The following is a 113,582-nucleotide window of genomic DNA, read 5'->3' as shown; positions in this document are numbered from 1 at the left end:
ATCGGCTCATTTCTGAGATTGAGTAAATTGAGCAACATTTTCATGCTGCACCCGCCTACTCCCTGCCAGTAAGGCATTTAAGGCCATCAATAACCTCATTGCAGTGATTTGCAACGGATACTTTTGGCCATGATTGATCGATGTATCCTTTTTGATCAATCAGGTACGTCGCACGTTGAATGCCCATGTATTTCTTGCCATACATACTTTTTTCAACCCAGACTCCATAGCTTTCCGTGACCGTTCCATCTTCATCTGCCAATAGGTTAAAACGCAGATCATACTTGTCAGCAAACTTTTTATGTTTCTCAACTGTATCCCGTGAAACCCCAATAATTGCCGCCCCCAAATCGAGAATGTCTTGATACGCATCTCTAAAGCTGCAGGCTTCTTTTGTGCAACCGGGGGTGTCATCTTTGGGGTAAAAATAAAGTACAATTGGCTTTCCTTTGAAATCGTCTAATGAAATAACAGTCCCATTTTGATTTTTTCCGGAAAGTGCCGGCGCTTTTTGTCCAATTTCAATCATTATTATTCCTTTAATTATTTAACAAAGTACCCTAATAATAGTCTAATGATCCAAGCTAAGATGTTGAACACCTTTTTCAAAGCCACTGTTAAGATTTCATACTACTTTGTTGTTTTTATCATGCTTGTTTTTTTAACCCTATTTATCAGGCTTCAAATATCGCCCATAGATATTACAAGCATAGCAAAAAAATCATCTTTGCTCGAGGGGTTAAAATCTGGACAAATATTGATCAAATGGCAATCCTTAAGTTTTAATCCTCAGATAAAATTTGAGGATATTTCTCTCAAAAAGCCTTCTTTTGACATTCAGGCTTCAGCTTCTGTTTGGCTTTCAATGCAGAACCTCTTGATTGGCAGAATCAAATTTTCAAACGTTAAAGTTAAAGACATTCAGATTCAAATGGATCATCTACCTGTGGATGCCGGCACTGAGGAGAAAAAAACACTCTATGATGCGCTTTTCTGGGTTGCTGAAAAAACGAATCTAGAGCTGCTGTCTCGGTTCCAGGCCCTGACTGTAAAAGATGGAACGATCATTCTTCCCTCTAATGAGCTTTCGATTACAAAGATTGAAAAACTCACGCTCTCTTTTCAAGAGAGCCCGAATCATCTTGATATCGGGTTTCGGATCAATGATCAGGCGTTATCTCTGAGCTTGCAAGGAGACGCGCTGAAAAATGGGCAAACACTAAAAATTAACGGCGATAATATTAAAGACATCATTCCCACCATTCTTGAAAAGAATGAATTTTTGAAGCCAGGATTGTTTGAAGGACAAACGAAAACAGGTTTTGAAGTTGAGCTGAAACAAGAAAATAAGCACTTTAATGTTGCAGCGCAGATATCCCACCAAACGACACACGATAAAAGAAAGCACACTTATCAAGGCTCTTTTGATGCAAAGGTTGGTCCAGAAAGCGCCCCTTATGAGGCGCATTTGCGAATCATTAGCATTACCCTTGATAAGCTCTCTGATATCTGGCCTGAAGACATTGCGCCCAATGCACAAAAATGGCTTACAAAAAATCTCTCAGAGGGTGTTTTGAATGATGGCTATGTCTGGATTCAAGGGCAGGCCTCTCTTGATCCAAAAGAGCCGCTAACGGTTGATAAAATTAAGGGCCATCTCACCTTGGACCGGACAACGATCAACTATTTAGATAACATGCCTCAAATCAAAGACGCCCGGGCGACAGGATTTTTTAATGAGTCGGGTTTTGATATTGCCATCAATCAGGGTCATATCAATGAAACGCAGATCAAATTTGGACATATGCGTATTACAAACATACTTTCTGAACGGCCTATGGCGGATCTTTATGTTAAAATTTCCTCTCCGTTGAAATCTCTCCTTGAAGTGATCAATACTGAACCACTCGCGCTTTTGAAAAAATATGATTTTGACATTGATCATGCCGAGGGCGCTGTGCTGGCAACACTGAAAATGGGATTTCCCCTTCTTAAGGATGTTGAATTTAAAGACTTTGATTTAGACGTAGAAGCACACCTTAAAAAGGCATATATCAAAAAGCTAACGCCCCAACACCCTTTTGTGTTGTCGGAAGGAACTTATGATTTGACGATCAAATCAGATGAGTTGACAATGACTGGCGATACCTTACTGAACGGTCTTCCTGCCGATTTTACCTGGCATTCTTATTTTTATCCCACGCGCACTTATAAGAATCATTATCTGTTTAAATGTACGGCTAAGCTTAAGGAAATTCCTGAAACTGATCTGAGTGCGTATGATCAGTATGTTCCAGGCCTGATAGGCTTTGATCTGGCCATTAAAGAACTTGTCAATAACGAAGTGAATGTCAGCTTAAAAGCCACCCTAGATAAGACAGACGTTAACCTTCCTATCTTGGGGAAAATTAAGACAGAAAGTGACCCTGGGTTTCTCTATGCCCATCTTATTTTTATGAAAGGTCACTTAAGAAATATTTCAGAATTAAAATATGCCGATGAATCGGGTGAGATTGAACTTGAGGGAACCTTTGATAAAGACGGGTCTTTCAAAATTGATGTGCGTGATGTGTCCGTCCTTAAAAATAAATTTCAAGGATCTATTACTTCATCGAAAAAAGAAGGGCTGACAGTTCATGTCAAAGGTCCTTTTATTGATCTCAGTTCTTATCAGTCAACAAAATCAAAAAAAGAAGAAAAACCGTCCTTTTCCTTTCCTAAAAAAATGCTGTTGGCGCTGGGTTTTGAAAAAGTCTTTATGAAAAACAGCATTGTGATGGAAAACTTTTCCAGCACATTAAATATTGAAGATGATTTCCTAACATATGGTCATGCTAAAGGGACTTTTTATAATAAGAACCAATTCAAATTTCAGCTTTTGAAAAATGGAAACAAGCAAAAGTTAGATTTTTATACCGATAATTTGGGCCTTTTAACGCGGGGGCTGGGGCTTACCACAGAAATATATGGCGGTAAGATTGACATGAAGGGGACAAGAGACCTTCCTGCTTCGCTTAAGACCAGTATCAAAATTACAGATCTAACCATGAAAAACATCCCTTCCATTGTCAGGATTTTGAGCTTGGCCTCTCTCTCAGGGGTTTCGCAAATATTTCAAGGGCCAGGCTATGTTTTTACCGATGGCTTTATTGATTGTAATTATGAAAATAATAAAATTTATATTATCAATAGCTTGCTTAACGGCTCTGGGATTGCCATTAGTGCGGCAGGTTATTTAGATTTTGGCCGGGACCTCATGAATTTGACGGGGCAGGTAGTTCCTTTTAGAAGCATCAACCAGTTTTTAGGCGCTATTCCTCTTATTGGAACGGTCCTTTCAGGAGGGACGCCAGACCATGGTATTTTCTCCTTTAGTTATCAGGCAAAAGGACCTTTGGGGGCGCCTGATATTTCCTCAAATCCACTCTCCATTTTTACACCCCAGACGATTAAGGGGCTTATGAGAGAAGATGCATATGAAGGGGAAAAGGACTTGCCTGATGTTCAGAAAGATCAGAAAGAAAAAGACGTTTGAGTGGTTCGGCCTAATCCAATTGCTCTTGCTAGATTGTTTTTTCCCCGACAAAGTTAGCTAAAAGAGTGCTCTGGGTGATTTGAATCCATTGATTGAGGCCAGGAGTTTTTTGCACGCGTGCCACCTGTCTCATTTCTTTGATCCACTTTTGGACTTGATCATGAGCCAATCTATTCACTCTGATCAATTGACGCTCTTCGTAGAGAAGGCCTTCTTTTTCTGATTGAGGCGCTTTACGGTAGCGGGCTGAATTTCGTGCCCGCTTGTCGTAAGAGGGCTTTAATGCTTCTTCAATTAATTGGTTGCTGTAGGATTTTAACGTTTGGATATATCCTTTCCAGTCTTGATCTGCTTTTAGAAAAGAAGAATTCCATTTCATCAGTTCTATCTTTTGTTCAGTTTGCTTAACGGGATTCAAGGACAATAAAGCATGAGCGGCTTCATCTGGCGTCATGGAATCCTCACCACCGAACGTCGGAGGGGTGGATACTGCTGATGTTGGCATGCTTCCAAAGCCTGATGAAGCGACTGAGGCCGAGGAAGAAGGCCGGTGGATGGGTTTGAATGCGGTGCTTGGAGCATAAGGCGCTTGCTGTCTATTGCGCATGACTTTTTTTTGTTTGCTTGCCGATGGTTCTTTTCCAGCGTTTACGTCTGGACTGAGAATAGAGAGGCCTGTTAAGAGTGTGACTGTTGTGATCAAGTATCGCATTGGATGAATTCCCTGTATTAGATTTTAATGTTAGTCGTGTATCAGATAACAGTCAATAAACATGTCTGATGGATACGCTCAGCTTAGTTGGTAGCGAGGGGGGCGTAAAAAATATTGCGTGAAAATGAGATACACGTATGTGATTATTTCATTTATTTGACCAAGGAGAGAATGCAAATATTCATAAATTTAGAAAAATAAAAATAAATCAAACATAGCTTTGACAATGCCTCAGAGCTGAACTACGCTTTTAAGTGATATAACATAACGGGAGTCTATTCATGAAACACCATCTTAAACTTTTATTTTTATTTGTGGCCCCGCCGCTTGTACTGAAAGCCGTTAATCCAGCGGATTACACCGAGGACCTTGAAGCGGCGAAGGCCCACACACCTATGACATTAGAATCATATCAAGCCGTTGGTGACATTCTTAAAAAAACAGGCAAATCGATTTTTGAAGCGGATAATGGAATTACAAAAAAACCTCAAGACGAAAGAGAGACTGCATACACTGAACTTAAACGTGCGGGCGAAGAGTTTTTGATGCAAACGGTGACGGCTATGCGCAGGGCGACAGGTATGGAGTGCGTTGAAGAAGCCGAAACGGGTAAAGTTGGTTGGCGAATCAAAAAGAGCCATCGTGATGCAAAAGTCCGACGTTTCAAGGAAAAATCTCTCAGTATTGAGGGAGAAATTGCAAAAGCAAAAGGCGAAAAAGAAAAATTAAGCCAATCCCATGATATAGAACTGACGCGTCAACAGCATGTTCGAGACGAAAAATTGCAAGAGATTGAAGCAGATTGGCGACAAACTAAAGCCCAATACGAGCAAAATTTAGCCAGCGTTGAAGGTGAGCATGAGAAGAATCAAGCTGAAATTAAAAAGAGATTTTCAGAATCTAAAAAATCTTTTGAAGATGCAGAAGATGAAGATTCAGTTAGCACTTTAAGGTGGCTTGGGGAACAAGAGAAGAAAGCTCTTAGATCTGCAAAAGAAGCATACGAGAAAAAGGCATTAGATCTTAATGCTGCCTGGGCTAAAAAGGAGCAATCCTATAAAGATCAAAAAGTAGAAACAAATCAAGGTTATAAAAATGATCGTGACCAATCAATTGCTGCTTTCAAAGTGGCTAATGAACCACATGATCGGGAAATTGAGACAAAAAAAATAGAAATGACGCGTCTTCAAGAAGCAGCTCATTTTTGGCAATTCTATTATAAAGCAGCAGAATATGGGTTGGGTTTCGAACAGACACAAACTTATGGCTCTTTAGCGGGGCGTCTGACATGGGGTTATGCAGGAACGGATCCCTACTATTGGCCGATACCCTTGTCAGAGGATGAAGATTTAATAACGTGGGATGCTGAAAAAATTATGCTTATGCCATTTCAAGGGCTTTTAAATACGGAAAGCTATAAGCGTTATTTTGTGGATGAAAATGGCCAGGATGAATTAGCTGTTTTGTTGGAGACTGTTAAGAAAACCCAGCTTCTGTTGAAAGCCCTTCAAACACTTGGTCAAAAGAAAAAGTCAACTTATGCGAGTGCCGCTACTGGGCAAGGTGCGTCGGCTACTGTTGCGGATCAACCCGAATTGGCTGCAAATACAGAGGCTATTAATCGTTCAGGTAAAAAAAAAGCGGTAAAAAAACAACAGCCACACCAGCAGAAGAAAGCGAGTCCTTGGGCGGGGTGACGAAGTAGCAATACGTGCCCACGCGCCATACGAAACCCCGTCTGCAACTGGATCTGCAGCGGGGTCTTTTTTATCAGGGGCCTCCTGGCTTTTGGGAGAGGTCGTTGGTGCCTTGCGTGAAGATGTTAAAGACTTGGCAACGGACATCGCCAGAGCTTTGAATGGCGAAGAGGATGATGAGCGTGTGCCTAGTGAAGAAGAAAAGTTGAGATATTATCTGGGGGATGATGATGTGTTTGCTCCTTTTTAAAATATTATAAAAGCCAAAGAGACCAGGGCAGAGCGCTTGAGGGAGAATCCTCAAGCGCTTTTTTTTATCAGGGAAGTGTCTTTTAAAAACTTCACTGATTCATTGAATTAAAACTCTTATTATCGTTTATTTTAAGGGCCTTTTTTTAGGTCTTTAATTTATTTTTGTGGCTTCAGGAAAGGGCTTTATCCGACCATTCTATTTTCTTGAGAATAAATTTCTTTATTTCAATTAAGTGTTTTTTAGCTATTTCGTTAAATTAAATTTAGGTGATAGGTATAAAAAAAATGAAAAAAATAGATGATAAAAACAATAGCCTAAAAAACAAAAACACTCAGCTTTACCAAGACCTTGCTCTTGAAATTGTTGGATTAAATCCCTCTAAGTTTTCATATTTATTGGACATTAAAAACGATATAAATAGAAAAGGGCGTGTTAATCGGGATCCTCTTGTTTTGGATGACTTGATGATGCAAGCGCTTACCTTTATCAAGCAATCAGAATTTGCGGGGCGTCATGGGGTCATTAAAGCTTCAGCTTCATTTGAGTGAACCAGATACGGAAAAAAAGCATGACAACGATAATACCAAGCAACTGATGTGCTAATGCTAGGGAGAGTGGCGCGCTACGGATAAGCGTGAGGATGCCAAGAGTGAGTTGTAGCAAAAGACATGCTAAAAGAAGGAGAGAGCTAGAAAAAAATCCATAGCGAGTAACGCATGTCTTAAGATTGATATTCTTCATGGCAAGAATGATCCCTATGGCAAAGGTTAACAAAGCCAGAGCCCTGTGCACGAACTGAACAATGGCCGGGCTTTTGTATAAGTTTCCTAGGGCCAGCGCTGGTTGCCACTCACTTGATGGAAAAATTGCACCATTCATTAGAGGAAATGTGTTGTAGATAAGTCCGGCTTTGTGTCCCGCAACCAGCCCCCCATAAGCAAGGGTACAAATTGACACCATGAAACCTATACGGCTTAAAATAGGGTGTCTCCGCGTGCTAGAGACCTCTTTGTGTTGGGTTCGAGGCTGCTTTTTGACATGAAGTGTTTGCAGTGCTTCTTTATAAAAAAGAATTAGAATCACCGTTGCGATCAATAGATGCGCTGTAAGACGTGTGGGGTTAACCATGGGATCATTTACAAGCCCACTTTTAACCATGTACCATCCCATGAATCCTTGAGAGATACCTATCAAGGTTAATAAGATAAAAAAGCGCTTTTGTACCTGAGAAAGCGTGCGCCTGATCCAGAAAAAAGCAAGAGGGATCAAAAAAATAAGGCCAACCAGTCGGCCAACCAATCTGTGGACATATTCCACCATATAAATAAACTGAAACCGTCTGAGAGAAATATCAAAGTTGACTTTTTGATATTCCGGAGAGGTGTTGTATTTACCAAACTCCTCTTGCCAGGCCGTGCTGCTGAGGGGAGGGAGCGTGCCGACAATCGGTTTCCATTCAATGATCGAAAGGCCAGAGCCCGATAAGCGGGTAAAGCCTCCAATAGCGATCATGAGAAAGACGCCAGCCATACAGGCGCGTAACCAGAGGAGATACCAGGAGGAGGATGAAGCTTTAGTCATCAAATCCTCTTGGAAAGCCAAATCGCAACTTTAGCGCCCCCTTTGATGGCAAGACTTAAGGGGGTGTAGCCTATAAAACTTTTGGCTTCTTTTTCTAGGGCGAGATCTTTATGCTCACTTTCTTCCGCTTGGCATTTACGGATGATGGTGGTGACTTCTGGCGTATGATCGTTACTCTCTAGAGCATCTAACTGATCTTGGTAATGTTCTTCAATGACTTCTTCAACGGCAACGGTACAGGCCATAGCAGCCTTTTTGCCCATCAGGGCTGTTGCAAACCCCAGGGCATATCCAGCGCCATGCCAGAGGGGTGATAGAAGCGTTGGCCTCACATGGTTTTTGACAATGAGATCATCAAAAAGCTTTTTATGCTGCTGTTCTTGGGCAGCCATATGATCCAGCTCAGCGCCAATGGACGAATCACCCAGCACCGCTTTTTGTCCTTGGTAAATTCGGACAGCGCCATGTTCTCCCGCTTGGTTAACCCGGAGCATTTGATGAAGTTGATGTCTTTGAATGGGAGTCATGTCAAAATTTAGTCATTCTATAATATTTTAATTATACCGTCTGTGAGGGATTTTGAAAACAAATAGCAGATAGAGACAAAGATATAGGTTGATCAGGAAGTTGTACTCAACAGGGGAGAGACCAAAGATTCTGAGCGGGACCCGATCACATGGAACATATTTGGTTTGCTTGATCTGTTTTTTCAGATCTTGAAGGTTCATTTTTTTGAAATCAGTTTTGTTGTGACAAACTGAGGGAAGAGAGACCCATTTACGCTCAATGGCAATGTGGTAGCTGCTAAGACCGATATTGGTTACAATAGCTAGGATCATTAATACTATTATATAACGAAGCGTTTTTGGCGCTTTGATCATAAGGGAAACCGTTCCAAGAACGATGAGCGCCCCATAAGGCCAGCGCTCAAAAATACAAAAAGCACACGGGGCATATCCACCGATGTATTGCATGAAGAAAGCAATGGCTAATAAGCTAAAACTAACCAAGGCAATTAAAAAGATGAATACCTGGACCGGAATATTTTTTCCTTTTATGAAGGGCGCAAAAAGGAGAGTGAGGTGATGTTTTTTAAGGGCCTGCCAGACGGTCATCTTTTGATACTTTTTTTTCAGTATAGCGAGCTATGAAGGGAAACCCAAGTCTTTAGCAGCTGCCAAAAATATTAAACAGCAGTCCGTTGAGAATTCAGGCGTGCCTTGTTGAGATCATCTGGGGTATCAACCGAGAGCGGGGCTTCATCCACAATCCCGACCCCAATTTTGAGGCCCAAGTCTAAGGCGCGCAGTTGTTCGAGTCTTTCCGTGTTTTCAAGGGTGCTGGGAGAGGCAGCCACAAACTTTTCTAAGGCTGCTTTGCGAAAAGCGTAGATGCCAATATGGTGATAAAAAGTGGCGGCTCCATGGGGAATCGGTGCGCGTGAAAAATAGTGCCCAAATCCATAGGATTTCTGTTGATCAAGGGGTGAAAAAGCCACCTTAACAACGGACGGGTTTTGAATGTCTGCGGCATCTTGGATTGGGGCGGCTAAGGTTGTGATATCAAATGGCATGTTCTGCTCTAATAGGGTTGCAGCAAAGGAAATATACGCTGGAGAGATAAAGGGTAAATCACCCTGTAAATTGATAATGATGTCTTCAGGGGAAAGAGTTTTAATTGCTTGCGACGCCGCGTAAACACGATCGGTACCGCTTGGTAACATCGGATCTGTTAGAACTGCTTTCCCCCCGGCTTTTTCAATAATAGATTTTAGGCGTTCGTCACAGCAGGCAACGATTACTTGATCGCACTTTGCCAAACGGGCTTGATTCAGTACACGGATAATCATGGGCGCACCGCCAATATCGGCAAGGGGCTTATTGGGCAGCCGTGATGAGGCCAAGCGAGAGGGAATAACAATAATCTTTTTCATGGGTATCTTATAAATTATTTGGCGAGCATATCATAAATTGCTACGTTGATGGAGGGAGTTCCTGACATGAATAAACAAAAAGGCAATATGATTTTTGCGGCTACTCTGATAGCCCTTATTATTTGGCTCATTTCTGCAATGATTTCGGAAGCTTTGGTTGACCCTGTGGCTTTGAAGCAGTCCGTTTACAAGATTGATGTTCCTGATCATGAGGTAGGCGCTCAGGTTCCGGCTCAAAAAGAGGGGCCAGAGCCCATTGATGCTTTTATGGAGCAAGCCGATGCGATCAAGGGGAAATCCCTAATGCGCCAGTGTATGCAGTGCCATTCCTTTGATAAAGGAGGGCCTCATAAAATTGGGCCGAATTTATGGGGTGTTTATGGATCTTCTATTGGCGCTAAAGAGGGGTATGCCTATTCCTCTGGGTCTAAAAAGCTTGCTGATAAGAAATGGACAGATGAAAATTTGAACCATTTTCTTTATAAACCACGTGCCTTTATGCCAGGAACAAAAATGGCTTACGTTGGATTAAAAAGAGCCAAAGATCGTGCGAATATCATTGCGTATTTAAAAACATTGGTATAGATACTTTTCAATTTTCTGATAAGATTTTCACAAACAGAGTTGTTGGAGAGAACGCGTGCGTTTTTTAAGTGTTGTTTTTTTATTTTTCTCTTTGAATGCTGCCTTGGGGCAGACGGTTCTGAGTTTGCCATCTGCGCCAAAGGCTAAGTATGATGCAGCCAGTGATCGGTTGAGTTATGTTCTAGACGAAGCTATTCAAGGTGGTAGCATCAGTTTGGCCTCTCCAAAAATCGACTTCAATAGCTTTAATCCCTTTATCAGAAATGCATGGCCCGCAGAGGGAAGTGAACGCCTTTATGCCACCTTAATGTTTCAACCGTTGGATGATGAGAAGAACTTGTATCCTTATGTGGCAAAAGAATATGAGCAAGATGGTTCATCTGTTACTTTTACGCTTCGTGACGGGGCGACTTTTTCAGACGGTAGCTCGATTACCACTCAGGACGTTGCGGCCAGTTTTGCAGTGATTAAAGAGAAGGGAAAAAGAGATCTCAGAGAGGGGTTGGAATCTGTTGAATTTACTCTTTTAGATGACCAGAAGATCCGATTTCATACGAAGGTCAATCAAGCGTTGTCAGCAGAGCAAAAATTTAAAATCGGGTGGCTGCCAATTTTTAAAGCGCCTGACTTGAATTCAAGGGAGCAGCTTAAGAAACCAATCACCAGTGGGCCATATGAAGTTGAACACTTTCATAAAATCAATTATGTGCAGTATAAAAAACGCCCCAATTGGTGGGGAAATTCACTTTGGTTTCATACGAACCGCTATAACTTTGAGAGGATGAGTTATTTTTATATTCCAAATCCAGAGATGAATTATCGGGCTTTTCGGCAAAAGAAATACCTGCTTCGGCGCGAACTAAATCCACAATGGTGGCACCATCGATATGATTTTGACGCGGTTCGCCAGGGGAAAGTAGAAAAGAAGACGGTCAGGAATGATCAAACCTTAAAGGCGGGGGGGATATTTTTAAATACCCGAAAGCCTGCACTCAAAAACCTCAGCGTTCGCCGTCTTTTACAAAGCTCTTTTGACTTTCAGCAGCTTAATCACACTTGCTATTTTGACAGTTATTCATATCTTCCAAGCTTGTTCTTTGATGCGAAGATCATTGATTTTTCCAAAAACCACCAAGAAAAGAGTCAAGATTTAATTCATGAAATGGGCATTGCCCTTGAAGAATCAAAAAATTCCATTGTTACATCAAGATTAGAAAGGCCCGTGCAGTTAATTATGGTCGCCCTTGTTCCTGCTCATAAAAAAATATTAGAGCCGTGGAAAATGAAGTTGAAAAAATACAACATTGATCTGATCATTCAAATGACCACACCAGGAGAATACTTCAAGCGCCTCCAAACGGGGGCTTATGACATGATTGTTGTTCCTCAAATATCCGGCGTAGATTGGCCTTCTATATCCAAAAGTTTAGGAGACTTTATTCTAAGAGCTGTTGACACGAACCAGTCATTTGAAAGAGAAACTTTAAGATTACTTTTGAAAAAAATTCAAAGCGCGCCAACAGATTTTGAGGAAAAATTATATCTGAGTGTCTTTAACCAATGGGCTTTTCAAAATGCCTACTTTATCCCCATGTGGTTTCGATCTAAGATTGATTATGCAAGTTGGCTTAAAGTTAAAATTCCTGAGGCCACCATCGGCCAATCGGATATTGATCATTGGTGTGTGGCAGCATGAAGATAACATGGTATGACTCAACGGTTTTATGGCGGATAGTACGGGGTCTCTTTTGGACACTGCTTTCATTGGGGGTAGCTAGTTTCATCAACTTTATTCTTATTCAGTATGCGCCCGTAAAGCCCGATGATTTTTTTGCCTCTCAAGAGATCCTGACCACCGCTCAGTATGATCAGGCGCCTGCGTTAAAACAGTCACTATTTCAAGGATACGGTCATTTTTTAACGCGCATTTTTACAGGGGATTTTGGTAGAAGTCAGTTATATGATGTACCTGTCATTGATGTCATACAAGATGCGCTGATTGTCTCTTTGACCCTGAGCAGTTTGTCTTTGCTGCTAAGTTATGGCGGGGCTTTTCTGATAGCTTGGATTTACTTTATCTCTGGGTCAATGGGGAGGAAATTTTTGTATGGTGCTCTGTCTGTTCTGCAGTCATTACCAAAATTATTTGTGGCCTTGCTGCTTGTGATTGTGTTTGCCAGCAATCAAGATTCTGGGCTTTTCCCTCTAGAGAGCCCACCCCTTATTAACGATCTACGCCTTGATAGATGGGATTTGTTTTGGAACGCCTCTCAAAAATTTATTCTGCCGATACTCACGCTGTTCTTTGCTTATACCCCAAAAGTATTTTTATATTTTGTAGGCATGATAGCGGTAGATTCTCGCCTTCAGAACCACCTGTTTTGGAGGGGGCATGGGCGCTCCAAAAACCAAATTTTTTGGCTAAGCGAGAGCCGATATTTGCTGTCAACCTTGTTGTGGCGCGTTGTGAATGATTTTGTTTTCCTGATTTTTACTTATGGTTTTATGGTAGAGATTATATTCTCCCTCCCTGGAATGGGTTTCTTGGGGTATCGCGCAATTATTTCTGGTGATTTTGATCTTTTCATGGCGATTTTCCTTTTGTTTTCAGTCATAAGTATTGCCTTCAATTTCATCTTAAGAGCTCTTGTTCCAACCTATGAACAGGTCAAGCTATGAAATTTTTCTTTCCATATCAGAAAAGAATGCGCAGTACGCTTATCAGTTTCTTGCTGATTAATGGCGTTTGCTTACTTTGGATGGCTGGTTTTACAGAAAGTGGTTGTCTAGCCTTTCACCCTCAGCCTCCTTCAGCTGCGTATTTGTTAGGGACAACAACCAATGGATTCGACATCAGCTTTATTCTGGCAAAAAGTATTATCCAAACGCTTTGGTTTTTGACGGTAACAGTTTCTTTGGTGTTTTTCTTTTCAGTAACACTGGGCATTGTTTTTGGTTACTTCTGCCGATTGAATTTTTGGGTGCCGATGTTGCGCATCATTGAGATTGTTAATAGCATTCCCTTGCTCATGGTGCTGGTTATTTTAGGCTATTACCATTGGCTTTTTTGGGGATCTTTTTTGGTTCTAATATTGCTCTTTAAATGGCCCTTATGTGCGCAGGTTTCACAAGGGCTGGCAATGTCGTATCGTTTGACGATGCCTGTGTTACTTGCCCAGATGAATGGCATAAGCGATTTATCAATTATCAGGCGCTATTTTATCCCCAATATTTTTAAAGCCTTGATTCCTAAAGTGCCAACGTTGGCGGTTTCTCTTTTTAACACCCTAACCATTATGGATTTTTTGGGGTATTCTTTTTTAGGAACCAGTATGAGCCTTGGCTCTTTGGTGGCTGAGGGAAAAGATAATTTATATGCGCCGTGGATTTTACTAGGTGGCCTTGGGGGGCTCTTGATTGTTTTGGTGCCCTTTATTTTGCTCAGCTTCTCAGTGGTGTCTGAGGGTAATAAGGCAGAGGAGAGGTATCAATGAAAAATAATGCTTCACTTGAACCCATTTTATGCCTTGAGGATTTGCACTTTGGATGGCGTGAAAACAAAATTTCAGCCCCTTTATTTGACGGTGCTTCGCTGGAAATATATCCCGGTGAAGCTGTTGGACTTTGGGCAAAAAACGGCACCGGTAAAACAACCTTATGCCATTGTATTTTAGGGATTCTGGAAGCAAAAAGCAGCCGCTTAAAAATAATGAATCAATCCTTGATGGATACTTCCAAGGCTGAGTGGCGCGCTGTGTTGAAACAGGTAACTTTTTATTGCCCGGGCTATACACTGAATTATGATGTCTCCATTCACTGCTATGTCAAAACAGAACTTCAAAAGATTATCAAAACCCATCGCCATTGGTTTGAAGATCTTGCAAAAAAGTTGGATTTCAGAGATGGGAAATCTCTTTTAACATATGTTCTGTGTAAGTCTGGAGAGGGCATTCGACTTGGCCTTTTGGTGCGAGCGCTTAGACAATCAGCGGGCCTGATTATTTTAGATGAGCCTTTTGAGGGTCTGCCCCTGGCGTGGCGATCTGTGATTTTAGAAGAATTCAGCCGGCAGCTATGCCGTTCACGTATTGGTATTTTATGTATCAGTCATCATCCAGACGTTCTGGCTTGGTGTCATAGAAGCGTAACCATCAGTGATCAAAAAATTGTGCCTATGACGCCTCAGGGAAATAAAAAGGAGCGTGGAAAAAATTTTGCACTTCCAGAAAGGAAGACAAAAAACCACCAGATCCTTTTTTGCCTTGAATGGCATCCCATGAATAAAAAAAACCACCCCAATATCATGGTGCGGGCTGGGGAAAAGAGACGTATTCCGTTAACCCTCAAACCCCTGATTTTAGATGGTATTATTCAGGCTGTATTAACGCAAAAAATAGATCGATCCATTTTATCCCAGACCAGCAGTTTGCAAATATGTGGCACTGATATCCTTGAAGGTCTTACAAAGTCTGCCTCTGAAGAAATTCGTCAGCATGTTGTGTTTCTGCCCCAAGCACACCATGTTTTTTCTAAAGATGTTTCTTTTTTAGATTATTTTAAGATGCTGTTTGAATCTCAAAAAGAAAAATCCGCTGAACAGTTTTGGAAGACAGTGTATGACTGGATGCATATTTTTTCTGTGCCTGAGATTCTTCTCACCCGCTCTTTGATGTCGGTGTCAAAGGGACAGGCTCAGAAGTTGGCACTTATTCAAGGCTTGCTGCGAGCGCGGACAAAACTCTATATTATGGTAGCGCCATATTCGGGATTGGATCAGAAAAGCTGTGAGATTTTAGACTGCGTTGTTCAAGAGCTTTGTAAGCAAGATAAAGGATTTTTGATGTTAGAGGCAGAGTGAAACTTCTAACTTTCAAGTAATTCTTGCCACGCGTCTTCTGTTAAACAGGGGATGCCTAGGGATTGAGCTTTGGCAACCTTGCTTCCAGGTTTGTCTCCAACAACAAGATATGATGTTTTGGCCGAGAGAGAGGTTGCAATTTTCCCTCCGTGCATCTGAGTCCGTTTTTCTGCCTCTGAGCGCGGTATGCTGAGTGTTCCTGTAAACAAGAATGTTTGACCGTCCAAAGAGCCTAGTTTCGATGGTTCAGTTGACTCATGCAATGATTTGATCGAGAGACTTGATATCAGATCTGAAACCAAGGACGCGTTTTTGGAAAGGCTGAAAAATGCTTTTAAACTTACAACGCCTTTTGGGCCAATCCCATCTATGCTCAGGAGGCGCTTACTTTGTTCATCGGTGTCACTGGATTCCTGGACAAGGCATTCCATTGATTCAAACCAGGTTAGGGCTGTTTGATAATGCTGTGCGATCAGCTTAGACGTTTCTTGACCAATAAATTGAATGCCTAAAGCGTAGATAAAACGATCCAGAGAAATATTTTTTTTATCTTCAATGGATTGGAATAAATTGTTGGCAGATTTACGTCCCCAGCCAGGTTGAGTGCGGAGAGGCGTCAGAGAGGTTTGATCTCTTTCTTCTAAAAAAAAGAGATCGAGGGGGGTTTTAAGATCGCCCCGATTCCAGAAGTATTCAATATTCTTCTCACCCATGCCATCGATATCAAATGCTTTTCTTGAAACAAAATGTTTCAGTTTTTCGCGTTGCTGGGCTGGGCATTCAAACCCCCCTGTGCATCGGATGGCCGCTTGACCTGGCTCTTGCAAAGCAGGGCTATGACATTCAGGGCAAGTCGTTGGAAACAAGAAAGGATCTGCACGTTTTTGCTGAGAAGGTATAACGTGAATGATTTTTGGGATCACATCTCCCGAACGTTCAACCAAAACTTTATCGCCAATACGCAAGTTTTTCCGGCTGATTTCATCAGCATTATGAAGGGTGGCATTTTTGACGATGGTGCCATTTAAAAGAACAGGAGACAATCGAGCAACTGGCGTTAAAACGCCCGCTCGACTGACTTGTATATCAATGGATTCTAGGGTTGTTTCTCCGGCCTCTGCGGGAAATTTCAACGCGACTGCCCAGCGGGGAGCTCTGGCAACAAACCCCAGATCTTTTTGAAGGGAAATATCGTTTACTTTAAGCACGAGGCCATCGATATCAAAATCAAAAGAGGCGCGACTTTGATTGATTTGATCATAGTATTTTTCAATTGCTTCAGGATGGGAGGAACATAGGGGCTTTGGAATAACGTCTAACCCCCACACTTTTAGATTTTTGATCACATCTGCTTGTGTTTCATGCTGTTGTGCCCCAGGGAGGACGAGATCATAAGCAAAAAACTTGAGAGAGCGCTTTGCCGTGATGTGGCTGTCAAGTTGACGAAGTGATCCAGCAGCAGCATTGCGCGGGTTTGCAAAGATTTGGCCTTCTTGTTGTCGTTGCTTTTCGTTAAAGATTTCAAAATCACTTTTTGGAAAATAAGCTTCCCCGCGGATTTCCAGCCGCTCGGTTGGGTAATTTCCAGACAAGATATGGGGGATGTTCCCAATGGTTTTAACATTGTCTGTTATGTTTTCTCCGACTTGACCATCACCCCGCGTTGCGGCCCGGATCAGAAATCCATTTTCATAGGTTAGGGCGACGGATAACCCATCAATTTTTAATTCTGTATAAAATTCAAGGGTGCACTTTTCATCACGTTTTAGAAATCGATTGAGACGCTTTTGAAAGGTGCTGATTTCGCTCGCCGTAAACATGTTATCCAAAGACAGCATTGGACGCATGTGTTGAACAGGTGAAAACTTGTTTTTTTCTACGGGTGTTCCCACCCGATTTTGTCGACTTAGGGGATGAATGAAAGCAGGATAGCGCTTTTCCAGTTCCTCTAATTCTTGACACAACGCATCATAAACAGCGTCAGACACAATGGGATTCCCAGTGTAATAGAGCTGATCGTAATGAAAAATATCTTCACTTAACTGAGCGATTTTTTGTCTTATTTCTTGCTTAGAAGGTGTCATTGTTTTTGTGCGATAAGAGATTGAGCAGCTGCAGTTGTTTCAACAGTGACAGTTTTTCCAGAGAGCATCCGTGAAATTTCAGCCAACTTTGTTTCTGGGTCAAGGCCTGCTTGTGTGCGACTAATTGTTTTATCGGCGTAGTGATGTTTTTCAACGAGGATGTGGTGATCTGCAAGAGCGGCAACTTGGGGGGCGTGGCTAATGGCAATAACCTGATGGTGTTGTCCAATCGATAGCAAACAATGACCAACGGCATGGGCAACGGCACCCCCAACACCTTTGTCAACTTCATCAAAAAACAGCGTAGGACACTGTTTAAGATGGGCGCTTACTTTTTCGAATGCTAAAAACAAGCGTGAACGCTCTCCGCCGGATGCTGCTTGGTCGAGGGGAGTGAAGGGCGCATCCACATTCGGCTGAACCATGAGTTGGATTTTATACATGCCGTTACTAGACCACTGGTTTTCTGGGAGAGGGTCATTGGAAACTTTGAGTTTAAGCTTTTCCAACATGAGTTGGGGCAGTTCTTTCTCGACAAGTTGGCACAGATGATTAGCAACTTTTACGCGCTTGGCGTTCAGATCTTCGGCCAACTCTCTATAGTGTTGTTTTGTTTGCTGTACGTGTTGCTGTTGTGCCTTTAAATCTTTTGTGCCACCGTGCAGTAAACGTGCCTGTTCTGCAAAGTGAGCTTGCTTTTCTGGGAGATCAGCTATGGAACAGTTGTATTTGCGACTAGCCGATCGAAGAGAGTGAAGTCTTTGCTCTATTTGATCTGCATCCAAGCTCATATCTTGGGCGCTTAAATAGGCCTGTTGGGTAAGTTCTTCGCTAAACGCCTGATACGAATCGATCAAGGTCTCTAAATGTTTTTCAAGGCCACTCTCTTCTTGCGTTGTTTGGAGCTTAGAGAGCTTTTTGCTCACCTTATACCAAAGCTGACTTCCTTCATCAGGATTGAGCAGAGAGAGACATTCTTGAAGAATTTGATGGTTTTGTCCTTGATTTTTTGCCTTTTGTCGCTGCTCTAGGAGATGATCTTCTTCATGGTCTTGGACTGCTAGCTTTTCAAGTTCTTCGTGCGCTTTTTCAATAAATTCTCTTTCTCGTTGGCGCTTATCATTTTCTTCTTTGAGTTGAGTATAAGTATGAACAGCTTGTGTCCAGGCCTGATAGGCAGACTGAAGATCCTGGCAAATCTCAGAGAGATCACCAGCCCGGTCCATGACAGAGAGCTGTGCTGCTGGACTGAGAACTTGATCAAATTGATTTTGTAGAGAGAATAGGAGAGGGGCTAAATCTTTTATGGTGGCTGTTGTGCTCATCTGGTCATTGATGAAGCAGCGTGTTTTACCATCAGGAGCAAGGGTGCGACGGATCAAAATAGGATCCCCTTCAGTGATTGAAATGCCTCTTTCAGCTAAAAGATTGATTTGCTTTTTATCGGCGGTAAAAGTTCCGGTAATTTGAAGGGAGCTATCACTCTTTTTTAAGACCGTTATAGGCAGCTTGCCGCCAAACAAAAACTGGAGGGCTTTTAGAACCAGAGACTTCCCAGCTCCGGTTTCACCCGTTATGACGTTAAATCCCGGTTTGAAATCAATGATCTGGCTTTCGATGGTAACAAAATTTTGAATGGAGAGAGCTGTGAGCATCTATGTCTCCGAAGACGAAGCCCCTTTTACTTTTTTTTGTGAAAGGTGAATTTGATGTTTCTTGATAAGATCATGGTGATCGAGAAGACTATAAGTCGATTGATACCATTTATTACCAGGGTAGTTATAACCAAGAATCGCCGCGTGTTTGAGAGCCTCATCTTTCATGCCGAGCGTTAAGAAAACCTCGACACATCGATAAAGGGCTTCAGCAGCATGAGATGTTGTCTGATGGCTTTGGACAACATGCAAGAAGCGCTGTAGGGCAGCCGTGGGTATTTTTTTGTCGAGGTAGAATCGACCAATTTCCATGTCTTGACCAGCAAGGTGCTCTTTACACAAATCAATTTTCAGGCGCGCGTCTCGCGCATAGAGGGTTTTAGGATGTTTTTGTGTCACCTTTCGAAAAGCCTTGAGGGCTTTGTATGTCATGGTTTGATCACGCTCTACCCCTGTTATTTGAATGTAATAACAAAGCCCAAGGAGATATTGAGCGTAGGGAGCATAGTCACTATTGGATTGTGATTGAAGGAAGTTTTCTAGATTGGCAATCGCTTGCTCGTGCTGCCCCGATTCGTAATAGGCATAGGCAGCCATGAGTTGAGCTTTCATAGCCCAAGGCGAGAGTGGGTAGAAGCGTTCAACGTTCTCAAACGCCTTAGCTGCTTTTTTATAATCTTTTTCGACAATCATGTGGTCCATGGCTTTGTCATAAAGGGCACTGAGGGCAGTTCCTTCTTTTGGTTTTTCAACCTCATGGGAAGAACAACTGGCAAGGAGAAGGAGAAAAGCAATTAAAAAGGAATTTAATTTAATCATGGACCGTATTTTGAGTTTACTAAAAATTACCAGGTCTGCTCTGACTTTGAAAGAAGATATTTTAAAAAGTTGTCCAGGGCAGTGTATTCGGACGGGTTGTGAAGGAAAATAAAAAAAAGGCACGAATATCAATCCGTGCCTTGGTTATGAGAGAGAGCCTTCGCTTATTTTGCGGGCATGGCTCCTGGCGCTGCTTCTGTAGCGTCTTTTTTGTCCCACTCAATTTCTTTACCCTTGGTATCGAATAGCTTCACTTTCTTATCTTTCATCAACTTTTCGATGTAAGACAACAAAGATTGTTGAGATTGGAGCATCCGAAGTTGAGGTGCCGCTTGTTCGAACTTAGGTGGTTTTGACTTGCGTTTGTCTTTAACCATAACCACATGCCAACCAAACTTAGATTTTACTTTTGAGTGATGTCCTGGCTTTAAGAGGAAGACTGTTTCAGCAAAATTTGGACCTAAAGTACCTTTTGCAACTTCTTTTGTGAAATATCCGAGCTTACCACCACGTTGTTTAGTAGAAGGATCAATTGACTTTTCACGAGCAAGCGTTTCAAAGTCAGAGCCACTTTTAAGTTGTGAAAGAACTTTTGATGCAGCTGCTTCATTTTCTACAAGAATGTGATGTGCATCAACTTCATCTTGTGGTTTGAACTCTTTTTTCACTTTATTAAAGAGGTCCATGAGTTTTTCATCAGTCACCATTTCTTCAATTTTCTTTTCAACGAAGAGTTGCATTTTGGCGGCTTCTTGGCATTTTTTAACACGCTCTTTGTATTCTGGTGTGCTGTCAATTGAGCTTTTTGCAACCTCATCTTTCAGGAGCATTTCGGCAACCATTTGCTGTACAAGGCCTTGATACACGGCATCAATCGCAGCAGATTCAAGTTGAGGAATGGACTTTTTACGCTCGATCACATCTAAAAAGTAAATATTTTTATCACCTACTTTTGCAACAACTGGGTTTTGACTTTGCTTTTCTCCTAATGGAGAGGCTTGTATCCCTGAAAATGCCAAGGCACTTACAACAGCTAAAGGAAGAATTTTTTTCATTTTAATCATTTTTATCCTATGAAATTTTAAGTTATATTGCCGATTAATAAGAGCATACGCAAGAGATAATTTTATGATGATTGGGACACCTTTCACCAATCTAAACTTAGATATTTATTGGAGTTTATAATGATTTTTAAAAATTGGATCGTTACCCCTTTTCTTAGTGCCATGCTTTTTAGCTCCTTATGCGCTGCATCCCCTCCCTCTAATTGCCTTGAATTTGATGTCATCAAAATTCCGGGGCTTCCAAGCGCTCAGGAAGAGCGGCTAAAAAATAAGGGGATAAAAGCAGTGATATTTCACTGCATGGGAACAAGCCTGCGGCAAAGCTTGGATATTTTGACTGGAAACGCGGGCTATCAGGTAAGCACGCATTATTTTATTCCCACGATGTCCGGAAAAGAGTTTTTGAAAGAAATGAACATTCATCATCAAAAACTCAGATATCCAGAACGTGTTCCAGTTATTGAGATTGTGTCACCTGATCGCATGGCCTACCACGCTGGTAAAAGTTCGTGGGGTGGGGTGGCTGCAAAAAGCTTGAATCCTTCTTCCATTGGCATTGAAGTGCATTGTCCTGGATATGCTAATGGGTTACAGCCTTCTAAGGATTGGAATTTTAATGTTTTTGTTCCCTACAATGACAAGCAAAAAGAAACGCTTGTTGCGTTGACAAAATACTTAAAAACACAATATGGCGTTGATCATTTTCTGGCACACAGTACGGTAGCACCTGGACGCAAAACAGATCCAGGACCGCTCTTTTTCTGGGAGGACCTTAATAAGTTGGGATATGTGACTATTGTGGATCAAAACAAGGTTGTGCACATTAAGAAATTTAAAAATATGGAGACCCCAGAGCTTATTAAAGAGGCAAAAAAAGCATTGGTTAAATGGGGATATACAATACCAGTTGATGGAGAGGAAGAATTAGAGACTCTGACAAAGTGTATTGATAGCTTCTTCCTTCAGTTTGACCCAAGTTACTGGAAGGCGAAAAATCAAGAGGGACGAGAGCTAGCAAACGTCAATTTAAGAGAAAAAGTGATACGTTTGCTTGAGGGTGTCGAGGCCATGGCAGTTTGATCACTATATCCCCCTGTTTTTTTGAAGGCATCATTAATTATGTTTTTGCCACTTGAACAACATGTTATCTTAAACCTATCAATGAAGTGAGGCGCCTTTGGCTGGTCATAAAACATCTGTAAAATTTCGTTACATCGTATGTGTCGCTTTTCTTGGGAGTGCTGCTTTAACGGCTATCACTCTCTTTAGTTTTGAAAAATTTACCCAGGTTTTTTCCTCCTACCGGCGTTACGATGAGGTTAGGAAAACCCTCTATGATTTTCAATCAGCTGCCATCAAGCAAGATTTTATGATCTCAGCTTACCAAGAACGGCCCCAAAATAAATTGATCCATAAGGTTGAAGACATGAATCAAACGCTTACAAAAAATTTAGCTATTCTTGAAAGTTCACTTGATGAGCGTTTTAAGAACGAGCTGACTCTACTTGCAGCGGCAGTTGCCACAAGTGTGCAATATACAGAAAATTTATTTATTCGTGAGGCAGATCGGCTGGGAAAGAGGCAAGATTTTCTGGCGCTTTATAATCAGCTGCTGCATGTGCTTCATTATATTGACCAGGTTGAGCCTACGACAAAAATACGAGAAAAGATGAGCGCGATTGTTGTGATGATTGATCAAGTCAATAGCCATCCGCCAGCTTTTGAGCGAACGTTAGATAAAAAAATCAGGGATTTGAAGGATCTTATCCACTCTTACCCTGAGACGGTGACTAAAACACAAGAAAAAATCATAGAGCAAGCCCAAGTTCACTTGGAAGAATTTACTAAAATGGCATTAAATCTGGGACTGCAGAAAGATACTACTTCGTCTTCTATGCGGCACCACGATGATCAAGAAGTGCAAAAGAACATACGAAAAGCCACCGATGGCCTTCATGATAAACTTGTTCAAGAACAAGGTGCTATCTACCAATCATGGATTTCAAACAATGCCTTGGCTCGCCATTCAATGGCATTCGTTGCGCTTTTCACAATCGTTAGCTTATGTTGGTTGATGGTTGGTTTATCGCAGCTGTTTTCAGTTAGAAAGTAACTTGTTCTTTCTAACATCTTTTGTCTGTTTTTCTAAATAAAGCCATGGGCGCATTCAAGACATCTTTTGTGTTGAGAACACAAATAATATCGCCTGGCTTGAGGTCGTCGCTTTTATCCTGATGAATATAAAAAGCTTGTCGAGAGAATTGGGGATTAAAGTTGTATGTTTGAAACTTCACGCTACTTGATGGTGGATTTTTGACTGTTCTAATAACGGCAGATGTAAGGTAGCTCTCTCCCCTTAGCTCTTTACAAGCTTGATCAGCTTTTTGTCGGCAGGAAGGTTTTGTTTTTTTCTTTTGAGGGTTTGCCGGAGTCTCCGTGGTTTTTTTAGGCGCAAGAGTTGGCGGTGTGGGTTGTTTGCCCCTGGCCTTTTGGGATGTCCCGGCATGTCCATACTTGGATGTAGAGCCACCACGCTCACCAGTTTTATATTGCCTCAAAACTTCTTTTATACGGTTGCTTATATACTTTAAACGGGCCAAAAGTTCACTGGTAATGGCGTTTTTAATTTTGGGCGGTGTTTCTTGCTTTGTCTGCGCTGTATTGATTCTTTTTGAAACAGCCTCGATTCTTGGCAAAATCATCTCAAGTTCTTTTTGGGAGAGCTGCTCAATCCGTACCCTCAGTGTTTGTTTAGACATCACAAGGAGAAGGCCGATGGATTCAAGCAATGTTTCATGGCGTACTTTTTGATCTAATACCTCTAAATTTTCAAGTGCTTGAGAGCAGGTGCTTTGATTGGATGAGCGGGAGTGGGCAGGATTCGTTATTAAAAAAGTTGACACCAACACACCTATGATAGTGAAGCTTGTGTATGGTTTGCGCATTTCTCCCTCCATGAATATGCCTTAAGAGTATGTCAGCCTGATCATTGAACGCAACAGAAAATCATGACTTAAACAATTTCTTGCTGATGTCTGTGATTTTCCTTACCCTTGAGACTGAGTAAGAGGTTGCAGATGAACAAAAAAATAAAAATAGTAGAATGCTCTGAAGAAGGGGGCATTGACGATAAAACTTTAGGGGAATACAGAATTTTAGAAGGTTCCACGGGGCCAAAAGCCATTGATATTCGTACGCTGTATCGAGATACTGGCTTGTTCACCTTTGATCCAGGTTTTTTATCAACTGCAAGCTGTGAATCCGCCATTACTTTTATTGATGGTGAAAAAGGCGAACTGCTGTATCGAGGGTATGACATCAAAGATCTTGCTCGCAATTGTCGATTCATGGAGCTCGCTTATTTACTTTTGTTTGGCGAGCTGCCCAATGGCCTCGAAAACGATGAGTTTGTTGGCACCATAAGAAGCCATACGCTGCTCCATGAACAATTTAGAAATTTTTTTAGCGGATTTAGAGGCGGGATGCCCATCCGATGGCGATCATGGTAGCTGGTGTGGGTGCACTGTCAGCTTTTTATCATGATAGCCTCGATATGAATAATCCTGATCATAGACTTCGCTCATGCTATCGCTTGATTGCTAAAATTCCGACCATCTCTGCAATGGCTTATAAGTATTCAGTTGGTCAGCCGTTTGTTTATCCTCGTAATGATTTAGATTACACCTCAAATTTTATTCAAATGATGCTCTCTCTGCCGGCAGAGAAATATGAAATTGATCCCGTCATATCAAAAGCGCTGGATCAAATTTTTATTTTACATGCCGATCACGAACAAAATGCCTCTACGTCCACGGTCCGTTTGGCAGGATCAACAGGAGCAAATCCTTTTGCCTGTATTTCAGCGGGTATTTCAGCTTTGTGGGGCCCCTCCCATGGTGGGGCAAATGAAGCGGTTCTCCGTATGCTTGAAAAAATTTCTCGAAAAGAAAATATCCCAGATTTTGTAGAGCGCGTTAAGAGTAAGAAAGAACGCCTGATGGGATTTGGTCATCGGGTTTATAAAAGTTATGACCCGCGTGCAGAAGTTTTAAGAGAGAGCACGCACGAGATTTTGCACCATCTTGGCATTAAAGATCCTCTTCTTGATGTGGCGATGGAACTTGAAAGAATCGCCCTAGAAGATGATTATTTTATTGAACGTCAGCTCTATCCCAATGTTGATTTTTACTCTGGCATTATCTTGCGGGCGATGAATGTACCAACAAGTATGTTCACAGTATTTTTTTGTTTAGCCAGAACGGTGGGTTGGGTTGCGCAATGGCTTGAGATGATTGATGATTCTGATATGAGGATTGGGCGACCAAGGCAGTTGTACAAAGGTCCTGTGCAGCGTTCTTTTCTCAAGATCAATGATCGTTGACATTTCAAAACGCATTGCGTAGGAATGCTTTTATGAAAAAAGTTAAGCATTCGAAACTTTCAGCCAATGATAACATTGCTCCCAAGAACAAGAGTTGGACCAACGCGCTGTTATGGATTGGCGCGGCTGTATTTATTTTGGCCGGTATTTATTATTTAGCCTTGCCATCATCTTGGGTCCGTTTTGCAGCGTCTAGCTAAGTTTACGTTACTGACCGTTCAATGAATTTTTTGACTTGATTATCTTGGGCGAGATTGAGACTGATCCATTTACCCGATAAGTAGCGCCCCCCATAAATCAGTAAGTTCACTAAGCCAAAAAATGCGGTGATTTTCCAACTGACAGACAATGAGCAGGTGCTATATTGTACAATTAAGTAGGCGGGTATAATATGGCTGAAAACCAGACAGATAGGGCCGATGCTATCAGGATGAAAAGAGTATCTCCCCCAGCCGTTAGAACCCCAATAATAACCCAGACAAAACCATCAATCAGAAGGTAAAGCCAAATCCATGCCAGGCTTTGATGAATGGTTTTTTTCATGGTTATGAATTGTTCATAGCTTACGTTTTTAATGAACAGCTTTACCACGTCCTCAGGAAAAATAAAGGTTGGTATGGCAATAAGGGCCATAATAAAAATATGAATATAAAATGCAGAGAGTAGGGACTTTGGAATGAGTTTCTTTTTGCCTCTGCCGATAAAGTTTGAAATGACAGCTGTCATTGCCTTGCATAAACCCTCTGACATAAATTGAAACACTAAAAAAATACTTTGGCCAATGGCTAATATAATTGCGTGATCGTCACTTTCCCATGACACAATGACAAATAAAACAGTCCAAGCCATATATTCAATAAAATGAGCAGCGGCACTGGGTATCCCTAATTTAAGGCATCCTTTCATGAACTGTTTATTGTAGCGATAGGCATGGGTGGCAAACTGGAGTTTGTTTTTTTTCTGTAAAAAATAAAAGAAAAGAATCATCACGATGGTGGATTGAGCAATATTTGTTGCAATGGCACTGCCCCGTACCCCCATGCTTGGGATATATCCTTCTACACCAAAAATGAGAATAATGTCTAAAATAATATTGATCAGATCACCAATGATTGTAACGGTGGTGATGAGTGCAACATGACCTCGACCGATAAAAAAGGAAGATAAAGCCGCTGCTATACCTTGTAGAGGGAGGAACAAAATGAGGTTGTTGAAGTAGGGAAGGCCTTCGAGTCTAAAGCTTTTTGCTAACACGTGGGGGGCCATGAGGAGGCCGAGGGGAATTAGAAAGCAGCCGGCAATAATCGAGAACCAAATCATTTGCCAGACGGGAATGCCAATAAATTTATATTTCTTAAGGCCATTAAATTGACCCACGAATATTTCTGCAATACCGGCAATAGAGATCATGACCATTTGAAAGGCAGAAAAAAGCGTGCCAGCATTACAAGCACTGCTCATGGCAAGGGTAGAATAGCTGGTTAAAATCATGCGATCACAGAACAGCATGAACTGTGTTGAGAAAGCTACCAACATCAAGGGAAGAGAAATAACGAGTAGCTCGTTTAAACTCACATAGGGGTATGACGACAGTTGATTCGAGTGTTTGGAAGTCATAAGCTTCACATGCTAGCATTCTGACACTACATATTCATAGGTTTTCCTGCCAAATAAATTTGCTTTATAAGGCGCTGAAGGGTTTTTGTTTTTTTTATTTAAGAGCCATGATAAAAAGAGAGCTGAATTTTTTTATGATTAGAAAATGATTGATCTGTTCTTCCAAGCTCTTGATTCTTTTAATACGCTTTTGTGGGGGTATGTTGGCACGGCCTTCATTCTGCTTTCTGGCATCATCTTAAGTTTTAGATCCAGATGGTATCAAATCACAAATTTTCCACAAATTTTTAAGGAATTTGTTCTCTCTTTTACAAAAGTTGAACGGGAATTAGAGAAAAAAATTTCTTTAGATAGCCCGGGGGTTTCATCTTTACGTGCCTTTTTTGCCTCTATAGGTGGATGTATTGGTGTTGGAAATTTAGTGACTATTTCAATTGCTATTAAGATTGGAGGTCCGGGCGCGCTCCTCTGGATATGGGTTGTTGCGTTGTTGGGTATGATTATCAAGTATACAGAGGTGTATTTGGGCATTACCTACAGAGTGCAAAGGGGAAAAACTTATGAGGGTGGGCCCATGTATATTCTTAAAAAAGCTTTTCCAAAATTGGGCTTTTTGTCAAGCATAGTTGCTATCCTTATGGCGATCTATGGCGTTGAAATTTTTATGCTTTCTGTCATTAAACAAACCTTAACAACAAACTTTGATGTTTCAGGTCATTGGGTAACAGTGGGCCTTATCCTGGCCGTTTTCTGGGGTGTTTATGGTGGTGTTAATCGAATTGGCGCAATTAGTAGTGTTTTGATTCCCTGCTTTGTGGTGGTGTTTATGGCGATGACACTATGGATTCTCATTGGATCACTTGATCAAGTGCCTCATTTGCTTCAAACCATTTTCTACTCTGCTTTTAATGGTCATGCTGCTGTTGGCGGGTTTGCAGGCAGTAGCTTCCTAATGGTTTTAGCAAAAGGATTTTCAAGCGCCGCCTATTCGGGCGATGTCGGGATTGGATATGCCTCGATGATGCAAGCTGAAACACGTGATAAATCCCCAAAAAGACAGGCAAACTTAACGATTTTTGGTATTTTCTTGGATACTTTCATCGTTTGTACATGCACAGTTTTGCTGATTACATTGACAGGTGTTTGGACAGAAAACATACCAGGGGAGCAGATGGTTCAAGTTGCCTTGAGCCGGCATTTTCCTTTGATGGATTATTTTATGCCCGTGTTTTTGTTTGCTTTGGGTTATTCAACCTTGTTGCCATATCTTTGTGCGGGACTTAAATCTGCTGAATATGTTTTGCCTCAATACGGGCGACCTTTGTATTATGTGTATGCCCTTATTGCCTTTACATTCTTTTCTTTTTACGATGCATCTTATGCGCTGATTGTTATGAATGTTGCCGGAGGATTTTTGATGTTGATCAACATCCCAACCTTTTTGTATCTGCGCAAAGAAGTCTCTTATGATAAAGTAAAAAAAAGATAATATTATATTGAGTCAAAGATAGGAGTATCTTTTATTAATATTTTTAAGAAGAACCTAAAATCTCCATCACTTTTGACACTGGTCTTAGTTATAGGCTTGTCAAGGCTTTCAGACACTATTATTTTGCCTGCTTTGCCACAAATCAGTCTTGATTTTGGGGTGTCGGCAAATGTTGTGCAGCTTTCTTTATCGGTATATTTAACAGCGGTTTGTTTGGCATTTCTTGTTTGGGGATATTTGATTGATCAATTTGGTAGAAGGAGTGCTTTCATTGCCAGTTCAATTATTTTTCTGGGCGGCTCTCTTTTATGCTTCATTTCTTGGAGTTATGAGATCTTTTTTATTGGACGGTTTGTGCAAGGTATTGGATCAAGTGCGGCATCGGTTTTAGTGCAAACCTTAGCCCGGGACGTTTATCATGGCGAAAAACGCGCACGTGTCTATGCGACGATGGGGATGCTGGTTCCGCTTGTGCCGGCTTTGGGCCCTTTCTTTGGCGGGATCATTGATGAAGTTTTTCATTATTGATGAAGTTTTTCATTGGAGAGTGGTTTTTCTTTTCTCTTTTTTGTGTTCAGCTGCTTTCACAGTATTTTTTTATCTTCGCGTTGCAGAGACGCAAAACAAGAGCAGCAAACCAGCTGAAGTAAGGCTTAAAACCGTGATTCGTTTGCTTTCTAAAGATCTGAGTTTGTTGGGTTCTTTTTGCTTATGGGGTGTGTTCTTGCGGTGACGACGGTCAATGCTTCAGAGACAAGCTTTCTATTTATCCAACTGTTTGGTTTTAGCTCAGGACAGTTTGGCATTTTAGGAGCAGGTATTGCCTTGATGGCGGCTGTGGGAGGATTTCTCTCAAAGCGGATGCTTTCCCAAGGGGTGCAAAGTTTACTGATTATTCGCTGGGCGCTCAGAGGATGGGTGAGTGTTGCATTTTTTTACTTAATCATGGCGCTGCTAAAATTGACCAGTCCTGAAATTGGCTACTTTGGACTTGTCTCGAATGTAATTCTTATTAGCTTGATGGGGCTTTTGGGAGGGGTGATGGGCCCGAATGCAATATATGGTGTTTCCTATAAACACCCACAACAGGCAGGGACCGTTTCAGCTGTTTTCACACTCGGTTATTTTTTGGTGGGAAATATCGCATCGATTATCATTAGCTTGCTTCATAATGGAACGCAATATGCGCTGCCGATTGTACATTGCTTGATTGTTGTAAGTGCAGTTCTTTTTTATGCTTTTTTTCTGAAATCGAAAAAGAGTGGTGCCGCCGGAGAGAATTGAACTCTCGACCTCACCCTTACCAAGGGTGCGCTCTACCACTGAGCCACGGCGGCTAAGACGCTGAGACACTGCCACATATTAGCGTGCTAATCAAGAATTAAACTTATGAATGGGAAATAAAATGGCGGAGAGAGTGGGATTCGAACCCACGAAGGGCTTTCACCCTTGCCGGTTTTCAAGACCGGTGCATTCAACCGCTCTGCCATCTCTCCGACAAAAATGTTATGCCTTTTTCAAAGCATTCCGTCAAGATAATCAACGCTTTTGTCTGAGCATTTTATGTTTTTTGTGCTCAGGGCATTGGTTTTTTATCCGCAAGCATGGTTAAAACCAATCAATTTTGTTAGAGTAAAAGCTGTTATTTACCAAAGGGAGACAATGGAGACGTTCAAGCCACAAGATTTTTTAAAGCAGTATACTCACAGTCAAGAAACTTATTACTGTTATGACCTTCAATCGATTGCGCAGTTTTTTGGGCAGGATATAGCTAACATTCCTTATTGCATCCGCGTGTTAATGGAGAATGTCGTCAGGAATAGCCATGGAGCCCCACAAAGGCTTCAAGCGCTTGAAAAGTTGATTTGTTCTCAAAATGGCAAAGATGATATTCCCTTTTTTCCAAGCCGAATTTTAATGCAAGACTTTACCGGAGTGCCCGCCATTGTTGATCTAGCTACTCTGCGGGATGCTGTTTTTGATCGGGGATTGGAGCCAGAGATGATTAACCCAGGCATTAATGTTGACCTGGTGATTGATCATTCAATCATCGTGGATTCATATGGTCAGGACATATCTTTTTCTGAAAATAAGAAGAATGAATACCAACGCAACAAAGAGCGGTATCAATTTTTAAAGTGGGGGCAGAAAGCGTTTAAAAACTTTCGTGTTGTTCCACCCGGGGCCGGTATTTGCCATCAGGTAAATTTGGAATATTTAGCGTCTGTGGTAACGACGGAACAGACCGGGGGGAAAAATATCTCATATCCGGACACGCTTGTGGGAACAGATAGTCATACAACGATGATCAACGCGCTGGGTGTTTTAGGCTGGGGCGTTGGCGGTATTGAGGCCGAAGCTGCCATGTTGGGTCAACCTTATTCTATGCGGATCCCTGAGGTGGTCGGTGTTAAGCTGAATGGCAGCCTCCAGCCTGGTGTGACAGCGACAGATTTGGTTTTAACGATCACCCAGATTCTGAGGAAATTTAATGTTGTTGGTAAGTTTGTTGAATTTTATGGATCTGGATTAGACTGCTTGACGTTGGCGGACAGGGCAACGATTGCGAACATGGCACCTGAATATGGTGCGACTTGTGGGTTTTTCCCAGTTGATCAACTAACCCTAGACTATCTGAGATTAACGGGACGTGATGAAGCGCATGTTCAATTTGTTGAAGAACACTGCCGCAACCAAAGCTTGCTATGGTCTACTGAAAATCCTGAACCCACTTATTTTCACAATTTGTGTATTGAGTTAGGGGACGTTGAAACAAGTTTGGCCGGGCCACGGCGTCCACAAGAGAGATTGAGCTTGTCTGAGGTGGGGAAAAGCTTTCAAGAAATTATCACCAAGGAAAAGAAGAAAAAGTCTCAGGGAACGTGTCTGGCAAATGGTTCTGTTGTTATTGCTGCAATTACTAGCTGCACCAATACATCCAATCCAGCTGCGATGATTGGGGCGGGGTTGGTTGCGCAAAACGCCCGTAAGCTTGGTTTAAAAGTAAGCCATGGGTTAAAACATCTTTGGCACCAGGCTCGCAAGTTGTGACGGATTATTTAGCCCGGGCTGGATTGCAACAAAGTCTGGATGAGCTTGGATTTAATTTAGTGGGATATGGGTGTACTACATGCATTGGAAATGCGGGTCCCCTTGCTCCTGAAATTGAGGATGAAATTAAGCAGCAAGAGTTAACGGTTGCTTCTGTTCTTTCGGGAAACCGAAACTTTGGAGGACGTATCAGCCCTTTGACGCAAATGAATTACTTGGCATCTCCAATGTTGGTGGTTGTGTATGCAGTGGTTGGAACCGTTAATATTGATTTGACCTGTCAAGCAGTTGGCTGTGATGCGTCTGGCAATGCTGTTTATTTAAAGGATCTATGGCCTACACCAGAGGAAATCCAAAAATGTATGGAAAGGGCTGTATGCTCCCGGTTTTATCAAGAAAGATATCAGAAAATCTTCAAGGGAGATGCGCAGTGGGATTCATTAGATGTAGGGAGCTCGGATCAATATTCCTGGGATGAGGGCAGTACCTATGTAAAAAAATCCCCGTATTTTGATCTGCAAAAAAATAAAGGCCAAAAATTATCAGACATTGTGCATGCACGTGCTCTGGTTGTTTTGGGGGATAGTGTTACGACCGATCATATTTCTCCGGCGGGAGTTATTCAGCTGGATAGTCCCGCCGGGCTTTATTTGCAGAAAAAAGGTGTTTTGCCTGAGGACTTTAATTCATATGGTGCGCGGCGCGGCAATCATGAAGTAATGATGTGGGGCACATTTGCCAACATTAGAATTCGAAATGAAATGCTGCTAGGCACAATTGGGGGCTATACGTATGGTCCAGACAATGTGTCCGAAGTGATGCCTATTTATGATGCGGCGATAATGTATATCAAAAAGGATATTCCTTTAATTGTGATTGCAGGCAAAGAGTATGGCACAGGTTCTTCAAGGGATTGGGCTGCTAAAGGTCCTGCTCTTTTAGGCGTTAAAGCTATTGTTGCCGAGAGCTTTGAGCGCATCCACAGGTCTAATCTAATTGGGATGGGGGTTTGGCCGTTGGCTTTTCCTGCGGGGGTGACGCGTCAGTCACTCGCCATTACGGGCCAGGAGCATTTTGATATTGAGGGGATGGAAAAACTTACGGTGGGCCGCCAATTGATTTTACGGATTTGTTGTCAAGATGGCGCTGTGGTTGAGCAGCCGGTCATATGTCGGATCGACACCCAAGAAGAGCTTGATTACTATTGCTCTGGGGGCATATTACCTTTTGTTTTAACGCAAATGATGGATCAAGCTTCCAACTCCTAAATATTTTAAAGCTTTAGGACAAATTTTTTCAATTTTTGAAGAATCAGGTCTTGCAATGTGAAGAGACGTTGGCTATATAGGTATCACTTACTGTTGATTGAAAAAGTTAAGAAGGGAAAAGGTAGGTTAAAGTTTCAGTTAATTCTGGATTTTAACAAACTTTAAAGATGTACACATAATTGTGTGACATCCGTCAATTTTAGTTTTTTGGAGATAGGAGAAAATCTTCTTGGTTATCAAGATAGATGAACTTGAGAGTTTGATCCTGGCTCAGAACGAACGCTGGCGGCACGCCTAACACATGCAAGTCGAACGAAGCTCAAGAGCTTGCTCTTGATGACTTAGTGGCAAACGGGTGAGTAACACGTGGGAATCTACCTATTGGTGGGGGATAACTTTTGGAAACAAAAGCTAATACCGCATAAGCCCTTCGGGGGAAAGATTTATCGCCAATAGATGAGCCCGCGCTAGATTAGGTTGTTGGTAGGGTAATGGCCTACCAAGCCTTTGATCTATAGCTGGTCTGAGAGGATGATCAGCCACACTGGGACTGAGATACGGCCCAGACTCCTACGGGAGGCAGCAGTGAGGAATATTGGACAATGGGGGAAACCCTGATCCAGCGATGCCGCGTGAGTGAAGAAGGCCTTAGGGTTGTAAAACTCTTTCAATCGGGAAGATGATGACGGTACCGATAGAAGAAGCACCGGCTAACTCCGTGCCAGCAGCCGCGGTAATACGGAGGGTGCTAGCGTTGTTCGGAATTACTGGGCGTAAAGCGTGCGTAGGCGGCCCATTAAGTCAGACGTGAAAGCCCCGAGCTCAACTTGGGAATTGCGTTTGATACTGGTGGGCTAGAGTTCTAGAGAGGTAAGTGGAATTCCTAGTGTAGAGGTGAAATTCGTAGATATTAGGAGGAACACCAGAGGCGAAGGCGGCTTACTGGCTAGACACTGACGCTGAGGTACGAAAGCGTGGGGAGCAAACAGGATTAGATACCCTGGTAGTCCACGCCGTAAACGATGAGTGCTAGATGTCGGGCTCTATGAGTTCGGTATCGCAGCTAACGCATTAAGCACTCCGCCTGGGGAGTACGGTCGCAAGATTAAAACTCAAAGGAATTGACGGGGGCCCGCACAAGCGGTGGAGCATGTGGTTTAATTCGACGCAACGCGCAGAACCTTACCAACCCTTGACATGGAGGTCGCGGCCTAAGAGATTAGGCTTTCAGTTCGGCTGGACCTCACACAGGTGCTGCATGGCTGTCGTCAGCTCGTGTCGTGAGATGTTGGGTTAAGTCCCGCAACGAGCGCAACCCTTGTCTTTAGTTGCCAACAGGTAATGCTGGGAACTCTAAAGAGACCGCCAGTGATAAGCTGGAGGAAGGTAGGGATGACGTCAAGTCCTCATGGCCCTTACGGGTTGGGCTACACACGTGCTACAATGGTGGTGACAATGGGCAGCAAAGGGGCGACCTGGAGCTAATCTCATAAAAACCATCTCAGTTCGGATTGTTCTCTGCAACTCGAGAGCATGAAGTTGGAATCGCTAGTAATCGCAGATCAGCATGCTGCGGTGAATACGTTCCCGGGCCTTGTACACACCGCCCGTCACGCCACGGGAGTTGGTTTTACCTTAAGCTGGTGCGCTAACCTTTTTGGAGGCAGCCAACCACGGTAAGATTAGCGACTGGGGTGAAGTCGTAACAAGGTAGCCGTAGGGGAACCTGCGGCTGGATCACCTCCTTTCTAAGGATGTTACTGCTAGCAACTTGTTGTCAGTATAAAAATGGATCTCTGATCTATGTAACTCCATAAAATATATTTGCAGGTAACGCTATTTATAGCTTTTTACTCTTAAGGCCTGCAAACCTTCTATCCCTAAACTACCTTTTCCCTTCTTGACTTTTTAAGATTAACACACCCTCTTTAAATCAAGACTTATCTCAAAATTTCCACCATAAGATTAAAATAATCATTTCTACTAATTGTATTTGGTTATCTAAGCAGCGTACTTTATTAGAATATTTTTTGGAGAATGGCATGATGTCGGCGCGTGTTTTTTTATTTTTAATTCTCGTGATCTTGGGCGCACCCCTTTCAGCGGTGCTTGATGTTGAGGATATTGAAAAAAGAATTGTCTATAAATTTGCCAATCAACAGCATATAGAAACTTCGTTTCAGGTGGGAACGGGAGGTTTTAAAAAACTCGAGAGTCTCGGGGATGCTGTTTTGTATAAGGTGCTAACGGAATTTTTCTACGATAAAGCAAAAGGTGCTGCTGAAATACACGACCAAAGAGAATCCTATAAAAACAATATTTTTCTGGCCAAGGCGTATAAACGCTTTGGGCTAGATGCACCCCTGATGACAGTATGGAAAGCGGGTGAAAAAGATAATGTGGATCAAAACTATGCAGCTGCGATGGAGGCTGTCATTGGGGCGATTCATCTAGATGGCGGCGATGGAAAAAGCAAGAAATTCATTTTAAATAGACTTGCCGGCCAGAAAATTTCTTCTCTTTTAAAGATTGAAAAGACATCCGTAAAAAAGAAGTCTGCAAAAAGAGGCGCGACTGCTCAGAAAAAAGAGAGCAATCCTAACCCCTCTAAAAAAAGCAAGAGAGGAAATCACCGCCAAAAATTACATGCCCTTAAAAAATCACAAAATCTTCAAATATATCAATTTGCTGCAACCGATGATCCGCAGGCTTTTGCATTAAGCTTACGCGTACGTTGTCCAGATTCCAAAGGATGTTATGACAAGGAAATTTATCGTATTGAAGCAAAAGATTTGGTGAGTGCCAAGCCTTTGCTTGCCCAGTGGGCTCTTGATAACATTGATCAATTGAAAAGGCCTGTCTGATTTTGTGGGTTGTTTTACAAAGAGAAACTTAGAAATTTTTCTAATCTAGGATCCTGAACAGCAAGAACACCTCTAATATGCGACATTGGTTGAACGCGATACTGCTGCGTGGGGCAGAAGGCTTGTAGCATGCTGGCCTTGGAGAGCGATCGTTAACAAACAAGTATCTTAGATACTATTATACTGTTTTTATATTAGTATAAAAAATAAAAAGGGGGTTTTATGCGCCGGGGGATATGGTGGGGGACGCGTGCTTTGTGCAATAAATGAGCGCGTTTAAAAATGTAAATAGATGAAATTTTGGGCGCCCCTGTATCATATATTGACGCGTGGAGGTCAGGTGTGTTTGCCAATGTATGGTATTAATGTCCAGACTCAAGAAACTTTCAGTGAACGACGGGCGGACGAGTATGCTAAACATTATGCAGGACCAAACCATAAGGGAGAATATCACTCTCTTAAAAATTTTACGGAGAGGGGAGCGAGAGCCCAGTTGCTGTTGCCTTTTTGAATCGGCTTGTTCTCAAAAAAGAAGGGAAGCGTAAGATTTATGCTATGTTCTATGATGATATTTACGTGGTGATGTTTACTCGAAAATAGATTTTAGATACTGGCTGTGGGGGGCATGATTCCGATTTCCTCATCCCCTCGGGCACGGAATGGCACAATCTTATTGAAAAATCAAAAGAGGGGCCAATTTAATTTTCTTTGCTTTTGGTAAAAGATTAAAACTTAGTATTGGTTATCAAAGAATACAACTTCTTCTTTCCCGCCCTAAGGAGTGGATGGTCGGGGCGAGGGGGGATCCCCAATCCCAGCCCACAAAACCAGTTTCAGTTTGTAACGTTTAGAATCTAGTTGATGTGGTATCGCCTGCTTGCTCTCTTAGATTCTCGTTGGTGTCATCATCTTTATTTTTTTTATCTTCTTCATTAGAATCAGAGTTCTCTGTGTTCCCTGTATTTGTGTTATTGATCTCTTCAGGACCGAAACTATCAAAAGAATTATCGCCCTCTTCAGAACTGAAACTATCAAAAGAGCCAGTATCATCCTCAGGACCGAAACTATCACCAAAGCTATCATCAGATGGGATCGCACTGTCAACAACATTCAGAGCTTCTGCTGCAGGGGGAAGATTCGTATTGTTCGTTCTACCTCCACCATTGCTGCCACCCGTTTCTGGCGCGGGGAAAGTGGTTGAAGATATACCGCCGGGCCATAATGATATTTCTGATAGATTGGCATCATCAAATGTCTTTTGAAGGAGGATAGGGGGTTGATCGACGGAGCTGAAGTCAACTCTTTTAATTGCATCAGGGGCAACAGGCCCCTCTAAAGTGAGGTCTGAATTTGCAAAAAATACGCCGGGACTAGTGTAATTATTAAGATTAACTGTAATGCTGAAATCGTTTGACGTGAAAATTTCATAATCATTTACCAGAGGGTGAGCAACGTTATATCCAACCATCAGTGAATGATATTGACCTGTTGAGAAGTGAGTAAAATCACTTGTCATTGCAGATGAAAAGTTTAAAAAAGCAGGATTCGTGAAAGTGATTCTGTTTGTGAAGGGATCACCATTGACAAGCGATCCATCGGTTGTGTCAGAGATGATTAACCACAATCCCCCCTGGATCGCCGGCCCCGAATATTCAACATCACCAGAAAAAGTGATGCGGGGGGCAAACACAGCCAACACGTTTTGGGCCCATTCAACAGAGCTTCCTTGTTTGAAAGTCACACCAGATTGGGCAAGTGTGCTTTGAGCGGCTTGGGCTGAAGTACTTAAAAATGTACTGATGTAGACATCATTGTTTGCGAGTTGAGCATTTAACCAGCCGTCTGTAATTTGATTGATGCCATTATCTTGTTGATTTGCAGTTCCCGGATCTCCATCAATAATTTCAATGATAGCTGGGTCAAACAGAAGAGAGGCATTTTTGGCATCAATGTTGACGTCTTCAACGCCTGATAAATCCCCCGTTCCAGAGAAGTCAATCCAACCATTACCCAGAGTCACGTCAGCGTTGCCAAAGGTTGATTGCACGCTGGATAACCAATTAACGCGTCCAGAACGGCTGTTTTCGGACTTTACATTAATGGTCAGATCATCCCCAACATTTAACGTTTGGGTGTACAGGTGATCACGCGGGTTTTAATACTGGTTCAGTCTTTGATAAGTAGGTTTGACCCCCACAAATAATTGCCCTGCGGTGTGATCAGCAGAAAGGTCAAACGTTCCTGTATTAAGGTTGACTTCATCTCCTAAAATAATGGCTTTACCGGCGGCAGCATCCGTGCCCCCTTTTAAGTGGATATCATTGTTCACATTAACTTGGCCGCCATTGGGCGCCCCAATCAACCAAACGTCCCCTGCAGCATTTTGTTCAATCTGCTGGGCATCCGCATTTGTATGAACGGGGTTCATGGCGGTAAAGCCCTCGGAAACCTGCTCGGCGGTTAAAGCATGGGCACCTTGCTTGCTATTCTTGGCTAAAATTGACCGAATGGTGACATCGTTTTGAACTTTCTGATCTTTAATTGTTTGAGCAGTCTTGCCTTCAAGGCGTAGTTGAAAGCGATCATCAAAGAAGCTGATATCCAGCGCATCGTCTCTGTTAGAAACAGGCGAGGCCAATCCAATGATGGCACCCATTTGATCAATGCCGGGAGCAATAAAGGCCAAGCCCGCTCCAGAGAACGTAAAGTCGCCGGTGATTTTGATGCATTTGGCATCAGGATTATCAGCAAATTGTAATTGACCCCCTGACGTAAAGTTGCCTGGGTTTTTTAGAGTATAAGTTGAGGCAACAAATTTACCTTGGTTCCCCATATCAATGTGCGCCCCTTTTGTGACCACGATACCACCCGAGTTAACCAGAAAAACATTTCCCTGATTGGCTGATAATGTTCCAGCAAGGGTGCTTGGCGCACCGCCCGTTACATTGTGCACCGTTGTGTGCGCGCTAGAGGCATGATTGTGATGAACGTGATGGTTCGCCGCAATGTTAAAGGAGTTCCAATTGATTAACGTATTTTGTTGATTCGGCGTGATGGTCATTTTTTGACCTTGCGTCGTAATGGCAGCTTGGCCCGAGATAACCGTTGGCTGTTGTGGCAAAGATGCTGCTGCTATCGCTGATTGTGACACATCTGTTTTTAGAACTGTGGTTGGGGCTGCAGGTATGCTCTTTGTTTGAACGGTTTGGTCGGCGTAGGCGCCTGTTACGGCTCCTAATATGCCCCACGTTAAAGCGATTGTTTTTTTCATAATACTCTCCCCTTAGATTCCTTATATTTTTGTGTTGTAGGTTAAGCCAAAGTATGTTTTTTTGGCAAACTTCGTGGTGCCGATGGTATGTCTGAAGGGGAAGCCTTGTTCAACGAAGATATTAAATCTATCGATCAATTGATGGCGTATACCGACAGTTCCGCAAGATAGTTTTCTTAATTTTTTCTCAGTGGCGGATGGCTGTCTTAACCATGTTTGCCCGTGGCTCAACGATCCATAGATAGTAAGGTTGGCCCAATCCACATCACCAAGGTCGCGACCCACAACATAGCCTAATTCAAGATTGCCTTCATACCCACCATCCCCTGAGTAGGACGCATTGGGATGGCTGAGATCAAGGGGGTAGCCCCCAAGAACCAACCGACCATTTTGAACCGCTTTTTTGGTGTTGTATTGTGCTTTCATGCTGAATTTTGCATAGAAATTATCAGGCAATTGCTGTTGACGCATGAATGTCATGAATACGCTGCTGGCATCAATATGGCTTTGATCGCCAGCCGTTTTAACGCCCCGTGTGCCGGTGCCTTTTAAACCCCAATCGTAGCCAAAGTCTAAAAAGTTAACGCCTAAGTACTGGTCTGAAAAATCATACCGAATGGCAGCCGTTATAAAACGACGACGATTTTTGGTGGTTTGGTTAGTGGCTTTCTGCGCGTTTTTCTGATTTTCCATGTTATATTTCAATCGAACGATCACTTCATCATAGCGCTGGAGTAGTAGTGGATAATTAAACCCAAAGGCCAACTGATCAAATTTATTCCGCGCTTGAAGAGAGCTATAACGCCGTGTTGGATGTGTTTTAATAGTTGCAGCTGTAGTTGTGAAATTTAAGTCATCTATGCCTGTGGGGGTTTCGTTATCCAAGAAGAATAAGGCCAGTCCTGCTTGACGCGGACCCCAGTTCACACCCCAGGTTGTTCTTTCGTTTAATCCAAATCCATTTTTCAGGGTTAAATCAGAGGTGAATATCCAAGGGGCAATTTCATGGGATACGCGATTATGCACCCCCATGGAAACAGATCCTAAATCTTCTTCAAGCTGAACTTCAAGGGTAATGGGTTCGCCCGGCTTTTTAGGAGGAACAAGTGTTGTTGTTGTTTTAACTCCATGGGTGCGGGTCATCCTTAAGATTTGCTCTTCGTATATAGACCGGGTTAATAGAGGTGTATCTTTAAGGGTTTGGGACACTTCTCTAAATTTATCACTGGCAAGATCTGTCCGGCCTTTAAAAACCACCCGGCCAATTTTTGCATGCAAAACGTTCACCTGAATTTTCCCCTGATCAACTTTTTGGGGTGGGATCACAATGCGGCTAAAGATAAAGCCGTTGTTGCGTAAAGCGGCTGTTAGATCTTGTTTAAGTTGGCCCATGCGACCCATGGACATTTTTTGACCCACATATTTATCAAAGACAGATTGGAATATTTTATTATCCAGGGCCTTGTCTTGGACATTAATATTCTTAACCACAAAAGCTTTGTCTTTATCATTGGGTAGAAGCGACTTTAAAGTTTTCTCAAACCCCCCTTCAGAGGCTTCTTTTTCTCGCTTGAGAGGGGTTTTAGGCTGAGAAGGGGTCTTAGACTTTCATAGGTAAGACCAGCATTAAAACTTGAAGGCCCGGCGGAAAGTAAGGTTGTTGATGCTAAAAATAACGTTGCACAAAGAATGGGATTTTTTTTCATGAAGCCTACCTGTTTAAAAATAAATTTTGAATATTAAAACACTCTGATTTAGACGTGTCTAGAACAAAAACTTTTTGCTATCAAATGGGTCTTTTTAAGCAGAGGGCCTAAAAAGGTGAGGAATCTTAAATTTTAAAATGGTGAGTTAGCGTACATATAGAGAGAAATGGTCGGGGCGAGAGGATTCGAACCTCCGACCTCCTGGACCCAAACCAGGCGCGCTACCAGGCTGCGCTACGCCCCGAAACCATGCAGTCTTTCTATAAGAAAATGACGAGACTTACAAGAAGAAAAAGAAGAACAGTTTTCTGCAGTTGTCAAGGGGCATGCAAAACTTAAGAATGTCTAAAGTAGCTATGAACTGGAAACCATTCAAAAAAAACAAATAAGCGCTTGCAATGTTGAATTTCCTTAGTTATAACTCCACAAGAATTTAGTTTATTGAAAAGTAAGTGTGATGGAAGATCAAATTATTAGAATCCGACTTAAGGCTTTTGACAGCCGCGTGTTAGATCAATCGACAAAAGAAATTGTACATACAGCTAAGCGCACAGGTGGTGTCGTTCGTGGCCCTATACCGTTGCCGACACGCATTAGCAAGTTTACTGTTAATAGATCTCCCCACATTGACAAAAAGTCTCGTGAGCAATTTGAGATGCGGACACACAAACGCATGATTGATATCGTTGAGTGGACACCGCAAACAGTAGATGCCCTGATGAAGCTTGAGCTTGCTTCTGGTGTGGACATCGAGATTAAACTTTAGTGGTGATGAAAATGAGAACAGGATTACTCGCAAAAAAGCTTGGCATGACTCAAATCTTCACTGAAAACGGTGAAATGATTCCTGTAACAATGCTGCATGTTTCTAGCCGCGTGCTTGGAACTGCTTCTGTTGAAAAAAATGGCTACACATCTGTTCAAGTTGGCTTTGGCTCTAAGAAAGCTTCTCGGGTTAATAAGCCTCTTAAAGGGTGGTATGCAAAAATCAAACAAGAGCCGTGTGAGAAAGTTGCTGAATTCCGGGTTGATGCGGATGGTCACCTAGAGGTGGGCGCTGAATTGAAGCCGAGCCACTTTGAAGATGGACAATTTGTTGATGTATGCGCAACTTCTATTGGTAAAGGTTTTGCCGGTGCGATGAAGCGTTGGAATTTTTCTGGTTTGCGTGCGAGCCATGGTGTTTCGATTGCGCACCGTTCACACGGGTCGACAGGTCAGTGTCAAGACCCAGGTAAGGTTTTTAAAGGTAAGAAAATGGCGGGCCGATTGGGCGCTGAGCGTGTGACAATTCAAAGTTTGCGCGTTGTGAAGTCCGATGATGAAGCTGGCATTCTCTTTGTTAAAGGGGCCGTTCCTGGTCATAAAGGGGCGATCGTTCGGGTGAGCGATGCCATCAAAAAAGTTAGTGCAGCTAAGAAGGTATCGTAATGTCAGTTGTTGCAAAAGTATCTGAAACGCAAAAAATCGCTCCCAAAGACATCAAGGCTGGAGTTTTTGATCTTGCGGCTAAGAAAATAGATGATGTTACCCTGTCAGGATCTGTTTTTGGTCTTGAGTTAAGAGAAGATATTCTTCAGCGTGTTGTGCGCTGGCAGCTTGCCAAAAGACGTTCTGGTAATCACCAAACAAGAACAATCTCAATGGTTCAAGGATCAACACGTAAGCCCTTCCGTCAAAAAGGAACGGGTCGTGCACGTCAAGGAACTGTGCGAGCGCCTCAACATCGTGGTGGTGCTGTTGTTTTTGGTCCTGTGACACGGGATCATGGTCATGACCTTCCAAAGAAGGTGAGACGGTTAGGTTTGGCGGTTGCGCTCTCAGAGAAGCTGCGTCAGAAAAAGTTAAAAATTGTTGATTCTTTGGCTTTGAAAGATTGTAAAACCAAAACGCTACAAGACGTTTTGAGTGCTCACAAGATTAAATCAGCCCTGTTTGTTGGTGGAAATGCAATGCAACAAAACTTTGCGCGGGCCTCATCAAATCTTTTTGACCTTGAGGTTTTGCCTGTTGAGGGGTTGAATGTTTACAGCATCCTGAAACGGGATGAGATTATTATAACTAAAGAAGCTGTTGACTTGATCACAGCACGAATTTTGAACGCTAAGTAAGGAATAGTGATGAGAGATTTTACGTTAAAACATAGACTCTCTGACGAAAAGAAATTTGATATTCTTTTGCGTCCTTTGGTGACTGAAAAAACAACGCAACAAGCGGCCTTTAACCAGTATGCCTTTGTTGTTGCGCGGGATTCTAACAAAGGACAAATCAAGAAAGCAGTTGAAAAAGCTTTTGGTGTCACCGTTGAAAAAATAAACACGGTGTTGCAAAAAGGAAAAACCAAAAAGTTCCGAGGTCGTAAGGCCTTTCGTTCTGATTTCAAGAAGGCGTATGTCACGCTTAAATCAGGCCAAACAATTGATATGACGGCAGGTAATTAAGATGGCGCTAAAAAAATATAATCCAGTTACTCCTTCTACCCGTCAGCTGGTTACTGTTGATCGCTCTGACTTATGGTCAGGTCGTCCTCATAAGCCTTTGATTGAAGGCTTGCGTAAGTCAGGTGGGCGTAATAACCGTGGACGGATGACTGTTCGTCATCGTGGTGGCGGACATAAAAAGCTTTATCGTGTTGTCGACTTTAAGAGGCACACAACGCTAACTGAAGGTACGGTTGAAAGAATTGAGTATGATCCTAACCGGACAGCTCACATTGCGTTGATTGATTATGGTAACGATGTAAAATCTTATATTATTGCACCGCAGCGATTGGCTGCTGGTGATAAAATCATCGCCAGTGAAGATGCTGATATTAAAGTCGGAAATGCGCTACCTTTAAGCCGGATTCCAATCGGTACCATCATTCACAATATTGAGATGAAGCCTCTTAAGGGTGCGCAAATAGCGCGTTCTGCAGGTACATATGCTCAGTATGTCGGTCGTGACCTAGGCAAAGCCTTGCTTCGATTGAGCTCTGGGGAATTACGAATGGTTCCGCTTAAGTGTTGGGCTGTTGTTGGAGCTGTTTCTAACTCAGATCATAAAAACACGAACTTGGGTAAAGCAGGCCGTTCCCGTTGGCTAGGTCGTCGCCCGCATGTTCGTGGTGTTGCGATGAACCCTGTAGATCATCCACATGGTGGTGGTGAGGGTCGGACATCTGGTGGTCGTCACCCTGTAACACCTTGGGGTAAGTCAACCAAGGGTAAGAAAACAAGAAATAAGAAAAAATCGTCAACTAAGATGATTGTTTCACGTAGTAAATCAAGGAGATAAAATTGTCCCGTTCTGTTTGGAAAGGCCCTTTTGTTGATCACTACCTGCTAAAGAAGGCAGAAAAAGTCAGAGACTCTGGTCGTAATGATGTGATCAAAACATGGTCGCGTCGCTCAACCATTTTGCCCAACTTTGTTGGTTTGACTTTTGGTGTTCACAACGGTAAAAAATTTATCCCCGTTCTTGTGACTGAAAACATGATTGGTCACAAATTTGGTGAATTTTCTGCAACGCGTACCTATCACGGGCACGGCGTTGATAAAAAAGCGAAAAGAGGTTAATGAATATGGCGCTTTCCTCAAAACAAGTTTTAGCAGTAAACAAAATGATACGGTCTTCGTCTCGTAAGTTAAATTTGGTTGCTGCCCAAATACGTGGTTTGCCAGTACACAAAGCGATTCAACTGCTGGAGCTTTCTCCTAAGGGTGTTGCGAAAGATGTACGTAAAACACTTTTGTCTGCGATTGCCAATGCAGAAAACAATCACAACTTGGACATTGATTCTCTGAAGGTGGTTGAGTCGTCTGTAGGTAAAGCTATGGTTATGAAGCGCTTTATGCCAAGAGCGCGGGGTCGTGCATCGCCCATCCTCAAGCCTTTTAGTCGCTTGAGAATTGTTGTTGAAGAATGCGCTGAAAATGGAGAGGTGGCCTAATGGGACAGAAAGTTAATCCAATCGGTCTTCGCCTTGGTTATACGAAATCGTGGGATTCTATTTGGTTTGCTGGTAAAGATTATGCTCAGCAGCTTAAGCAAGATCTAATGATTAGAAAGTATATCTTTAAAAACTATAAATCTGCTCAAGTTTGTCGGGTTGTTGTTGAGCGCCCTGCTAAAAAGCCGAATATTTCTATTTATGCGGGTCGTCCAGGTATTTTGATCGGAAAAAAAGGCGCTGACATTGATGCGCTTAAAAAGAATCTAGAAAAACTGATTGGTACTGACGTTGCCTTGAACATTCAAGAAGAGCGCAAGCCTGATATTAACGCAAAGCTTGCCGCTGAAAACATTGCAGGTCAGCTTGAGCGACGGGTTTCGTTCCGTCGGGCGATGAAAAAAATTGTTCAATCTGCTTTGAGATCGGGTGCTGAAGGGATTCGTGTCAATGTGGCGGGGCGTCTTGGTGGCGCTGAGATCGCTCGGATGGAGTGGTATCGTGAAGGGCGCGTTCCTTTGCATACCCTCAGAGCTGATATTGATTATGGTACTGCATCAGCGCACACAACCTATGGGGTTTGTGGTGTAAAGGTGTGGATTTATAAAGGTGAAAGCCAATTGGCGACAACACCAAGTGAAACACAAAAACAGTCGTAAGTTGTAAGGTATTAAGATTTAGGTTTAGATATGCTGAGTCCTAAAAAAACAAAATTTAGAAAAGCCTTTAAAGGCCGTATCCATGGTGAAGCTAAAGGTGGGTTTGATCTTTCTTTTGGCCAGTTTGGGCTGAAGGCTATCACCCCCGAGCGTATTACGGCACGCCAAATAGAGGCATGTCGTCGTGCTATTAACCGGCATCTAAAGCGTGCAGGGCGTGTTTGGATTACGATATTCCCAGATCTTCCTGTGACGCAAAAACCTGCTGAGGTTCGTCAAGGTAAAGGTAAAGGGTCTGTTGAATATTGGGCAGCACGTGTGCACCCAGGTCGTATTTTGTTTGAAATTGACGGCGTGAGCGAAGAGCTTGCCCGTGAAGCATTTGATCTTGCGGCACAAAAGTTGCCCATTAAATGCAAATTTGTTAAGCGTTTTGTATAAGTTAGGTCTTGAATTATGTTGATGAAAGAAATATCTAAGTTAAGCGAGAGCGATATTAAAAAACTGATTCTTAAGAAAAAAGAAGAGTTGTTTAAGTTGCGCTTTCAAAAAGCTGGTGGACATGTAACGAATACAAGTCGTTTTCGCGAGATCAGAAAAGAAGTGGCTAGAGCACAATTGGCTTTGGGCCGGATCAATTCTAAAAGTTAAGGTTAGAAATGCCAAAAAGAGTTTTATCAGGTGTTGTTGTAAGTGATAAGTGTGACAAAACGCTAACTGTTAAGGTTACAAGACGTTTTATGCACCCTCTTTACAAAAAGTATATTACGCGGTCCAAGAAGTATGCGGTTCATGATCCGTTGAACGCAGGTAAGGTCGGTGACCACGTGCAGATAATTGAAAGTAAGCCAATCTCCAAGTCTAAGACCTGGAGCGTTTTGGCTGATAACTCTTAGTAAGGTGCTGTAATGGTTCAAATGCAAACAAGGCTTCAGGTTGCTGATAACTCAGGTGCCAAGTCTGTACAGTGTATCAAGGTTTTAGGTGGATCTCACCACATGGAAGCTGGTATTGGCGACGTGATCGTTGTCTCGGTTAAGGAAGCAATCCACCGCTCCAAGGTGAAAAAGGGATCCATTCACAAAGCTGTGATTGTTCGCACATGCGTTGGTGTGCGTCGCCCCGATGGTAGCCAAATCACTTTTGATTCAAACGCAGCTGTCTTGATTAATGCTCAAGGCGAGCCTGTTGGCACACGTATCTTTGGCCCAGTTACTCGTGAATTGCGTCAAAAAAAATATATGAAAATTATTTCACTTGCTCCAGAGGTGCTGTAGATTATGACCGTTAAATTTCGCATAAAATCTGGTGACACTGTTATTGTAACAGTTGGTAAAGACAAAGGTAAAACAGGTGAAGTTCAGTCTGTTGATCGCCAAAAGCACCGTGTGGTTGTTAAAGGTATCAACATTCAAAAGAAGCACCAAAAACCCTCTCAGAATAATCCTGGTGGGATGATTGAAAAAGAAGGCACTCTTCATATATCTAATGTGAGTCTGATTGATCCCGAGACAAAAAAACCAACCCGTGTGGGCGTTGAAATCTCGGCAGAAGGTAAAAAAGTGAGAGTTGCCAAAAAATCTAATAAAAAAATAGATGAGAAGTAATAACATGACACGCTTGCACAGCATATATGAGTCTAAAATTAAAGGATTGATGCAGGAAAAATATGGGTATAAAAACCCAATGGAAATTCCACGCATTGAAAAGATCACCTTAAACATGGGTGTTGGTGAAGGCTCAAAAGATTCGAAAAAAGTGACTGCAGCGGCGTCGAACCTTGCGGCAATCGCAGGACAAAAGCCCGTCGAAACGCTTGCTAAAAACTCAATTGCTGGTTTCAAAATACGGGATGGTATGAAAATTGGGACCAAAGTTACCTTGCGGCGTGCGCGTATGTATGAATTTTTAGATCGTTTGATCACCATTGCATTGCCACGTGTTCGAGATTTTCGCGGTGTTTCGCCTAAGTCTTTTGATGGTCGTGGTAATTACAGCATGGGACTTAAGGAACAAATCGTCTTTGTTGAAATTGATTATGACAAAATTGATCAAATTCGTGGTATGGACATTAATATAATAACGTCGGCTAAAAATGATGACGAGGCGCGTGAGCTTCTGAGATTCTTTGGTATGCCGTTCATTAAAAGTTAGTAGGTTGTTTTATGGCTAAAGAAAGCTCAGTACAAAAGAATTTAAATCGAAAAAAAATGGTTAAAAGAGATCAGGCAAAAAGAATGGCTCTTAAAGAAACCATTATGAATCGGGATCTTTCTGTGGATGAAAGATTTCAGGCGACGGTTAAACTTTCAAAGTTACCACGTAATGGTGCTCGTACCCGCATTCGTAATCGATGCGAACTTACCGGGCGCGCACGTGGCTACTACCGTAAGTTTGGCCTCTCACGTATTGCTCTGCGGCAGCTTTCTTCTGAAGGTCAGATCCCAGGCATGACAAAATCTAGTTGGTAATTGTAAGGAAGAAGAATGTCTCTATCAGACCCTATCTCAGACATGTTGACTCGCATTAGAAATGCGCAAACAAGACGTCATAACAAAGTATCTTGCCGGCACTCTCGGGTGAACGCTGATATCCTGACTGTTCTTAAGAACAAGGGGTTCATCGAGGCTTTTGAAGTTAAGGAAATTCGATCTGGTATTTCTGATTTGGTTGTCACGCTTAAGTACTATCAAGGGGCGGCTACAATCAAGTCATTGAAGCGTATTTCAAAGCCAGGTTGTCGCATTTACAAGTCAACACAAGATTTGAAGCCTGTTTTTAACGGTCTTGGATATGCAGTGATGTCAACATCAAAAGGTGTTATCACAGATGCAGAAGCTCGCAACCAAAAACTTGGTGGCGAAGTTTTATTTGAAATATATTAGTTTGAAGTGTTATAGGATCACATATGTCACGCGTTGGAGTTAAATCGATATCCCTTCCAGAAGGGGTTGCCCTTAAAATTGAAGATCAGGCAATCTCAGCTACTGGTAAGATTGGAACTGAGTCAACCCATTACGACACAATCAACACGCACGTTGATGTTAAAGAAGGTGTTGTAACGGTGAAGCCTCTTTCTGATAAAAAAGAAGCCATGATCATGTGGGGAACACAGAGAGCTAATATCGCGAACATCGTGAAAGGTGTCAGCGAAGGCTTTACCATTAACATGGAAATCAACGGTGTTGGTTATCGGGCAAATGTGCAGGGCAATGTCCTGACTCTTGCTCTTGGTTTTAGCCACGATGTGGTTTTTGATATCCCCGAGGATATTAAAATTGTATGCCCAAAACCTACGCAATTGACGATCACTGGATCCAATAAGCAACGCGTCGGTCAGATTGCAGCTAAAATCAGAGGATATCGCCCTCCTGAGCCTTATAAAGGTAAGGGAATTAAATATGCGGATGAAATTATTGTCCGTAAAGAAGGTAAGAAAAAGTAAGGTATAGATCATGACTAACTCTGTTCAAAAATATGAACGTCGTCAACGCCGCATCCGTTCTAAACTTAAGCGTCATGCTCAAGGTTCTGATCGCTTAAGGTTGTCAGTGTTTCGTTCTAACAATCATATCTATGCGCAAATCATTGATGACCTAAACCAAAAGACGCTTGTGTCTGCTAGCTCAACTGAGCCATCACTTAAAAGCAAGCTTGGTAAAGTTTCAGGTTGCGCCATAGCAGAAGAAATTGGTAAAGAATTTGCACGCCGGGCTGCTAAAGCTGGGTGTAAGAAGGTTTATTTTGACCGTGGTGCATTCCCGTACCATGGACGTGTCGCGGCATTGGCGAACGGTGCACGTGCCGAAGGTTTAGAATTTTAAAGGACTGACTTGTGAGTAATTTTAAAGAAAAGAATACATCAAATCTCGTTGATAAGCTTGTAAGCATCAACCGTGTTTCGAAGGTTGTTAAAGGGGGACGTAATTTCTCTTTCGCCTCCTTGGTTGTGGTTGGTGATGGCCAGGGACGTGTTGGTCATGGCCTTGGTAAAGCCCGTGAGGTGCCAGATGCTATTCGTAAAGCAAATGAAGCTGCAGAAAAAAACATGATCCGTGTTCCATTGAAGGAAGGTCGTACTTTTCACCATGATGTTGTGGGAACCTATGGGGCGGCTAAGTTAAACTTGCGTGCAGCTCCTCCAGGAACTGGAATCATCGCCGGTGGTCCTGCGCGGGCCGTTTTGGAAGCATTGGGCGTTCGGGACGTGGTTTGCAAGTCTGTTGGAACCTCTAACCCTCACAACATGGTTAGAGCCCTTTTTAATGGCCTGTTGTCGATGGCGTCTCCTCGGATGATTGCTCAACGTCGTGGCATGAAAGTATCTGATATTGTTTCAACTCGCCGCGCTGAAGACTCTGAAAAAAGCCAGGCAGGTGAGAATAATGAGCCTACTGAGGTGCAAGCATGAGTACTAAAACAATAACCGTTAAGCAAATTTACAGCGCGCAGCGTCGCCCAAAAGTACAACAGCAGTGTTTGCATGCTTTGGGCTTGCGTAAAATTAGTCAAACAAAAACACTGGAAGACAATCCCATTGTCCGTGGCCTTATCAATAAAATCAGACATCTTATTGAGGTCATTGAAACTCCTAAATCTAAATAGGTATTGATATGTTAAATCAACTTCGCGATAATATCGGTTCAAAGAAAAACTCAAAAAGACTTGGTCGCGGTATCGGTTCAGGTAAGGGTAAAACCTCTGGTCGTGGTGTTAAAGGATACAAAGCGCGCTCCGGATCTTCTGTAAATGGTTTTGAGGGTGGACAAATGCCCCTTCACATGCGATTACCAAAGCGTGGTTTTAAAAGCATTAACAGAGTTGAAATGGCCAAAGTTAATCTTTGCCGCTTGCAGGACCTTATTGAAGCTGGCAAGATTGATGCAAAAGCTGACGTGACTAAAGAAATCATGCAAAGTCTCGGCTTAATTCATTCTCAAAACGAATTGGTTAAGCTTTTAGGAACTGGGGATCTTGATGTTGCTCTCAACCTGCACGTTGATTTTGCGTCTAAAACTGCTGTAAAAAAGGTTGTTGCCAAGGGTGGGCAAGTTCATTTACAGTTTCCTCAAGAATAACTAACCCAAGAGGTTTTCTATGTCTTCTGCGGCTGAACAACTCGCTGCCAATTTTAATTTCAACGTTTTTTCTAAAGCGCATGAACTCAAAAAACGCATCTGGTATACACTAGGTGCGTTAATTATTTATCGTTTGGGAAGTTATATTCCGCTTCCTGGTGTTGATATTGCTGTTATCAAAACGCTTGCTAGCAAAAATGCCAATAATTTTTTTGGTATTTTTAATATGTTCTCCGGTGGTGCTTTGGAGCGTATGTCAATCTTGGCGCTTAACATTGTGCCCTACATTTCGGCAAGTATCATTATCCAGCTGATGACTGCTATTTCGCCGACTCTGGAAGCTTTGAAAAAAGAGGGTGAATCGGGCCGGCAAAAAATCAATCAATACACCCGTTATTTAACAGTGTTCCTGGCAACTGCTCAAGCTTTTGGTTTGTCAACAGGGCTTGTGGCTCAAGGGGCCGTTTCCATTGATCCAATTATTTTTAAAATTACCACTGTGATTAATATTGTTGGTGGTACGTTGTTCCTTATGTGGTTGGGCGAACAGATTACTTCACGCGGTATCGGTAATGGTGTGTCGCTGATTATTTTTTCTGGAATCGTGGCGAACTTACCCCAAGCAGCTTTAGGTTTGATTGAATTGGGACAAGATAATACCATTCCTATTATGTTTATCCTCTTTTTGTTTGCAGTTATTATTGCCATCTTTGCCTTCATCGTTTTTGTTGAACGGGCGATTCGTAAGGTCTTGGTTCAATACCCAAAACGCCAAGTTGGCGCACGTGTGCAGGGCGGTGAGGCGAGTTATATTCCGTTAAAGTTGAATAGCTCTGGGGTTTTGCCCCCCATCTTTGCTCAGGCATTGTTGGTTCTGCCATCGACTGCTGTAATGTTTGTTTCTGATAGTTCGCCAGAGTGGTTGCAAACGCTGTTGTTTTATCTATCTCCTGGTAAACCACTATTTATTGTGTTGATGAGCATATTGATTGTCTTCTTTGCATACTTCTACACGACCATTATTTTTAACCCAGCAGACACAGCTGAAAACTTGAAAAAATCCGGTGGCTTTATCCCAGGTATTCGACCAGGGCAGGCGACGGCAGACTTTATTGAGAGACTGCTCAATCGTCTTACGTTCTTTGGAGCCTCTTACCTGGTTATCGTTTGTTTGATGCCAGAGCTTTTAAAGGCGAAATACGCGGTTCCCTTTTACTTTGGTGGGACAAGCTTATTGATCATTGTCAGTGTAACCTTGGATACTGTGGCCCAAGTCCAATCGCATTTGGTGGCCCATCAGTATGAAGGGTTGCTGAAAAAGGCTAATCTTAAAGGACGTCGTCGATGAATATCATCCTGATAGGCCCTCCTGGGTCTGGAAAAGGGACACAAGCCGAGTTTTTGAAGAATACCTACGGGCTTGTTCACCTCTCAACGGGTCAAATGCTTAGAGACGAGATTGCTGAAGGAACAGAACTGGGGCAAAAGGCTAAGGACATGATTGATTCAGGTCAATTAATTGCCGATGACTTGGTTGTGAGTATGCTGAATGAGACGTTGAGTAAACCAGATTATCGCGTGGGTGTGATTTTAGACGGTTTCCCCCGCACGGTCAAGCAAGCGGTTTGTTTGGATGACATGCTTAAAAAATTGGATCGGACCATTGATCATGTGATACAAATAAAAATTGATGAACCGGTCTTGATGAAGCGGATCACCGGCCGGTTTTATTGTGGCCAGTGCAAAGCAAATTATAACGATTTTTTTAAGATGCCAGATGAGCAGGGTGTTTGTGATATCTGTGGCGCCTCTGACTTTATGAGACGGCCAGATGATTCTGCCGAAACTTTAAAAACACGTCTTAAAAAATATCAAGAAGAAACCCAGCCAATTATCCCTTTTTATATTGGGAAAGGTGTGCTGAAAGAAGTGGATGGATCTCTGCCAATGGAAGAAGTTTCCCGGCAAATTGCAGAAATTATCGAAAATTAATTTTTAACACTTGACGCATCCAGTCAAGATTTATAAAACACAGTATTAAAGAATTCAAGGAGTTATTCGTTGGCACGTATTGCAGGTATAAACCTTCCCGCTGGTAAGCCAGTCTGGATATCATTAACATACATTTATGGCATTGGCAGAACAGCCTCTGTTGACATTTGCCGAAAGGCCAACGTTGAGCCCATGACACGCGTCAGTAAATTGACTGAGGACGAAGTTTCCGCCATCCGTCAAGTGATTGATCAAGACCATCAGGTAGAAGGTGACTTGCGCCGTGTTGTGTCTATGAACATCAAACGGTTGGTTGATTTGGGTTGTTATCGTGGTCTGCGCCACAGAAAACGTTTGCCTGTCCGCGGTCAAAGAACACACACCAACGCCCGGACCCGCAAAGGTAAAGCGGTTGCAATCGCCGGTAAGAAAAAATAAATTCATTAAAAGTTAGAGATTAAAATGTCTAAAGGTACTCCTACTAAGCTACGTAAAAGAGAAAAGAAAAATATCGTCACCGGTGTGGCTCATATCTCTTCTACTTTTAACAATACGATTATCACAATATCTGACCCACAAGGGAATGTTATCTCTTGGTCTTCTGCTGGGGCACAAGGATTCAAAGGATCTCGAAAGTCCACTCCTTTTGCTGCTCAGATTGCAGCTGAAGTTGCTGGAAAAAAAGCCCAAGAGCATGGCATGCAAAATCTTTCTGTTTTGGTGAGAGGTCCCGGTTCAGGCCGTGAATCTGCTTTGAGAGCATTGGTTTCTGTGGGTTTTACCATTGACCAAATTTCAGATGTGACTTCTGTTCCCCATAATGGATGCCGTCCTCCGAAACGTCGTCGTGTATAACCTTTAAACGAGAGTATATCCTGTGTTACAAAAAAATTGGCAAACCCTTACTAAACCCGATACCTACAAAGTTGAAGAGCTATCTTCTTTTAAAAAATCTATCACTTTAAAGCCTCTTGAGAGAGGCTTTGGACACACACTTGGGAATGCCCTGCGTCGGGTTTTGTTATCCTCTATCCGCGGTGCTGCGGTTACTGCAATTAAGATTGATGGAGTGATGCACGAGTTCACATCGATTCCAGGTGTGCTTGAAGATGTAGCAGACATCATCTTGAACGTTAAAGGTATCAACTTTGTGTCTCACGCAGATATTGCAAAGCAAGTGACAGTTTCAGCTAAAGGTCCTTGTGTTGTGACAGCTGGTATGATTTCAGCAACGTCTGAGATCACCATTGCCAACCCTGACCACGTGATTTGTAATCTTGATAAAGACGCTGAGTTCTCCATGACATTGACCGTTGACCATGGGAAAGGCTACGTACCAGCATCTGAGAACAAAAACGAAGATATGCCCCTTGGCACCATTGCCATTGACTCTTTATATTCACCCGTAAAAATGGTTATTTACAAGGTTGATAATACTCGTTTGGGTCAGGCAACAAACTTTGATAAATTAACGTTAACTGTTGAAACAAATGGGACTGTTGATCCTGAAGACGCTGTTGCCCTTGCGGCGCGTATCATGCAAGATCAAGTGGCGCCATTCATTAACTTTGAAGAGTCAAAAGATGTCAAACAACAAGTTGAAGAAGAGGAAGAAACCGTTCCCCGGGCCTTGTTGAAAAAAGTATCTGAGCTTGAACTTTCTGTCCGGGCTGCAAACTGCTTGAAAAATGATAATATTGTTTACATTGGTGACCTTGTTCTGCGCACCGAGCCTGAGATGTTGAAAACACCAAACTTTGGGCGTAAATCTTTGAATGAAATTAAAGCTGTTTTGCAAGAAATGGGCTTAAGCCTTGGCATGGATGTGCCAAACTGGCCACCAGAAAACATTGAAGATCTGGCTAAAAAGTTCGACGATCCATACAATTAATATTTAAGTACTTATAGAGGAATTCGCTATGCGCCATAATGTAAAAGGACGTAAATTTGGACGAGATTCAAGCCACAAAATGGCGATGATGAACAATCTTGCTAAATCTTTGATTGAGCATGAACAGATCCGGACGACGTTGCCAAAAGCAAAAGATCTTAAATCATATGTTGAACGTATGATCACTGTGGGTGCTAAAGGGACGTTACATGCACGCCGTCAATTGATTTCAAAAATTGGCAACGGGATGGCAACAGAAAAACTTTTGACAAGCCTTAAAGAGCGCTACGCAAAGCGTTCAGGTGGATATACTCGTGTATTGAAAGCTGGATTTCGCCAAGGGGATAATGCGGCCATGGCTCTGATTGAATTGGTTGACCGTGATATGTCTGCTAAAGGGAACACTGGAACAGGGCCTAAGTCTGAAGAAAAAGAAGTTGAAGCAGCTGAGAAGAAGTAAGCATCACGCATCACAAAATTGATATATCTTTTGAGAGAGGCCTTGAGGCCTCTTTTTTTATCCTGTATTGTTTGAAAAATAGGCTTTAAATGAGTGACCTTAACTTCCGATCCGTATGCACGGCTGATATTCCTTTGGTTTTCTCTTGGTTGGCAGAACCACACGTGTGCACGTTTTGGGATAGCAGCCAAGCACATCGAGAGGATATCATCAATTTCGCCCAGGGACGGCCGACCCCATCAGAGTATTTTGGAGGAAAGTTCAGCTATTGGCTGGGCATGGCTGATGGCATTCCCTTTGCTCTTATTATGACCGTTCTAACGGGGCCAGGTGATCCTGTAGACAGCATTAAGCTGGCGCATTTATCTAAAACCGGCACCACCTATGGTATTGATTACATGATTGGGAATCCGGCGTATGTCGGAAAAGGATATGGTGCTAGGACATTACAGAGCTTTATAACATTTTTTCAAAGCGATGTTGATCCGACATCAGATGTGTTTTTGATTGATCCTGCTGTGGACAATCCCCGTGCAAGACATGTCTATGAAAAAGCAGGATTTAAGTACGTTGCGACTTTTGTTTCTGAAGAGACTAAACATTTTCTTTCCTGAAGAGGTCTCCTAAGAGCGTTAGCTGTCTTTAATAAAGGATGAAACTTAGGACACGCATGGAGTAGCATCCCTTACAAAGATATGTGTAATCTCAACGGATCGAAGAAGAATGCTTCCTATGACCCCACTCCCTATAGTCCTGCTTCGACTCCTCCTACTCCTGAGACTTGGATAAAGGGTGGACTGATTATTTCTTAGGTGTAATTATGATGAATCAATTTCTACTTTTAATTTTGCAAAGGAAAAATGCATAGTGGAAGTAAGTAGGTAGGTTAGGATTAACTTAAGGAATAGAAGTAAAGAAATAATTTCTTTATGTATTTTGAGGTGGTAACCCAAAGATCCCAACATAAGCTATTTTTTTTAACCAAGGTATTGTACTTAACTCTTGAATGCGCCTGATCAGTTTTGCTCTCTTTAGTTAAAAATATAAACGAAGATGATTCAGGTGGCGATAAGATTTTACTCTAAATATAACTTTTACTTGAAAAATTAAAAAAAGAACTATATTAATTTTAACTTAATAATATAGGAGTCAAAAATGCCCTTTATTCAAAAACAACTTATGATGTCACTTTTAGTCGTCGTTATAACTTTGCCAATTATGGCAATTTCTGGACCAGGCGATGATGTTGAAGACCAAGCGGGCTCTTCTTCAGCGTTAGCTGACGGGTCAATTAGTGTTCAAGATCCGTTTTTTCCAGATAAAAAAGGATATAGCGATATTCTAGATAAGTCTATCAAAAGTAGAGATTGGATAGAGTTTTCCATAAGAAGCTTGAGCAATACATTCTGCTCTAAACCTGATCAGAGTCAGCTAACCGTTGAAGGCTTTAAATCTTTTTTAGATCTTGTACTTGAGGCAACCAAAAATGATCTTGAATGTGCTATTAAGCTTAATGAGTTAATAAGTATAGATGGTAGGGGCCCGGGAAGAACGGAAATTAACCCCGGTTTTTATGGTAGTGGTGTCAAGTTCAGTTTATTAGAAGATCCACAAGCAATAATAGCGGTTCACAACATTCATCACTTTGTTTTTTATCAATTTAAATTTAGGATGGAATATCCAAAACATATTAAAGATTTTTTAGAAAGTATGGATGCTTTAGATATTCCAGAGGCAATTCGGGATACATTTGGTTTTCAATTTGAAGAAAGAAAAAAATTCATTAAAAACCCTCTTTTTTTCGCAGATCAAAGAATGAATAAATTTTTAGCCTATGAAAGACCCGTAAGACGCTTTGTAATTATGCCTGCACAATGTTTATACATTCCTGGATACAAAGAATAATTTAAACTGCCTACTCCTATAAAGTTTACAAAGGATGCCTTTTTCAAAAGTGGCATCCTTTTTTTTGCTGTGCTACTATTAATTTGTTTTTAATCAGGGTCATCATGGCACATCAATACTTACCAATTCTGCTTTTTTTTGGTGTTGCTGGGGGGCTGGCAGCAACGATCATCATCGCGTCTGCGTTGTTAGCCAAACGTAACCCTGACGCTGAAAAATGCGCCCCTTATGAGTGTGGTTTTGAGCCGATTTCTCAGAAAACAGGGAAGTTTGATATTCGTTTTTATCTGATCGCGTTGCTGTTTATTGTCTTTGATTTAGAGATCGCGTTCTTGTTTCCGTGGGCAATCGCCTTGAAAAGCTTAGGTTGGCCGGGGTTTTTGTCGATGCTTCTCTTTTTAACCACGTTGACGGTTGGATTTGTTTATGAATGGAAAAAGGGAGCGTTGGAGTGGTCATGAACCCAACAAATCAAGGCTTAGATGAAGCGCTTTATCAAGAGCCAATCAAGGTGTTTCAGGACCATATGGATAAAGAGGGATTCCTTGTTACGCAGATCGATAAGTTGGTGACTTGGGCACAGAATGGGTCGCTGTGGCCGATGAGCTTTGGTTTGGCGTGCTGTGCGGTTGAAATGATGCAAACCGCGGCCAGTCGTTATGATTTGGATAAGTATGGGGTGGTGTTCCGGCCCAGCCCGCGCCAATCAGATGTGATGATTGTGGCAGGGACGCTGACCAATAAAATGGCGCCGGCTTTGCGCCGGGTCTATGATCAAATGGCAGAGCCACGCTGGGTGATTTCCATGGGATCATGCGCCAATGGCGGTGGCTATTATCATTATTCGTATTCGGTGGTGCGGGGCTGTGACCATATCGTTCCGGTGGATGTCTATGTGCCAGGATGCCCGCCCACAGCGGAAGCATTGCTGTATGGGATTATGCAACTCAAGCGAAAAATCCAAGCAAAAGGGTATTATAAACGGTCAAAATGATGCCTAATTTCAAGCAAAACACCCCCCTTTTTGCGTTAAAATGCGCTCTTTTTGATCAAAAACAGCCTCTTTTCGAGCGGTATTTATATACCTTTGATGAATTAACTGTTTGGGTTTCACCGGAAACGTTAACAGAGGCGATTTCGTTTTTAAAAAAGGATCCTCGCTTTTCCTTTGAGCAGCTGATTGATGTGACCGCTGTGGATTATCCCGATCGAGAGATGCGCTTTGAGGTGGTCTATCATTTGTTGAGCCATCAAACAGGATTACGCCTTCGGGTGAAAACGGAGACAGCGCCCGAGACGTCTGTGCCGTCTGTGGTGGATCTGTATCCAAGTGCGTGTTGGTGGGAGTGTGAGGCGTGGGACATGTTCGGTATTTTATTTGAGGGTAATCCCGATCATCGCCGCCTGCTGACAGATTATGGTTTTGAGGGGCATCCGCTGCGGAAAGACTTTCCGGTGACCGGATATTACCAAGTGGCGTATGATGACGTGCAGAAAAAAGTGGTGCACCAACCAGTGGCGTTGCAGCAAGAGTTTCGTGAGTATGATTTTGAAAGCCCGTGGGAAGGAATAGGCCAGCTTTTTGATAAAGACAAACCCGCGGGCGATGAGGACGGCGCCGGAGAAAAAGAACATGGTTAAAAAAAGGAGCCAGGCTTTACTGGCTCTTCATTCGAAGGGATGATTGTTCCTGCAAAGATATTTATATCCGAAGGGATGGTTTTACCTGCAAAGATAATTGCAGAGGAAAAGGAGCGACATGGTTAAGGGCTTGGATCATACCCCGCTGACACCCAGCGATCCGGAAAATTACGTGGTCAACTTTGGACCCCAGCATCCCGCAGCCCATGGCGTGCTGCGATTGATGCTGGAGATGAAGGGTGAAACGGTGGTGCGTGCCGATCCACATGTAGGGCTGCTGCATCGCGGGACTGAAAAGCTGATCGAAACCAAAACTTACCTACAAGCGCTGCCCTACTTTGACCGGTTGGATTATGTCTCTCCCATGTGCCAAGAACATGCGTTTGCCCTGGCGGTGGAAAAGCTGATGGGCGTTGAGGTGCCGCTGCGCGGTCAATATCTGCGGGTGCTGTTTGCTGAACTGAGTCGTTTACTCAATCATCTCTTGAATGTGACAACGTTTGCTTTGGATGTGGGGGCGATGACACCCTTCTTATGGGCGTTTGAAAAACGTGAAGCGATGATGGAATTCTATGAGCGCGCCTCAGGATCGCGGATGCATGCGGCCTATTTTCGCCCAGGTGGCGTGGCGATGGATGTGCCACAAGAGCTGCTGGATGATATAGGGCGGTTTGCTCAAGACTTTCCACGCTTGATTGACGATATGATGACGGTGTTGACCGACAACCGGATCTTCAAACAGCGAACGGTGGATATTGGGGTGGTGAGCCAAGAAGAAGCGCTGGCCTGGAGCTTTTCCGGACCGATGTTGCGGGGGATCCGGGTTGGCTTGGGATCTACGTAAAGAGCAGCCCTATGATGTGTATGAGCATATGGATTTTGATATTCCAGTGGGGAAAAAAGGCGATTGTTATGATCGGTATTTGGTGCGGATGATGGAAATGCTGGAAAGCTTGAAAATCATTAACCAATGCTTGGCGCAAATGCCAGACGGGCCGGTGAAATGTTTGGATCGCAAACTCTCACCCCCGCCACGGGCTGAATTGGCGCAGTCCATGGAAGCGTTGATTCACCATTTTAAACTGTATACCGAAGGATATCATGTGCCTGCTGGGGAGACATACACGTGTGTTGAAGCCCCCAAAGGCGAGTTTGGCGTGTATTTGGTTTCGGATGGATCCAATAAACCATATCGCTGTAAAATCAGAGCGCCGGGATTTGCCTTTATGCAAGCCATGGACTTTATGGCCAAAGGGCACATGTTAGCGGATGTGAGCGCGATTTTGGGATCGAGGGACATTGTGTTTGGGGAGGTGGATCGATGACAGCGTATGCTGGGATGAGCGCGGGTCCTTTTGTTTTAAACGCCGAGACCCTTCAGCAAGCGCAGGTGATTTTAAAACGATATCCAGCGGATCGGTCGCCCAGTGCGGTGATGCCGATTTTGGATTTGGTCCAGCGCCAAAATGGCGGATGGCTCTCTATCGAGGCGATTGCGTGTGTCGCCGATTTTTTGAAGATGCCAGAAATACGCGTGTGGGAGGTGGCAACTTTCTATAGTTTGTTTAACATCAAGCCGGTGGGCACATACATGGTGCGGATTTGTGGAACCACGCCCTGCGCCCTGCGTGGCAGTGGTAAGATTATGAAAACTTGTGAAAAGTGGTTGGGCATTGAAGCGGGTGAAACCACTGATGATGGGATGTTCACCATTCAAGAGGTGGAGTGTTTGGGCGCTTGTGCCAATGCACCGGTGGCGTATATCAATGATGCCTACTATGAGGATTTAACGCCGTCATCGATGCGTCATATTTTAGAGCGGTTGGCGGATGGAGACATCCCTGAAGAAGGATCTCAAAAGCAGGGTGAAAATGATGATAGGAAGGAAGAACCGTGCTGAATCCAAAGGATCGTCTTTTCACCAATTTGAACGGGTCAGAGAGCTGGATATTAACGGCAGCTCAAAAACGTGGGGATTGGCACCAGACCAAAGATTTTTTAAAGAAAGGGTCGGCTTGGATTTTAGACCAAGTCCGTGATTCAGGTCTGCGCGGGCGGGGCGGCGCTGGCTTTGCTACCGGGATGAAATGGCACTTTGTGCCAGAGCAAAGCGATCAGCCGGTTTATCTGATTGTCAATGCTGATGAAGGTGAGCCGGGGACCTGTAAGGACCGAGAGATTCTGCGACACGAGCCCCATAAGCTTTTGGAGGGATGCGTGCTGGCCGCGCGGGCCATTGGCGCCAAGGTGTGTTACATCTATCTCCGCAGTGAATAACAACAACCGCGCCGTCGGTTAGAGCACGCGATTGCCGAGGCCTATCAAGCAGGACTGCTGGGCCCGGATGCCTGTGGCAGTGGCTGGCCGCTGGATGTGCATATCCACTTAGGGATGGGGGCGTATATCTGCGGCGAAGAGACAGCGTTGATTGAAAGCATGGAAGGCAAAAAAGGCCTGCCGCGCTTGAAACCGCCTTTCCCTGCAGTGGCAGGTTTGTATGGCTGTCCAACGCTGGTGAACAATGTGGAAACCTTGGCAGCGATTCCAACGATCTTGAGACGGGGTGCCGGGTGGTTTGCTGCCCTGGGACGGCCCAACAATACCGGGACAAAAGTGTTTTGTATATCTGGCCATGTCAACAAACCGTGTGTGGTGGAAGAGGAAATGGGCATTCCCCTGCGTACGTTGATCGAGACTCATGCTGGCGGCGTGCGCGGCGGCTGGGATAATTTGCTGGCGGTGATTCCAGGTGGATCTTCAGTGTCGCTTCTGCCGAAAGAAATCTGTGAGGATGTGTTGATGGACTTTGATAGCCTGCGGGCGGTTGAAAGTGGCCTTGGCACAGGGGGGATGATTGTGATGGATCGATCCACGGATATTGTGGCCGCCATTGCCCGATTGTCAAAATTTTACATGCACGAAAGTTGCGGTCAGTGTTCCCCCTGCCGCGAAGGAACGGGCTGGGTGTGGCGGATCATCAACCGCATGATTGTCGGTCAAGCCAGCATCGATGAAATTGATACGCTTTACCAGTTGACCAAGCAAATTGAAGGCCATACCATTTGTGCGTTGGGCGATTCTGCTGCTTGGCCGATTCAAGGATTGATTCGCCACTTTCGCCCGGAATTAGAGAGGCGAATTGAAATTTATCACCGCGATGAACGGATGCACGCATGACGGATAGCCAAGCCACCTTGACCTTGACAATTAATGACTGTCCGGTAGAGGTGCCAGTCGGCACAACCGTGCTTCAGGCCTGTCAGCAGCTGGGGGTGGAAGTGCCCGTGTTTTGTTACCATCCCAAATTGGAAGTGGCCGGTAATTGCCGCATGTGTTTGGTGCAAATTGGATCTATTCCCAAGCCGGCGGCATCCTGCGCATTGCCAGCAGTTCAAGGGATGACGGTTTATACCAACACACCCTTGGTACACGATGCCCGCAAAGGGGTGCTGGAATTTCTGTTGATCAATCATCCGTTGGATTGCCCGGTCTGTGATCAAGGAGGAGAATGTGATTTGCAGGATATCACCTTGGCCTATGGTGCGGGGAAAAGCCGGCCCCGGGAACCGAAACGCGTGGTGGATAATCCCGATCTGGGGCCGTTGATTAAAACCATCATGAATCGCTGTATTCACTGTATGCGCTGTGTTCGGTTTGGGAAAGATATTGCCGGGGTGCCCGAATTAGGCAGTTTGGGCCGCGGTGAAGATACCGAGGTCATGACGGTGGTGGGGCAAACGGTGGCATCGGAGCTGTCGGGCAATATGATTGATGTTTGCCCGGTGGGCGCGCTGACCGCGAAACCTTATGCTTTTGAGGGGCGGCCGTGGGAGTTTGATCATACGGTGTGCATTGATGTTCATGATGCCATCGGCAGTAATCTGCGCGTTGATACCCGAGATGGCCGGGTGATGCGAATTGTTCCTGCGCCCAATGAGGCGGTGAACGAAACCTGGATTACGGATAAAGCGCGCTTTAGTTACGATGCTTTGCGGTTGCAGCGATTAGATCAGGCTTATCAGCGGCTCAACAAACAAAGTGGCCTTGAGCCTTGTGCCTCGGATCAAGCGATCAGACGGGTAGCGCAGATGATGCAGCAGACGGATCCAACACGTATGGCTGTTGTGCTGGGCCCGATGGTTGATTTGGAAACGATGCATGCCGTTAAAAAATTAAGCCAGGCGTTAAACATCAACACATTTTGCAGTGCGCCAACTTCCACGTGGGTGCCGCAACAGGGGCGGGGCAGTTATTGCCTTAATACACCGCTGGCCCAAATGGAACACGCCGATGTGTGCTTGTTGGTGGCGGCCAATCCTCGCACGGAAGCGCCGTTGTTGAATACCCGCCTTCGAAAAGAAATTGTGCATCAGGGGTTAAAAGTAGGCGTTCTTGGCGACGCGGTTGATTTGACCTATGACTATGATCACTTGGGCGAAGATTTGGCGGCGCTTAATACGTTGGAGACATTGGATCATCCCTTCATTCAAGCATTGCAGGCGGCGCAAAAACCCCTGATATGCGTTAGTGGAGCGATCGAACACCACGATCAAGCCCGGGCGATTTATCATCAGGTGCGGCGATTGGCTGAGGTGTTTAAAGGCACAGAGCCGGCTTGGCAAAGTTTTAACTATCTCCCGCTGGAAGCCAGCCGGGTGGGCGCCCTGGATTTGGGACTGCAGACCCTGGACGGGCAAACCTTGCAGCAAAAACTTCAAGCTGGGGTGGGTGACGTGCTGATCAATTTAGGCTGTGATGAGATGCCTTTTGACGCATTGGGGCAAACCCAGATGATTTATCTGGGCTCTCATGGCGAAGCCGGAGCGGCCGCGGCCGATGTGATTTTGCCAACCCCCGCCTACCATGAAAAAGAAAGCACCACTGTCAATGCCGAAGGGCGGGTGCAGTTGAGCCATCAAGCAGTAGCGCTAGTGGGGAGCGCCAAGCCCGTGTGGATGTGGGTGCATCAACTGGGGCAAGCTTTGGGCCTGGATGCTTTTGATTCATTGGAAGCGGTGCGACGTGATTTGCAAGCCCAGCATCCTTACCTGAAACCAGGAGAGTTTCAGCCCCGGACCGTTGGGGCTTTGCCAGAGAGTGCGCCAGCAGTTGCTGCTGGAACCTGTGTGACATCACCCCTGAAAAATTTTTATCAAACCAATGTGATCAGCCGTTTGTCGCCATTAATGGCGGCGTGCACCCACAACAAACAGCGTGCAGAGCGGTTTGAAGAAGAGGAGCGACAATGATTGCGCTGCTACAAACCTGGGGGGCGGCACTTCCAGATTTTGTGGTGCTGACGATTCAGATTATTTTAGCGCTGGTGGGGTTGCTGCTGGCGGTTGCCTATTTGACCTATTTTGAGCGCAAAATCATTGGCGCGATGCAGTTGCGCCAAGGGCCAACAGCAGTGGGGGTCTTTGGGTTGATGCAGCCGCTGGCCGATGGCTTGAAGCTGTTTTTTAAAGAGTCAATTTTGCCCCGGCAGGCCCATAAGGTGTTGTTTTACTTGGCGCCGATGATAACGTTTGTCCTGAGCCTAATGGCGTGGGCGGTGATTCCGGTGGATGCTGGCCTGGTATTTGCCAACATCAATGTGGGGATTTTATACTTGCTGGCGATTTCTTCCATGGGTGTTTATGGCATTATTATGGCCGGATGGGCCAGTAATTCCCGCTATGCGTTTTTAGGTGGTTTGCGCTCGGCAGCACAGATGATTTCTTATGAAGTCTCGCTGGGCTTGATTGTGATGACGGTGCTGCTGTGCGCGCAATCGATGAATTTGACCGATATTGTGTTGGCGCAAAAACGGGTGTGGTTCGCGGTGCCCCTGCTGCCGATGTTTGTGCTGTTTTTGATATCCATCTTGGCCGAGACTAACCGAACACCGTTTGATTTGCCGGAAGCAGAGGCAGAATTGGTGTCGGGGTATAATGTTGAGTATTCTTCCATGCCGTTCGCGCTGTTTTTTTTGGGCGAATATGCCAACATGATTTTGATGAGTGCGCTGACAACGGTGCTGTTTTTAGGCGGCTGGTTACCACCGTTTGAGTGGTCTGTGTGGCAGTGGGTGCCCGGGCCGATGTGGTTTGGTCTGAAAGTGGCGATGGTGCTGTTCTTCTTTATTTGGGTGCGGGCAACTTTGCCGCGGTTTCGCTATGATCAATTGATGCGCTTGGGGTGGAAAGTATTTTTGCCCCTTAGTTTGGGCTGGATGGTTCTAACAGCGGCCGTCTTATTAACGTTTAACTGGTTTGGGGGATGATGAAAAAAGGCTCAATGAGACGGCTGTTGCTGATGGAGATTCTCTCGGGATTGGGCATGACGCTGCGATACTTTTTTAAACGAAAAGTGACGATTAATTACCCGTATCAAAAAAGCCCCATTAGCCCGCGATTTCGCGGCGAACATGCCCTGAGGCGCTATGAAAATGGTGAAGAACGGTGCATTGCCTGTAAGCTGTGTGAAGCGGTGTGCCCTGCGCAGGCGATTACCATTGAGGCCGAAATTAAACCGGATGGGGCAGCCGGCGCACCACCCGCTATGATATTGATATGATTAAATGTATTTACTGCGGGCTGTGCCAAGAATCATGCCCGGTGGATGCCATTGTTGAAGAGCCTAATTTTGAGTTTGCCACCTACACCCGCGCCGAGCTGATGTATGACAAACAAAAGCTGTTGGATAACGGCGACCGGTGGGAAAGTGAACTGGCGAAACGGATAGAAGCGGAGGCGCGGTATCGATAGGCGAGGGTAATGATGACATTTATGGATTTTCTGTTCTATTTATTTTCTTTGGTGTTGATCCTGGCCTGTGCGGGAGTCGTGAGCGTCCGCAATCAGGTTTACAGTGTGCTGCTGTTGATTTTAGCTTTTTTCAACGCGGCAGGCTTGCTGGTGTTGATCGGCGCTGAGTTTATGGCGATGATGTTTGTGATTGTCTATGTGGGGGCGGTGGCGGTGCTGTTTTTGTTTGTGGTCATGATGCTGGATACCTCAAACGCCCCCACGGGACCGGGCCTGAAACAGTATTTGCCAGGAGCGCTGGCCGTGGCTGGGTTAATTGGGGTTGAAGCTGCTTTGTATGTGTGGCGGGGCGATGTAGGCAAACAGGGGTTGGTGTAGCTACCGCCCCAACCAGAGCAGTTGACCAATGTACAGGCGATTGCCGCGGTGCTGTATACCGATTATTTTTATATCTTTCAACTGGTTGGGCTTGTGCTGTTGGTGGCGATGGTGGTGGCGATCGCCTTGACGCAACAGCATTGCCAAGAGGTGAAACGACAACAGATTGACCAGCAGCTGGACTGCCAAGCCGATGAACGTGTGCAGTTGGTGGCCGTGAAAACCAAACCAAGGCGGCAACCATGAGTATTACCCTTTGGCATTTTGTGGGGCTCTGTTTGATGATTTTTACCATCGGCGCTGTGGGATTATTTTTAAATCGCCGCAATTTGATTTTGATTCTGCTCTGCCTGGAAGTGATGCTGCTGGGGGTGTCGATTTTACTGGTGGCGGCTGCCCGATATGCGGGATTGGTGAGTGGTGAAATTTTTGCCTTGGTGGTATTGGCGATTGCCGCGGCCGAGGCAGCGATTGGTTTAGCATTGCTGATGTTGATCTTTCGAAAACACAAAAACATTTCGGCTGACACCTTGCGGGAGATGCGCGGATGATTAAACTTTTAGCCTTTATCGCCCTTTTTCTCCCCGTCTTCAGTGCCGCTGGATTGGCGCTGTGGGGCCGGCGTCTTTCGTTGGCAGCTGTTTATGGGGTGGCAACCGGCGCGGTTGCTCTTTCGAGAGGAGCCACAGCTGCGTTGTGGTTTGGCCTTACGCCTGGGACAGCAAGCGTTATATCCTTTTGGACCTGGCTTCATGTTCGCGTAGGTGCGGGTGTTTGTTTATCCTCTGACTTTGCCCTGCGATTAGATGCCTTGGCTTTTGCGATGATGATGGTGGTGGCCGTGATTTCAACAGTGGTGCATGGCTATGCCTATGGTTATATGAAAAAGGATCCCAGCGCTGTCCGGTTTGCCTGCTTGTTGAATGTGTTTACTTTTTTCATGGTACTGTTGGTCTCGGCCGCTGATCTGGGACAGATGTTCATTGGCTGGGAAGGGGTTGGCGTTGCCTCCTTCCTTTTGATTGGTTTTTGGTATACCAAGCAGGCGGCGCGCACAGCTGCCTTGAAAGCATTTTGGATCAATCGAATCGGTGACTTTTTTCTGATTTTAGGGATAGGGGGCGTGTTCACAATGTTTGGAACAGTAAGCTATGCAGATTTGCTGGCACCCGGTGCTGTGCAAATTCACGCGCTATCCCCAAAGTTTGAAGGGGTGTGCCTGCTGCTGTTGGTGGGGGCGATGGCAAAATCGGCGCAGTTTGGCTTTCATGTTTGGTTGCCAGATGCCATGGAAGGGTCAACACCGGTCTCTGCGCTGCTGCACTCAGCCACGATGGTGACGGCGGGTGTCTTTTTGTTGATTCGGTTGAACCCATTGTTTGAGGCGAGTGAGCTGGTGCGATCTGTGATCGTCGGGGTGGGCGTGCTCACCGCGCTGCTGGCAGGGTCTGTTGCTTTGGCCCAAACGGACCTGAAGCGGGTGATTGCCTATTCAACGTGTAGCCAATTGGGCTTTATGTTTATCGCCATTGGGGTATCGGCCTATGGGTTGGCGTTTTTTCATTTGATCACTCATGCCTTTTTCAAAAGCTTGTTGTTTTTGGGCGCCGGCATCGTGATTACAAAATCGAATCATGTCCAAGACATAACCCGTATGGGTGGGATGCGGCGACAGCTGCCCATTACCCATGGGGTGATGCTGATGGGAACGTTGGCGCTGGTGGGGATGCCGCTGTTTTCTGGGGCCGTGTCGAAAGATTTGATCCTGGAGGCGGCCTGGGCATATCCGGGGCAACAGGGATTGGGTGCCCTGGCTTTATTATGGCGGTCTGGTGGCGGTGGCGCTGACGGCGCTTTATGCGTGGCGCTTGATGATTTTGGTGTTTTATGGACCGACAAGAACAGCGCAGGATATCAAGGCTGCCCCCCGCGAGCGGACGGATTTGTGGAAGATGTGGCTGCCAACACTCCCGTTGGCTGCGGCAGCCCTTGGCTTGGGGGCGTTGTTGAAGCCGTGGTTTGTCGGTGAGGGCGCACTCTGGCAGGGCGTGATATCTTTTGGGGACTTGGCCCTGCGGTTGGAACGGGTGCATCAAGCCCCTTGGGTTTCTCTGCTAGTGAGTGTGGTGGTTGTTCTTTCAACGTTGACTGCTTTTGCAGCATTTTGGTGGCGCGCCTTAAATGATCGGTGGCTGCGCTCAAAGATGGGGCGGGTTCTCTTTGCCCAGGCTTTCTTTAATGAGCGATATCACAAAGTCTTTGTTCACCCGATTTTAGCGGTGGGGCGTTGGCTAAGCTGGTCAGATCAGGCTGTTATTGACCATTGGGGGCCAGAAGGTGTGGGCCGCGGGGTGAACGATTCAGTGGTTGGATCTGTCGTCTTCAATCGGGATATTTGTATCGCTATGCCTTGTGGATGATTCTAGGAATGCTGGGGATTCTGGCGATCCCCCTGATTTGGATGATGAGAGGAGGAGGGTGATGAATTTTATACTTTTGCCTCTGTTGATTTTTTTGCCGTTTGCGGGCGCCTTGACGCTGATGCTATGGCGATTCCAGAGCGAAACCGCGGCTCAAAAAACGGCCGTGGGATTTAGTGTGGCAACCTTGGTGTGGTCGCTGATTCTATGTGCTTTCTTTGATTTTTCCAGCAGTGAGATGCAGGGAGTTTGTAAGTTATGGAATCGTATTCCCTTGCTATACGTTGATGGGCTGTCAATCTTTTTCGTGCTGCTGACAACGGTTTTGGTGCCGCTCTGCCTGTTGGCCTGAAAAGAATATTCATCGATATCTGGCCTTGTTTCTGTTGCTGGAGAGCTTAATTCTTGGCTCTTTCTTGGTGTATCCGCCCCTCTTGTTTTATGTGTTTTTTGAAGCGACCCTGGTGCCGATGTTTTTCTTAATTGGCGTTTGGGGGGGCAAAGACCGGGTGGCTGCGGCGATCAAGTTTTTCCTGTATACCATGGCTGGATCGGTGTGGATGTTGATTGGGATTATTTCCCTTTATCATGCCTCTCTCGTAGCGGAAAATCAGATGCTGGATATGTTGCCGTTTACAGCAGAGATTCAACTTGTTGTGGGCATCGGTTTTCTTGCTTCGTTTGCGGTGAAGGTGCCGATGTGGCCAGTGCATACGTGGCTGCCGGCCGCACATGTGCAGGCGCCGACTGGGGTCTCCATGATTTTGGCGGGTGTGCTTTTGAAAATGGGCGGCTATGGCTTGATTCGCTTTATGCTGCCGTATGCCCCGGTGCCGAGCTATGAGTGGCGGTGGGTGATAATGGCCTTAAGTGTGGTGGCGGTGATTTATGCATCCCTGGTGGCGCTGGCCCAAACCAATATGAAAAAACTGGTGGCCTATTCCTCCATTGCCCACATGGGGGTGGTGACCTTGGGTATTTTCTCGGCAAGCTTGGGGGGTCTGACCGGCGCGGTTTTTCATATGATCAGCCATGGCTTGGTGTCGGCAGGTCTTTTCTTTGTGGTGGGCTTGCTTTATCAGCGCACCCAAAGTTTGGAGATAAAAGATTATGGCGGAGTGGCCAAGGCGATGCCGCTGTTGGCAGTTGGCTTTATGGTGTTGACCTGCGCCAGTATGGGCGTACCGGGAACCAGTGGCTTTGTCGGCGAGTTGTTGGTGATTATCGGCGCTTATGGCCTTCACCCGCTGTGGGCTGCGGGGATTGCCATGGGGTTGATTTTAGCAGCGATTTATAGCTTGAAGCTCTATAGCGGGGTGATGTTTGGACCTGCTCATGGAGCGGCACCGCAGTTGCCAAAACTATCCTTCAGGGAAAAGATAATCCTGGGGCCGCTGGCGGGGTTGATTTTGCTTTTGGGGCTGTGTTCATCCTTGATCTTGAAGCCGATTGAAGCCAGCACCAAAGTAATCCATCAGCAGTGGATGAGGGCAAAAGCAGTAAGTAGTGATCCAAAACGGAGGGATGCATGACGACAGCCTTTATACCATTTATGGTTGAGATTTTTTTAGCTGGCTTTGCCTTGATTGCAGTTGTATTGATTGCTTTTAAGAGGTCGATGCCGTATGAGAAGATCTACTTTTCCCCTTTGGCGTTCATTGTATTGATTTCTTACATACAGATGCCCACCAAGTTTTACATACCGGCGCCGTTTGTCGACAAAACACCTATAGCAATGATGTTAACCGTATTGATTTTAGCGACAATGTGGGGGTAGCAGTTTGTCCTAAGCGGTGCCGCGATGAGCCGGAATCTTTTGTCTTCATTCTGCTGTCGGTGTTGGGGTTGGTGACCATGGTTTCGGCAAACCATTTAATGACGCTCTATGTAGGCATTGAATTGGCAACCTTTCCAGTGTTGGCGTGGATTGCTTTACGCCGGGATAATAGCAGGGCGTTGGAAGGAGCGCTCAAATATTTTGTGCTGTCGGCTTTGGCGTCTGGCATAATGCTGTTTGGGATGGCCTTGATTTTTTGTGGAGGGCTCTCTCTCTCGTATCCAGGTCTACTAGAGGCGCAGATAAATCCAATATTTTTAATCGGCGTTTGTTTGGTTTTGGTGGGGCTGATGTTTAAACTCGGACTGGTGCCGTTTCATTTTTGGCTGCCGGATGTCTATCAAGCTTGCACGGTTCGGCAAGCAGCCTATATCAGTATATCCATGAAAATTGCGGCGGTGGGAGCTATGATTGGTCTTGTAACAGCGCTGGACACTTTTTTTAACGGTTTGTGGCCTTATATCTTTGGCACGGTGGGGGTTTTATCGGTGCTGGTTGGGTCCTTTGCAGCCCTTTGGCAAAAAAATCTGAAACGGTTGTTGGCTTATAGTGGCATTAGCCATATGGGGTTTATCGCCTTCACGTGGATGTGGGTGACTAACTTTAATACTATTAGTGGCCTTTTCTACCTTGGGGTCTATCTTATGTCTTTGGTGGTTGTTTGGAAGATTCTGATTTTCTTAGAAGATAAAGAAGGGGAAGAAATTGACCAGTGTCGAGATTTGTCAGGGTTGGCGCAAACCCATCCCCGTCAGGCATTTTGGATGGCTGTGGCGCTGGTGTCTTTGATGGGACTGCCACCGCTGCCCGTTTTTTTTGGGAAGCTAAGGGTGCTGTCGATATTAGTCATGCAACAGTACCTGTGGCTGGCTGTGTTTTTGGTGATGATGACGGTTGTGAGCGCTTTTTATTCGCTGCGCCTGATTCGTTATATATATTTCTGCCCCCCTGAAGAGATGAGCTCTGGCCATTTGGGGAGTCCCCAATAAGTAAGATCAACTGCTATTTTTGCAGGATTTTTATGGCGAGTTCTGGTAGCATTACCCCATGACTTTAGAGAATGCCATTTCAACAGATCCTGGTCTTTCATCATCTGCGCCCCTATTTCAGTTTGCGTCCGTCCAATCAACCATGGATGTAGCCGCCCAGATTTGGGCCACGCAGAAAGACCAGTTCACAACAAAAACACAAAGACCGCTGCTGGCAGTGATTCAAGCGGAAGAACAGCGCGCTGGGCGGGGCCGTCGGGGCCGGACTTGGTTATCGCCTTTGGGAGGGCTGTATGTCAGTTATCTGGTGCGGGTGCCCGAGGGACAGCTGCCGCAAAGCCATCAATTATCTCTGATTGCCGGGCTGGCTCTGGGACGTGTGCTGGAAGAGTTGGGCGTGGATTATCAACTTAAATGGCCCAATGATGTGTTCATCAGAACGCAAAAAATGGCCGGCATTTTGATTGAACACGTAGAGCCGGGTATTTATTGCGTGGGGATGGGGGTGAACCTCTCACAGCCCAATGGATTGGCTTCTTTTGGCGTGGATGTGACGGTGATGGAAATGGGCGCCAGATTGACGCAATCTTTAGAAAAACATCTCAATCTTTGGATGGATCAGGGCTTTGATGCTTTGCGAACAGCGTGGCTTGAAAGATCATGGACAAAAGGCGTATCCGTCCGGGTTGTTAAAGGTGACAAAGTTTATAAGGGCTGCTATCAAGGTGTTAATGAAGAAGGTTTTTTGCTGTGTCAGCTTGAAGATGGCTCTTCAGAGATTTTTTCAGCGGGGGATGTCTCGCTACAACAAACCATACGTGATGATGATCAAATTTATAAAGGACAACGATGACGAAGCAAAATAAAAAAGGATTGTATTTCCTGCCCTTGGGTGGGGCCGCTGAAATTGGCATGAACTTAAACCTCTATGCCTATGATGATCAGTGGTTGATGGTGGATCTGGGCGTGAGCTTTAATGATACCATGGGTGTGGAAGTGATTTTGCCAGACCCAAAGTTCATTGCCAAACAAAAAGAAAAGTTGGTTGGCTTGCTGTTGACTCATGCCCATGAAGACCATATCGGGGCGATTCCGTATTTGTGGCCCCAATTGCAATGCCCGCTGTATGCAACGCCATTTACGGCGCATTTGATCCATGAAAAATTGCGCGATGCAGGCTTAGCCGGTCAGGTTGAAGTCAATGTGATTGATCTAGACGGCCATCAAAATATTGGCCCGTTTGATGTGCAAATGGTGCGATTGACCCATTCAATTCCGGAGCCGAATGGGGTGTTGATTAAATCACCTGCTGGCTCTATTTTTCATACCGGTGATTGGAAGATTGATCCCGACCCGCTGCTGGGAGAGCCCACCGACATTACCGCCTTGAAAAAAATTGGTGATGACGGGGTGCTGGCCATGGTCTGTGATTCCACCAATGTGTTTAATCACAAAGAATCGGGTTCGGAAAAGCAGGTACTAGAGGGGCTGCGGGAAGCCATTGCTAAGTATCCTGAGTCGCAAGTTTATGTTGGCTGCTTTGCCTCTAACGTGGCGCGGATGCAAAGCATTGCCCGGGCTGCCTTGGAAAATGGCCGACAAGTTGTGGCAGCGGGGCGATCTGTGAACCGGATGGAAATGGCAGCGCGCCACTGTGGTTATATGAAAGATATTCCCGAGTTCTTAACGCCGAAAGCAGCCCGGAAAATTCCAGATTCAAAAAAGTTGGTGATTTGTACCGGCAGCCAAGGAGAGGCACGGGCAGCTCTAAAACGGATTGCCAACGATACTTTTTCGGATTTGAGTTTGTCAGAGGGTGATGTGGTGATCTTTTCGTCTCGGGTGATTCCCGGCAATGAAAAGAAAATTGGTGCGCTTAAAAACCAATTGATTCGCCAAGGATGCCATATCATTACCCAACACCATCATGACATTCACGTATCCGGGCACCCCAGCCAGGAAGAGTTGGTGCAAATGTACGAATGGGTGCGCCCCCAAATTGCCATCCCGGTTCATGGTGAGCTGCGCCATTTGGTGGAGCATGGGAGGCTGGCAAAAAAATGCGGTGTGCCGGAAGTTGTGATCTGTGAAAACGGCAGCTTGGTGCGTCTCTCTCCTGGCCCAGTGGACGTGGTTCAGGATGTGCCAAGTGGCCGGCTATTCCTGGACGGTGATCAGCTGATTGCAACCGATCACCAAGCGATCCATGAGCGGCAGCGGCTCTCGGAAAATGGCCTGGTGGTGTTAACAGTGGTTCAGGAAGAAGAGGGTGTTTTGGCGCTGCCGATTCAGGTGATGTTCCGCGGCCTGGTGACAGACCAAGAGTGCACGGATCGGGTTCATGAAGCAGCGATGGATGCCTACACCCAGATCACTGCTCAAGGAAATGTCAGTGACCAAAAACTGCGTGAGCGGCTGCAAAGAGCAACTCAGTATGTTTTGAAACAACTGATTGGCAAACGCCCCGAGGTCATGGTGAGTTTGGTTCAGGGATAGGGAGGACATGTACTTTGGCTCTTTCATATAAGACAACAGGATGAATTAATATCACTAGAGGAAACGGTATTGATTCTGTACTTCCCCTGGTTTAGCAAACAGGTTTTAAGAGAGTCTGGTTGTTGATATTCTTCCTATAATTTTGTTCAAACGCATTTAACCGTAGGCCCTGACATGCTTCACCGGCGCTCTTGTCTCTGTCCGTGTTTTGCATTAATGTAATAAGTAAGCAGGGATATAGGGTGCTCATGGAAAGAATTTGGGACCAAAAGTCAGGGTGCTACCTGACATCAGCAGGAGAGGGGCCAGGGATGATCCCCGCCTCAAGAGCCGATGTGACCAACGATGGGAGACAAGATTATATTTAAATTATTTAATGGAAAAACCCTTTTAGCGATCGCGCTATTGCTACCGATGTGTTGTGTGATGGGAGCCAACCAAAAAGAAACAATTGGAAAAGTAAAAAAGTGTATTCAGGATGCGGGTTATGATTCTTGTGTTGCGTACCATTACTCTGGTCTTACGCTTAGTTTTACAAGTGAAGTTGGTAATTGTAAGGGAGTTAATGACAAAGCTATTGATTGTATTAACGCCGCTGACAGAGACAGCAGTTAAGTCAGTAAAATAAAATTTATAAAACGATGTGAGCAACGATGGAAGACAAAAACGTGTAAAGATCTCTCTTCAGGAAAAAGTTGAGCGTTGTGCTAGGGACAAAAAGGTCAAGATGATATTTTTACCCTCAAAACCCTGTTTCGCTTATGAAAAACTGGTATTAAAGGCCTCGGGATTTTTGTAACAATAAAACTCAAATGCTTGATGCTTTTCATCAAAGGTCATTAAGACGTTCTTTAAAGTCTCAAGCTTCTTCTTGATGGGCTTTTGATTGACGATCTTCCCTAAATTTATCTGACAATCCTTTATGATTTCTTTAAAAGAAGGCGGGGGTGTTTCAGCGAAAAAATCGATGTCATCAAACGCAAATAAATTATGACATTCTTCATCGGGCATGGGGGGAAGCGGTGTTTTAAAGAAGCAGCTTTGATGAGGGTTTTGACAAACCGTTGTTTGGCATTCACCTATTAAAACATTAATATAGCTCGCAAAGGTTTGTATTTTAGTTTCAAGATGTTGTGGCTTAAAGTAATACGTATCTACCACTTCAACTTTATAACGTCTGGCGGCGCTTTCAATCCAATGATTACTGCTTCCCCACTTTGACAAGTTTCTCACATTCTCATCAAAATCATCAGCTGTGAGCGGATAACCTTGGACGTTAGGCCCAAAAAGAATGATCAAAACAGCAATAAGCAATGTTTTATCTATTTTTCTGTTATTCATACGTTCCCCTCCAAGCGTTTTAAGATGTTGAGATGTCATGGTGAATCAGGTGCTATGGTTAAGTGTTTGTGATGAAGCCTCATGACAGATTAGAAAATTTTGAAACTCTTTGTAGTTGAGAGCAGAATATTTCTAGGTGGATATTGAGTTCCACTAACATTGTGTCGAGTTCTAAGTTTTGTTGACCAATATATTCTGTTATAGACATGAAATCGGCAAGGGTATCGGGTTAGCTTCGGTGTGGCGTCTACCATGTCTTGTGGCGATTGAAAGAGTGATTGAACATGTTCAGGAAAGTCCATGAATGCTCGTTGACGTTGATCAAACTGTTTTTGAGCAAGTGTCTTTAAGTATGACTGCCAACTACGAAGGTTTTTTGCTATATTTTTAGGATTTTCTGGAATTTTAAAAAACTGCAACTCTTTAAAAGCATCTGAATGAGGGTTTGTGACCCCTCTCTTAATGTGCTCTGGAAGGGGAGCCCATCCTGGTGGCTCTGGAGGAAAGCCAGTGCTGCGTGACTGGCTTTATCACTCTCTGGATCTTCTTCAAGAAGAGTAATGGGATGGCTTTGATCTTTTTCAAATGCGTCATAGAGGGGATTTGTTTGAACGAAATGATTGATTGTCAGCAAGGCTTCATGGACAAAATTAGAAAACACCACCACTTTTTGATGCAGGTTATAACGCTTTTGATCGGTTTCAAGATAGATTGTAATGGCGCCTTGAATTTCCGGGATTTTGACCTGTTTTTTAAGGGAACGTAAATTGTCTTCAAAATGCTGTTCCGTTAACGGGTCAAAAGGATAGCTGTGTACAAGAGCACGAGTGCACAGCATAGCTGATAGAAATAGAAGCAAACAACGCATGATATTTATATTTATGGGTTATGTAATTATGCGTTTTCTTGTGAGCTGGGGGCTGCACTTAGATTGAGTTTTTCAATCTTAAGGCTGGCCGCTTCCAGGTCTTGTTGGCAGAGCTTTTTGAGTGCCATCCCTTTTTCATAAAGTTGAATGGAATCTTCCAGAGAGAGGCCCCCTGATTCCATTTTCGTGACGATTTCTTCTAATTGTTTGAGAGAGTCTTCAAATGGTTGCTTTTCTGCTGTCATGTAAGTCTCCTAATGATGTTAGTTTAAAACCGGTTCAACGTGTAGATATGAATCTTGGTGCCCGACCACTTTAACGGTGTGTCCTTTTGGCAAGTCAGGGCCTTTAACAGACCAAAAGCTATCATGAACCTTGATTTTACCCACACCTTGATGAATGGCTTTGACCAGTTGATGATGGGTGCCAATCAGCCCAGCGGCACGGTTGTTGAGATAGGGTTGGCTGGAGCGTGGACTGATGCCTTTGAAAAAGCGATACCAGATCAAAATCAACGCTATGGACAAAACAGAAAAGACGGCCAGTTGCATGCCAACGTCAAGCCCGGGAAAGGCCCAAACGATAAAACCAGCTATCGTTGAAGCAAACCCAAGCCAGAGCAAAAACGCCCCCGGAGCTAAGATTTCCAGACCAAAAAAGAGGGTAGCTAAAACCCACCAATACCAAAATTCAGGGGAGTTGGTTAAAGAGATCATGATTGCTTCTTAGACGCTTTTTTAGACGTATCCGTGTTGAATGCTTCTTTGGCAATTTCGGTGATCCCGCCGATGGCGCCAATGACATTGCTGGCTTCCAGTGGGATGAACATAACTTTGCTGTTCTCGGCTGAGGCCATGTCTTTGAGAGCTTCAACATACTTTTGGGCAACGAAGTAATTGATGGCTTGAATGCTGCCTTTAGAGATAGCGGTGGAAACCACTTGGGTGGCGGTTGCTTCTGCTTGGGCCATACGTTCACGTGCTTCAGCATTCAGGTAAGCCGCTTCTTTTTTTCCTTCCGCTTCTAGAATGGCTGACTGCTTGTACCCTTCTGATCTGAGGATTTCAGATTGCCGGGTTCCTTGTGCCTCAAGAATTTGGGCCCGCTTTTCCCGCTCTGCTTTCATTTGGCGCGCCATGGCGTCAATGAGGTCTTGCGGCGGTTTGATATCTTTAATTTCAATCCGGGTTACACGTACACCCCAGGGGTTGGTGGCTTCATCCACCACGCCCAACAGCTTTTCATTGATGTATTCACGGTGAGACAGCAACTCATCCAGGTCCATGGATCCCATCACCGTTCGGATATTGGTCATGGTGAGGTTGATCACAGATCTTTCGAGATCGGAAACTTCGTAGGCAGCTTTTGGGGCATCCATGATTTGGTAAAAGACAATGCCATCAACATGAACCCGCGCGTTGTCTTTGGTGATGACATCTTGAGACGGGACGTCGAGCACGTTTTCCATCATGTTGATGCGCGCACCAATACGATCGACAAAAGGGATGATAATATGCAACCCAGGCTGCAGCGTTTGGGTGTATTTCCCGAACCGTTCAACAGTGTAGTTATATCCTTGGGTCACGGATATCACCGATTTATAAACCGTTGCCATCGCAACGATTGCTAGTGTTATAGCAAAACTTTCAAATCCAAACATTGAGCACCTATTGTTTTATTCATTAAGATAGCATTTTTTTGGGATTAGAAAAATCATTAAAAAATAGGGGAAATCCTGAGGAGCAACGCCGTTTCGATGGGGGGATTCTAATGAATACGGAAGAGATTGCCACGTCGGCCTAAAGCCTCCTCGCAATGACGATTTCTATGCACGTCATCCTGAGAAGTAACGCGACGTGAGGATCTAACGAATAAGGAAGGGGATTCTCACGCTCCATTCTGTCGCTCAGAATGACGAGTAAAAAATAAAGAACACTGCCTCGCAAGGGCGAAAAATACACGTCATCCTGAGGAATGGTGCAGCCATGACGTGAGGATCTAATGAATAAGGATGAGATTGCCACGTCGGCCCAAAGGCCTCCTCGCAATGACGAAGAAGAGGATGAGATTGCCACGGTCGCGGCGCTCCCTCGGAATTGTAAGTTTGAAAAGTGACGTAAGAGAGGCAAAGACACGGATGACGATGGTTTTTTCTTATATTATTTACAATCGACGCGTGCTTTATACTTGATTTTTTCAAATAAATATATATGTATATTTTAAATTATTTAGAGGCCAAATATGAAGATTTTTGTTTTTTTACTTCTCGCTCTTTCATTTCTGACGCATGCTAATATCCAGGATTGGTATGAAAATCCCACCTATGATACAGGAGAATCTCTTGTAAGGTCTTGTGCGGAGAGCAATCATTCCATTAACTCTTCAGCTCAGAAAGCCCTTCAAAATTTTTTTTTCAACGAGAGGAAGAAATGACTCTTCCGCAGGGGCTTGAAAAAAGAGATTTTGCTCTTTTCCTGGCTGCGCAACAAGAAGTGCCGAAGATTCATGAGCTTAAAAATAAAGAGGAAATATTTGGCATTTTAGAAGCGGTTCAGAAAATAACTAAAAGTGCGTTTGCAAAACTAATTACCCAGGCAACAGGCTCAGCAGAGTTGGAAAAATTTCATCCTCTTTTGAATCTACTAGAAGTTGACTATTATTATCTTTACAACTTTGGATTTAATACCAAGTATTCTGTTTTTGTCAGAACCAATGTGGCCGCTGGACGTTATGACCAGCAACCCATGAACCTGTTCCAAACAGCAGCCTTGTACCACCAGCTGTGGCTTGGAGAAGATTTCGATCATGATCAGTATCAAAAAATACACAAACTTCATCAAGACCAAGGTGAGGGCGCTCGTGTTTTTGAACAAGATGGCAAACTAGACATCGCCCTTGATGGACGGTACTTCTATAACGAAGAGAGTGCTTTGCCTGAAGATATTCAGCGATCAGATCTTAAAAAGATGTATGACGGGTACGTGCAACATTTAAACCAGGTTCATGCTTATCTAAATGGTCTCAGATGTAAGCTTTTTGAATTCATTGAAAGCTGAAGTCTGAGACAGGCCGCACAAAAGGTTATCGATGTCATCGACGCATATGAGCCTCCCCACGCAAAAAATTTTCATTAGAAAAAGACTTTAAACGGATTGTGACAGATAAATATACGAGACATATTGAATATGTTCAAGGTGCGCTTATGCAATCTTATATGCAGTTTTGATAAAAAGGGCCTGGAAAAAGATTGATACAGAAAACTATGGCTGCCTTTTGACCGACTTTTACTGTGATGCCTATGAGCTTAAAATGACTCTTGAGTCTGAATCAATACCCTATCATCTTTTCCACGGAACAAATTCAGGAATTCTTTCCAATATTCAATCTTCTAAAAGCCTGATTCCAATGGGGATTCTTGCGAAATTTGGGATTGTCCCCCTCACTGGTGAATTAGCCAGTGGGTCAATAAAAGAAGGTGTTAACAATTCAAATCTTTCAGGAACGAATGAGTTAGGTCTCTACACAGCTTCTGGCTATGCTGAAAGTCCAAGCTGTTTTGTGGTGGATGAAAATTCGTTTAGTAAGCGGCTTAAGGGGGTAATTCGAGTCTATAATAATGGTGATATTAATCCTTTTCGAGAGTTAGAAGACTTTAGCGAATCAGGTATTCTTACTTTCGTTGACTCGACTTCTGATTACTTTTCTCCTATGGAGCAACATTTTGTAGGGCTTAAAGAAAAGCTACATGGTTTTGAGCATCGCATTAGACAGTTAAAGAAAAGCGGTCAGGGGGTTGATCAACCTGAATTTTCAAAAATATTAGAAAATTATCTATCCATTGTGAATGCCTATGAAAAATCAAGTCGATATATAAAACGTGTACTTCCTAGAGAAGAAGGCGGTCAATATCAGGATTACTATTTTTACACGCCTTTTAAAACGCTTAAAGGTATATTGGAAGGGTGTATAAGCGCCACTCAAGAAGAAATCACGCCGCTCAGTCCAGAAGAAAAGGAAACGCTTAAACCTGAAAATATTTTTCCAATTGTGGTTGCATCTCCTTTGCCAGGTCATATGATTTACAATCTTAAAGGAGAAATAACTTACAATGCCTCTTTATCACTCAAAGAAGATATTGGCGCTTTCTTCGTTCCAGAAAAATGGATGCCATATATGGCGCAGTGGCTTGTGGATCACGGCATCACTGAAGACGGAAAAGGACCCAAAGTTCTCGATTTCAAAAATCTTGAAGACTACGCGAGAAAAGAGAGAGCTTAACGTCTACAAAGGTGACGAAGGAGAGGAAGGGGATTGCCATGTTGGCCCAAAGGCCTCCTTGCAATGACGATTCTTTTTATACACGTCATCCTGAGGAACGAAGTGACGTGAGGATCTAAATTATAAGAGTTGAGATTGCCACAGTCGTTTCACTTTTTCGCAATGACGAAGAGGTAGGGTTGAGATTGCCTCTCTCTCCTTGTAAGGGGGGGGGTATTTTAAGCCCGTTTACACGCAATGTTGGCTTTTTCAACCTTGATCTCGGACAGCTTAAAATCCGAGGGGTCTTCGGAGGATTTGATGTGAACTTAGCAGGCCATTTTCCAATGGTTAGATTTTCATACATAATATAGTATGCATTTTGATCTAGGGCATTTATTGCGCCATCAAGTGTATACTTTTCATCTGTTGCAAGATCAACAGCAAGAGACTTTTTCTTGCCTTTTTTAAGGTTTTCTTCCTGGATTTCTTTTAGGTCTTTTGGCGTTACTATTTTCAGATTAATCTTAATAATCCCGCCATTGTTGCTAAGAGCTTGTTTAATGTTCAGCGTTTTTTTGATGATTCCTTTTGCAACGGATCCTAATCCCATTGGTAATTTACTTGCTTCTTGGTTTGCTCGCGTTTTAAGTTTGGGTTTGTAGGCATTTAAACACGCTTCGATCTCTTGGCCGTTGGTGACCATATAATACGACCCGTTGCTGGGGAAGTGGGTTTCCCCGACCAAAGTATTGTAATCAAGGGGCACGGTGATCGGCGCTGCACGGGTATCATCCCCCCAGCACATGCCGAGAGGAAGAATGAGTGATAGCAGCAAAGATGTTTTTTTAAGACTGTTCATGAGGATACCTAATTACTTTTTGACTTCGCATACCATTGCAACTTCTTTGACTTTGATGGGACAACTAATCACTTTCGGGGTTGAGGCGAATGTATAACCTCCCACTAAAGGTATCTTGAGGTTAATGCCCGTATAAGTCAGGTAGTAAGCATTTGGATCAACTTTGACGCGCTTCATATTTCCGGACTCATTTTTATGGACCAAGTCTTTGGGAGGCTTTTCAAAATCACTCCCTTTCATGAAAGAAAGGTTTAAGTATTGTTGGGAATCAAAGGCTTTTTGCACAGTCATTTTAGCAAGGTTTTCATAGTTTTGGCCAAGACCCGTAGCCCATTTAATGGCATAGGCACTTTTACCACCGATGCTGTCAACCGCTTTTTTGGTCACGTCTTTTAAGCCCTCAGTATTACTATCAAAGCAGTTCAAAACCTCTTTATAATTTTGAACCACATATGTTTTTCCACCAGAAGGGAAAGGAGTAGAGGATGTTAGGACGGACATATCGTGCGGAAGGTTGACGTTGTTGGCAGACAGGCCAAGGGATAAGCCCAAGACAAGGGTTGAAACTTTTAAACGCATAGTTATCTCCACTGTTAGATACATCAAGTATTGATCCGAAAAAATAAAATGTAAAGCCTAAAAATGTAGGCTTGGAGGTATAAAAAAAGCCCCTTCGGATCAGGAAGGGGCTTTTTGGCTTTAGGTTTTGGTAGAAGGAAGCCTATTTTTTGGCGCTGCCTTCTTTCACTTTTTCCAGATCCAAAGAAGAGCCGAGGATATCACCCAGGCTGGCACCGCTGTCGGAAGAACCAAATTCAGCCCTTGCTTCTTTTTCTTCTTTGATTTCTCGGGCTTTGATCGACAAGGTAAAGCGACGGCTTTTGTGATCAATGTTGGTGATCAGAGCATCCACACGCTCATCAACAGCAAAACGATCAGCGCGTTGTTCACCACGGTCACGGGCCAAGTCAACTTTTTTGATAAAGCCGGGAACTTCTTGCTCCCCAATGACGACATCAAGTCCAGCTGCTTGAACCTTTTTGATGGTACAGGTCACAACATCACCGTTTTTGACATTGCCCATTTGCTCAGCGAATGGATCGCCTGACAGTTGTTTAATGCCAAGGACAACTTTTTCTTCGGTTGGCTGAATGTCAAGAACTTTAGCGGTTACTTCCTGGCCGACCTTGTATTCTTTGAGCGCTTTGTCACCGGACTCATCCCAGCTTAGGTCATTCATGTGAACCAGGCCGTCAATGTCGGGGGCGACATTTACAAACAAACCAAAATCAGTGATATTTTGAATGGTTCCTGTGATGACAGTACCTGCTGTGTACTCCGCAGCAAATTTTTGCCATGGGTTTTCAATGCATTGACGCAGGCTCAGGCCAATACGACGTTTTTCAAGGTTCATCTCGATGATCTTGACTTCAACCTCTTGTCCTGGCTTCATGACTTCTTGAGGATTGGTGCTTTTTTTGCTCCAAGACAACTCGGATGCATGAACCAGTCCTTCAATGCCGGGCTCAAGTTCAACAAATACGCGGTAGTCGGTCACGTTGGTGACTTTTCCTTTAACGGTTTCATCAAGCTTGTATCTGTCTTCAATGCCGATCCATGGATCTGCTTCAAGCTGCTTCATGCCGAGAGAGATCCGCTTGTTTTCTTCATTGAACTTAATGATTTTAACGCGGATTTTTTGACCAATCTCAAGCTTGTCAGCCGGATGATTGATGCGTTGCCATGAAATGTCAGTGAGATGAAGCAAGCCATCCACACCACCCAAATCAACAAAGGCACCATAATCGGTTACGTTTTTGACCATGCCGTCAAGCTCGAGGCCTTCGTGCATTTTTTCTAAGATTTCTGAGCGTGCTTCCGCGCGTGTTTCTTCCAAAACAGCCCGGCGAGAAACAACAATGTTTCCGCGTTGACGGTCCATTTTAAGAATCATGAACGGTTGTTCGATGTCCATTAATGCGCTTGTGTCTTTAATGGGGCGAATATCAACCTGACTGCCAGGCAAAAACGCCACGGCGCCGGATAGATCAACAGTGAATCCGCCTTTAACGCGGTTGGTCATGACACCCAGTACTTTTTCTGATTTATCAAAGGCCACTTCAAGTTCGGCCCATACTTCTTCACGTCGGGCTTTTTCAAAGCTGAGAACGATTTCTCCGTGACGGTCTTCAAGGCGATCAACATAGATGTTGATTTTTGAGCCGACTTTGTAATTTTTAGCAACACTGCCGAGTTCTTTTTTTTCAACCCGACCTTCGGATTTAAGACCCACATCGATTACAAAAGCATCATTGTCTTCTGCGATAATGGTTCCTTCTACCACTTTGCCTTCAAGGGATTCGGTGCCTTTAAAGGACTCCTCAAGGAGTTGGGCAAAATTTTCTTCTAATTGGTTTGTTTGATTTGTTGTCATTGTTTGTTAGTAGTTTCCTTTCAAGTATATTTCAAAGCTTTTTCAAGCAATGATGCGCTGAATATTAGCAGGGCTTTCCTGAAATAGCAACTTGCTTGTGAGCAGGATAGACGCCGATTATAAAAGGAGTTGTTAGACAGACTGACCAGGCTTTATAGCTGTCTTGCGCTTGGCTGCTGCGCGGGTCCAATACTGAGGGCGATCTTGCTTCATTGTGTAGCACTCTTCCTACTCATCCCATTGATACATCAATGCTCTTAACTTCCAATGGTCACCTCTAAAGGTTGCAAAAGCAACGCGATCAACTTCTGATCCACCAAATTCAGGCAGGCCTCTTTTATAGTGGAGTTGAAGACTTCCTGCTTGATAGTGAGCATGAGAACTGACCTCTATAATGGCATGGTAGTCTGATTGAAAGATGTGATGAAGGCTGATAGATTTCTTGTCAGGTCCAATAGGGGCAAGGCCAGCGCGCATGCGATCTACGTTTGTCCTTCCCTTATCATCAACCAGATTTGGGTCAATTAGAGCATCATTTTCAATGACAAAGCGCTTGAGTGATTTACCATTAGCGTCTGTGAGGCGACGATCACGGATTAGGACTGTCCGGGAAACCCCCATTTCTTTTGAAAGATTAAGGGTGCTATATGCCTGTTCAGAAAGCAGCTTTCTTGAGAGGGAATTTAAAGAGGGGTTTTTAAAGAAGTTGGATTTAAGGTCATAAATTTTAGATTTAAGGTGTTCTAGCGACTTATTTTCATGACTGAGAGTTTGACTGACATCAAGGGTAAAATTAGATCGTATCACGGTGGCGCCTTCGAACTCTTTGAAAAATTTTTTATGAAAATTCTCTTTTCGCGTTCTGAGTGTGTATCTATGTGTTGCAATGGGATTTAGGGTTTGGAGGGGAGATTCAGCTTTCACTTCTTTTAAAGAGGTCACAATTGAGCTGAAGGGGAAAGAGTCATTATCCCCAGGGCTCCCTACAGAAAAACATATAGAAGCAGATGGCTCTAGCAATCCTGTATCTTTACGCTTGGCTGGTGTGGGAGTGGCAGCGAGAAGGAGTTTGGCTTCTTTAATCTGCTCTCCGAGAGAGGCCCGCTTTTTTTCCTCAGAAGTATAAGGTTTGGACTTTGGCCCTGTGTAGTTGGGAGGAGAGATCTGCTGTAATGGACGTCTTCTTTGGGCATGTCTTGGTGTTACGAAATTTTGATGGGGAGAAAATAAATAGAGCTCTTTGGGATTTTGAGCTGGCTTTCGAAAGCGGTTACTTGCGGTATCATCATTTTCATGATGCTCGTGAGAGCCAGCCTTTACTGTTGTGTGGAAAGAAATAAAAGAGATAAAAAATTAACAACAAATTATTTTTTACTTAATACACGTATATCGACAATAATCAAAATAAAAAATTAATATTTTTGTTATTTACTTATATTTATTGTTTAAACACGCATCTTTTACTTTGATGTTATTCTTTCAATCGATGATGGAGGCTGACGTGAGATAGGGGATGGATCTTGGGGCAAAAGATTGATAATCTTTGAAAATGATTCCTAATGATACCTATCAAACTGTCAGTTCCCTCTCGATTTCGATCCAGCGAACGATGTCTGAGACTTTTTCATCTGTGCGTGTCCAGGGAGAAATTTCTGCCTTAAAAGTTCATAGCTCTGGACACATTTACTTAACGCTTAAAGATGAACAGTCTGTTATGGATGCGATTATTTGGAGAGGGGTTGCCTCCCGATTGGCACATAAGCCGGAGGAGGGGTTGGAAATTAGATGTCTTGGGCATGTGACAACGTATCCGGCACGCTCAAAGTATCAACTGATCATTACGACGTTTGAACCCGCGGGCGTTGGGGCGCTGTTAAAACTATTTGAAGAGCGCAAAGAAAAATTGCGCCTTGAGGGACTTTTTGATGCGGCGCGGAAAAAACAGCTTCCGTATTTGCCCAAAAAAATTGCGGTGATTACTTCTGAGACAGGGGCTGTAATCCAAGATATTCTGCACCGAGTTGAAGAGCGCTTTCCTTGTTTCATCTTACTTTGCCCGGTGGCGGTTCAAGGAGAGGGATCTGTTCCCTCTATCCAATGGGCGCTGCGCCAGCTGGAAGCTCTGCCAACTCAGGATAAGCCTGACCTTGTTATTTTGGCCCGGGGTGGTGGCAGCCTTGAAGATTTATGGGGATTCAATGATGAAGGCCTTGCGCGGCAAATTGCTGCTTTTTCGATTCCGATTATAACGGCTGTGGGCCATGAAACGGATACCACGCTGGTTGACTATGTCTCTGACCGGCGCGCGCCAACGCCAACGGCGGCTGCCGAAATCGCCTTGCCGGTGCGATCTGACTTGATTAAGAACGTTTCAAATTTGTCTCTGCGTTTGAACAATACAGTGTCCGCCCTGTTGGACCGCGCGAAAATTTTGGTTCATGGCTTGGGTCAACAACTGGTTCACCCCCGTCAGGCTTTTGAACAACTCAATATCCGGCTTGATGATTTGGTGGAGCGGCAGCGCACCCAGGTGCAGCATCAACTGGATAGATTAACTTGGCATTTATCCAACTTGGGGAGAGCTTTGCGCCCTCCTCACTTGTTGCTTCAGGATGGCCGAAATCAATTAGCACATCTGGATCACCGGTTGCAAAAAGCTTGGAGCCAGTCTGTTGTGGGGCCGCGACAAGAAAGATTGAAAAGTTTTGTGCATGTGCTGTCGTCATTGGCACCGCAAAACACGCTCAAGCGGGGATATGCAATTGTGACCAGAACGTCATCAGCTGAAATTATTAGCTCACGCGTAAAAGCAGAGCAAGAGAGGGACCTGTCGATACAGTTTCACGACGGCGTGGTGAAGACACAGGTCGAGGGTGATTAAAAGATTTTTGATTGCGTGGGATCTGGTTCATCGTACTGATAATAAAAAAATCAATGATACTCGCGAAATCATCGCTTTCTCATTGATTTTGATCTTATATAGGCATGAATGTGATCGTTAAAGATTCGAGAGACTCAAAGGGTCTGATTAGTCATAGTAACTATAACGACCGTCCGTAGTACAATACCATTTAAATTCATTTTCGTTTTCTTTTTTATCACCGTATCGATATGCGGAACCTAGTTTAATATGAGTAATATTCGTTGACTTATCCAGTCGATTTGGTTTGTTAAAGATGCAATATCCGTCTTTAACTTTTTTACCAGCATCGATTTCAGGTTGGCCTTTTATTGTAAGGATGACAGTTTCATCGCCACAAAGCATTTCGTTTGGCTTGAGCTCTATATCTCCTAGTTTAAGTGTCAAACTTGTTGTGTTTTCAACGCCCCACTCTGTATTGGGGGATGATTCACATTTATAGGGTTTTTTTCCTTGGACAGCGAGTGCGGCAAAAATTGCCAGTGGTAATAAATATTTTTTCATGGTATTCCTCCCTTTTATTTAAACGTATTACAATAATAGCAGCTTTACAAGGACTCAGTCGATGACGCCCTTGGGATAACCAAAAGGCAGAATCTAAGGCGGACGATTCGCGCTTTCATACACAGCTTTTTTAACATTTGGTTAAATTCACTAAAAGAGATTTTCTTTTGGATGGGGAAAATTAAGTATTTCAATTTTTCAGTATTTTCAAGGGTTTAGGGGACTGCCTATCAATTAAGCAAAATCAAGAAAAGTCAACAATTCGAAGCGTGTATGTTGTATGTTCAATAATTATCCATATGGTTATCCACAGATACCGTGGATATCTTTTTTTCTTGAGGACAGCAGCCTTGTTAACACTGATTTATACAACTTTTGAAACCCATCAAGATGCGATGCAAATGGCAAAAAATCTGTTGGAGAAGCGATTGATTGCGTGTGCCAATATAAACCCACCGCATACAAGTCTGTATCATTGGAAGGGCACAACATGTGAAGGGCAAGAGGTGTCTGCCTTGTTTAAGACCACGGCTGCAATGAGCGAAGAAGTGAAGGGATATGTTGAGCAGACGCATCCCTATGATTGTCCCTGTATCGTGGTGCTTGAGGCTGATGATGCATCCAGGTCTTTTTTGTCTTGGGCGGAAGAGCAGGTGAACCCTGACGTGTAAGAGGCGGTATTATGATACCGCATCCTTCATGGGCTGCTGAATAAAGGTTGACGAACAAGAAAACCTTTGATAACACTGCTGCATAATTTAGATGGATATCTTCATGAAAACCTACAGCCTTAAACATTCTGAGATTGAAAAAAAATGGATCGTTGTTGATGCAACTGATCTTGTCCTGGGTCGTTTGGCCAGCTATATCGCCAATAGCCTCCGGGGGAAAAACAAACCCACCTATACACCGCACCTAGATTGTGGTGATTATGTGATTGTGATTAATGCAGATAAAGTTCACATGACAGGTAAAAAATGGACTGATAAAGTTTTTTATTGGCACACAGGATACCCAGGCGGTATTAAAAGCCGTACCCTGAACCAGATTAGAGAGGGAAAATTCCCTGAGAGAGTGATTCAAAAAGCCGTACAAAGAATGATCCCGAAAGGCCCCCTTGGTCGCGCGCAGCTTAAAAACTTGCATGTATATGCTGGTCCTGAGCATCCGCATCAAGCACAAAAGCCAGAGACGGTTCAATTTGCTACTTTTAACGCTAAGAATCAAAAAAGATAATTTTTTAATCGGAAGGATCATTTTTCATGTCAACGCTTGAAACACTTAAAGAAAACCTTAAAGACACTATATCGGATTCTTTAAAAACTGAAAAAACTAAGAAAACAGATAAGTTGGGTCGTTCTTATGCGACCGGAAAAAGAAAAGATGCGGTTGCCCGTGTGTGGATTAAACCAGGATCAGGAAACGTGACGGTGAACAAACGTGATTGGACTGTATACTTTGGACGTCCAACACTCCGTATGATTTTGGTGCAACCGTTTGAAGCAACCAAACGCCTTGGACAGTATGATGTTATGTGTACCGTTCATGGTGGCGGGCTTTCTGGTCAAGCGGGGGCGGTTCGCCACGGTATTGCCAAAGCTCTTTCACAATTTGAGCCAGATCTGCACACGTCTCTTCGTCGCGGTGGGTTCATTACCCGTGATAGTAGAACGGTTGAGCGGAAAAAATACGGTCGTCGTAAAGCCCGTCGTAGCTTCCAATTCTCGAAAAGATAGTAACGATCTTTTAATAAATGTATCCAAAAAGATCCCCCTTCACGGGGGTTTTTTTTATGGGATATTGACCAGGGCCAAGTTGAGAAGTTCTAAGATAAAAGGCTGTGACCTCAAACGCTTTGAAGGGGACAAGGAAAAGGAGGCAGTAGGGTCAAGAGGCAGGACATAGAAGAGGGGAGGCAGAGCACTCAGGAAAGAATTACCCCCTTATGCAGCAGGGTTACTGGATGGGTGTGGTTTCTTTATGGGGTATAAAGAAAAATAGTTTTTGCCATTGATCCATAGATGTAACAGCGCTGGTTTGTTTGCCTCTAGGGCTTTCTGTAATTGTTGATTAGCTTCATTGGCACTTGTAACAGGTGTATCATTAATTTTTAAGAGAACAGAATTATCAAAGATATCTTTTTGGTAGTCGATTGGAATATGGGTTACAAGACACCCTTTGAGGGTATTAGGGATATCATTTTTAATGCGATCTAAAGACGTGATATCTTGAACTTGAAGAGATAGAGGACTTTGTCCTTTTTGACTATGGAAAGGGTGGCCTTCATTTTTGGTTAAGAGCGCAGGCGTTATAGGAATGATCACCTTTTGTTCCTGTTGATCTCTGAGGACTGTCAGCTCAATTTCATTGGACAAGGCATTGAGCGTGACAAGTTCTGGTGCACCATCAGCAGAGTCTAAAACTTCTTCATTTATGTATGTAATTAAATCTCCAACACGTAGACCATGCTTATACCCCGCGCCACCTTTGTCGATTCCAGAAATGATGGCACCTACAGGGCGGTCTAGCTTTAAGTAATCTGCAAGAGCGGGGGAGAGATTCTGAAGTTCAATCCCTAAGGAGAGGCGTTTGACATGACCATATTTGATTAATTCCAAAACGATAAATTGACTCAGGCGCGCTGGCGTAGCAAAGCCCAATCCAACACTGCCTTCGGTTGGAGAGACGATGGCTGTATTAATGCCAATGACTTCTCCGTTTTCGTTGAGCATGGGGCCACCCGAGTGCCCCAAACTCATGGCAGCATCGGTTTGGATGAAACCAGACACCTGGTTGGCTATGTTGAGGCCGATATCGTTGTTGGTCAGCGCCCTATGGGGGTCGGAAACAATGCCTGCCGAGACCGATCCAGAAAGGCCAAAGGGGGTGCCAATTATAAAGATGCGCTGCCCAAGATAAACGGGCTTGGCATTCCAGCGGAGGAATGGGAGGCTTTTTTCTGTTTCTATTTTTAAAACAGCGATATCTGTCAGGGGATCAATGCCAACGATCTCTGCAGGTTTTTCTGGTTGATTTAAAACCTGAATTGAAACGTGTTTGTCTGAGTTAACGTTATGAGCGCTGGTGACAATATAACCATTTTCTGAGATTAAAAAACCGGTGCCAAAGGTGGCTTTATCATTTCTTTGTGGGGAAGGGCTGCTGACGAAAATGCTGACGGTTGCACTGCGGGCGTGCTCCATTTTGTAGCTTAAAGATGATTTAGCCAAAAGGCTTGTGCAGCAGAAGATAAAAAATAAAGGAATTGACGCTTTAAAGGACATAGTGGCACTATACAGCAGTTAAATATCAAAGGCAATCTTGACCCTAAGTTATGTCTAAACATGCAATCAAAGAAACAATAGACTGGCTTTCAGAAATTGGCGTTGATGAAATAATTTCTCCTCAACCGACCTGTAAGTTTGAGAAGGCGCCTGATGGGCACCTGTCTGTCGAGCCTGTGACGCAAAAGTCAGCCGTTGACGAGAAGGTGAAAGAGATCCACCAGCCAGAAATGGATCACATTCAAACCCTTGATGATCTTCAGGAATATATGAAGCGGTTTGATCGATGTGAGCTAAAAAACACTGCAACAAACATGGTTTTCTCGGATGGCACCCCTAAAGCAACAGTCATGATTATTGGCGAGGCGCCGGGCGCGGATGAGGATCGCCTGGGTAAGCCTTTTGTTGGCATGAGTGGAAAGCTTTTGGATAAGGCGTTGCTCTCTGTTGGTTTGTCGCGTGAGAAGAATGTCTACATTAGTAATATCATTCCCTGGCGCCCCCCAGGAAATAGGCCGCCCACACAGGATGAAATTGATACCTGCTTACCCTTGATACAAAAGCATATCCAGCTGATTAACCCTGCGCTGATTCTTTGTGTGGGGAGTGTGGCTGCAAAATCACTGCTTGCCAGCAAGCTTGCGATTTCGAAATTACGCGGGGGGGTGCATTTATATCAGGTTGGCGATAAACAAATCCCCCTTTTCGCAACCTATCATCCGGCTTTTCTTTTACGCTCCCCCTATCGAAAAAAGGATGTGTGGTCTGACCTGTTGATGGCGCGTCAAAAATTAATCACTCTTGGCTTAGAGGGTTGATTACAAGTTTGGTGGATCCCCTTCTTTTGTGCCTTTGCGTCGGCCTAACGCTTGTGCTGTCTATTCAAGATATTTCTGCCCGCGTGATTCAAACAATTGACTTGCTGTTTTTAGCCCTGTGGTTTGGGGGGCTTGCCGATCAAAAAATATATCACTTGGCGTTGATTATTCTAATTGCTGGCGTTTTATTTGGGCTTCTTTTCTTAGCTGAAAAAGTAGGAAAAAAAAAGATGTGTGGCAGCGGAGATGTTTGGCTCTTGGCTGTTTTTTTGAGTCATCTGCCTGTTGATAAATGGCCCTTTTTCTTTATTGGGACGGGACTTTTAGGCATGCTATGGCATTATACGGGCATTCAAAAACCTAAACCCACTCCCATGGTTTTTGTTTTAACTGCCTCTTTTTGGAGTGTTTATTTTTTCTGAGCGTGGTTTCTAAAGAAAAGAAGATGCAAGCACACAAGCATCATCAAGATCAAAAGAATCGCAAAAATTGTATCAGAAAGGTAATGGCCAATTTGTGCCATCCGAACGCCTGCCATTATAAAAATCCACAGCGCAATAAGGTAAAGGCCTTTCTGTCTATATTTTACTGGTATGAGAACAAGAAACGCTAAAAATGCCGTTGCAACAGCGACCTCTCCAGAGACAAAAGAGCAATTTTTATCGCAATCAAGGCCAATTTTAAAGGGCGGGGTGTACGTTTTCAAATTTTGAATCACTTGACCGGGGCGGGCGCGTTTAAAAAAGGGTTTAATGAGCCAATCGGATAGAACAACCCCTGCAGAAATGAGAGACGTTAAAACATATAGATAGGGCGTTAGATGGTGCCATGCCCGCGATCGTAGGTATTTGATGAGATAAAATAAAGAGTATCCAAGCGATATGTAAAGAATAAGGAAGTTGGTCCGCCTGAGGAGGTATAAAAGCTGACTGTACCAAGATCCTTGCTTGTGATGGAATTTGTACAAGGCTAGTGAAAGAGACAGGTCAGTATCAGGATAATAGCAGAAGAAAGCGTAACATAGCAGGGTGAGTGCGATAACGATGCTCAAAAGAGAAAGAGAGGTGTTCCTTGATAGAGCAGATGTTTTTTGGGTATTTTTTAGGCCCATTTGATAAGACAGGCGCCCCATGACAGACCCGCACCCAAGGCATCAAGTAAAACCAGATCCCCTTTTTTGAAGGGGCTGTTTGTTTGCGCCCAATCCAAAGCTAGGGGAATGGAGGCCGCTGATGTATTGGCATGTTGATCAACAGTGCTAATAATACGCTCTTCGGGTAAGCCGATATGATCAGCTGTTGCTTTAATGATGCGTGCGTTGGCCTGATGGGGCACAAACCAATTAAGATCCTTGGCATCCATATTATTTTTTTTGAGCATATCTTCAGCGGCTTGAGCGAGCTTTTGGACCGCTTCTTTAAAAACGGAGCGACCATTCATCACAACCTTACCGCTATCGCCTGTTTGGCCCACACCGCCATCAGCATAGAGGATATGATCAAGGGAGCCATCGTTATAGAGTTGGCAATCCAGAATGCCTGTGTTGGGAGTTTCTGAGCGGTCTAATAAAACACAGCCAGCACCATCTCCAAAAAGAATGCAGGTTGATCGATCTTCCCAATCCAGGAGGCGACTAAAAACTTCTGCGCCAATGATCAAGGCTTTTTTGATGGAAGGGTTTGAGCGCATCATGGCGTTTCCAACCGTTAAGGCTGTTATGAAACCGTTACAAGCGGCTTGGCCAATATCAAAGGCCATACAGTTTTTGATTTCTAGTTTTTTTTGAATGATGGCCGCGGTTGAAGGGAAAGTAAGATCGGGCGTAGATGTGGCACAAATAATAAGGTCAACATCAGAGGGGGAAACTTCGGCTTTGAAGAGAGCTTGAACACATGCTTCTGCAGCTAGGTCAGAGACCATTTCTGCGCTAGAGGCGATATGTCTTTGTTTAATGCCTGTTCGTTGGGTGATCCACTCATCTGACGTGTCTAGAAATTGAGCGAGGTCATCGTTGGTTAGCACTTTTTTAGGTAGGTAGGACCCTGTGCTGGATATCACAATTGAATCTTGTTTCATTCTTTTACGCGTTTAAATTTATTGAACTTTAAGATAGTTGGCTTTTGGATGCAATCAAATCTCTTTCGATTTGGTGGCTAAAATCGTATTGATTGAGTTTGTAAGCAACTTCGATGGCGTTTGCAAACCCTTTGGCAGAGGCGCCACCATGGCTTTTGATGGCAAGGCTTTTGAGTCCCAAAAACATAGCACCATTGTATTTAACAGGATTAAAGTGATCACCAAGGCCACTATTTTTCCGGCTGGAGAAGAACTTTAAGATTTTGAACAGTAGATTACTCTGCATTTTTTCTTTGAAGACTTGCGCAATGGCACTGCCGATCCCTTCAGCTGTTTTGATGGTTACATTGCCCGTGAAGCCATCAGTTACAACAACATCCGCTTTGCCTAGGGGGATATCGTTTCCTTCAACGAATCCCATGTAATTGACGACATCAGGGAGGTTCTTTAGTTTTTGGTGTGCTTCATGGAGTTCAGGCTTGCCCTTGAGGTCTTCGCGGCCAATATTAAGAACGCCTATCTTGGGTGAGTCGATGTTTAAGAGGTCCCTTGAAAAGGTTTTACCCATAATGGCAAATTCCACCAATTGCTTGGGGGAGCACTCAATGTTTGCCCCCATGTCAAGAAGGATGCATTTGCCAACGGCTGTGGGGAACGTTGTGGCAATCGCTGGGCGGGTGACGCCCGGAATTGTTTTCAGTAATATGGTTGCCAGAGCCATGTAAGCACCGGTGTTACCGCCTGAGACAATGCCATCAACTTGACCATCAGCAACCGCTTGAAGAGCAAGGCGCATGGATGTGTTTTTACGTCTAATTGCCTTGCTAATTACTTCATCGTTGGTAATGAATTCAGGGGCGTCATGAAGAATGCATGTGTTTGTGAATGATGTCAGATAAGATGAAAGCTCTCTCTTAATGACGTCTGAGGGTCCAAAGAGGTGAAACTCAATATCAGGATGCTTTTTATGGGCAAGCGATAAAGCTTTGATAATTGTCTCGGGACCTTGATCGGTCCCCATAATATCTATTGCTAATTTTACGCCTGTCACACTATCAGAGAGGGAAAGAGTTATTCTTCAGCGGCGGCTGATTCTTGACTGAGGTCAAGAACCTGTTTTTTGTTGTAAAAACCACAAGACAAGCACACATGATGAGGGCGAGAAATTTCACCACAGTTGGCGCACTCTTGGCCAGCTACTGGTTTCAAAGCGTGGTGTGAACGACGCATATTTCTTTTTGACTTGGATGTTTTTCTTTTAGGGACTGCCATTGACTTTCCTTAAGTTTGCACTATTTCACAGCATAATTAGAAGAAATAAGCCCAAAATGCAAGGTATTTTTTTACCTTTAAAACCAACCTTAAATATCGTTCTTTTTCAGGGCAAAAAAAACGGCACCGCGATTTTGTTGTGCAGCCTTCATTTGATAGCGGGTTTGAGTCCAATTCGGGAACGTCTTTTGTGGGTTGCTTTGATTTTCCCACGTGAAAAAAGGGGTGTTATGAATTCTTTTTTCAATCCATGCCGCATAATCAACATGATCTGTTGCAATCAAAAGCATGCCCGATTTTTTTAAAAGACGATGAAAAAGCTCTAATGAAGGTTCTTGAATCAGACGTCTTTTGTTATGTTTCTTTTTGGGCCAAGGATCTGGAAATAAAATATATATTTTGTCCAGAGATGCCGCGTCAAAGCGTTCAAGAAGGGTGAGCGCATCGCCCCTGAAAATGCGTGCATTGTTTAAATTTAAGTCTTTTGCCTTTTGATAAAAAGAACAAGCCCCATTGATGAAAGGTTCACACCCAAAAAAGGCCTCATTCGGTGCAAGAGCGCATTGATGTGCCAGATGCTCGCCTGCACCAAAGCCAATTTCAACAGTGATTTTTTCAGGGGTAAAATTAAATAAATCCGAAGGATTGAGAGAGCCCTCAAGCGCTTTTTCAGGGGAAATGCCATAGCAGGCATTCCCTTCAGCCAGGATTTCTTTTTTAGTTTCTGATAAGGGACGTCCGAGGCGCCGTCCAAAAACCATGGATTTTGCGATTATTCGGCTTTTTGTTGAGCGGGTTTGTTCTTGGCAAGGCCCCGTCTTTTAGCAGGGATTCTAGCTTTTTTACCAGTCAAATCACGTAGGTAGTAAAGCTTAGAACGGCGAACAGATCCTTCGCGGACAATTTCAATGCGAATGAGGGGAGAGTATAGTTGGAATGTTCTCTCAACACCTTCACCATAAGAAATTTTTCTAACCGTGAACGCAGAGCGAACACCACGTGATTTGCGGGCAATACAAACACCTTCGAAGGCTTGCTCACGTTCTGTGGTGCCTTCTTTAATTTTAACCCAAACTTTAATGGTATCACCAGGTGCAAAAGAGGGGATTGATTTGTTTTCAGTTAGATCTTTGATCTGCTGTGCTTCAAACTTTTCTAGGATATTCATTTTACACCTATTTTTTATTTATATACTTGTTGTACAAGTCGGGTCTTCTCTCGCGCGTTAGAGAGATAGACTGCTCTTTACGCCATTTTTTTATCTTTTCGTGATGACCACTCAACAAAACAGGCGGAACGTTTAAGCCGTTCCAGACCTCAGGTCTTGTATACTGAGGATATTCAAGCAAATCATTGCTAAAACTTTCCTCATGAGCGGAGTTTTCATCACCCATTACACCGGGAAGAAGCCTCACGCACGCATCAATCAGGACTTGTGCTGCTACTTCACCGCCAGACAAAATATAATCTCCAATACTGACTTCTTCAATACCGTGGAAGTCAATTACTCTTTGATCCACTCCTTCATAACGTCCACAAAGGAGCGTCAGGGAGTTAAGCTTGGAAAGAGACTTTACCTTGTCCTGTGTAAGGCGTTTACCACGCGGTGATAAATAAATCAAGTGCCCATTTTGTCTTTGTTGAGCCCGCTGAATGGTTTTATGAATAATATCAGGTTTTAAAACCATACCTGGACCCCCACCATAAATAATATCGTCTGTGGTTTTATGGTTGTCCACAGCATCATCTCGGGGGTTGAGTGTTGTTAGATTCCAAATGCCTTTGTTAAGAGATTTGCCGGCCAATGAATGAGCCAGGGTCCCAGGGAACATTTCGGGAAAAAGGGTAATCACTTGTATATTGAGAAGAGGGGTGAGTGTCATCAATCGTTTAAAGTTGAAAAGAGGGAGTACGCATCTTCTGATAACACGATGCTTTTTTCATGAACATTGATCACTGGGAAATGCACTGCTGTGAACGGGACATCAAAGAGTTTATTGGCGGAGTCTTCTTGAATGACGATAATCTCATGCGCGCCGGCATTGTAAAGCGTTTTAACGCTGCCAATGGTTTGATCTTTTAATAAGACTGTGCTGCCGATTAAGTCAGAATAGAGAAATTCATCTGGTTCACAGGTCTCTCTGGGATTGCAAGGTGCTAAAATACTTTTTTTGCTTTGTTTTTCTGCGTCGGTGCGGGAGTTAATGCCAGAGATCTGAAAAATAGGATGATTTTTTTTTGAGAACTTATATAAAACCTCTATCGGAAGACTATTATCCAAATAAAACTGTTCTAAGGATAAAAAGTATTCAAGATCAATAAAGAGTTTGAGTTGAACGAGCCCTCTGACACCATGAGGCTTTGAAATTTCAGCAACTTTTGTGAGGTTAGATGACACGGCGCTGCCTCAGGTTTGGCCTGCACATGACACGCAGGCTGAACAGGTTACTCAGTGGCAGGTGCTTCTTCACTTGATTCGGTGGCAGCGGCAGGCTCCTCTGTATTTTCAGATTCTGCAGGCGCGGCTGCGGCTTCCTCAGCGGCTTTCTTTGCTTCTTCAGCAGCAGCTTTTGCTTCTTCTACCGCTGCAGCTTTTTCAGCCATCCGCTCTTGAGCTTTTTTCTTTGGTTTGTCTTGTTTGGTCTGCTCTGTGCGATCTTTAGACTTAAGGATCTTTAGATCTGCTAGAATTTTGTGAACCCGGTCTGTTGGTTCAGCGCCTGATCCAAGCCAATGTTGAACACGTTCTTGGTTGAGGGTGACTCTGTTTTCTTCAAGAAGGGGATTGTACGTCCCAAGCTTTTCTAGAAACTTACCATCACGTGGCGCACGCACGTCAGCTGCAACAATGCGATAGAAGGGTCTCTTTTTGGAACCACCACGCGCGAGTCTAATCTTTACTGCCATTTAAAAACCTCTGTAAAATACATGTTGCTAGTTACCAAGTATGGCTCACATTTGTCAATAAAATATTTGGAAAAAGCAATCGAGCAGCCTGTTTTTTGTTTTTTATGTGTATGAGTCAGATGATTCAGGGGTTTTGTTGGCAAAAAACAAAGCTTGTGGTAAATATAATCTAAATAAAAAAATGTACAGATATGACTGAAAAACTCATTGAAGATGAAAAGCAAGGCGTCATATCAGATGATTTTCTAGCGGATATCAAAGAAGCGCTGGCTGATAATGATGGGGATCATATTGCCCAGCTAACCGACCTATTGGTTCCAGCTGATATGGGGTTGCTCTTTGATCGGCTGACAAATGAAAACCGCATTAAACTGTTTAGTTTTATTGAGAAAACATTTGATCCAGAGCTGTTAACGAACCTTTCGCCGAGCGCTTTTAAGTCTATTGTTTCGCATATTAGTATCCGACGTTTAGCAAGCTTGCTTCCCGAGCTTGATAGTGATGATGCGTTTTATGTTTTTGAAGAGTTGGATGAACAGCAACAGCGCCGATTATTGAAATCTATTCCTGCTGAAAATAGATCTAACTTTGAAAAAATTCTAACCTATCCTGAAGATTCCGCAGCACGTATTATGCAACAAGAGGTTGTGATTGCCCCTTCCTTTTGGACGATTGAAGCGTTGATTCGATTTGTTCAAGAGTCAGAAAACCTTCCTGAAAACTTTTATGAAGTTTATGTTGTGAATCCGAGGCATCAGCCCATTGGCCGGGTTTCCGTTAACTTGCTGATTCGACATGAGGGGAAGAAAAAGTTAGCGGACATTATGGATAAGGATGTGAGAGCCATCCCAGCATCTGAGAATCAGGAAGAGGTGGCTTATGCTTTTAGACATTATGACTTGGTTTCGGCGCCTGTCGTGGATGAGGCCAACCGCATTATTGGGATGATTACCTCGGATGACGTTGTTGACGTTATTGATGAAGAAGCCCAAAAAGAAATTACCCAGATTACGGGTATCAGTCACTCTGACTTGAGTGCCCCTGTCTTACTAATGTCTTATCATCGGATGGCTGGGTTAATGGTCACGTTTGTTAACTCCTTTATTGTGATCTTTGTGCTGTCACAGTTCGAGAATGTGATTAAGACCAAGGCTGGTTTGGCCGCGCTACTACCCATCGTCAGTGGCATGAGTGGGGCTTCCGGAACGCAGATTCTTGCCTTGACCGTGCGGGCGTTGGCAACAAAAATGTTAAGTCCTGCCAATACGTTTAAAACAGTAACACGTGAGCTTTTGATCAGCTCCATTAACGGAATTGTTTTTTCTTTGATTTTGATGGCATTCATCATTCTTTGGTACAACGATCTTTTCCTTGGATTGGTATTGATTGTATCGTTAACATTTACAATGTTGTGGGCCGCGTTTTCAGGTGTTGTTCTGCCTATTGTTGTGGATCGACTGGGATTGGATCCTGCTATTAATACAGGGCCTTTGCTTTCTGCTTTGACAGATGTGATTGGATTTCTTTCTGTCTTAGCCTTGGCAACGGCCATGCTCTAGGGGAGTTTTTATGGATTGTGTGATTGTTGAAGCCTTGCGAACGCCCATTGGCCGCTTTAAAGGGGCTTTGAGCCGCATGTCAGCGGTGGAGCTGGGAACGGTTGTTGGCCGGGCGATCCTGTCAATGATTGATATTGAAAAGAGAGATGTTAATGAAGTGATTATGGGAACAGTGCTGTCTGCCAATCAGGGCCAAGCCCCGGCAAGACAAGTTGCTCTAAAAATGGGCCTGCCAGAAACATGTTCTGCCAGCACTGTTAATAAGGTATGTGGATCCGGCATGAAAGCAGTGATGATGGCCTGTGATCATATCAGGCTTAAACAGGGGGATTGCTACTTTGCTGGTGGTATGGAGAGCATGTCCCAAGCGCCTTTCTTGCTTGCCAATGACCGGGAAGGGCTTCGATTTGGGGAGCTGCCTGAGACCCTGTCAACCGCTGTTTTGGATCATATGATTCAAGATGGTTTGATGGATGCCAACTCATCTAAAGAAGAACTGATGGGAGTTCAAGCAGATTTAACTGCCCAAAAACATCACGTTTCTCGTCAAGATCAAGATATGTATGCGTTAGAATCTTTGCGCCGGGCTCAAAGTGCCTATAAAGAAAATCTCTTTCAGCGGGAAATCGTTCCCTTGCATTTAAAGCTTCCCTCGCAAGACGTTGAGTTGGATCATGATGAAGAACTTGATTATGCTAAGCCTGAAAAAATTCTTCAGCTTAAGCCAGCTTTTAGTAAAGAGGGTACAATTACAGCTGGCAATGCGAGTTCCTTGGCGGATGGGGCGGCGATGCTGTTCATTGTTTCAGCTGATTATGCACACCAGCATCATTTGCCCATTAGAGCTTATGTCCGGGGCGCGACCCAATCGGCTTGTGCGCCTATTGATTTTACAACGGCGCCAGTGCAGTCCATTTCAACGCTTTTGTCTCAACTTTCTTGGAGCGTTGAAGATATTGATTTGTTTGAAATCAATGAAGCATTTGCTTCGGTGCCTCTTTTAGCAATGAAAGAATTGGGCATTAAATCAGATAAGGTCAATGTGAATGGCGGAGCCTGTGCCCTCGGGCACCCGTTGGCTGCTTCTTCAGCGCGCATTATTGTGACACTGCTGAACGTCCTTGAGCAACGAGGGCTGAAAAAGGGGATTGCCAGTGCTTGTATTGGCGGCGGCGAATCAACATCAATTGCTATTGAACGACCCTGATTGGTCCATTTTTGTCTCTCCCTTGTTGCTAATAAATGACTCTTAAATAAGAGCAAAGATAAGATATTGCTTTGGCTTAGGTGGAGGTATGCTTATGGAGCGTGCTATGATGAGGCTGGTCTTTTTTGTTTTTGAGGTAAAATCATGCATTCTAGTAAGTATAAAGTATTCAGCAATGATTAAGAAGCTAGCCAGTTCTAAGTATTTATATTAATCTAGGCTTGAAAGATTAGGGAGACATCATGAAACAGGTATTTTGCACACTTCTGGCTTTAATTTGCTGGCATCACGCCGAGACAGTAAAGGGAGCGATTGATCCTTTCTCGAAGCCAAAGCGGCCAAGTTTAGACTCTTCAAGAGTGCAAGAAGATGCAGATTTGGATCAAAGGGTAGATCGCCCTTTAGCAAAAAAAGCAAAACAAAAACGAATCCAGTTGAGAAAAAGACGATTGAAGGATGGGCACGGAAACTTTGCTGTGGAAGACTCTTCAGCCGATGAAGAGGAAGTGCCTTCGTTGGTTTCTGAAGCTAGATTGCGTCCTTCTGCAGCAAGAGGGGAGGCAGAGGCGGCAACTGTTCCAAGAAGCAGTTCTTTACAAGCAGCCGCTCCTGTATCGGTTGCAGGGAAGGATCAATATTATGTTGACAGACAGTTTGGCCAAACGGCTTCCAATGTTATGCCAAGCAGGCAAAATCCAGATTTGTTCTACAGAAAACTCGACAACGTGGTGCAAAGCTTAAAAAGCAGTATAAGAAATGCAGAAAAAAGAGGTAAGGACACGTCTGCTCTTGAAAAAAGACTAGCTAACGCGATGAGTGAAAGACGAAGATATACTCAATTAAAAAAAGAAAAAAGAACACAAAATTATTCTCAATACCCTAAAAGTATTAGTGATCGTAATTATTATCAAACTGAAAGGAGGAAATTGTCAAATAAGATTAAAGGCTCTAGATGGAAAATAAACGACAAGTATAAAACAATTAAGGCCCTTGAAGAAAGGCCCATTCAAACGCTCAAGAATAAGGAGCGAATACAAGAATTGCTGAAAATGATAGAAGATAACAAAAAAACGTTCCATGAAGATTGGTTAAGATTTTATAATACGTATAAAGCGAAGCTTGAAGGATATCCGGGCTTTAATGCTCAGGCGTTATTGCAAGAGGCGCGTTGATTCAAGGGTGAAGCGTCGTGTTTTATTCCTCCACAGATAAAAGTTTTATAAGTCGAAATTATATACAGTTGAAAATTGAATAGCTAAGATGCCGTAGTTTTAGTTTTTACTGCGCAGTTATTCAGAAGGTGTTTTTTTGAGAAAAACTCATAAAGCAAGCATTGGTCTTTCCCTTGTTGGTGTCATCGTTGAGTACTTTGACTATGCTTTGTATGGCTTTTTAGCAACAGAGATTACCGCGCATTTCTTTCCTCATCATTCAATAAAGAATGGATTGCACAATACCTTTGCCATCTTTGCCATGGGATCTGTGGCTAAACCCTTCGGCAATATTGTTTTTGCACGCATCGGCGATCACAAAGGACGTGCGCAAGTTATTCGTATTGGCTTATGGGGACTGCTGATTTCAACCTTGGGATTAGGCTTGATTCCCTCCTATGACACGTGGGGCATCTGGTCTTTGATTGGACTTATTATCTGTCGGTTTATCCAGGGGGCTGTTATCGGCGGTCAGACAGATGGCATTCGCTTGCTGATCACAGAGCATATAGGTCCAAGGTTGAAACACTTTTCGCATGGTATTATGGTGGCGTCATCGAGCATTGGCATTTTTATGGCGGCTTATGCAGCTGGCAGGATGCATCATTTCCCACATCTTCATTGGCAGGATTTGTACCTTATGGGCGCCTCTTTATGTTTTGTGCTGGTTATCTTGCGTCATTGGATTGTTGACTCTTCGATATTTGTTAACGCTAAGAAAAAAATGCAGACTCATATCTCTACGCGCGACCTTTTTTGGAAAAATAAAGCGCTTTTCTTGATTGTTGTTTTTGTGATGGGAACCAATGGGGGGATTTATCATTTCTTTGCGATTTTCCTTAATTCTTATACCACGGATTTGATGCAAATTTTCACGCAAGAAGAAGGCGCACAAATCAGCACACTCGTGTCCATGGGGTATGCCATCGGAGGTCTATTATTGGGGGGAATTATTGATGTGTTCAATAGAGATCGGATCTCTTGGATTATTTTTATTGGCCTGATTCTATGTTGTCTGAGCCTTTGTTATGTACTCGTCACACATACATTCTCATCTTTATTATTCTTTGGCCTGGGATTCTTTCTCTCGGGATCAAGTATGCCCATTCTTGTGACCATCATTTCTCATCTTCCTGTTCGCAATCGATACCGATTTCTTGGCTTTAGTCATGTGATGGGATCGCTTATTTTTTCGGGTACAACCCCCTTGATTTCAACAAGACTCTTTCATTTAAATTGGTATTTACCTATTGTTTGGTTATATGTGTTGTTGTTTTTATACGTGGGATCAACTTATGCGCTTTTTAAACAAAAAAAGAGAATGGACTGATGGCTCTGTCTGATCCTCATCCTAGAACAAACAGTCAACCGTTGCGGTCGATCACCGTTGCGATCATTAGCAATTTAATTGAATACTATGACTATGCCATATATGGGTTTTATGCCGCTGTTTTAGCACGCTCTTTTTTCCCATCAGAAGATCCGATTGTGGGGCTGATCCAGTCTTGGGGAGTGTTCTTCATCGGTTCATTGGCCAAGCCTTTGGGTGCGGCTGTTTTTGGGCGGATTGGGGATGCGCTGGGGCGCCGACAAAGCTTGCGGTGGAATTTAGGGGGAGTTGGGATTGCCACCATTTTGATTTCTGTTTTGCCCGGCTATCAGGATATTGGCTTTTGGGCGCCACTGGCCTTGATATGTTTGCGGTTTTTTCAAGGTTTTTTTTACGGCGGCGAGGTGTCTGGCATTCGCATTTATGTGCTTGAGCATGTAGGTGAACGATGGCCGTGTTTTGCCAACAGCCTGAGCTCTCTGTCTTCCTCCTTTGGGGTGGCAGTGGCAGGGTGGATGGCCGCGTCTAATTTTTCAATTGCTCAGCTGCCGAGCTGGCGGATTGCCTTTGCCATTGGTGGGTTAGCGCCCCTGGTTTTATTTTTGATGCGGACAATGATGCCTGAAACAGCGTCCTTTACCCAGGCAAAAAAAGCGATAAAACAGCCTCATTTTGACCAAAAACAGGCCCATTTTACGTTCAAATCGAGCTTTTTGAGCCCTTTTTTAGGCCATTTTCGGGTGTTTTTTGCCATCATTCTTCTTTCCGCATGCGTGTCGGGAAGTTATTACTTTGTGATTTTGCACGGGCCAACGCTGTGGTCAAAATTGACGCAAACACTTAGTTATCAAGAAGCTAAAAATTTAACCACGACAAATTTATGGTTCTATACATTGTTTTTGCCCATAGCAGGATTGATCGCCGATCGGCTTGGTGCTCTTCGAACTTTTGTCTTTGCATTGTGTGGGGCGCTGGTAGTGACAGTGGTTTTTATGTGCGTGCCTCTTTACCCTCTGCTTAATGACTATTATGGGCTCACGGTTCTGTTGGTTTTGATGGCGTTTTTGAATGTATCGACGTATGTCATGATTATGATGCGTCTGCCTGTTTTGATTCGATATCGATTAATCGCGCTGGCCCATGCCATTGGATCTTCTTATCTTGCTAGCTCTGTTCCTTTTGTGGCAACGGTGCTGTGGCAATATAAACCGACCCAAAGCTATCAGTTGGTCTATCTATTCATTTTGTTTTCGGCTGGTATTTTTGCAGCTATGCTGATTCGGAATTTAAAAAAAACCGCGCTCTAGCGGTTTTGATGAATTTTGAGAATCCGGCTTTTATCCCGCTTCCAGTCGCGATCTTTTTGTGTGGCACGCTTATCGACTTTTGTTTTTCCTTTGCCCAGGGCAATTTCAATCTTTGCTATACCACGCTTATTAAAATACACGGATACAGGCACAAGGGTATACCCTTTACGCTCTAAAGCGCCGACAAGCTTTCTGATTTCTTTCTTCTTTAACAGCAGTTTACGGGGACGCGTCGGTTCATGGTTGAAAACACCCGCTGACTTCCACGGTTCGATGTTCGCATTGCGCAGATAAATTTCACCGGCATCGTGGCTGGCATGAGCATCTTGAATGTTGGCACGGCCATTGCGCAGCGACTTAACCTCAGAGCCGGTGAGGACGATGCCAGCCTCAAAAAACTCTTCCAGCGCGTAATCAAAGCGCGCGCGGCGATTCAGAGCAATGGTTTTTCGGTTTGAGGTCATGGTTATTTTTAACCTTTCCCTTTGTGATTAGCAAGCCAACGGTGAAAAAGCAAGGGTCATCTGGGCGATTAAAGGATGTGATCTTCCAGGTGTTGGATGATTCGATCCGCTGTTTGGGTTTGATAAACATGATCGATGGCCTCAAACCCAGGATTGCCATTGACCTCAAGCACATAGGTTTGGTTTTTGCCGACAATCAAATCAATCCCGGCAAAAATTAATCCATGGGATTGGGTGGCATCAAGCGCTAGTTTTTCTTGTGCGGGGGTAAGGGTGATTGCATGGGCAGAGCCATTGAGACTATAGTTCGATCTGAATTCTTGAGGATCTTGGGCTTTTCTTTTAACCGCACCGATCACCTGGCCTCCCAAAACCAAAACGCGGATATCTTGGCCAGCGCTTTCTTCAATAAATTCTTGAACGAAAAAGGTTGCTTGAGCAGCATGGAGATATTCCACAATAGCCCGGGTTTGAGCTAAAGATCCTCCTAGCATTACGCCTTTTCCTTGTGAGCCCAAATTGGTTTTGATGATCAGTTTTTCTGTGCCAAGCCCTGATATAAAAGAAAATACGTCCGCTGGTTTCGGGAGCCATAACGAACGAGATCCAAAGATTTTGTTGTGTTTAAACAATAGAGACCACGGGCTTCAAAATGCTCTAGGATTAAGCAGCCTGCTTCAAAATCAAGAATTTTTAATCGTGGGATGACAGCGTCAAAGTCTACCTTCGTTAAGTCATTGGCTAGAATAGAAATATCTTGATGATGCAGCGGCAATGGTTGGCGATTATCGGTGATCAGTTGGATGGTATGACCCCGGCGCTGGGCCGCATCGATGAGGGCTTGATCTCCGTAGCGTGAGATATTGGGATGAACGGATTTACCAGATAACAAGGCAATTTTCATAAAAGAGGCTCTACTTAATGCCCCAAATCCTACAGCGAATGACGAGGGGGAGCAAGGGATATAGAGGAGATGGGGGAGTCTAGAGATTGCCGCAGTCGCAGTGCTCCTTCGCAAGGGCGGAGCAGTAGGGTCATCCTGAGAAGCGCAGCGACGTGAGGATCTAATTATAAGGGATGAGATTGCCGCGTTGGCGCTATGCGCCGCCTCGCAATGACGGTAAATAAAAAAACCCGCCTCGCCAAGGGCGACTATCTAGGAAGAGACTGCCGCGCGCTATGCAGTGGTTTGGCCGGGTGGTTGAAATGATAAAAAGGATGTATTGAAAAGTATTTGCTTTTAATAAATATTAACGAATCACTGTACCATTGCATCAAAGTTTGCTAGATAGGAATCATGATGGAAAAAGACCCAAATCTTTTTTACGGCACAACGATTTTATCTGTGCGTAAAAATAATGAAGTTGTTCTTGTTGGTGACGGCCAAGTAACCCTTGGTCAGGTGCAAATGAAAAGCAATGCCAAGAAGGTGCGCACTATGGCGGGCGGTTCGGTTGTGGTGGGGTTTGCCGGTGCAACGGCAGATGCCCTGACCCTGTTTGAAAGACTGGAATCAAAGCTTGAGCAGTACCCCAAACAGTTGATGCGCGCTTGTGTGGAGCTGGCAAAAGATTGGCGGACAGATCGCTATCTGCGCCGACTTGAGGCCATGATGGCCGTGATCGATTCAAAAGTTTCGCTGATTTTAACCGGTAATGGTGATGTGATTGAGCCCGAAGATGGCTTGATTGGGATTGGATCCGGCGGATCTTACGCCTTGGCTGCGGCCCGTGCTTTGATTGATATTGAGGGCATGGATGCTGAAACCATTGCGCGTAAAGCCATGGCAATTACGGCCGATTTATGTATTTACTCGAATCATAACGTGACTCTGGAGAAGTTAAAAGCATGACAATGGATTTTACGCCAAAACAAATTGTATCTGAGCTTGATCGCTATATCATTAGTCAACAGCAAGCAAAAAAATCTGTCGCCATTGCTCTTCGAAACCGCTGGCGCCGGCAACAACTTGATGATCAGATGCGGGAAGAAATTCTGCCCAAAAACATTTTGATGATTGGCCCGACAGGGGTTGGTAAAACAGAGATTTCCAGACGCCTTTCTAAACTTGCGCAGGCCCCCTTTACCAAAGTAGAGGCAACGAAATTTACCGAAGTTGGTTATGTGGGCCGAGATGTGGAACAAATCATCCGTGATCTGGTGGATATATCCATGAGTCAAACCCGTGACGTTTTACGTGCTGACAATAAAGAACAAGCAATCATCAAAGCAGAAGAGCGCATTCTGGAGGCTTTCTTAGGCACAGAATCCCGAGAGGCAACCCGCACGCTTTTTTGGCAGAGCTGCGTGCTGGAAAGCTGGATGACAAGGAAATTGAGATTGAAATGCTTGAATCTCAAAACAACCAAATGCCAACATTTGATATTCCAGGTATGCCCGGTGCACAAATGGGTATGTTGAACATGGGAGATCTATTTGGTAAGGCCATGGGCAAAAAAACCAAAACAAGAAAAATATCCATCGGCATGGCCCGCAAAGAAGTGGCCCAAGAAGAGAGTGATAAATTGGTTGACCCTGAAGAGGTGACGCGCCTGTCCCTTGAAGCGGTGGAGCAAAATGGCATTGTTTTTATCGATGAAATTGACAAGATTTGTGCCCGCACAGAACGCGGAAATGGTTCGAGAGTAAGCCGGGAAGGGGTGCAACGGGATTTGCTGCCCCTGATTGAAGGAACAACAGTTAATACCAAGTATGGACCTGTTAAAACCGATCATATTCTTTTTATTGCCTCGGGGGCTTTTCATATTGCAAAGCCCTCTGATTTATTTCCAGAGCTTCAGGGCCGTTTACCTATTCGCGTGGAGCTGGATTCCCTGAGTCAAGACGATTTCATCAAAATTTTAACAGAGCCAGAATGCAGCTTGATTAAACAGTACGTTGCCTTGATGAAAACCGAAGGGGTGACCTTGGACTTTACGCCCGATGGCATTGCTGAAATTGCCCGTGTGGCCACGCACTTGAATGAAACGGTGGAAAACATTGGCGCCAGACGGTTGCATACGGTGATGGAAAAACTGTTAGAAGAAATCAGCTTTGAAGCCAGTGAGATGCAGGGAGAAACCCTTGCTATTACACCTGAGTATGTTCAAACACATGTTGGCGAACTCTCACAAAACATGGATCTCTCCAAATTCATCTTGTAGGATTTTTATATGACTATGCATCCGATCTGGACGCCCTCAGCTGAGTGGGTCAATAACACAAACTTCAAAAAATATCAGGCTTTCTTAAAAGAAAAGCATGGCTTTGACTTTGCTAATTATGATGCGTTGCATCAGTGGTCTGTGACGCATAAAGCAGATTTCTGGCGCAGCATGTGGGAGTTTGCTGGCATCATAGGAGAGTTGGGGTCAGGGCCGTATTTGGAAAATGAAGACAACTTCTTAGAAGCCCAATTTTTCCCGACCAGTCGCTTGAATTTTGCTGAAAATGTGTTGGCTGGATTGGACCATTTTTCTGAGACTGATCCTGTGATGATCTTTTGGTCTGAGCAAGGCGCCCGACTACACTTGACCAAATCAGACGTGCTGACGCGAGTGAAGCAATTCCGCGCTTGGTTTATCGAAAAAAAACTGCAACCGGGTGATCGGGTTTGTGCCTTTGTTCCCAATACCCCTGATTCTTTTGCAGCGGTGTTAGCGGCTTCTTCTCTGGGATTGGTGTGGGCATCTTGTTCGCCCGATTTTGGGATGGAGGCTGTGTTGGACCGCTTTGAGCAATTAGGTCCCAACGCATTGATTGCGGCAACAGGATACTATTACAAAGGAAAATACTTTGACTTGCGGGGTAAGGTTGAAACGTTGTCAAACGCCCTTGGAACCACTGACGCAACGGTGTTGTTTGATTATCCTGGGTTTGACGGTAACGCGGATCAGAAATTTTCATGCATTGACGCTCAAGTCCCTGAGGAATCACCGATTACTTTTGAACGATTTGCGTTTAATCATCCTCTTTATATTATGTTTTCATCTGGAACGACTGGAAAACCAAAATGTATTGTCCATGGCGCCGGCGGAACACTCATTCAACACTTGAAAGAGCACCAATTACATTGTGACATCAAGCCTAAGGACCGCGTGTTTTATTTTAGCACATGTAGTTGGATGATGTGGAACTGGCATGTGACAGTGATGGCGTCAGGAGCCACTATTTTGCTGTTTGATGGATTTCCTTTTTTGCCCAACCCCACAATTTTGTTTGATTTTGCCGAAGCTGAGAAAATGACGCTGTTTGGGACAGCGTCCAAATATGTGGATGCGCTGCGTAAACGAGAGTTTGAGATCAACAAAACCCATGACCTCTCGGCATTACGGATGATCACATCAACAGGTGGGCCCTTGGTTCATGAAAGCTTTGACTATATCTATCAAAATATTAAAAAAGATCTCTGTGTGGCGTCGATCTCAGGGGGGACTGATATTATTTCATGCTTTGTGTTGGGATGCCCTGTTTTGCCGGTCTATGCGGGTCAAATTCAATGCAAAGGCCTTGGATGGATGTAGAGGTTGTTGATGAAACTGGCCAGCCTGTGCGGCAGGAAAAAGGGGAATTAACCTGTCAAACGCCCTTTCCATCCAAACCCATTGAATTTGTTAACGATCTTCAAGGTGAAAAATATAGGAAAAGCTATTTTGATCGCTTTGATAATATCTGGTGCCACGGGGATTATGCGGAAATGACAGAGCAAAAGGGGATCATTATTTATGGTCGCTCTGATAATATTTTAAATCCTGGCGGTGTGCGGATCGGAACGGCTGAAATTTACCGACAAGTTGAGAAGGTTGATGAAGTGATGGAAGCGCTGGCAGTTGGTCAGCAGTGGGAAAATGATGTACGGATTATCCTTTTTGTTACCTTGAAAGAAAAGATGAGCCTCACAGATGAACTCAAAACGGCTATCCGAACCGTGATTAAGGAAAACTCGTCGCCACGCCATGTGCCCAGCAAAATTTTACAGGTGCCAAGTTTACCCAAAACGAAAAATGGTAAATTGGTTGAAGGAGTTGTGCGTCAAGTGATTCATGGTGAGCCCGTTATCAATCTATCAACACTGGAAAATCCGGAGTGTTTAGCGTCTTTTGAAAACATCCCAGAGCTTCAAGTTGCATAGTTTATCCTTTGCCGATACTGTAAAATTAATTTAGGATTATTTCATGCCTCACTCTTGTCCCCACAATCACAATCATTTTGATTTTTCAGAAATTAAGAACAGTCGCATGAAGTCTCAGGTCATGTGGGCATCTGTTAGTGTTGCGCTGACCTTGGTTTTGTCAAAAATTGTGGCCTGGTATCTAACCGGGTCGGTGAGTATTCTTTCAAGTTTAACAGATTCTTTTCTTGATTTTTTTGCCTCTGTTGTCAGTTTTTTAGCGGTGCGTCAGGCCATGAAACCTGCAGACGAACAACATCGTTATGGTTTTGGAAAAGTGGAGGCTTTGGCAGCCTTGGCGCAATCTATCTTTATTATTATATCTGTGGTGTATGTTGCTTATGAAGCAATTCAACATATGCAAAATCCCCAGCCAATAGAAAAACCCATGGTTGGGGTGGCTGTCATGAGTTTGTCAATTATCTTAACAATCTTTTTGGTGCGCTTTCAAACGCGTGTCATTAAAACTACCCAATCCATTGCCATTAAGGCAGATTCAATGCACTATAAAGCTGATCTCTATTTAAACGTTAGTGTTCTGGTATCTATTATGCTTTCTTCCTCTTTTGATCTCTATTGGCTGGATGGCGTGATTGGTTTAGCTGTTGCGAGTTATATTTTATATACCTCTTATGGTATTGCAAAACACTCCGTTAATATTTTGATGGATCGTGAACTCTCGGCGCACATGAAAAGAGAAGTTGTGGAAATTATTAAGAAAAATCCCGCCGTAAAGGGGTTACACGAACTCAAGACCAGAAGCTCTGGAACGCGCGATTTTGTGCAGGTTCATGTTGAAATGGATGGGCATATCTCTCTTCAAAAAGCCCATGAAATTTCTTATGAAATTGAAAAAGAGTTGCTCAAAAAATTTCCCCGTTTGCACTTAACCATTCATCAGGATCCGACAGGTATTGATGAGGCTCACGTGAAGCTATAATCAGAATCCTTTTCTTTTAGTAAATGAACCAACTTTTTTTTCTCACTTTTTGCTTTGCTTTTTCTCACTTTTTGCTTTGCTTTTTTTTACTAGAATGCTAACTTGTGCTAAGTTTTCTTTCTTTCAGGGGAGGTGAAAAATGAAAGTATTAATTATTGATCCTAAGGCGTCCATGGGATCAAGTCTCAAGGTTCTACTAACCAACGAAGGCTATACAGCTGATGTTATTACGGCATCGGATGAAGCCGTTTCCTATTGCAAACTTTATGACTATGACATTATCATTAAGGATTTTAAATCCAATAAAGAGATGGATAGTTATCAATTTCTCCATCAGCTACGCAGCTCTGGGATTAATACCCCGTTGATTATGATCTCTGATCAGAAAGATGAGAAAAATCTTATTGAATTGCTGAACCTTGGTGCAGACGACTTTGTTTTAAAACCCTTTAATGTCAAAGAGCTGATCGCACGATGCAGAGCAATTGTGCGTCGGGCACAAGGGCACTCAGCCTCAGCCATTCAGATTGGCCGTCTTAAAATTGATCTGAGACGCAACCTTGCTGAGGCAGAAGGTCAGATTCTAAATTTGACGAATAAAGAATATTCAATTCTAGAGCTGCTTGCCATCCGCAAGGGAGTTATGATAAGTAAAAGATGTTTTTGAATCATCTGTACAGCGGTATGGATGAGCCAGAAATGAAAATAGTGGATGTCTTTATTTGTCGTTTGCGAAGAAAAATCGCAGATGCAACTAACGGGGACAATTTTATTCAGACGATCTGGGGACGTGGTTATATACTGCACGACCCGGCTGAAAAGGCATCTTCTAGTGATGATGAGGTCATGAAAGCCGGTTAACTCTAACTTATAAGGAGTGGCCTATGGCTGAACATGAAACTGAAGAACACGTCTTAAACCCTATAGATGTCCATGTAGGGAGGCGCGTCCGCGATAGGCGTCAACGATTGGGATGGACGCTGATGGACTTGGCTGAGAGGCTTGGCGTTTCACATCAACAAGTTCAGAAGTATGAGCAAGGATCAACTCGAATTTCAGCCAGTTCTCTTTATAACTTGTCACAAATTTTTCAAACGAATCAAAACTATTTTTTTGTCGGCCTTGAAGATGCTGATGAAACAGAACAAGATTCTCTGGATTCAGATGTTATTTCTCTTTCAGCCCAAGATAAAACGCTCAGCGTTATCTTGATTGAAGATGATTCAACCGATGAATTGCTGATGCGTAAAGCCATTGAAATGCTTGATCATAAAATTAATCTTCATACTCTCCATGACGGGGATGCGGCACTTTCCTTTTTGAGGCAAAAAGGACTTAAAGGGACTTTCCCGCGTCCGGATGTGATTATTCTCGACTTGAACATTCCCAAACGTGATGGCCGTATGGTTCTAAGGGAACTAAAACGAGATCGTCAATTGCAAGATATTCCCGTTATTGTGATGACCAATAGCTTGAGTCGCAAAGAAATGGTTAATATTTATCGGGCCGGCGCATCGGGATATATCTGCAAGCCATTTGATTTTAACAAATTGAAATCCAACTTAGCCCATTTAGTAGGCTATTGGGCTAACACGGTTGTTTTGCCCAATAGATGTTAGTCAGACTTCTTTTCTCATTCTTTTGAGCAAGTTTATAATCAATGTTTAAGGATGTTTTATGCCAAAAAATTTAAAAATTTTAGCTTTTAGTGCTATTGGCACCGTTTTAGAATATTACGATTTTGTTATATTCATCATTTTAACGCCGATCATTGCACCGCTCTTTTTTCCAGCAGTAGACCCATTATGCTCGTTGATTTCCAGTTATGCTGCCTTTGCTATGAGCTTTTTGATGCGACCTCTGGGCGGATATGTCCTGGGGGCAATTGGTGATCGGTATGGCCGTGACAGAGCTTTGGTACTATCCATAAGCATTATGGGGGGAGCAACGCTATTGATGGCCTGCTTGCCGACCTATTCTTCAATTGGGGTCTTGGCACCGATTTTGTTGATTGTCTGTCGCTTGCTCCAAGGCTTTAGCGTTGGCGGTGAATATAGTGGTGCTGCGCTGATGATTATTGAAACAGCCCCTAAAGACAAGGTTTTCAGATACGCAGCAGCTATTCCCATGGCCGCTGTTTTTTCCGTGATCCTCGCTGGGAAAATAACAGAGCTTTGGGCTCTGGATCCCAGCAGTTGGAGTTGGCGCCTGCCTTTATTTTTTGGTGCCAGCATTGCTTTGGTAGGGTTTTACTTGCGCCGATCAGTCGGCCACTCTTTGAAGGCCACTCACCCCCTTGAAACCGATCGAAGTGACAAAACAGATCTTTTATCAAGGGAAGCCCTTTTTAATCTGAGTCTCATGACCCTTTTAAGTGGATTAGGGGTGATGGTCTATTATATCTTTACGGCCTATATCCTTTCATTTCTCACACTTGAGTTAGGATGGCCAAAAGCCATGGCTTATAGCTATTCGTTTTGGGTTTCCGTGGGCGCCTTCTTATTGATGTATCCCATAAGTTATTGCGCCGATAAATGGCTGGATCCGTGGTGGATCATCAAATGGAGCTGTGTGGGTTTAATGATTATGCCCGTTCCATTTTTCTATTTGCTGACTCAAGGTGGGATGGTCTGGGCTTATCTATTCTTGCCTATTATTGTGGTTTTGTTTGCAGCGTTGGTTTTAATCAATCCCCTGGCAGCCCAGCTCTTTAAGCCCCGGATTCGCTATCAGGCAATGGCTCTGAGTTATACTGTGGGGGCCTCTGTGTTTGGTGGAACGGCGCCATTGGTCAACACTTACTTGTCTCATAAAACACAAATGCCAGCCTTGGCAGGTGTGTATTTAACCCTTGTTGCAGCCATGAGTTTGGTTTTTGTGAAAAAAATGAAGGGAAATTCAAAAGGGGAATAGACTTTGAATAAGGAGCGGGTGGCTGAGATTCTTCCGTCAGGAGCCCTTACTTTTACAAAAAAGGGCCCCCGGGAGAGGCCTCTACTTTGTTGATTGGTCTGCTTTAGAAAAAACTTAGGAAGTAACGAGCGGCGGCTTCAATCATCGCTTCAACGGCTTTTTCCAACATGCTTTTGCCTAATGATTTCGCTGCTTGAACGCTTTTGTCATAGGTTTCATCCGCAACATAGGGCGCAAAAGTTTCGCGGTGCTTTTGTGATTGGGTGTCCATGCCGCTGTCAACATAGCTCCAGAGCCATTTTGAAAGTTCATCTGAAGCTTTGCCAGTGATTCGAGATTGGAGAGTTTCCTCTTTTTCAGCTAGATCTTTTGTAGGGATGGCCCCAACACGTGCACGGATGTCATCGTCTTCAAGACCTGCTGGAAGGGTGTGGGCTTGGGTTGATGCTGCTACCAATAGGCTGAAAGCAAGAATGACTTTAAATAGGGTGGTGTTAACGATGGTTTTCATGGTGTTCCTCCTGTTTCCTTGCCTTTGATATAAGAAGAGGCAGAGATATTTTCAAGAGGACAACGAGAAGAATAAATACGAAAGGATTTGTTGAAAACAAAGAATTTGACTTAAGGCTTTTAAATTGAAATAAAAAAGGAAATATTCATTTTTGAGATCTCATGTTGAATTGTTTTTAGGCCAGAATTAGAGAACTAAGTCTTTAAAGTTGAATTTTTGGTGCAAAAAATAATCGAATGATTCTTCATTGAAAATATAAATTTATATTTATGATTAAAAAATTAACTTTCATACTAGCTATCGTTACCTTGATATTTTCTCAGCAGAGTTTAGCCATGCCAAGGACTTCTGCTGCCGCTGAGGGAGAGGAGTCTGAAACTCAGGCCATGTTCGAGCATATTCTAGAGAGGTTGGAAAATATTGAAAGACGTATGCATGCGTCAACCAACAGGTCAAATCCTGCTGATTTTAGTTGTATAGATCATATGCCTGAGTCAATCACCTTGTCCTGTGAGATGTTTATTAAGCAAAGACCTATTCACATCAATCTTGAGGCCATCACCGACACGCATTCGGCT

The 113,582-nt window shown here is 43.9% G+C and carries 122 protein-coding genes, 3 tRNA genes, 1 rRNA gene and 8 pseudogenes (1 of these 134 running past the window's edge); 91 read left to right on the top strand and 43 right to left on the bottom strand.

Going from position 1 to position 113,582, the window contains the following annotated elements; translation table 11 throughout:
• Together C0582_03625 and C0582_03620 are read right to left on the bottom strand one after the other, a co-directional pair.
• A protein-coding gene (locus tag C0582_03625) for a hypothetical protein (protein ID PLX29628.1) crosses the window boundary here: on the bottom strand, positions 1-77 show its 5' portion. Its footprint begins 649 nt before the window's first position; only the first 77 of its 726 coding nucleotides appear in the window; it begins with the start codon at positions 75-77; the stop codon falls past the left edge of the window.
• Positions 56-532 (bottom strand): thioredoxin-dependent thiol peroxidase, encoded by a 477-nt coding sequence (locus C0582_03620; protein ID PLX29627.1) that lies wholly within the window; start codon positions 530-532, stop codon positions 56-58. The genes C0582_03625 and C0582_03620 overlap by 22 nt, the downstream gene beginning before the upstream one ends.
• Before the next feature lie 42 nt (positions 533-574).
• On the opposite strand from C0582_03620, the gene C0582_03615 reads away from it, so the two are divergent.
• Entirely contained in the window at positions 575-3,535 is a 2,961-nt protein-coding gene (locus tag C0582_03615; GenBank protein ID PLX29626.1) for a hypothetical protein, read from the top strand.
• A gap of 28 nt (positions 3,536-3,563) precedes the next feature.
• Here C0582_03615 and C0582_03610 read toward each other — a convergent pair whose 3' ends face one another.
• Positions 3,564-4,247 (bottom strand): hypothetical protein, encoded by a 684-nt coding sequence (locus C0582_03610; GenBank protein ID PLX29625.1) that lies wholly within the window; start codon positions 4,245-4,247, stop codon positions 3,564-3,566.
• A gap of 281 nt (positions 4,248-4,528) precedes the next feature.
• Between C0582_03610 and C0582_03605 the strand changes: the two genes are divergently transcribed.
• Together C0582_03605 and C0582_03600 are read left to right on the top strand one after the other, a co-directional pair.
• Positions 4,529-5,944 carry a hypothetical protein gene (locus C0582_03605; GenBank protein PLX29624.1) on the top strand — a complete coding sequence of 472 codons (1,416 nt, stop codon included), beginning with the start codon at positions 4,529-4,531 and terminating at the stop codon, positions 5,942-5,944.
• Positions 5,945-6,481: 537 nt separating this feature from the next.
• Entirely contained in the window at positions 6,482-6,745 is a 264-nt protein-coding gene (locus tag C0582_03600) for a hypothetical protein (GenBank protein ID PLX29623.1), read from the top strand.
• Here the strand turns inward: C0582_03600 and C0582_03595 are convergent.
• The 4 genes from C0582_03595 to C0582_03580 form a co-directional block, all read right to left on the bottom strand.
• Entirely contained in the window at positions 6,720-7,799 is a 1,080-nt protein-coding gene (locus tag C0582_03595; GenBank protein PLX29622.1) for a heme A synthase, read from the bottom strand. The genes C0582_03600 and C0582_03595 overlap by 26 nt on opposite strands.
• Positions 7,778-8,272 carry a demethoxyubiquinone hydroxylase family protein gene (locus tag C0582_03590; GenBank protein PLX29805.1) on the bottom strand — a complete coding sequence of 165 codons (495 nt, stop codon included), beginning with the start codon at positions 8,270-8,272 and terminating at the stop codon, positions 7,778-7,780. Before C0582_03590 ends, C0582_03595 begins: the two co-directional genes overlap by 22 nt.
• Positions 8,273-8,332: 60 nt before the next feature.
• Positions 8,333-8,893 (bottom strand): hypothetical protein, encoded by a 561-nt coding sequence (locus tag C0582_03585; GenBank protein PLX29621.1) that lies wholly within the window; start codon positions 8,891-8,893, stop codon positions 8,333-8,335.
• Positions 8,894-8,964: 71 nt separating this feature from the next.
• A complete protein-coding gene (locus C0582_03580) occupies positions 8,965-9,711 on the bottom strand; it encodes a 3-deoxy-manno-octulosonate cytidylyltransferase (GenBank protein ID PLX29620.1) in 747 nt (248 codons plus the stop codon).
• A gap of 48 nt (positions 9,712-9,759) precedes the next feature.
• Here C0582_03580 and C0582_03575 point away from each other — a divergent pair, with 48 nt between their 5' ends.
• From C0582_03575 to C0582_03555, 5 genes are read left to right on the top strand one after another with little or no spacing between them, the layout of a single operon-like run.
• Complete coding sequence (locus tag C0582_03575; GenBank protein PLX29619.1) at positions 9,760-10,296, top strand: cytochrome c family protein; 537 nt, start codon at positions 9,760-9,762, stop codon at positions 10,294-10,296.
• A 55-nt stretch (positions 10,297-10,351) separates the two neighbouring features.
• Positions 10,352-11,992, top strand: coding sequence for a hypothetical protein (locus C0582_03570; protein PLX29618.1), 1,641 nt, complete (start codon positions 10,352-10,354; stop codon positions 11,990-11,992).
• Positions 11,989-12,975 (top strand): hypothetical protein, encoded by a 987-nt coding sequence (locus C0582_03565; protein PLX29617.1) that lies wholly within the window; start codon positions 11,989-11,991, stop codon positions 12,973-12,975. Before C0582_03570 ends, C0582_03565 begins: the two co-directional genes overlap by 4 nt.
• Positions 12,972-13,790, top strand: coding sequence for a hypothetical protein (locus C0582_03560; GenBank protein PLX29616.1), 819 nt, complete (start codon positions 12,972-12,974; stop codon positions 13,788-13,790). Before C0582_03565 ends, C0582_03560 begins: the two co-directional genes overlap by 4 nt.
• A complete protein-coding gene (locus C0582_03555; GenBank protein PLX29615.1) occupies positions 13,787-15,154 on the top strand; it encodes a hypothetical protein in 1,368 nt (455 codons plus the stop codon). The genes C0582_03560 and C0582_03555 overlap by 4 nt, the downstream gene beginning before the upstream one ends.
• A 5-nt stretch (positions 15,155-15,159) precedes the next feature.
• Here the strand turns inward: C0582_03555 and C0582_03550 are convergent, their stop codons facing one another.
• The 4 genes from C0582_03550 to C0582_03535 all read right to left on the bottom strand — a co-directional run bounded on the left by C0582_03550 (position 15,160) and on the right by C0582_03535 (position 20,776).
• Positions 15,160-17,238 (bottom strand): DNA ligase (NAD(+)) LigA, encoded by a 2,079-nt coding sequence (locus C0582_03550; GenBank protein ID PLX29614.1) that lies wholly within the window; start codon positions 17,236-17,238, stop codon positions 15,160-15,162.
• Positions 17,235-18,893 (bottom strand): hypothetical protein, encoded by a 1,659-nt coding sequence (locus tag C0582_03545; protein ID PLX29613.1) that lies wholly within the window; start codon positions 18,891-18,893, stop codon positions 17,235-17,237. Before C0582_03545 ends, C0582_03550 begins: the two co-directional genes overlap by 4 nt.
• Positions 18,894-19,712: an outer membrane protein assembly factor BamD gene (locus tag C0582_03540; GenBank protein PLX29612.1), complete on the bottom strand. Its 819-nt coding sequence runs from the start codon at positions 19,710-19,712 to the stop codon at positions 18,894-18,896. It abuts the gene before it with no gap.
• Positions 19,713-19,876: 164 nt separating this feature from the next.
• Positions 19,877-20,776, bottom strand: coding sequence for a hypothetical protein (locus C0582_03535; protein PLX29611.1), 900 nt, complete (start codon positions 20,774-20,776; stop codon positions 19,877-19,879).
• A 120-nt stretch (positions 20,777-20,896) separates the two neighbouring features.
• Here C0582_03535 and C0582_03530 point away from each other — a divergent pair, with 120 nt between their 5' ends.
• Together C0582_03530 and C0582_03525 are read left to right on the top strand one after the other, a co-directional pair.
• Complete coding sequence (locus C0582_03530; GenBank protein ID PLX29610.1) at positions 20,897-21,856, top strand: hypothetical protein; 960 nt, start codon at positions 20,897-20,899, stop codon at positions 21,854-21,856.
• A 97-nt stretch (positions 21,857-21,953) separates the two neighbouring features.
• The gene (locus tag C0582_03525) at positions 21,954-22,889 is read left to right on the top strand and encodes a hypothetical protein (GenBank protein PLX29609.1); all 936 of its coding nucleotides are present in this window, start codon (positions 21,954-21,956) and stop codon (positions 22,887-22,889) included.
• Positions 22,890-22,899: 10 nt separating this feature from the next.
• Here the strand turns inward: C0582_03525 and C0582_03520 are convergent, their stop codons facing one another.
• Positions 22,900-23,733 (bottom strand): hypothetical protein, encoded by an 834-nt coding sequence (locus C0582_03520; GenBank protein PLX29608.1) that lies wholly within the window; start codon positions 23,731-23,733, stop codon positions 22,900-22,902.
• A gap of 120 nt (positions 23,734-23,853) precedes the next feature.
• Between C0582_03520 and gltA the strand changes: the two are divergent.
• Positions 23,854-25,157, top strand: a pseudogene (gene gltA / locus C0582_03515) (citrate (Si)-synthase).
• A gap of 372 nt (positions 25,158-25,529) precedes the next feature.
• On the opposite strand, the gene C0582_03510 reads toward gltA, so the two are convergent.
• Entirely contained in the window at positions 25,530-26,774 is a 1,245-nt protein-coding gene (locus C0582_03510) for a hypothetical protein (protein PLX29607.1), read from the bottom strand.
• A gap of 145 nt (positions 26,775-26,919) precedes the next feature.
• Here C0582_03510 and C0582_03505 point away from each other — a divergent pair, with 145 nt between their 5' ends.
• Genes C0582_03505 through C0582_03490 form a run of 4 tightly spaced genes read left to right on the top strand, consistent with a single transcriptional unit; the run spans position 26,920 to position 29,547 of the window.
• Positions 26,920-28,263 (top strand): sodium/alanine symporter protein, encoded by a 1,344-nt coding sequence (locus C0582_03505; protein PLX29606.1) that lies wholly within the window; start codon positions 26,920-26,922, stop codon positions 28,261-28,263.
• A gap of 6 nt (positions 28,264-28,269) precedes the next feature.
• Entirely contained in the window at positions 28,270-28,791 is a 522-nt protein-coding gene (locus C0582_03500; GenBank protein PLX29605.1) for a hypothetical protein, read from the top strand.
• Positions 28,772-28,996: a hypothetical protein gene (locus tag C0582_03495; GenBank protein PLX29604.1), complete on the top strand. Its 225-nt coding sequence runs from the start codon at positions 28,772-28,774 to the stop codon at positions 28,994-28,996. Before C0582_03500 ends, C0582_03495 begins: the two co-directional genes overlap by 20 nt.
• Positions 28,975-29,547 (top strand): hypothetical protein, encoded by a 573-nt coding sequence (locus tag C0582_03490; GenBank protein ID PLX29603.1) that lies wholly within the window; start codon positions 28,975-28,977, stop codon positions 29,545-29,547. Before C0582_03495 ends, C0582_03490 begins: the two co-directional genes overlap by 22 nt.
• Here the strand turns inward: C0582_03490 and C0582_03485 are convergent.
• Positions 29,526-29,600: transfer RNA gene (locus C0582_03485), tRNA-Thr, on the bottom strand. The two genes, C0582_03490 and C0582_03485, sit on opposite strands and share 22 nt — an antisense overlap.
• Positions 29,601-29,669: 69 nt before the next feature.
• Positions 29,670-29,759: transfer RNA gene (locus tag C0582_03480), tRNA-Ser, on the bottom strand.
• A 166-nt stretch (positions 29,760-29,925) separates the two neighbouring features.
• On the opposite strand from C0582_03480, the pseudogene acnA reads away from it, so the two are divergent.
• The 4 genes and pseudogenes from acnA (at position 29,926) to C0582_03460 (ending at position 35,957) form a co-directional block, all read left to right on the top strand.
• A pseudogene (gene acnA, locus C0582_03475) lies at positions 29,926-32,582 on the top strand (aconitate hydratase AcnA).
• A gap of 247 nt (positions 32,583-32,829) precedes the next feature.
• A 16S ribosomal RNA gene (locus C0582_03470) occupies positions 32,830-34,335 on the top strand.
• A gap of 289 nt (positions 34,336-34,624) precedes the next feature.
• Complete coding sequence (locus C0582_03465; protein ID PLX29602.1) at positions 34,625-35,446, top strand: hypothetical protein; 822 nt, start codon at positions 34,625-34,627, stop codon at positions 35,444-35,446.
• Between the two features lie 292 nt (positions 35,447-35,738).
• Entirely contained in the window at positions 35,739-35,957 is a 219-nt protein-coding gene (locus tag C0582_03460; protein PLX29601.1) for a hypothetical protein, read from the top strand.
• A 336-nt stretch (positions 35,958-36,293) separates the two neighbouring features.
• Here the strand turns inward: C0582_03460 and C0582_03455 are convergent, their stop codons facing one another.
• The 5 genes from C0582_03455 to C0582_03435 all read right to left on the bottom strand — a co-directional run bounded on the left by C0582_03455 (position 36,294) and on the right by C0582_03435 (position 40,667).
• The gene (locus C0582_03455) at positions 36,294-37,493 is read right to left on the bottom strand and encodes a hypothetical protein (GenBank protein ID PLX29600.1); all 1,200 of its coding nucleotides are present in this window, start codon (positions 37,491-37,493) and stop codon (positions 36,294-36,296) included.
• Between the two features lie 108 nt (positions 37,494-37,601).
• Positions 37,602-38,717 carry a hypothetical protein gene (locus C0582_03450; protein ID PLX29599.1) on the bottom strand — a complete coding sequence of 372 codons (1,116 nt, stop codon included), beginning with the start codon at positions 38,715-38,717 and terminating at the stop codon, positions 37,602-37,604.
• A 21-nt stretch (positions 38,718-38,738) separates the two neighbouring features.
• Entirely contained in the window at positions 38,739-40,208 is a 1,470-nt protein-coding gene (locus tag C0582_03445) for a hypothetical protein (GenBank protein ID PLX29598.1), read from the bottom strand.
• Between the two features lie 35 nt (positions 40,209-40,243).
• Positions 40,244-40,423 (bottom strand): hypothetical protein, encoded by a 180-nt coding sequence (locus C0582_03440; protein PLX29597.1) that lies wholly within the window; start codon positions 40,421-40,423, stop codon positions 40,244-40,246.
• Between the two features lie 167 nt (positions 40,424-40,590).
• Positions 40,591-40,667, bottom strand: a tRNA-Pro gene (locus C0582_03435).
• 213 nt (positions 40,668-40,880) lie between these two features.
• Between C0582_03435 and C0582_03430 the strand changes: the two genes are divergently transcribed.
• The 49 genes and pseudogenes from C0582_03430 (at position 40,881) to C0582_03190 (ending at position 73,464) form a co-directional block, all read left to right on the top strand.
• Positions 40,881-41,189, top strand: a complete 309-nt coding sequence (locus C0582_03430) for a 30S ribosomal protein S10 (protein ID PLX29596.1) — start codon at positions 40,881-40,883, stop codon at positions 41,187-41,189.
• Positions 41,190-41,200: 11 nt separating this feature from the next.
• Positions 41,201-41,854 (top strand): 50S ribosomal protein L3, encoded by a 654-nt coding sequence (locus C0582_03425; protein PLX29804.1) that lies wholly within the window; start codon positions 41,201-41,203, stop codon positions 41,852-41,854.
• Positions 41,854-42,534 carry a 50S ribosomal protein L4 gene (locus tag C0582_03420; GenBank protein ID PLX29595.1) on the top strand — a complete coding sequence of 227 codons (681 nt, stop codon included), beginning with the start codon at positions 41,854-41,856 and terminating at the stop codon, positions 42,532-42,534. The genes C0582_03425 and C0582_03420 overlap by 1 nt, the downstream gene beginning before the upstream one ends.
• 9 nt (positions 42,535-42,543) lie before the next feature.
• Complete coding sequence (locus C0582_03415; protein PLX29594.1) at positions 42,544-42,864, top strand: 50S ribosomal protein L23; 321 nt, start codon at positions 42,544-42,546, stop codon at positions 42,862-42,864.
• Position 42,865: 1 nt separating this feature from the next.
• Positions 42,866-43,699: a 50S ribosomal protein L2 gene (locus C0582_03410; GenBank protein ID PLX29593.1), complete on the top strand. Its 834-nt coding sequence runs from the start codon at positions 42,866-42,868 to the stop codon at positions 43,697-43,699.
• A 2-nt stretch (positions 43,700-43,701) separates the two neighbouring features.
• Positions 43,702-43,980 carry a 30S ribosomal protein S19 gene (locus tag C0582_03405; GenBank protein PLX29592.1) on the top strand — a complete coding sequence of 93 codons (279 nt, stop codon included), beginning with the start codon at positions 43,702-43,704 and terminating at the stop codon, positions 43,978-43,980.
• Positions 43,980-44,354: a 50S ribosomal protein L22 gene (locus tag C0582_03400; GenBank protein PLX29591.1), complete on the top strand. Its 375-nt coding sequence runs from the start codon at positions 43,980-43,982 to the stop codon at positions 44,352-44,354. Before C0582_03405 ends, C0582_03400 begins: the two co-directional genes overlap by 1 nt.
• Positions 44,354-45,013, top strand: a complete 660-nt coding sequence (locus C0582_03395) for a 30S ribosomal protein S3 (protein PLX29590.1) — start codon at positions 44,354-44,356, stop codon at positions 45,011-45,013. The genes C0582_03400 and C0582_03395 overlap by 1 nt, the downstream gene beginning before the upstream one ends.
• 30 nt (positions 45,014-45,043) lie before the next feature.
• Positions 45,044-45,454 (top strand): 50S ribosomal protein L16, encoded by a 411-nt coding sequence (locus C0582_03390; protein PLX29589.1) that lies wholly within the window; start codon positions 45,044-45,046, stop codon positions 45,452-45,454.
• A 15-nt stretch (positions 45,455-45,469) separates the two neighbouring features.
• Positions 45,470-45,664 carry a 50S ribosomal protein L29 gene (locus C0582_03385; protein ID PLX29588.1) on the top strand — a complete coding sequence of 65 codons (195 nt, stop codon included), beginning with the start codon at positions 45,470-45,472 and terminating at the stop codon, positions 45,662-45,664.
• Between the two features lie 8 nt (positions 45,665-45,672).
• Positions 45,673-45,909: a 30S ribosomal protein S17 gene (locus C0582_03380; GenBank protein PLX29587.1), complete on the top strand. Its 237-nt coding sequence runs from the start codon at positions 45,673-45,675 to the stop codon at positions 45,907-45,909.
• 12 nt (positions 45,910-45,921) lie between these two features.
• A complete protein-coding gene (locus C0582_03375; GenBank protein ID PLX29586.1) occupies positions 45,922-46,290 on the top strand; it encodes a 50S ribosomal protein L14 in 369 nt (122 codons plus the stop codon).
• Positions 46,291-46,293: 3 nt separating this feature from the next.
• Positions 46,294-46,620, top strand: coding sequence for a 50S ribosomal protein L24 (locus C0582_03370; GenBank protein ID PLX29585.1), 327 nt, complete (start codon positions 46,294-46,296; stop codon positions 46,618-46,620).
• 4 nt (positions 46,621-46,624) lie between these two features.
• Positions 46,625-47,167, top strand: a complete 543-nt coding sequence (locus C0582_03365; protein ID PLX29803.1) for a 50S ribosomal protein L5 — start codon at positions 46,625-46,627, stop codon at positions 47,165-47,167.
• Positions 47,168-47,178: 11 nt separating this feature from the next.
• Entirely contained in the window at positions 47,179-47,484 is a 306-nt protein-coding gene (locus C0582_03360) for a 30S ribosomal protein S14 (GenBank protein ID PLX29584.1), read from the top strand.
• Positions 47,485-47,499: 15 nt separating this feature from the next.
• A complete protein-coding gene (locus C0582_03355) occupies positions 47,500-47,898 on the top strand; it encodes a 30S ribosomal protein S8 (protein PLX29583.1) in 399 nt (132 codons plus the stop codon).
• 23 nt (positions 47,899-47,921) lie between these two features.
• Positions 47,922-48,458, top strand: a complete 537-nt coding sequence (locus C0582_03350) for a 50S ribosomal protein L6 (protein PLX29582.1) — start codon at positions 47,922-47,924, stop codon at positions 48,456-48,458.
• Between the two features lie 10 nt (positions 48,459-48,468).
• Positions 48,469-48,837 carry a 50S ribosomal protein L18 gene (locus tag C0582_03345; GenBank protein PLX29581.1) on the top strand — a complete coding sequence of 123 codons (369 nt, stop codon included), beginning with the start codon at positions 48,469-48,471 and terminating at the stop codon, positions 48,835-48,837.
• An 11-nt stretch (positions 48,838-48,848) separates the two neighbouring features.
• A complete protein-coding gene (locus C0582_03340; GenBank protein ID PLX29580.1) occupies positions 48,849-49,424 on the top strand; it encodes a 30S ribosomal protein S5 in 576 nt (191 codons plus the stop codon).
• On the top strand, positions 49,421-49,618 hold the full coding sequence (locus C0582_03335) for a 50S ribosomal protein L30 (protein ID PLX29579.1): 198 nt from the start codon (positions 49,421-49,423) through the stop codon (positions 49,616-49,618). Before C0582_03340 ends, C0582_03335 begins: the two co-directional genes overlap by 4 nt.
• An 8-nt stretch (positions 49,619-49,626) precedes the next feature.
• On the top strand, positions 49,627-50,091 hold the full coding sequence (locus C0582_03330) for a 50S ribosomal protein L15 (protein ID PLX29578.1): 465 nt from the start codon (positions 49,627-49,629) through the stop codon (positions 50,089-50,091).
• A 19-nt stretch (positions 50,092-50,110) separates the two neighbouring features.
• Positions 50,111-51,439, top strand: a complete 1,329-nt coding sequence (locus C0582_03325; protein ID PLX29577.1) for a preprotein translocase subunit SecY — start codon at positions 50,111-50,113, stop codon at positions 51,437-51,439.
• Complete coding sequence (locus C0582_03320; protein ID PLX29576.1) at positions 51,436-52,083, top strand: adenylate kinase; 648 nt, start codon at positions 51,436-51,438, stop codon at positions 52,081-52,083. The genes C0582_03325 and C0582_03320 overlap by 4 nt, the downstream gene beginning before the upstream one ends.
• A gap of 69 nt (positions 52,084-52,152) precedes the next feature.
• Complete coding sequence (locus C0582_03315; protein PLX29575.1) at positions 52,153-52,521, top strand: 30S ribosomal protein S13; 369 nt, start codon at positions 52,153-52,155, stop codon at positions 52,519-52,521.
• A 24-nt stretch (positions 52,522-52,545) separates the two neighbouring features.
• Positions 52,546-52,938 carry a 30S ribosomal protein S11 gene (locus C0582_03310; GenBank protein ID PLX29574.1) on the top strand — a complete coding sequence of 131 codons (393 nt, stop codon included), beginning with the start codon at positions 52,546-52,548 and terminating at the stop codon, positions 52,936-52,938.
• A 22-nt stretch (positions 52,939-52,960) separates the two neighbouring features.
• Entirely contained in the window at positions 52,961-53,974 is a 1,014-nt protein-coding gene (locus C0582_03305; protein PLX29573.1) for a DNA-directed RNA polymerase subunit alpha, read from the top strand.
• Positions 53,975-54,002: 28 nt separating this feature from the next.
• The gene (locus C0582_03300) at positions 54,003-54,434 is read left to right on the top strand and encodes a 50S ribosomal protein L17 (GenBank protein ID PLX29572.1); all 432 of its coding nucleotides are present in this window, start codon (positions 54,003-54,005) and stop codon (positions 54,432-54,434) included.
• Positions 54,435-54,523: 89 nt separating this feature from the next.
• On the top strand, positions 54,524-55,048 hold the full coding sequence (locus C0582_03295) for a GNAT family N-acetyltransferase (protein PLX29571.1): 525 nt from the start codon (positions 54,524-54,526) through the stop codon (positions 55,046-55,048).
• Between the two features lie 541 nt (positions 55,049-55,589).
• Positions 55,590-56,339, top strand: a complete 750-nt coding sequence (locus C0582_03290) for a hypothetical protein (protein PLX29570.1) — start codon at positions 55,590-55,592, stop codon at positions 56,337-56,339.
• 104 nt (positions 56,340-56,443) lie between these two features.
• Entirely contained in the window at positions 56,444-56,800 is a 357-nt protein-coding gene (locus C0582_03285; GenBank protein ID PLX29802.1) for an NADH-quinone oxidoreductase subunit A, read from the top strand.
• Positions 56,797-57,333: an NADH-quinone oxidoreductase subunit B gene (locus tag C0582_03280; protein ID PLX29569.1), complete on the top strand. Its 537-nt coding sequence runs from the start codon at positions 56,797-56,799 to the stop codon at positions 57,331-57,333. Before C0582_03285 ends, C0582_03280 begins: the two co-directional genes overlap by 4 nt.
• A complete protein-coding gene (locus C0582_03275) occupies positions 57,333-57,980 on the top strand; it encodes an NADH-quinone oxidoreductase subunit C (protein ID PLX29801.1) in 648 nt (215 codons plus the stop codon). Before C0582_03280 ends, C0582_03275 begins: the two co-directional genes overlap by 1 nt.
• Positions 57,981-58,098: 118 nt before the next feature.
• Positions 58,099-59,305: pseudogene (locus C0582_03270) on the top strand (NADH-quinone oxidoreductase subunit D).
• A 14-nt stretch (positions 59,306-59,319) separates the two neighbouring features.
• The gene (locus C0582_03265) at positions 59,320-59,880 is read left to right on the top strand and encodes an NADH-quinone oxidoreductase subunit NuoE (GenBank protein PLX29800.1); all 561 of its coding nucleotides are present in this window, start codon (positions 59,320-59,322) and stop codon (positions 59,878-59,880) included.
• Positions 59,874-61,157 (top strand): annotated as a pseudogene (locus C0582_03260) (NADH-quinone oxidoreductase subunit F). Before C0582_03265 ends, C0582_03260 begins: the two are co-directional and overlap by 7 nt.
• Positions 61,154-63,229, top strand: a complete 2,076-nt coding sequence (locus C0582_03255) for an NADH-quinone oxidoreductase subunit G (GenBank protein PLX29568.1) — start codon at positions 61,154-61,156, stop codon at positions 63,227-63,229. The pseudogene C0582_03260 and the gene C0582_03255 overlap by 4 nt, the downstream one beginning before the upstream one ends.
• Complete coding sequence (locus C0582_03250; protein PLX29567.1) at positions 63,226-64,245, top strand: NADH-quinone oxidoreductase subunit NuoH; 1,020 nt, start codon at positions 63,226-63,228, stop codon at positions 64,243-64,245. Before C0582_03255 ends, C0582_03250 begins: the two co-directional genes overlap by 4 nt.
• Positions 64,242-64,729: pseudogene (locus C0582_03245) on the top strand (NADH-quinone oxidoreductase subunit NuoI). The gene C0582_03250 and the pseudogene C0582_03245 overlap by 4 nt, the downstream one beginning before the upstream one ends.
• Before the next feature lie 12 nt (positions 64,730-64,741).
• Positions 64,742-65,353, top strand: a pseudogene (locus C0582_03240) (NADH-quinone oxidoreductase subunit J).
• Positions 65,350-65,658, top strand: coding sequence for an NADH-quinone oxidoreductase subunit NuoK (locus tag C0582_03235; GenBank protein ID PLX29566.1), 309 nt, complete (start codon positions 65,350-65,352; stop codon positions 65,656-65,658). The pseudogene C0582_03240 and the gene C0582_03235 overlap by 4 nt, the downstream one beginning before the upstream one ends.
• Complete coding sequence (locus C0582_03230) at positions 65,655-67,136, top strand: hypothetical protein (protein ID PLX29565.1); 1,482 nt, start codon at positions 65,655-65,657, stop codon at positions 67,134-67,136. Before C0582_03235 ends, C0582_03230 begins: the two co-directional genes overlap by 4 nt.
• A complete protein-coding gene (locus tag C0582_03225) occupies positions 67,114-67,527 on the top strand; it encodes a hypothetical protein (protein PLX29564.1) in 414 nt (137 codons plus the stop codon). The genes C0582_03230 and C0582_03225 overlap by 23 nt, the downstream gene beginning before the upstream one ends.
• A 61-nt stretch (positions 67,528-67,588) precedes the next feature.
• Positions 67,589-67,879, top strand: coding sequence for a hypothetical protein (locus C0582_03220; GenBank protein PLX29563.1), 291 nt, complete (start codon positions 67,589-67,591; stop codon positions 67,877-67,879).
• 7 nt (positions 67,880-67,886) lie between these two features.
• Positions 67,887-69,059, top strand: a complete 1,173-nt coding sequence (locus C0582_03215; GenBank protein ID PLX29562.1) for an NADH-quinone oxidoreductase subunit M — start codon at positions 67,887-67,889, stop codon at positions 69,057-69,059.
• Positions 69,056-69,304, top strand: coding sequence for a hypothetical protein (locus C0582_03210; GenBank protein PLX29561.1), 249 nt, complete (start codon positions 69,056-69,058; stop codon positions 69,302-69,304). The genes C0582_03215 and C0582_03210 overlap by 4 nt, the downstream gene beginning before the upstream one ends.
• On the top strand, positions 69,295-70,353 hold the full coding sequence (locus C0582_03205; protein PLX29560.1) for a hypothetical protein: 1,059 nt from the start codon (positions 69,295-69,297) through the stop codon (positions 70,351-70,353). Before C0582_03210 ends, C0582_03205 begins: the two co-directional genes overlap by 10 nt.
• Positions 70,354-70,411: 58 nt before the next feature.
• The gene (locus tag C0582_03200; protein PLX29559.1) at positions 70,412-71,206 is read left to right on the top strand and encodes a biotin--[acetyl-CoA-carboxylase] ligase; all 795 of its coding nucleotides are present in this window, start codon (positions 70,412-70,414) and stop codon (positions 71,204-71,206) included.
• A complete protein-coding gene (locus tag C0582_03195; protein ID PLX29558.1) occupies positions 71,203-72,849 on the top strand; it encodes a hypothetical protein in 1,647 nt (548 codons plus the stop codon). Before C0582_03200 ends, C0582_03195 begins: the two co-directional genes overlap by 4 nt.
• Positions 72,850-73,194: 345 nt before the next feature.
• On the top strand, positions 73,195-73,464 hold the full coding sequence (locus C0582_03190; protein ID PLX29557.1) for a hypothetical protein: 270 nt from the start codon (positions 73,195-73,197) through the stop codon (positions 73,462-73,464).
• Between the two features lie 144 nt (positions 73,465-73,608).
• Here C0582_03190 and C0582_03185 read toward each other — a convergent pair whose 3' ends face one another.
• The 5 genes from C0582_03185 to C0582_03165 all read right to left on the bottom strand — a co-directional run bounded on the left by C0582_03185 (position 73,609) and on the right by C0582_03165 (position 76,718).
• Positions 73,609-74,229 (bottom strand): hypothetical protein, encoded by a 621-nt coding sequence (locus tag C0582_03185; GenBank protein ID PLX29556.1) that lies wholly within the window; start codon positions 74,227-74,229, stop codon positions 73,609-73,611.
• A gap of 340 nt (positions 74,230-74,569) precedes the next feature.
• A complete protein-coding gene (locus C0582_03180) occupies positions 74,570-75,028 on the bottom strand; it encodes a hypothetical protein (protein PLX29555.1) in 459 nt (152 codons plus the stop codon).
• Between the two features lie 56 nt (positions 75,029-75,084).
• On the bottom strand, positions 75,085-75,303 hold the full coding sequence (xseB, locus tag C0582_03175; GenBank protein PLX29554.1) for an exodeoxyribonuclease VII small subunit: 219 nt from the start codon (positions 75,301-75,303) through the stop codon (positions 75,085-75,087).
• 18 nt (positions 75,304-75,321) lie between these two features.
• On the bottom strand, positions 75,322-75,774 hold the full coding sequence (locus C0582_03170) for an NfeD family protein (protein ID PLX29553.1): 453 nt from the start codon (positions 75,772-75,774) through the stop codon (positions 75,322-75,324).
• Complete coding sequence (locus tag C0582_03165) at positions 75,771-76,718, bottom strand: paraslipin (protein PLX29552.1); 948 nt, start codon at positions 76,716-76,718, stop codon at positions 75,771-75,773. The genes C0582_03170 and C0582_03165 overlap by 4 nt, the downstream gene beginning before the upstream one ends.
• A 581-nt stretch (positions 76,719-77,299) precedes the next feature.
• On the opposite strand from C0582_03165, the gene C0582_03160 reads away from it, so the two are divergent.
• The 3 genes from C0582_03160 to C0582_03150 all read left to right on the top strand — a co-directional run bounded on the left by C0582_03160 (position 77,300) and on the right by C0582_03150 (position 79,336).
• Complete coding sequence (locus tag C0582_03160; GenBank protein PLX29551.1) at positions 77,300-77,491, top strand: hypothetical protein; 192 nt, start codon at positions 77,300-77,302, stop codon at positions 77,489-77,491.
• Positions 77,488-78,114 carry a hypothetical protein gene (locus tag C0582_03155; protein PLX29550.1) on the top strand — a complete coding sequence of 209 codons (627 nt, stop codon included), beginning with the start codon at positions 77,488-77,490 and terminating at the stop codon, positions 78,112-78,114. Before C0582_03160 ends, C0582_03155 begins: the two co-directional genes overlap by 4 nt.
• Before the next feature lie 166 nt (positions 78,115-78,280).
• Positions 78,281-79,336 (top strand): hypothetical protein, encoded by a 1,056-nt coding sequence (locus C0582_03150; GenBank protein ID PLX29549.1) that lies wholly within the window; start codon positions 78,281-78,283, stop codon positions 79,334-79,336.
• A 115-nt stretch (positions 79,337-79,451) separates the two neighbouring features.
• Here the strand turns inward: C0582_03150 and C0582_03145 are convergent, their stop codons facing one another.
• The 4 genes from C0582_03145 to C0582_03130 all read right to left on the bottom strand — a co-directional run bounded on the left by C0582_03145 (position 79,452) and on the right by C0582_03130 (position 83,631).
• Positions 79,452-80,177: a hypothetical protein gene (locus C0582_03145; GenBank protein PLX29548.1), complete on the bottom strand. Its 726-nt coding sequence runs from the start codon at positions 80,175-80,177 to the stop codon at positions 79,452-79,454.
• Between the two features lie 12 nt (positions 80,178-80,189).
• The gene (locus C0582_03140) at positions 80,190-80,756 is read right to left on the bottom strand and encodes a hypothetical protein (protein PLX29547.1); all 567 of its coding nucleotides are present in this window, start codon (positions 80,754-80,756) and stop codon (positions 80,190-80,192) included.
• Between the two features lie 142 nt (positions 80,757-80,898).
• The gene (locus tag C0582_03135) at positions 80,899-82,611 is read right to left on the bottom strand and encodes a 30S ribosomal protein S1 (GenBank protein ID PLX29546.1); all 1,713 of its coding nucleotides are present in this window, start codon (positions 82,609-82,611) and stop codon (positions 80,899-80,901) included.
• Between the two features lie 228 nt (positions 82,612-82,839).
• A complete protein-coding gene (locus C0582_03130) occupies positions 82,840-83,631 on the bottom strand; it encodes a hypothetical protein (protein PLX29545.1) in 792 nt (263 codons plus the stop codon).
• 529 nt (positions 83,632-84,160) lie between these two features.
• On the opposite strand from C0582_03130, the gene C0582_03125 reads away from it, so the two are divergent.
• Positions 84,161-85,492 carry an exodeoxyribonuclease VII large subunit gene (locus tag C0582_03125; protein ID PLX29544.1) on the top strand — a complete coding sequence of 444 codons (1,332 nt, stop codon included), beginning with the start codon at positions 84,161-84,163 and terminating at the stop codon, positions 85,490-85,492.
• Positions 85,493-85,639: 147 nt separating this feature from the next.
• Here C0582_03125 and C0582_03120 read toward each other — a convergent pair whose 3' ends face one another.
• The gene (locus C0582_03120) at positions 85,640-86,035 is read right to left on the bottom strand and encodes a hypothetical protein (GenBank protein ID PLX29543.1); all 396 of its coding nucleotides are present in this window, start codon (positions 86,033-86,035) and stop codon (positions 85,640-85,642) included.
• A 299-nt stretch (positions 86,036-86,334) separates the two neighbouring features.
• Between C0582_03120 and C0582_03115 the strand changes: the two genes are divergently transcribed.
• The 3 genes from C0582_03115 (at position 86,335) to C0582_03105 (ending at position 87,771) form a co-directional block, all read left to right on the top strand.
• On the top strand, positions 86,335-86,706 hold the full coding sequence (locus tag C0582_03115) for a cation tolerance protein CutA (GenBank protein PLX29542.1): 372 nt from the start codon (positions 86,335-86,337) through the stop codon (positions 86,704-86,706).
• 103 nt (positions 86,707-86,809) lie between these two features.
• Positions 86,810-87,271, top strand: a complete 462-nt coding sequence (locus C0582_03110; protein PLX29799.1) for a 50S ribosomal protein L13 — start codon at positions 86,810-86,812, stop codon at positions 87,269-87,271.
• A 26-nt stretch (positions 87,272-87,297) separates the two neighbouring features.
• Positions 87,298-87,771, top strand: a complete 474-nt coding sequence (locus C0582_03105) for a 30S ribosomal protein S9 (protein PLX29541.1) — start codon at positions 87,298-87,300, stop codon at positions 87,769-87,771.
• Between the two features lie 207 nt (positions 87,772-87,978).
• Here the strand turns inward: C0582_03105 and C0582_03100 are convergent, their stop codons facing one another.
• Positions 87,979-89,319 carry a hypothetical protein gene (locus C0582_03100; GenBank protein ID PLX29540.1) on the bottom strand — a complete coding sequence of 447 codons (1,341 nt, stop codon included), beginning with the start codon at positions 89,317-89,319 and terminating at the stop codon, positions 87,979-87,981.
• A 50-nt stretch (positions 89,320-89,369) separates the two neighbouring features.
• Between C0582_03100 and C0582_03095 the strand changes: the two genes are divergently transcribed.
• Together C0582_03095 and C0582_03090 are read left to right on the top strand one after the other, a co-directional pair.
• Positions 89,370-90,137 (top strand): uracil-DNA glycosylase, encoded by a 768-nt coding sequence (locus C0582_03095; protein PLX29539.1) that lies wholly within the window; start codon positions 89,370-89,372, stop codon positions 90,135-90,137.
• The gene (locus C0582_03090) at positions 90,134-90,559 is read left to right on the top strand and encodes a hypothetical protein (protein ID PLX29538.1); all 426 of its coding nucleotides are present in this window, start codon (positions 90,134-90,136) and stop codon (positions 90,557-90,559) included. The genes C0582_03095 and C0582_03090 overlap by 4 nt, the downstream gene beginning before the upstream one ends.
• Here C0582_03090 and C0582_03085 read toward each other — a convergent pair.
• From C0582_03085 to C0582_03045, 9 genes are all read right to left on the bottom strand, one after another.
• The gene (locus C0582_03085) at positions 90,547-91,269 is read right to left on the bottom strand and encodes a hypothetical protein (protein PLX29537.1); all 723 of its coding nucleotides are present in this window, start codon (positions 91,267-91,269) and stop codon (positions 90,547-90,549) included. The two genes, C0582_03090 and C0582_03085, sit on opposite strands and share 13 nt — an antisense overlap.
• Positions 91,239-92,213 (bottom strand): 3-oxoacyl-ACP synthase, encoded by a 975-nt coding sequence (locus C0582_03080; GenBank protein ID PLX29536.1) that lies wholly within the window; start codon positions 92,211-92,213, stop codon positions 91,239-91,241. The genes C0582_03085 and C0582_03080 overlap by 31 nt, the downstream gene beginning before the upstream one ends.
• Before the next feature lie 28 nt (positions 92,214-92,241).
• On the bottom strand, positions 92,242-93,234 hold the full coding sequence (locus C0582_03075) for a phosphate acyltransferase PlsX (GenBank protein PLX29535.1): 993 nt from the start codon (positions 93,232-93,234) through the stop codon (positions 92,242-92,244).
• A 50-nt stretch (positions 93,235-93,284) separates the two neighbouring features.
• Positions 93,285-93,485 carry a 50S ribosomal protein L32 gene (locus tag C0582_03070; protein ID PLX29534.1) on the bottom strand — a complete coding sequence of 67 codons (201 nt, stop codon included), beginning with the start codon at positions 93,483-93,485 and terminating at the stop codon, positions 93,285-93,287.
• 89 nt (positions 93,486-93,574) lie between these two features.
• Complete coding sequence (locus tag C0582_03065) at positions 93,575-94,246, bottom strand: tRNA (guanosine(46)-N7)-methyltransferase TrmB (GenBank protein PLX29533.1); 672 nt, start codon at positions 94,244-94,246, stop codon at positions 93,575-93,577.
• Positions 94,247-94,257: 11 nt separating this feature from the next.
• Positions 94,258-94,653, bottom strand: coding sequence for a 50S ribosomal protein L19 (locus C0582_03060; GenBank protein PLX29532.1), 396 nt, complete (start codon positions 94,651-94,653; stop codon positions 94,258-94,260).
• A gap of 7 nt (positions 94,654-94,660) precedes the next feature.
• Entirely contained in the window at positions 94,661-95,368 is a 708-nt protein-coding gene (locus C0582_03055; protein ID PLX29531.1) for a tRNA (guanosine(37)-N1)-methyltransferase TrmD, read from the bottom strand.
• A complete protein-coding gene (gene rimM, locus C0582_03050) occupies positions 95,368-95,883 on the bottom strand; it encodes a 16S rRNA processing protein RimM (GenBank protein ID PLX29530.1) in 516 nt (171 codons plus the stop codon). Before rimM ends, C0582_03055 begins: the two co-directional genes overlap by 1 nt.
• Positions 95,884-95,930: 47 nt before the next feature.
• Positions 95,931-96,392 carry a 30S ribosomal protein S16 gene (locus C0582_03045; protein PLX29529.1) on the bottom strand — a complete coding sequence of 154 codons (462 nt, stop codon included), beginning with the start codon at positions 96,390-96,392 and terminating at the stop codon, positions 95,931-95,933.
• 191 nt (positions 96,393-96,583) lie between these two features.
• Here C0582_03045 and mgtE point away from each other — a divergent pair, with 191 nt between their 5' ends.
• The 5 genes from mgtE (at position 96,584) to C0582_03020 (ending at position 103,006) form a co-directional block, all read left to right on the top strand.
• Positions 96,584-97,951 carry a magnesium transporter gene (mgtE, locus tag C0582_03040; GenBank protein ID PLX29528.1) on the top strand — a complete coding sequence of 456 codons (1,368 nt, stop codon included), beginning with the start codon at positions 96,584-96,586 and terminating at the stop codon, positions 97,949-97,951.
• A 10-nt stretch (positions 97,952-97,961) separates the two neighbouring features.
• A complete protein-coding gene (locus tag C0582_03035; GenBank protein ID PLX29527.1) occupies positions 97,962-99,158 on the top strand; it encodes an acetyl-CoA C-acyltransferase in 1,197 nt (398 codons plus the stop codon).
• 242 nt (positions 99,159-99,400) lie between these two features.
• Entirely contained in the window at positions 99,401-100,330 is a 930-nt protein-coding gene (locus C0582_03030) for a hypothetical protein (protein PLX29526.1), read from the top strand.
• 109 nt (positions 100,331-100,439) lie between these two features.
• Complete coding sequence (locus tag C0582_03025; protein ID PLX29525.1) at positions 100,440-101,699, top strand: hypothetical protein; 1,260 nt, start codon at positions 100,440-100,442, stop codon at positions 101,697-101,699.
• On the top strand, positions 101,699-103,006 hold the full coding sequence (locus C0582_03020; protein PLX29524.1) for a hypothetical protein: 1,308 nt from the start codon (positions 101,699-101,701) through the stop codon (positions 103,004-103,006). Before C0582_03025 ends, C0582_03020 begins: the two co-directional genes overlap by 1 nt.
• On the opposite strand, the gene C0582_03015 is transcribed toward C0582_03020, so the two are convergent.
• Both C0582_03015 and C0582_03010 read right to left on the bottom strand, forming a co-directional pair.
• A complete protein-coding gene (locus C0582_03015; protein ID PLX29523.1) occupies positions 103,003-103,470 on the bottom strand; it encodes an SsrA-binding protein in 468 nt (155 codons plus the stop codon). The two genes, C0582_03020 and C0582_03015, sit on opposite strands and share 4 nt — an antisense overlap.
• Before the next feature lie 68 nt (positions 103,471-103,538).
• Positions 103,539-104,102: a hypothetical protein gene (locus C0582_03010; GenBank protein PLX29522.1), complete on the bottom strand. Its 564-nt coding sequence runs from the start codon at positions 104,100-104,102 to the stop codon at positions 103,539-103,541.
• A 668-nt stretch (positions 104,103-104,770) separates the two neighbouring features.
• Here C0582_03010 and C0582_03005 point away from each other — a divergent pair.
• From C0582_03005 to C0582_02970, 8 genes and pseudogenes are all read left to right on the top strand, one after another.
• The gene (locus C0582_03005) at positions 104,771-105,322 is read left to right on the top strand and encodes an HslU--HslV peptidase proteolytic subunit (GenBank protein ID PLX29798.1); all 552 of its coding nucleotides are present in this window, start codon (positions 104,771-104,773) and stop codon (positions 105,320-105,322) included.
• Positions 105,319-106,634, top strand: a pseudogene (locus tag C0582_03000) (HslU--HslV peptidase ATPase subunit). The gene C0582_03005 and the pseudogene C0582_03000 overlap by 4 nt, the downstream one beginning before the upstream one ends.
• 9 nt (positions 106,635-106,643) lie before the next feature.
• Positions 106,644-108,601: pseudogene (locus C0582_02995) on the top strand (acetoacetate--CoA ligase).
• A gap of 43 nt (positions 108,602-108,644) precedes the next feature.
• Positions 108,645-109,580 carry a divalent metal cation transporter FieF gene (gene fieF, locus C0582_02990; protein PLX29521.1) on the top strand — a complete coding sequence of 312 codons (936 nt, stop codon included), beginning with the start codon at positions 108,645-108,647 and terminating at the stop codon, positions 109,578-109,580.
• 139 nt (positions 109,581-109,719) lie between these two features.
• Positions 109,720-110,247: a DNA-binding response regulator gene (locus C0582_02985; GenBank protein PLX29520.1), complete on the top strand. Its 528-nt coding sequence runs from the start codon at positions 109,720-109,722 to the stop codon at positions 110,245-110,247.
• Positions 110,238-110,441, top strand: a complete 204-nt coding sequence (locus C0582_02980; protein ID PLX29519.1) for a hypothetical protein — start codon at positions 110,238-110,240, stop codon at positions 110,439-110,441. Before C0582_02985 ends, C0582_02980 begins: the two co-directional genes overlap by 10 nt.
• Positions 110,442-110,464: 23 nt before the next feature.
• On the top strand, positions 110,465-111,199 hold the full coding sequence (locus C0582_02975; protein PLX29518.1) for a hypothetical protein: 735 nt from the start codon (positions 110,465-110,467) through the stop codon (positions 111,197-111,199).
• A 58-nt stretch (positions 111,200-111,257) separates the two neighbouring features.
• A complete protein-coding gene (locus C0582_02970) occupies positions 111,258-112,493 on the top strand; it encodes a hypothetical protein (GenBank protein ID PLX29517.1) in 1,236 nt (411 codons plus the stop codon).
• A 103-nt stretch (positions 112,494-112,596) separates the two neighbouring features.
• Here the strand turns inward: C0582_02970 and C0582_02965 are convergent, their stop codons facing one another.
• Positions 112,597-113,004: a hypothetical protein gene (locus tag C0582_02965; protein PLX29516.1), complete on the bottom strand. Its 408-nt coding sequence runs from the start codon at positions 113,002-113,004 to the stop codon at positions 112,597-112,599.
• A gap of 269 nt (positions 113,005-113,273) precedes the next feature.
• On the opposite strand from C0582_02965, the gene C0582_02960 reads away from it, so the two are divergent.
• Positions 113,274-113,582: hypothetical protein (locus C0582_02960; protein PLX29515.1), on the top strand; the 309-nt coding region annotated here is incomplete at its 3' end.

The organism is Alphaproteobacteria bacterium, assembly GCA_002869105.1.
Classification (GTDB): Bacteria; Pseudomonadota; Alphaproteobacteria; order UBA7879; family UBA7879; genus UBA7879.
Note: the sequence above shows the minus strand (reverse complement) of the source record. Positions and strands in the feature narration are given on the sequence as shown.

What these genes read in the sequence shown, in the direction of transcription:
- C0582_03505 (PLX29606.1), top strand. Translation starts at nt 26,920, where the DNA reads ATGATTGATCTGTTCTTCCAAGCTCTTGATTCTTTTAATACGCTTTTG.
- C0582_03580 (PLX29620.1), bottom strand. Translation starts at nt 9,711, where the DNA reads ATGAAAAAGATTATTGTTATTCCCTCTCGCTTGGCCTCATCACGGCTG.
- C0582_03510 (PLX29607.1), bottom strand. Translation starts at nt 26,774, where the DNA reads ATGACTTCCAAACACTCGAATCAACTGTCGTCATACCCCTATGTGAGT.
- C0582_03330 (PLX29578.1), top strand. Translation starts at nt 49,627, where the DNA reads ATGTTAAATCAACTTCGCGATAATATCGGTTCAAAGAAAAACTCAAAA.
- C0582_03615 (PLX29626.1), top strand. Translation starts at nt 575, where the DNA reads ATGATCCAAGCTAAGATGTTGAACACCTTTTTCAAAGCCACTGTTAAG.
- C0582_03600 (PLX29623.1), top strand. Translation starts at nt 6,482, where the DNA reads ATGAAAAAAATAGATGATAAAAACAATAGCCTAAAAAACAAAAACACT.
- C0582_03055 (PLX29531.1), bottom strand. Translation starts at nt 95,368, where the DNA reads ATGACACTCACCCCTCTTCTCAATATACAAGTGATTACCCTTTTTCCC.
- C0582_03125 (PLX29544.1), top strand. Translation starts at nt 84,161, where the DNA reads ATGATTCCTAATGATACCTATCAAACTGTCAGTTCCCTCTCGATTTCG.
- C0582_03465 (PLX29602.1), top strand. Translation starts at nt 34,625, where the DNA reads ATGATGTCGGCGCGTGTTTTTTTATTTTTAATTCTCGTGATCTTGGGC.
- C0582_03440 (PLX29597.1), bottom strand. Translation starts at nt 40,423, where the DNA reads ATGAAAAAAAATCCCATTCTTTGTGCAACGTTATTTTTAGCATCAACA.
- C0582_03345 (PLX29581.1), top strand. Translation starts at nt 48,469, where the DNA reads ATGACTAACTCTGTTCAAAAATATGAACGTCGTCAACGCCGCATCCGT.
- C0582_03520 (PLX29608.1), bottom strand. Translation starts at nt 23,733, where the DNA reads ATGGAGGGAGAAATGCGCAAACCATACACAAGCTTCACTATCATAGGT.
- C0582_03550 (PLX29614.1), bottom strand. Translation starts at nt 17,238, where the DNA reads ATGACACCTTCTAAGCAAGAAATAAGACAAAAAATCGCTCAGTTAAGT.
- C0582_03380 (PLX29587.1), top strand. Translation starts at nt 45,673, where the DNA reads ATGCCAAAAAGAGTTTTATCAGGTGTTGTTGTAAGTGATAAGTGTGAC.
- C0582_02965 (PLX29516.1), bottom strand. Translation starts at nt 113,004, where the DNA reads ATGAAAACCATCGTTAACACCACCCTATTTAAAGTCATTCTTGCTTTC.
- C0582_03160 (PLX29551.1), top strand. Translation starts at nt 77,300, where the DNA reads ATGAAGATTTTTGTTTTTTTACTTCTCGCTCTTTCATTTCTGACGCAT.
- xseB (PLX29554.1), bottom strand. Translation starts at nt 75,303, where the DNA reads ATGACAGCAGAAAAGCAACCATTTGAAGACTCTCTCAAACAATTAGAA.
- C0582_03195 (PLX29558.1), top strand. Translation starts at nt 71,203, where the DNA reads ATGACGAAGCAAAATAAAAAAGGATTGTATTTCCTGCCCTTGGGTGGG.
- C0582_03135 (PLX29546.1), bottom strand. Translation starts at nt 82,611, where the DNA reads ATGACAACAAATCAAACAAACCAATTAGAAGAAAATTTTGCCCAACTC.
- C0582_03060 (PLX29532.1), bottom strand. Translation starts at nt 94,653, where the DNA reads ATGAATATCCTAGAAAAGTTTGAAGCACAGCAGATCAAAGATCTAACT.
- C0582_03200 (PLX29559.1), top strand. Translation starts at nt 70,412, where the DNA reads ATGACTTTAGAGAATGCCATTTCAACAGATCCTGGTCTTTCATCATCT.
- C0582_03560 (PLX29616.1), top strand. Translation starts at nt 12,972, where the DNA reads ATGAAATTTTTCTTTCCATATCAGAAAAGAATGCGCAGTACGCTTATC.
- C0582_02985 (PLX29520.1), top strand. Translation starts at nt 109,720, where the DNA reads ATGAAAGTATTAATTATTGATCCTAAGGCGTCCATGGGATCAAGTCTC.
- C0582_03290 (PLX29570.1), top strand. Translation starts at nt 55,590, where the DNA reads ATGCCCTTTATTCAAAAACAACTTATGATGTCACTTTTAGTCGTCGTT.
- C0582_03420 (PLX29595.1), top strand. Translation starts at nt 41,854, where the DNA reads ATGTCAGTTGTTGCAAAAGTATCTGAAACGCAAAAAATCGCTCCCAAA.
- C0582_03220 (PLX29563.1), top strand. Translation starts at nt 67,589, where the DNA reads ATGAATTTTATACTTTTGCCTCTGTTGATTTTTTTGCCGTTTGCGGGC.
- C0582_02970 (PLX29517.1), top strand. Translation starts at nt 111,258, where the DNA reads ATGCCAAAAAATTTAAAAATTTTAGCTTTTAGTGCTATTGGCACCGTT.
- C0582_03070 (PLX29534.1), bottom strand. Translation starts at nt 93,485, where the DNA reads ATGGCAGTCCCTAAAAGAAAAACATCCAAGTCAAAAAGAAATATGCGT.
- C0582_03180 (PLX29555.1), bottom strand. Translation starts at nt 75,028, where the DNA reads ATGCTGTGCACTCGTGCTCTTGTACACAGCTATCCTTTTGACCCGTTA.
- C0582_03075 (PLX29535.1), bottom strand. Translation starts at nt 93,234, where the DNA reads ATGGGGACCGATCAAGGTCCCGAGACAATTATCAAAGCTTTATCGCTT.
- C0582_03185 (PLX29556.1), bottom strand. Translation starts at nt 74,229, where the DNA reads ATGACATCTCAACATCTTAAAACGCTTGGAGGGGAACGTATGAATAAC.
- C0582_03555 (PLX29615.1), top strand. Translation starts at nt 13,787, where the DNA reads ATGAAAAATAATGCTTCACTTGAACCCATTTTATGCCTTGAGGATTTG.
- C0582_03295 (PLX29571.1), top strand. Translation starts at nt 54,524, where the DNA reads ATGAGTGACCTTAACTTCCGATCCGTATGCACGGCTGATATTCCTTTG.
- C0582_03045 (PLX29529.1), bottom strand. Translation starts at nt 96,392, where the DNA reads ATGGCAGTAAAGATTAGACTCGCGCGTGGTGGTTCCAAAAAGAGACCC.
- C0582_03020 (PLX29524.1), top strand. Translation starts at nt 101,699, where the DNA reads ATGGCTCTGTCTGATCCTCATCCTAGAACAAACAGTCAACCGTTGCGG.
- C0582_03365 (PLX29803.1), top strand. Translation starts at nt 46,625, where the DNA reads ATGACACGCTTGCACAGCATATATGAGTCTAAAATTAAAGGATTGATG.
- C0582_03490 (PLX29603.1), top strand. Translation starts at nt 28,975, where the DNA reads ATGGGGTGTGTTCTTGCGGTGACGACGGTCAATGCTTCAGAGACAAGC.
- C0582_02975 (PLX29518.1), top strand. Translation starts at nt 110,465, where the DNA reads ATGGCTGAACATGAAACTGAAGAACACGTCTTAAACCCTATAGATGTC.
- C0582_03545 (PLX29613.1), bottom strand. Translation starts at nt 18,893, where the DNA reads ATGCTCACAGCTCTCTCCATTCAAAATTTTGTTACCATCGAAAGCCAG.
- C0582_03255 (PLX29568.1), top strand. Translation starts at nt 61,154, where the DNA reads ATGACGGATAGCCAAGCCACCTTGACCTTGACAATTAATGACTGTCCG.
- C0582_03400 (PLX29591.1), top strand. Translation starts at nt 43,980, where the DNA reads ATGAATATGGCGCTTTCCTCAAAACAAGTTTTAGCAGTAAACAAAATG.
- C0582_03565 (PLX29617.1), top strand. Translation starts at nt 11,989, where the DNA reads ATGAAGATAACATGGTATGACTCAACGGTTTTATGGCGGATAGTACGG.
- C0582_03065 (PLX29533.1), bottom strand. Translation starts at nt 94,246, where the DNA reads ATGGTTTTTGGACGGCGCCTCGGACGTCCCTTATCAGAAACTAAAAAA.
- mgtE (PLX29528.1), top strand. Translation starts at nt 96,584, where the DNA reads ATGACTGAAAAACTCATTGAAGATGAAAAGCAAGGCGTCATATCAGAT.
- C0582_03275 (PLX29801.1), top strand. Translation starts at nt 57,333, where the DNA reads ATGCCTAATTTCAAGCAAAACACCCCCCTTTTTGCGTTAAAATGCGCT.
- C0582_03610 (PLX29625.1), bottom strand. Translation starts at nt 4,247, where the DNA reads ATGCGATACTTGATCACAACAGTCACACTCTTAACAGGCCTCTCTATT.
- C0582_03375 (PLX29586.1), top strand. Translation starts at nt 45,922, where the DNA reads ATGGTTCAAATGCAAACAAGGCTTCAGGTTGCTGATAACTCAGGTGCC.
- C0582_03115 (PLX29542.1), top strand. Translation starts at nt 86,335, where the DNA reads ATGGTTATCCACAGATACCGTGGATATCTTTTTTTCTTGAGGACAGCA.
- C0582_03410 (PLX29593.1), top strand. Translation starts at nt 42,866, where the DNA reads ATGGCGCTAAAAAAATATAATCCAGTTACTCCTTCTACCCGTCAGCTG.
- C0582_03590 (PLX29805.1), bottom strand. Translation starts at nt 8,272, where the DNA reads ATGCTCCGGGTTAACCAAGCGGGAGAACATGGCGCTGTCCGAATTTAC.
- C0582_03540 (PLX29612.1), bottom strand. Translation starts at nt 19,712, where the DNA reads ATGATTAAATTAAATTCCTTTTTAATTGCTTTTCTCCTTCTCCTTGCC.
- C0582_03015 (PLX29523.1), bottom strand. Translation starts at nt 103,470, where the DNA reads ATGACCTCAAACCGAAAAACCATTGCTCTGAATCGCCGCGCGCGCTTT.
- C0582_03320 (PLX29576.1), top strand. Translation starts at nt 51,436, where the DNA reads ATGAATATCATCCTGATAGGCCCTCCTGGGTCTGGAAAAGGGACACAA.
- C0582_03100 (PLX29540.1), bottom strand. Translation starts at nt 89,319, where the DNA reads ATGTCCTTTAAAGCGTCAATTCCTTTATTTTTTATCTTCTGCTGCACA.
- C0582_03335 (PLX29579.1), top strand. Translation starts at nt 49,421, where the DNA reads ATGAGTACTAAAACAATAACCGTTAAGCAAATTTACAGCGCGCAGCGT.
- fieF (PLX29521.1), top strand. Translation starts at nt 108,645, where the DNA reads ATGCCTCACTCTTGTCCCCACAATCACAATCATTTTGATTTTTCAGAA.
- C0582_02980 (PLX29519.1), top strand. Translation starts at nt 110,238, where the DNA reads ATGTTTTTGAATCATCTGTACAGCGGTATGGATGAGCCAGAAATGAAA.
- C0582_03355 (PLX29583.1), top strand. Translation starts at nt 47,500, where the DNA reads ATGTCTCTATCAGACCCTATCTCAGACATGTTGACTCGCATTAGAAAT.
- C0582_03120 (PLX29543.1), bottom strand. Translation starts at nt 86,035, where the DNA reads ATGAAAAAATATTTATTACCACTGGCAATTTTTGCCGCACTCGCTGTC.
- C0582_03145 (PLX29548.1), bottom strand. Translation starts at nt 80,177, where the DNA reads ATGAACAGTCTTAAAAAAACATCTTTGCTGCTATCACTCATTCTTCCT.
- C0582_03005 (PLX29798.1), top strand. Translation starts at nt 104,771, where the DNA reads ATGGAAAAAGACCCAAATCTTTTTTACGGCACAACGATTTTATCTGTG.
- C0582_03495 (PLX29604.1), top strand. Translation starts at nt 28,772, where the DNA reads ATGAAGTTTTTCATTATTGATGAAGTTTTTCATTGGAGAGTGGTTTTT.
- C0582_03030 (PLX29526.1), top strand. Translation starts at nt 99,401, where the DNA reads ATGAAACAGGTATTTTGCACACTTCTGGCTTTAATTTGCTGGCATCAC.
- C0582_03285 (PLX29802.1), top strand. Translation starts at nt 56,444, where the DNA reads ATGGCACATCAATACTTACCAATTCTGCTTTTTTTTGGTGTTGCTGGG.
- C0582_03085 (PLX29537.1), bottom strand. Translation starts at nt 91,269, where the DNA reads ATGGGGCGCCTGTCTTATCAAATGGGCCTAAAAAATACCCAAAAAACA.
- C0582_03235 (PLX29566.1), top strand. Translation starts at nt 65,350, where the DNA reads ATGAGTATTACCCTTTGGCATTTTGTGGGGCTCTGTTTGATGATTTTT.
- C0582_03095 (PLX29539.1), top strand. Translation starts at nt 89,370, where the DNA reads ATGTCTAAACATGCAATCAAAGAAACAATAGACTGGCTTTCAGAAATT.
- C0582_03140 (PLX29547.1), bottom strand. Translation starts at nt 80,756, where the DNA reads ATGCGTTTAAAAGTTTCAACCCTTGTCTTGGGCTTATCCCTTGGCCTG.
- C0582_03415 (PLX29594.1), top strand. Translation starts at nt 42,544, where the DNA reads ATGAGAGATTTTACGTTAAAACATAGACTCTCTGACGAAAAGAAATTT.
- C0582_03210 (PLX29561.1), top strand. Translation starts at nt 69,056, where the DNA reads ATGACGACAGCCTTTATACCATTTATGGTTGAGATTTTTTTAGCTGGC.
- C0582_03105 (PLX29541.1), top strand. Translation starts at nt 87,298, where the DNA reads ATGTCAACGCTTGAAACACTTAAAGAAAACCTTAAAGACACTATATCG.
- C0582_03585 (PLX29621.1), bottom strand. Translation starts at nt 8,893, where the DNA reads ATGACCGTCTGGCAGGCCCTTAAAAAACATCACCTCACTCTCCTTTTT.
- C0582_03385 (PLX29588.1), top strand. Translation starts at nt 45,470, where the DNA reads ATGTTGATGAAAGAAATATCTAAGTTAAGCGAGAGCGATATTAAAAAA.
- C0582_03080 (PLX29536.1), bottom strand. Translation starts at nt 92,213, where the DNA reads ATGAAACAAGATTCAATTGTGATATCCAGCACAGGGTCCTACCTACCT.
- C0582_03390 (PLX29589.1), top strand. Translation starts at nt 45,044, where the DNA reads ATGCTGAGTCCTAAAAAAACAAAATTTAGAAAAGCCTTTAAAGGCCGT.
- C0582_03530 (PLX29610.1), top strand. Translation starts at nt 20,897, where the DNA reads ATGATTTTTAAAAATTGGATCGTTACCCCTTTTCTTAGTGCCATGCTT.
- C0582_03280 (PLX29569.1), top strand. Translation starts at nt 56,797, where the DNA reads ATGAACCCAACAAATCAAGGCTTAGATGAAGCGCTTTATCAAGAGCCA.
- C0582_03395 (PLX29590.1), top strand. Translation starts at nt 44,354, where the DNA reads ATGGGACAGAAAGTTAATCCAATCGGTCTTCGCCTTGGTTATACGAAA.
- C0582_03325 (PLX29577.1), top strand. Translation starts at nt 50,111, where the DNA reads ATGTCTTCTGCGGCTGAACAACTCGCTGCCAATTTTAATTTCAACGTT.
- C0582_03190 (PLX29557.1), top strand. Translation starts at nt 73,195, where the DNA reads ATGGGAGACAAGATTATATTTAAATTATTTAATGGAAAAACCCTTTTA.
- C0582_03265 (PLX29800.1), top strand. Translation starts at nt 59,320, where the DNA reads ATGAGCGCGGGTCCTTTTGTTTTAAACGCCGAGACCCTTCAGCAAGCG.
- C0582_03110 (PLX29799.1), top strand. Translation starts at nt 86,810, where the DNA reads ATGAAAACCTACAGCCTTAAACATTCTGAGATTGAAAAAAAATGGATC.
- C0582_03450 (PLX29599.1), bottom strand. Translation starts at nt 38,717, where the DNA reads ATGAAAAAAACAATCGCTTTAACGTGGGGCATATTAGGAGCCGTAACA.
- C0582_03425 (PLX29804.1), top strand. Translation starts at nt 41,201, where the DNA reads ATGAGAACAGGATTACTCGCAAAAAAGCTTGGCATGACTCAAATCTTC.
- C0582_03360 (PLX29584.1), top strand. Translation starts at nt 47,179, where the DNA reads ATGGCTAAAGAAAGCTCAGTACAAAAGAATTTAAATCGAAAAAAAATG.
- C0582_03430 (PLX29596.1), top strand. Translation starts at nt 40,881, where the DNA reads ATGGAAGATCAAATTATTAGAATCCGACTTAAGGCTTTTGACAGCCGC.
- C0582_03310 (PLX29574.1), top strand. Translation starts at nt 52,546, where the DNA reads ATGTCTAAAGGTACTCCTACTAAGCTACGTAAAAGAGAAAAGAAAAAT.
- C0582_03230 (PLX29565.1), top strand. Translation starts at nt 65,655, where the DNA reads ATGATTAAACTTTTAGCCTTTATCGCCCTTTTTCTCCCCGTCTTCAGT.
- C0582_03605 (PLX29624.1), top strand. Translation starts at nt 4,529, where the DNA reads ATGAAACACCATCTTAAACTTTTATTTTTATTTGTGGCCCCGCCGCTT.
- C0582_03350 (PLX29582.1), top strand. Translation starts at nt 47,922, where the DNA reads ATGTCACGCGTTGGAGTTAAATCGATATCCCTTCCAGAAGGGGTTGCC.
- C0582_03035 (PLX29527.1), top strand. Translation starts at nt 97,962, where the DNA reads ATGGATTGTGTGATTGTTGAAGCCTTGCGAACGCCCATTGGCCGCTTT.
- C0582_03250 (PLX29567.1), top strand. Translation starts at nt 63,226, where the DNA reads ATGATTGCGCTGCTACAAACCTGGGGGGCGGCACTTCCAGATTTTGTG.
- C0582_03170 (PLX29553.1), bottom strand. Translation starts at nt 75,774, where the DNA reads ATGATCTCTTTAACCAACTCCCCTGAATTTTGGTATTGGTGGGTTTTA.
- C0582_03370 (PLX29585.1), top strand. Translation starts at nt 46,294, where the DNA reads ATGACCGTTAAATTTCGCATAAAATCTGGTGACACTGTTATTGTAACA.
- C0582_03460 (PLX29601.1), top strand. Translation starts at nt 35,739, where the DNA reads ATGAAATTTTGGGCGCCCCTGTATCATATATTGACGCGTGGAGGTCAG.
- C0582_03300 (PLX29572.1), top strand. Translation starts at nt 54,003, where the DNA reads ATGCGCCATAATGTAAAAGGACGTAAATTTGGACGAGATTCAAGCCAC.
- C0582_03155 (PLX29550.1), top strand. Translation starts at nt 77,488, where the DNA reads ATGACTCTTCCGCAGGGGCTTGAAAAAAGAGATTTTGCTCTTTTCCTG.
- C0582_03165 (PLX29552.1), bottom strand. Translation starts at nt 76,718, where the DNA reads ATGTTTGGATTTGAAAGTTTTGCTATAACACTAGCAATCGTTGCGATG.
- C0582_03535 (PLX29611.1), bottom strand. Translation starts at nt 20,776, where the DNA reads ATGATTAAAATGAAAAAAATTCTTCCTTTAGCTGTTGTAAGTGCCTTG.
- C0582_03575 (PLX29619.1), top strand. Translation starts at nt 9,760, where the DNA reads ATGGAGGGAGTTCCTGACATGAATAAACAAAAAGGCAATATGATTTTT.